103 protein-coding genes, 2 tRNA genes and 5 pseudogenes are annotated in these 115,343 nt (G+C 42.0%); 56 read left to right on the top strand and 54 right to left on the bottom strand.

What is annotated here, in order from left to right:
- Both BM283_RS17945 and BM283_RS04525 read left to right on the top strand, forming a co-directional pair.
- Positions 1–91 (top strand): annotated as a pseudogene (locus tag BM283_RS17945) (IS5/IS1182 family transposase); the annotation flags it as partial.
- A gap of 194 nt (positions 92–285) precedes the next feature.
- Positions 286–675 carry a YchJ family protein gene (locus BM283_RS04525; protein WP_217646439.1) on the top strand — a complete coding sequence of 130 codons (390 nt, stop codon included), beginning with the start codon at positions 286–288 and terminating at the stop codon, positions 673–675.
- Between the two features lie 71 nt (positions 676–746).
- Here the strand turns inward: BM283_RS04525 and BM283_RS04530 are convergent, their stop codons facing one another.
- From BM283_RS04530 to BM283_RS04545, 4 genes are all read right to left on the bottom strand, one after another.
- Complete coding sequence (locus BM283_RS04530) at positions 747–2,270, bottom strand: peptide MFS transporter (RefSeq protein ID WP_090690139.1); 1,524 nt, start codon at positions 2,268–2,270, stop codon at positions 747–749.
- Positions 2,271–2,547: 277 nt separating this feature from the next.
- Entirely contained in the window at positions 2,548–3,813 is a 1,266-nt protein-coding gene (locus BM283_RS04535; protein WP_090690141.1) for an MFS transporter, read from the bottom strand.
- A gap of 407 nt (positions 3,814–4,220) precedes the next feature.
- The gene (locus tag BM283_RS04540; RefSeq protein WP_090690143.1) at positions 4,221–4,490 is read right to left on the bottom strand and encodes a SemiSWEET family sugar transporter; all 270 of its coding nucleotides are present in this window, start codon (positions 4,488–4,490) and stop codon (positions 4,221–4,223) included.
- A gap of 60 nt (positions 4,491–4,550) precedes the next feature.
- On the bottom strand, positions 4,551–5,207 hold the full coding sequence (locus BM283_RS04545; RefSeq protein ID WP_090690146.1) for a peroxiredoxin: 657 nt from the start codon (positions 5,205–5,207) through the stop codon (positions 4,551–4,553).
- A gap of 980 nt (positions 5,208–6,187) precedes the next feature.
- Here BM283_RS04545 and BM283_RS04550 point away from each other — a divergent pair.
- The 3 genes from BM283_RS04550 to BM283_RS04560 are packed head-to-tail and all read left to right on the top strand — an operon-like array spanning position 6,188 to position 8,157.
- Positions 6,188–6,835, top strand: a complete 648-nt coding sequence (locus BM283_RS04550) for a MotA/TolQ/ExbB proton channel family protein (RefSeq protein WP_046849021.1) — start codon at positions 6,188–6,190, stop codon at positions 6,833–6,835.
- Positions 6,822–7,223 carry an ExbD/TolR family protein gene (locus BM283_RS04555; protein ID WP_074667422.1) on the top strand — a complete coding sequence of 134 codons (402 nt, stop codon included), beginning with the start codon at positions 6,822–6,824 and terminating at the stop codon, positions 7,221–7,223. The genes BM283_RS04550 and BM283_RS04555 overlap by 14 nt, the downstream gene beginning before the upstream one ends.
- Positions 7,224–7,263: 40 nt before the next feature.
- Positions 7,264–8,157, top strand: coding sequence for a hypothetical protein (locus tag BM283_RS04560; protein ID WP_090690148.1), 894 nt, complete (start codon positions 7,264–7,266; stop codon positions 8,155–8,157).
- Positions 8,158–8,202: 45 nt separating this feature from the next.
- On the opposite strand, the gene BM283_RS04565 is transcribed toward BM283_RS04560, so the two are convergent.
- Positions 8,203–8,877: a hypothetical protein gene (locus BM283_RS04565; RefSeq protein WP_090690150.1), complete on the bottom strand. Its 675-nt coding sequence runs from the start codon at positions 8,875–8,877 to the stop codon at positions 8,203–8,205.
- A 732-nt stretch (positions 8,878–9,609) separates the two neighbouring features.
- Here BM283_RS04565 and BM283_RS04570 point away from each other — a divergent pair.
- Entirely contained in the window at positions 9,610–9,813 is a 204-nt protein-coding gene (locus BM283_RS04570) for a cold-shock protein (protein ID WP_090690153.1), read from the top strand.
- A 901-nt stretch (positions 9,814–10,714) separates the two neighbouring features.
- On the opposite strand, the gene BM283_RS04580 is transcribed toward BM283_RS04570, so the two are convergent.
- Complete coding sequence (locus BM283_RS04580) at positions 10,715–11,182, bottom strand: J domain-containing protein (protein ID WP_090690157.1); 468 nt, start codon at positions 11,180–11,182, stop codon at positions 10,715–10,717.
- A gap of 134 nt (positions 11,183–11,316) precedes the next feature.
- Positions 11,317–11,721 (bottom strand): surface-adhesin E family protein, encoded by a 405-nt coding sequence (locus BM283_RS04585; RefSeq protein ID WP_090690160.1) that lies wholly within the window; start codon positions 11,719–11,721, stop codon positions 11,317–11,319.
- Positions 11,722–11,992: 271 nt separating this feature from the next.
- On the opposite strand from BM283_RS04585, the pseudogene BM283_RS20480 reads away from it, so the two are divergent.
- The 11 genes and pseudogenes from BM283_RS20480 to BM283_RS04640 form a co-directional block, all read left to right on the top strand.
- Positions 11,993–12,148 (top strand): annotated as a pseudogene (locus BM283_RS20480) (DUF4372 domain-containing protein); the annotation flags it as partial.
- 926 nt (positions 12,149–13,074) lie between these two features.
- Entirely contained in the window at positions 13,075–13,428 is a 354-nt protein-coding gene (locus BM283_RS04595; RefSeq protein WP_139225190.1) for an ElaB/YgaM/YqjD family protein, read from the top strand.
- Positions 13,429–13,444: 16 nt separating this feature from the next.
- Positions 13,445–13,939: a phage holin family protein gene (locus BM283_RS04600; protein WP_090690165.1), complete on the top strand. Its 495-nt coding sequence runs from the start codon at positions 13,445–13,447 to the stop codon at positions 13,937–13,939.
- 48 nt (positions 13,940–13,987) lie between these two features.
- Positions 13,988–14,446, top strand: coding sequence for a phage holin family protein (locus BM283_RS04605; protein WP_254776167.1), 459 nt, complete (start codon positions 13,988–13,990; stop codon positions 14,444–14,446).
- A gap of 401 nt (positions 14,447–14,847) precedes the next feature.
- A complete protein-coding gene (locus tag BM283_RS18655; protein ID WP_175492029.1) occupies positions 14,848–15,036 on the top strand; it encodes a hypothetical protein in 189 nt (62 codons plus the stop codon).
- 48 nt (positions 15,037–15,084) lie between these two features.
- Positions 15,085–15,348, top strand: coding sequence for a hypothetical protein (locus tag BM283_RS18660; RefSeq protein WP_175492030.1), 264 nt, complete (start codon positions 15,085–15,087; stop codon positions 15,346–15,348).
- 978 nt (positions 15,349–16,326) lie between these two features.
- Positions 16,327–16,575, top strand: coding sequence for a hypothetical protein (locus tag BM283_RS04615; protein WP_090690168.1), 249 nt, complete (start codon positions 16,327–16,329; stop codon positions 16,573–16,575).
- 1,903 nt (positions 16,576–18,478) lie between these two features.
- Positions 18,479–18,964, top strand: coding sequence for a glutathione peroxidase (locus BM283_RS04625; RefSeq protein WP_090690173.1), 486 nt, complete (start codon positions 18,479–18,481; stop codon positions 18,962–18,964).
- A gap of 436 nt (positions 18,965–19,400) precedes the next feature.
- A complete protein-coding gene (gene msrA / locus BM283_RS04630; protein ID WP_090690175.1) occupies positions 19,401–20,741 on the top strand; it encodes a peptide-methionine (S)-S-oxide reductase MsrA in 1,341 nt (446 codons plus the stop codon).
- An 839-nt stretch (positions 20,742–21,580) separates the two neighbouring features.
- Positions 21,581–22,387: a Crp/Fnr family transcriptional regulator gene (locus BM283_RS04635; RefSeq protein WP_090690178.1), complete on the top strand. Its 807-nt coding sequence runs from the start codon at positions 21,581–21,583 to the stop codon at positions 22,385–22,387.
- Between the two features lie 210 nt (positions 22,388–22,597).
- A pseudogene (locus tag BM283_RS04640) lies at positions 22,598–22,732 on the top strand (helix-turn-helix domain-containing protein); the annotation flags it as partial.
- Here the strand turns inward: BM283_RS04640 and BM283_RS20485 are convergent.
- The 3 genes from BM283_RS20485 to BM283_RS04655 all read right to left on the bottom strand — a co-directional run bounded on the left by BM283_RS20485 (position 22,716) and on the right by BM283_RS04655 (position 26,140).
- The gene (locus BM283_RS20485; RefSeq protein ID WP_090690181.1) at positions 22,716–22,919 is read right to left on the bottom strand and encodes a transposase; all 204 of its coding nucleotides are present in this window, start codon (positions 22,917–22,919) and stop codon (positions 22,716–22,718) included. The pseudogene BM283_RS04640 and the gene BM283_RS20485 sit on opposite strands and share 17 nt — an antisense overlap.
- A 72-nt stretch (positions 22,920–22,991) precedes the next feature.
- A complete protein-coding gene (locus tag BM283_RS04650) occupies positions 22,992–24,872 on the bottom strand; it encodes a nuclease-related domain-containing DEAD/DEAH box helicase (RefSeq protein ID WP_090690183.1) in 1,881 nt (626 codons plus the stop codon).
- 758 nt (positions 24,873–25,630) lie between these two features.
- Positions 25,631–26,140: a hypothetical protein gene (locus tag BM283_RS04655; protein WP_090690186.1), complete on the bottom strand. Its 510-nt coding sequence runs from the start codon at positions 26,138–26,140 to the stop codon at positions 25,631–25,633.
- A gap of 479 nt (positions 26,141–26,619) precedes the next feature.
- Between BM283_RS04655 and BM283_RS04660 the strand changes: the two genes are divergently transcribed.
- Together BM283_RS04660 and BM283_RS20315 are read left to right on the top strand one after the other, a co-directional pair.
- Positions 26,620–27,453 carry an NYN domain-containing protein gene (locus tag BM283_RS04660; RefSeq protein WP_090690189.1) on the top strand — a complete coding sequence of 278 codons (834 nt, stop codon included), beginning with the start codon at positions 26,620–26,622 and terminating at the stop codon, positions 27,451–27,453.
- A gap of 1,392 nt (positions 27,454–28,845) precedes the next feature.
- Positions 28,846–28,974: a hypothetical protein gene (locus tag BM283_RS20315; protein ID WP_302848275.1), complete on the top strand. Its 129-nt coding sequence runs from the start codon at positions 28,846–28,848 to the stop codon at positions 28,972–28,974.
- Positions 28,975–29,371: 397 nt separating this feature from the next.
- Here BM283_RS20315 and BM283_RS18665 read toward each other — a convergent pair whose 3' ends face one another.
- Entirely contained in the window at positions 29,372–29,542 is a 171-nt protein-coding gene (locus BM283_RS18665; protein WP_175492032.1) for a hypothetical protein, read from the bottom strand.
- Between the two features lie 81 nt (positions 29,543–29,623).
- On the opposite strand from BM283_RS18665, the gene BM283_RS17950 reads away from it, so the two are divergent.
- A complete protein-coding gene (locus BM283_RS17950; protein WP_139225191.1) occupies positions 29,624–29,821 on the top strand; it encodes a hypothetical protein in 198 nt (65 codons plus the stop codon).
- A 110-nt stretch (positions 29,822–29,931) separates the two neighbouring features.
- Here BM283_RS17950 and BM283_RS04675 read toward each other — a convergent pair whose 3' ends face one another.
- From BM283_RS04675 to BM283_RS04685, 3 genes are all read right to left on the bottom strand, one after another.
- Positions 29,932–30,702: a spherulation-specific family 4 protein gene (locus BM283_RS04675; RefSeq protein WP_090690193.1), complete on the bottom strand. Its 771-nt coding sequence runs from the start codon at positions 30,700–30,702 to the stop codon at positions 29,932–29,934.
- 456 nt (positions 30,703–31,158) lie between these two features.
- A complete protein-coding gene (locus BM283_RS04680) occupies positions 31,159–32,154 on the bottom strand; it encodes a YihY/virulence factor BrkB family protein (protein ID WP_090690196.1) in 996 nt (331 codons plus the stop codon).
- A gap of 451 nt (positions 32,155–32,605) precedes the next feature.
- Positions 32,606–33,349 (bottom strand): TerC family protein, encoded by a 744-nt coding sequence (locus BM283_RS04685; protein ID WP_090690198.1) that lies wholly within the window; start codon positions 33,347–33,349, stop codon positions 32,606–32,608.
- A 370-nt stretch (positions 33,350–33,719) separates the two neighbouring features.
- On the opposite strand from BM283_RS04685, the gene BM283_RS04690 reads away from it, so the two are divergent.
- The 3 genes from BM283_RS04690 to BM283_RS04705 all read left to right on the top strand — a co-directional run bounded on the left by BM283_RS04690 (position 33,720) and on the right by BM283_RS04705 (position 36,335).
- On the top strand, positions 33,720–34,187 hold the full coding sequence (locus BM283_RS04690; RefSeq protein WP_090690201.1) for a hypothetical protein: 468 nt from the start codon (positions 33,720–33,722) through the stop codon (positions 34,185–34,187).
- A gap of 300 nt (positions 34,188–34,487) precedes the next feature.
- The gene (locus BM283_RS04695) at positions 34,488–34,943 is read left to right on the top strand and encodes a VOC family protein (RefSeq protein ID WP_090690202.1); all 456 of its coding nucleotides are present in this window, start codon (positions 34,488–34,490) and stop codon (positions 34,941–34,943) included.
- A gap of 1,116 nt (positions 34,944–36,059) precedes the next feature.
- Complete coding sequence (locus BM283_RS04705) at positions 36,060–36,335, top strand: DNA adenine methylase (protein ID WP_090690207.1); 276 nt, start codon at positions 36,060–36,062, stop codon at positions 36,333–36,335.
- Positions 36,336–36,480: 145 nt separating this feature from the next.
- Here BM283_RS04705 and BM283_RS04710 read toward each other — a convergent pair whose 3' ends face one another.
- Positions 36,481–37,251, bottom strand: a complete 771-nt coding sequence (locus BM283_RS04710; RefSeq protein WP_090690209.1) for a spherulation-specific family 4 protein — start codon at positions 37,249–37,251, stop codon at positions 36,481–36,483.
- A 1,093-nt stretch (positions 37,252–38,344) separates the two neighbouring features.
- Here BM283_RS04710 and BM283_RS04720 point away from each other — a divergent pair.
- Positions 38,345–38,968 (top strand): DUF3465 domain-containing protein, encoded by a 624-nt coding sequence (locus BM283_RS04720; protein WP_090690214.1) that lies wholly within the window; start codon positions 38,345–38,347, stop codon positions 38,966–38,968.
- Positions 38,969–39,189: 221 nt separating this feature from the next.
- On the opposite strand, the gene BM283_RS04725 is transcribed toward BM283_RS04720, so the two are convergent.
- Both BM283_RS04725 and BM283_RS04730 read right to left on the bottom strand, forming a co-directional pair.
- Entirely contained in the window at positions 39,190–39,927 is a 738-nt protein-coding gene (locus tag BM283_RS04725; RefSeq protein ID WP_090690217.1) for a putative phosphothreonine lyase domain-containing protein, read from the bottom strand.
- Positions 39,928–39,971: 44 nt separating this feature from the next.
- Positions 39,972–41,633, bottom strand: a complete 1,662-nt coding sequence (locus BM283_RS04730) for an RNA-directed DNA polymerase (RefSeq protein ID WP_090690219.1) — start codon at positions 41,631–41,633, stop codon at positions 39,972–39,974.
- A 325-nt stretch (positions 41,634–41,958) separates the two neighbouring features.
- Here BM283_RS04730 and BM283_RS04735 point away from each other — a divergent pair, with 325 nt between their 5' ends.
- Together BM283_RS04735 and BM283_RS04740 are read left to right on the top strand one after the other, a co-directional pair.
- Positions 41,959–42,327, top strand: a complete 369-nt coding sequence (locus BM283_RS04735) for a hypothetical protein (RefSeq protein ID WP_254776168.1) — start codon at positions 41,959–41,961, stop codon at positions 42,325–42,327.
- Between the two features lie 509 nt (positions 42,328–42,836).
- Positions 42,837–44,735, top strand: coding sequence for a DUF262 domain-containing protein (locus BM283_RS04740; RefSeq protein ID WP_090690222.1), 1,899 nt, complete (start codon positions 42,837–42,839; stop codon positions 44,733–44,735).
- A 298-nt stretch (positions 44,736–45,033) separates the two neighbouring features.
- Here BM283_RS04740 and BM283_RS04745 read toward each other — a convergent pair whose 3' ends face one another.
- The 3 genes from BM283_RS04745 to BM283_RS04755 are packed head-to-tail and all read right to left on the bottom strand — an operon-like array spanning position 45,034 to position 48,532.
- Positions 45,034–46,884, bottom strand: coding sequence for a DUF3732 domain-containing protein (locus tag BM283_RS04745; protein WP_090690224.1), 1,851 nt, complete (start codon positions 46,882–46,884; stop codon positions 45,034–45,036).
- Positions 46,881–47,327, bottom strand: coding sequence for a three component ABC system middle component (locus BM283_RS04750; protein WP_090690227.1), 447 nt, complete (start codon positions 47,325–47,327; stop codon positions 46,881–46,883). The genes BM283_RS04745 and BM283_RS04750 overlap by 4 nt, the downstream gene beginning before the upstream one ends.
- The gene (locus tag BM283_RS04755; RefSeq protein WP_090690229.1) at positions 47,324–48,532 is read right to left on the bottom strand and encodes an ABC-three component system protein; all 1,209 of its coding nucleotides are present in this window, start codon (positions 48,530–48,532) and stop codon (positions 47,324–47,326) included. Before BM283_RS04755 ends, BM283_RS04750 begins: the two co-directional genes overlap by 4 nt.
- A gap of 462 nt (positions 48,533–48,994) precedes the next feature.
- Between BM283_RS04755 and BM283_RS04760 the strand changes: the two genes are divergently transcribed.
- From BM283_RS04760 to BM283_RS04765, 3 genes and pseudogenes are all read left to right on the top strand, one after another.
- A complete protein-coding gene (locus BM283_RS04760; protein WP_175492033.1) occupies positions 48,995–49,981 on the top strand; it encodes a replication initiation factor in 987 nt (328 codons plus the stop codon).
- Between the two features lie 2 nt (positions 49,982–49,983).
- Complete coding sequence (locus BM283_RS19850) at positions 49,984–50,331, top strand: helix-turn-helix domain-containing protein (RefSeq protein ID WP_254776170.1); 348 nt, start codon at positions 49,984–49,986, stop codon at positions 50,329–50,331.
- Positions 50,250–51,283, top strand: a pseudogene (locus tag BM283_RS04765) (site-specific integrase). The gene BM283_RS19850 and the pseudogene BM283_RS04765 overlap by 82 nt, the downstream one beginning before the upstream one ends.
- Before the next feature lies 1 nt (position 51,284).
- On the opposite strand, the gene BM283_RS04770 reads toward BM283_RS04765, so the two are convergent.
- Positions 51,285–51,360 (bottom strand) — tRNA-Asn (locus BM283_RS04770).
- 860 nt (positions 51,361–52,220) lie between these two features.
- Here BM283_RS04770 and BM283_RS04775 point away from each other — a divergent pair.
- Together BM283_RS04775 and BM283_RS04780 are read left to right on the top strand one after the other, a co-directional pair.
- Positions 52,221–53,714: an alginate export family protein gene (locus tag BM283_RS04775; protein WP_254776172.1), complete on the top strand. Its 1,494-nt coding sequence runs from the start codon at positions 52,221–52,223 to the stop codon at positions 53,712–53,714.
- Between the two features lie 20 nt (positions 53,715–53,734).
- Positions 53,735–54,082 (top strand): NrfJ, encoded by a 348-nt coding sequence (locus BM283_RS04780; RefSeq protein WP_254776173.1) that lies wholly within the window; start codon positions 53,735–53,737, stop codon positions 54,080–54,082.
- A 75-nt stretch (positions 54,083–54,157) separates the two neighbouring features.
- Here the strand turns inward: BM283_RS04780 and uvrB are convergent, their stop codons facing one another.
- Complete coding sequence (gene uvrB / locus BM283_RS04785) at positions 54,158–56,191, bottom strand: excinuclease ABC subunit UvrB (RefSeq protein WP_090690369.1); 2,034 nt, start codon at positions 56,189–56,191, stop codon at positions 54,158–54,160.
- 72 nt (positions 56,192–56,263) lie between these two features.
- On the opposite strand from uvrB, the gene BM283_RS04790 reads away from it, so the two are divergent.
- Positions 56,264–57,457 (top strand): pyridoxal phosphate-dependent aminotransferase, encoded by a 1,194-nt coding sequence (locus BM283_RS04790; protein ID WP_090690233.1) that lies wholly within the window; start codon positions 56,264–56,266, stop codon positions 57,455–57,457.
- 220 nt (positions 57,458–57,677) lie between these two features.
- Here the strand turns inward: BM283_RS04790 and flhC are convergent.
- Positions 57,678–58,201: pseudogene (gene flhC, locus BM283_RS04795) on the bottom strand (flagellar transcriptional regulator FlhC).
- A 28-nt stretch (positions 58,202–58,229) separates the two neighbouring features.
- Positions 58,230–58,547: a flagellar transcriptional regulator FlhD gene (flhD, locus tag BM283_RS04800; RefSeq protein WP_090690235.1), complete on the bottom strand. Its 318-nt coding sequence runs from the start codon at positions 58,545–58,547 to the stop codon at positions 58,230–58,232.
- Positions 58,548–59,275: 728 nt separating this feature from the next.
- Here flhD and BM283_RS04810 point away from each other — a divergent pair.
- The 4 genes from BM283_RS04810 (at position 59,276) to BM283_RS04825 (ending at position 64,294) form a co-directional block, all read left to right on the top strand.
- Positions 59,276–60,658: an L-serine ammonia-lyase gene (locus tag BM283_RS04810; protein ID WP_090690239.1), complete on the top strand. Its 1,383-nt coding sequence runs from the start codon at positions 59,276–59,278 to the stop codon at positions 60,656–60,658.
- Positions 60,659–60,963: 305 nt separating this feature from the next.
- Complete coding sequence (locus tag BM283_RS04815; RefSeq protein ID WP_090690242.1) at positions 60,964–62,817, top strand: ABC transporter ATP-binding protein; 1,854 nt, start codon at positions 60,964–60,966, stop codon at positions 62,815–62,817.
- 147 nt (positions 62,818–62,964) lie between these two features.
- Positions 62,965–63,531, top strand: coding sequence for an NADPH-dependent FMN reductase (locus BM283_RS04820; RefSeq protein ID WP_090690244.1), 567 nt, complete (start codon positions 62,965–62,967; stop codon positions 63,529–63,531).
- A 151-nt stretch (positions 63,532–63,682) separates the two neighbouring features.
- A complete protein-coding gene (locus tag BM283_RS04825) occupies positions 63,683–64,294 on the top strand; it encodes a hypothetical protein (RefSeq protein WP_090690246.1) in 612 nt (203 codons plus the stop codon).
- Between the two features lie 216 nt (positions 64,295–64,510).
- Here BM283_RS04825 and BM283_RS04830 read toward each other — a convergent pair whose 3' ends face one another.
- Positions 64,511–65,746: a dicarboxylate/amino acid:cation symporter gene (locus BM283_RS04830; RefSeq protein ID WP_090690249.1), complete on the bottom strand. Its 1,236-nt coding sequence runs from the start codon at positions 65,744–65,746 to the stop codon at positions 64,511–64,513.
- 230 nt (positions 65,747–65,976) lie between these two features.
- Complete coding sequence (locus tag BM283_RS04835) at positions 65,977–66,393, bottom strand: RDD family protein (RefSeq protein WP_090690372.1); 417 nt, start codon at positions 66,391–66,393, stop codon at positions 65,977–65,979.
- A gap of 359 nt (positions 66,394–66,752) precedes the next feature.
- Here BM283_RS04835 and BM283_RS04840 point away from each other — a divergent pair, with 359 nt between their 5' ends.
- The 6 genes from BM283_RS04840 (at position 66,753) to ftsB (ending at position 72,629) form a co-directional block, all read left to right on the top strand.
- Positions 66,753–67,484: an energy transducer TonB gene (locus BM283_RS04840; protein WP_090690250.1), complete on the top strand. Its 732-nt coding sequence runs from the start codon at positions 66,753–66,755 to the stop codon at positions 67,482–67,484.
- A 4-nt stretch (positions 67,485–67,488) separates the two neighbouring features.
- Positions 67,489–68,262 (top strand): MotA/TolQ/ExbB proton channel family protein, encoded by a 774-nt coding sequence (locus BM283_RS04845; RefSeq protein ID WP_090690253.1) that lies wholly within the window; start codon positions 67,489–67,491, stop codon positions 68,260–68,262.
- Positions 68,262–68,681: an ExbD/TolR family protein gene (locus BM283_RS04850; protein WP_046849054.1), complete on the top strand. Its 420-nt coding sequence runs from the start codon at positions 68,262–68,264 to the stop codon at positions 68,679–68,681. The genes BM283_RS04845 and BM283_RS04850 overlap by 1 nt, the downstream gene beginning before the upstream one ends.
- Before the next feature lie 530 nt (positions 68,682–69,211).
- Positions 69,212–70,891, top strand: a complete 1,680-nt coding sequence (locus BM283_RS04855; protein ID WP_090690256.1) for a CTP synthase — start codon at positions 69,212–69,214, stop codon at positions 70,889–70,891.
- 149 nt (positions 70,892–71,040) lie between these two features.
- Positions 71,041–72,324, top strand: coding sequence for a phosphopyruvate hydratase (gene eno / locus BM283_RS04860; protein ID WP_090690259.1), 1,284 nt, complete (start codon positions 71,041–71,043; stop codon positions 72,322–72,324).
- A complete protein-coding gene (gene ftsB / locus BM283_RS04865; RefSeq protein WP_090690261.1) occupies positions 72,324–72,629 on the top strand; it encodes a cell division protein FtsB in 306 nt (101 codons plus the stop codon). Before eno ends, ftsB begins: the two co-directional genes overlap by 1 nt.
- Positions 72,630–72,987: 358 nt before the next feature.
- On the opposite strand, the gene sdhA is transcribed toward ftsB, so the two are convergent.
- The 9 genes from sdhA to BM283_RS04910 all read right to left on the bottom strand — a co-directional run bounded on the left by sdhA (position 72,988) and on the right by BM283_RS04910 (position 82,633).
- The gene (sdhA, locus tag BM283_RS04870; RefSeq protein ID WP_090690263.1) at positions 72,988–74,751 is read right to left on the bottom strand and encodes a succinate dehydrogenase flavoprotein subunit; all 1,764 of its coding nucleotides are present in this window, start codon (positions 74,749–74,751) and stop codon (positions 72,988–72,990) included.
- A 1-nt stretch (position 74,752) separates the two neighbouring features.
- The gene (gene sdhD, locus BM283_RS04875) at positions 74,753–75,106 is read right to left on the bottom strand and encodes a succinate dehydrogenase, hydrophobic membrane anchor protein (RefSeq protein ID WP_090690266.1); all 354 of its coding nucleotides are present in this window, start codon (positions 75,104–75,106) and stop codon (positions 74,753–74,755) included.
- Entirely contained in the window at positions 75,100–75,489 is a 390-nt protein-coding gene (sdhC, locus tag BM283_RS04880) for a succinate dehydrogenase, cytochrome b556 subunit (protein WP_090690269.1), read from the bottom strand. Before sdhC ends, sdhD begins: the two co-directional genes overlap by 7 nt.
- A gap of 130 nt (positions 75,490–75,619) precedes the next feature.
- Complete coding sequence (locus BM283_RS04885; protein WP_090690271.1) at positions 75,620–76,639, bottom strand: PstS family phosphate ABC transporter substrate-binding protein; 1,020 nt, start codon at positions 76,637–76,639, stop codon at positions 75,620–75,622.
- Positions 76,640–76,779: 140 nt separating this feature from the next.
- Positions 76,780–78,501, bottom strand: coding sequence for an OprO/OprP family phosphate-selective porin (locus tag BM283_RS04890; protein ID WP_090690274.1), 1,722 nt, complete (start codon positions 78,499–78,501; stop codon positions 76,780–76,782).
- Between the two features lie 308 nt (positions 78,502–78,809).
- Complete coding sequence (locus BM283_RS04895) at positions 78,810–79,775, bottom strand: PstS family phosphate ABC transporter substrate-binding protein (RefSeq protein WP_090690277.1); 966 nt, start codon at positions 79,773–79,775, stop codon at positions 78,810–78,812.
- Positions 79,776–80,101: 326 nt separating this feature from the next.
- Positions 80,102–80,992 (bottom strand): indole-3-glycerol phosphate synthase TrpC, encoded by an 891-nt coding sequence (locus BM283_RS04900; RefSeq protein WP_090690280.1) that lies wholly within the window; start codon positions 80,990–80,992, stop codon positions 80,102–80,104.
- 9 nt (positions 80,993–81,001) lie between these two features.
- The gene (trpD, locus tag BM283_RS04905; RefSeq protein WP_090690282.1) at positions 81,002–82,027 is read right to left on the bottom strand and encodes an anthranilate phosphoribosyltransferase; all 1,026 of its coding nucleotides are present in this window, start codon (positions 82,025–82,027) and stop codon (positions 81,002–81,004) included.
- Between the two features lie 3 nt (positions 82,028–82,030).
- A complete protein-coding gene (locus BM283_RS04910) occupies positions 82,031–82,633 on the bottom strand; it encodes an anthranilate synthase component II (RefSeq protein ID WP_090690285.1) in 603 nt (200 codons plus the stop codon).
- Positions 82,634–82,930: 297 nt separating this feature from the next.
- Here BM283_RS04910 and BM283_RS04915 point away from each other — a divergent pair, with 297 nt between their 5' ends.
- The 5 genes from BM283_RS04915 (at position 82,931) to BM283_RS04935 (ending at position 88,760) form a co-directional block, all read left to right on the top strand.
- Positions 82,931–83,569: a hypothetical protein gene (locus BM283_RS04915; RefSeq protein WP_090690288.1), complete on the top strand. Its 639-nt coding sequence runs from the start codon at positions 82,931–82,933 to the stop codon at positions 83,567–83,569.
- A gap of 338 nt (positions 83,570–83,907) precedes the next feature.
- Entirely contained in the window at positions 83,908–84,615 is a 708-nt protein-coding gene (locus tag BM283_RS04920; RefSeq protein WP_139225192.1) for a J domain-containing protein, read from the top strand.
- A gap of 284 nt (positions 84,616–84,899) precedes the next feature.
- Positions 84,900–86,060, top strand: a complete 1,161-nt coding sequence (locus BM283_RS04925; protein WP_090690293.1) for a toll/interleukin-1 receptor domain-containing protein — start codon at positions 84,900–84,902, stop codon at positions 86,058–86,060.
- A gap of 429 nt (positions 86,061–86,489) precedes the next feature.
- A complete protein-coding gene (locus tag BM283_RS04930) occupies positions 86,490–88,532 on the top strand; it encodes a carbon starvation CstA family protein (RefSeq protein WP_090690295.1) in 2,043 nt (680 codons plus the stop codon).
- Positions 88,533–88,565: 33 nt separating this feature from the next.
- On the top strand, positions 88,566–88,760 hold the full coding sequence (locus BM283_RS04935) for a YbdD/YjiX family protein (protein ID WP_046849069.1): 195 nt from the start codon (positions 88,566–88,568) through the stop codon (positions 88,758–88,760).
- Between the two features lie 133 nt (positions 88,761–88,893).
- Here BM283_RS04935 and ybaL read toward each other — a convergent pair whose 3' ends face one another.
- The gene (gene ybaL / locus BM283_RS04940; RefSeq protein WP_090690298.1) at positions 88,894–90,588 is read right to left on the bottom strand and encodes a cation:proton antiporter domain-containing protein; all 1,695 of its coding nucleotides are present in this window, start codon (positions 90,586–90,588) and stop codon (positions 88,894–88,896) included.
- Positions 90,589–91,071: 483 nt separating this feature from the next.
- Positions 91,072–91,263 (bottom strand): twin transmembrane helix small protein, encoded by a 192-nt coding sequence (locus BM283_RS04950; protein ID WP_090690302.1) that lies wholly within the window; start codon positions 91,261–91,263, stop codon positions 91,072–91,074.
- A 198-nt stretch (positions 91,264–91,461) separates the two neighbouring features.
- On the opposite strand from BM283_RS04950, the gene miaA reads away from it, so the two are divergent.
- Together miaA and BM283_RS04960 are read left to right on the top strand one after the other, a co-directional pair.
- The gene (gene miaA / locus BM283_RS04955; protein ID WP_090690306.1) at positions 91,462–92,424 is read left to right on the top strand and encodes a tRNA (adenosine(37)-N6)-dimethylallyltransferase MiaA; all 963 of its coding nucleotides are present in this window, start codon (positions 91,462–91,464) and stop codon (positions 92,422–92,424) included.
- A 63-nt stretch (positions 92,425–92,487) separates the two neighbouring features.
- Positions 92,488–92,844: a BON domain-containing protein gene (locus BM283_RS04960; protein ID WP_090690307.1), complete on the top strand. Its 357-nt coding sequence runs from the start codon at positions 92,488–92,490 to the stop codon at positions 92,842–92,844.
- 112 nt (positions 92,845–92,956) lie between these two features.
- Here BM283_RS04960 and dapD read toward each other — a convergent pair whose 3' ends face one another.
- Both dapD and dapC read right to left on the bottom strand, forming a co-directional pair.
- Positions 92,957–93,778: a 2,3,4,5-tetrahydropyridine-2,6-dicarboxylate N-succinyltransferase gene (dapD, locus tag BM283_RS04965; RefSeq protein WP_090690310.1), complete on the bottom strand. Its 822-nt coding sequence runs from the start codon at positions 93,776–93,778 to the stop codon at positions 92,957–92,959.
- A 24-nt stretch (positions 93,779–93,802) separates the two neighbouring features.
- On the bottom strand, positions 93,803–94,993 hold the full coding sequence (gene dapC, locus BM283_RS04970) for a succinyldiaminopimelate transaminase (RefSeq protein ID WP_090690313.1): 1,191 nt from the start codon (positions 94,991–94,993) through the stop codon (positions 93,803–93,805).
- A gap of 160 nt (positions 94,994–95,153) precedes the next feature.
- On the opposite strand from dapC, the gene BM283_RS04975 reads away from it, so the two are divergent.
- Positions 95,154–96,053, top strand: a complete 900-nt coding sequence (locus BM283_RS04975) for a DMT family transporter (RefSeq protein WP_090690315.1) — start codon at positions 95,154–95,156, stop codon at positions 96,051–96,053.
- A gap of 61 nt (positions 96,054–96,114) precedes the next feature.
- Here BM283_RS04975 and BM283_RS04980 read toward each other — a convergent pair whose 3' ends face one another.
- The 4 genes from BM283_RS04980 to mgtA form a co-directional block, all read right to left on the bottom strand.
- On the bottom strand, positions 96,115–96,423 hold the full coding sequence (locus BM283_RS04980; protein WP_090690317.1) for a helix-turn-helix domain-containing protein: 309 nt from the start codon (positions 96,421–96,423) through the stop codon (positions 96,115–96,117).
- Between the two features lie 63 nt (positions 96,424–96,486).
- Complete coding sequence (locus BM283_RS04985) at positions 96,487–96,717, bottom strand: hypothetical protein (protein ID WP_254776175.1); 231 nt, start codon at positions 96,715–96,717, stop codon at positions 96,487–96,489.
- A gap of 140 nt (positions 96,718–96,857) precedes the next feature.
- Positions 96,858–97,823, bottom strand: a complete 966-nt coding sequence (gene corA / locus BM283_RS04990) for a magnesium/cobalt transporter CorA (RefSeq protein WP_090690320.1) — start codon at positions 97,821–97,823, stop codon at positions 96,858–96,860.
- A 21-nt stretch (positions 97,824–97,844) separates the two neighbouring features.
- Positions 97,845–100,424: a magnesium-translocating P-type ATPase gene (gene mgtA, locus BM283_RS04995; protein WP_090690374.1), complete on the bottom strand. Its 2,580-nt coding sequence runs from the start codon at positions 100,422–100,424 to the stop codon at positions 97,845–97,847.
- Between the two features lie 263 nt (positions 100,425–100,687).
- Between mgtA and BM283_RS05000 the strand changes: the two genes are divergently transcribed.
- Positions 100,688–101,203, top strand: a complete 516-nt coding sequence (locus tag BM283_RS05000; RefSeq protein WP_090690322.1) for a CNP1-like family protein — start codon at positions 100,688–100,690, stop codon at positions 101,201–101,203.
- Positions 101,204–101,218: 15 nt separating this feature from the next.
- Here BM283_RS05000 and BM283_RS05005 read toward each other — a convergent pair whose 3' ends face one another.
- The 7 genes from BM283_RS05005 to rplU all read right to left on the bottom strand — a co-directional run bounded on the left by BM283_RS05005 (position 101,219) and on the right by rplU (position 106,937).
- Entirely contained in the window at positions 101,219–101,989 is a 771-nt protein-coding gene (locus BM283_RS05005; RefSeq protein WP_090690377.1) for a slipin family protein, read from the bottom strand.
- Positions 101,990–102,002: 13 nt separating this feature from the next.
- Complete coding sequence (locus tag BM283_RS05010; protein ID WP_090690324.1) at positions 102,003–103,403, bottom strand: NfeD family protein; 1,401 nt, start codon at positions 103,401–103,403, stop codon at positions 102,003–102,005.
- A 7-nt stretch (positions 103,404–103,410) separates the two neighbouring features.
- Complete coding sequence (locus BM283_RS05015; RefSeq protein WP_254776177.1) at positions 103,411–104,016, bottom strand: NUDIX domain-containing protein; 606 nt, start codon at positions 104,014–104,016, stop codon at positions 103,411–103,413.
- Positions 104,017–104,074: 58 nt separating this feature from the next.
- A complete protein-coding gene (gene proB / locus BM283_RS05020; protein WP_090690327.1) occupies positions 104,075–105,196 on the bottom strand; it encodes a glutamate 5-kinase in 1,122 nt (373 codons plus the stop codon).
- Entirely contained in the window at positions 105,193–106,224 is a 1,032-nt protein-coding gene (cgtA, locus tag BM283_RS05025; RefSeq protein ID WP_090690329.1) for an Obg family GTPase CgtA, read from the bottom strand. The genes proB and cgtA overlap by 4 nt, the downstream gene beginning before the upstream one ends.
- A 123-nt stretch (positions 106,225–106,347) precedes the next feature.
- A complete protein-coding gene (gene rpmA, locus BM283_RS05030) occupies positions 106,348–106,605 on the bottom strand; it encodes a 50S ribosomal protein L27 (RefSeq protein WP_090690331.1) in 258 nt (85 codons plus the stop codon).
- A 20-nt stretch (positions 106,606–106,625) separates the two neighbouring features.
- Positions 106,626–106,937: a 50S ribosomal protein L21 gene (gene rplU, locus BM283_RS05035; protein WP_046849084.1), complete on the bottom strand. Its 312-nt coding sequence runs from the start codon at positions 106,935–106,937 to the stop codon at positions 106,626–106,628.
- A 147-nt stretch (positions 106,938–107,084) separates the two neighbouring features.
- Here rplU and ispB point away from each other — a divergent pair, with 147 nt between their 5' ends.
- The 3 genes from ispB (at position 107,085) to BM283_RS05050 (ending at position 108,758) form a co-directional block, all read left to right on the top strand.
- Complete coding sequence (ispB, locus tag BM283_RS05040) at positions 107,085–108,053, top strand: octaprenyl diphosphate synthase (protein WP_090690334.1); 969 nt, start codon at positions 107,085–107,087, stop codon at positions 108,051–108,053.
- 96 nt (positions 108,054–108,149) lie between these two features.
- Positions 108,150–108,226, top strand: a tRNA-Pro gene (locus BM283_RS05045).
- A 280-nt stretch (positions 108,227–108,506) separates the two neighbouring features.
- Positions 108,507–108,758, top strand: coding sequence for an acyl carrier protein (locus BM283_RS05050; protein ID WP_046849086.1), 252 nt, complete (start codon positions 108,507–108,509; stop codon positions 108,756–108,758).
- A 234-nt stretch (positions 108,759–108,992) separates the two neighbouring features.
- Here BM283_RS05050 and BM283_RS05055 read toward each other — a convergent pair whose 3' ends face one another.
- Positions 108,993–110,123 carry a PQQ-dependent sugar dehydrogenase gene (locus BM283_RS05055; protein ID WP_254776179.1) on the bottom strand — a complete coding sequence of 377 codons (1,131 nt, stop codon included), beginning with the start codon at positions 110,121–110,123 and terminating at the stop codon, positions 108,993–108,995.
- Between the two features lie 40 nt (positions 110,124–110,163).
- Complete coding sequence (locus tag BM283_RS05060) at positions 110,164–112,215, bottom strand: TonB-dependent receptor family protein (protein ID WP_254776180.1); 2,052 nt, start codon at positions 112,213–112,215, stop codon at positions 110,164–110,166.
- A 224-nt stretch (positions 112,216–112,439) separates the two neighbouring features.
- Here BM283_RS05060 and BM283_RS05065 point away from each other — a divergent pair, with 224 nt between their 5' ends.
- The gene (locus BM283_RS05065; protein ID WP_217646440.1) at positions 112,440–112,820 is read left to right on the top strand and encodes a diacylglycerol kinase family protein; all 381 of its coding nucleotides are present in this window, start codon (positions 112,440–112,442) and stop codon (positions 112,818–112,820) included.
- 227 nt (positions 112,821–113,047) lie between these two features.
- Here BM283_RS05065 and BM283_RS05070 read toward each other — a convergent pair whose 3' ends face one another.
- Positions 113,048–113,467, bottom strand: coding sequence for a secondary thiamine-phosphate synthase enzyme YjbQ (locus BM283_RS05070; protein WP_090690340.1), 420 nt, complete (start codon positions 113,465–113,467; stop codon positions 113,048–113,050).
- 298 nt (positions 113,468–113,765) lie between these two features.
- Here BM283_RS05070 and BM283_RS05075 point away from each other — a divergent pair, with 298 nt between their 5' ends.
- Positions 113,766–114,359, top strand: a complete 594-nt coding sequence (locus tag BM283_RS05075; protein WP_090690342.1) for a histidine phosphatase family protein — start codon at positions 113,766–113,768, stop codon at positions 114,357–114,359.
- A gap of 76 nt (positions 114,360–114,435) precedes the next feature.
- On the opposite strand, the gene BM283_RS05080 is transcribed toward BM283_RS05075, so the two are convergent.
- A complete protein-coding gene (locus tag BM283_RS05080; RefSeq protein ID WP_175492035.1) occupies positions 114,436–115,143 on the bottom strand; it encodes a DUF4410 domain-containing protein in 708 nt (235 codons plus the stop codon).
- Between the last annotated feature and the right edge of the window lie 200 nt (positions 115,144–115,343).

A 115,343-nucleotide genomic window follows, 5' to 3' on the forward strand; every position in this document is an offset into this window, starting at 1 on the left:
CCGGGCAATAGCGACACGATACGACAAGCTGAAGCGAAATTATGAAAGTATGGTAGCCATAGCGTGTGGATATCTGTGGCTACCTATGTGAAATGTCAACAGACCCTAGGGTGTAGATAAATTAATTTATACAATATTTAATATTGCCTACTTATTTCATTCCCTAATTAAAAAGCGACACGAAAGCGAGCCGCAGACAGTATAAAGAATACGGCAAAAGTGCTTGACAAAATCAGGTTTAATAAGAAATAGAATAATTTTATTAATGAAGCTTTCAGGCTTAACATGGATATCAATATAATGCGCTGTGCTTGTGGCAGCGATAAAAAATACATTGACTGCTGCGCTCGTTATCTCGACGAAGGCGAAGCTGCTTCTAATGCAGAAGTATTAATGCGTTCACGCTACACTGCGTATACCCTTGGTCGAGAAGATTATCTTTTGGAGACTTGGTATCACAGTACCCGCCCAACCTTACTTAGGTTGGCAGATGGACCGTACAGAAAATGGCTCAATCTTGAAGTGAAGCATCATGAACAACTCTCACCGGATTATGCGATAGTTGAATTTATAGCTCGCTATAAAGTATGCGGTCGTGCTTATCGTCTGCATGAAATCAGTCGCTTTGTGTACCAAGCAGGACGATGGTTTTATGTTGAGGGCGATATCCTCTAATCATGTAGTCAAGAAGAAGATCCGATGAGACTATCATCACCTGAACAAATTTCTGCTAGTAACAAACAGACTTATTGCACACCGTGCATCATTTTTTGTAATGTCTTGGTGAGTATAAATAGAAGCAAGGATGCAAGCCCGGACAAAATGACAAAGATCATGAAAAACTCATATAGACCATTGATTTCAAATATTATAAATTTTGGCGGGACAGGGAAAGCAGGATCAGGGTACAAAGAACTTAATGTACCTGCAAATTTGTTTGCAGCTGCAGTTGATAAAAACCACACTCCCATTAACAACGAAGCAAATTTCTCAGGGGCTAATTTTACAACCATCGCTAAACCAATTGGTGATAAGCACAATTCACCAATAGTATGCAATAAATATAGACTAGTTAACCACATAAAGCTCACTTTAATTGCTGGATCCACTCCTTTTACGCCACATGCAATCACGAGATAGCCTATCGATAAAAACAACAACCCGAATGCTTGTTTAGTAGGTGAGGATGGTTCCAAATTGCGTTGGCCTAAGAATGTCCAGATAAAGGCGAAAATGGGAGCTAAAATTATAATAAATACGGCGTTAATCGATTGAAAAAAACTTGCTGGAACTTCTGTGCCGAATAGATTTCTATCAGTTTGTTCTTCTGCAAAAAAAGTTAATGATGCGCCCGCCTGTTCAAATGCTGCCCAGAAAAAAATAACGAAAAAGGCAAGAATATAAATCACCCCTATGCGTTGTTTCTCAATTGATGTAAGCATTTTATCGGCAATGATGGCAGCAGGGCCGATAATAGTGAGGGAAAAAATAGCTGATCCAATGATATCTAACTCCATAAGGCTGTAAAATACGATGAATAAGCCAATAGAGGCCATCGCCCAACTGACTGCCTGAGAAAGCGATATTTTTGGTTCTTTAGCTTCATTCCCTGCTAATACTTTCTTCTTTGGTAACAATCCAATACCTTCACCTGTTGATGTTATGATAAGTTTGTTTTTAAGCAACTCAAATGAAAAAATACTAATGATCATACCAATGCAGGCGGCAAGAAAGCCCCACTTGAAATCTGCTGGATTTCCAGTATCTCCAAAGCCACCGCAAACAAGCGGAGCAAGGAATGCTCCTAGATTAATACCCATATAAAAAATGGTGAAGGCAGCGTCAATACGTTTATCCCCCGCCTGATAAAGTTGACCGACCATGGTAGAGATATTAGGTTTGAAAAAACCGTTACCCAAAATGAGCAATCCCAGGCCCAAGAATAGCATGGGTTGTGCGAAGGCAATATTGCTGTAATTCGCTGCAGATAAAAACATGCAGAAATGCCCCATCCCCATCAAGACTCCGCCCACAAGGATGGTTTTTCGATTGCCCCAGTAACGATCAGCTACGTAACCACCTACTAAAGGCGTTAAGTAAACCAGGCCAGTGTAATTTCCATAAATCTCAGAGGCCAGCGCTTTATCGAAAAATAAAGCTTTGATCATAAACAATGTGAAGATGGCCCGCATGCCGTAGTAGCTGAACCTCTCCCACATTTCTGTAAAAAACAAAAGGTATAAACCGTTAGGATGTTTGGTCGGACTCATGCGTTTTTAAATTTATTACCATTTCGGATTTGCTGAAAATAACATTCTCAATCCTGCAAAATCCGACAATCCAATCTTGATATGGACTTGTACTGAATAAAGAATAAAAATAAGGCAATGATGTACCATTCCATTCCCACATCAAACATGACGCGAAGGTGAGCCGCAGATCGTATCCATAATGCGGCAAGGGAAACCGCCAAAGTCAGTTTTGATTTAGTAATGGAGCTATGTCGAAGGTGTAGGTGCTGAACGTATTATCGGCAGAGCTCGAAGCTTACTTCGCTTTAAACCGCTGAGCCAGTACTAACCCGGCAAGACTGAATACTCCTGCCACTGCCAGGTAAAGACCCACAAGGGATGTACCGCCTATTTCGCTGAGCGTCTGCGCGGCAATCGGAGCGGCTGCTCCGCCCAGAATGCCCCCTGCATTAAAAGCCACTGATGTACCGGTATAACGCACCCTTGCTGGGAACAGCGACGGCAGCCACGCGCCGAGTGGGCCATAGACAAAGCCCATCACGAACAATGCGAGTGATAGCACTGCCCATACTACCCATAACGAACCCGAACCTAAAAGTGATCCAAATATCAATCCTATACCGACCGTCGCAGCACATCCCCATGTCAAAACGCTCACAGCATTGGTCGCATCAGCACGCACACCCGAAACGATGATACCCAGCGCTAGAAACAGAATGGCAGCAAGTTGAACTGCCAGAAAAACCTCACGGTTATATCCCAAGGCAGTCGTGCCATGGGCAAGTGCAAAAGCAGTTGAAAGGTAAAATATCGCGAAACAGGCTACCACTGCGAAAGTCCCGGCGAAGGTAGATAACGTATGATTGCGGATCAACTCACTGATGGGAACCGGAATTGGAGGCTCATGTGAGAGAGCTTGAGCAAATTCAGGCGTTTCGTTGATCTTCAGGCGCACCCACAGGCCTAGCCCGACTAGAATAGCACTGGCCAGAAACGGGATACGCCAGCCCCACGCTGCAAATTCCGCTTCGCTCAATCCTATGCCAATTAGCAGGAACAACCCATTGGCAGCAAGGAAGCCAACAGGTGCGCCCAGTTGCGGGGCCATGCCGAAACGTGCCTGCCATCCCTGAGGGGCATTCTCAACCGCCAGTAGTGCTGCACCGCCCCATTCTCCCCCAAGGCCAAGCCCCTGACCGAAGCGCAGAATGCACAACAATAATGGCGCAACCCAGCCGACCATCGCATAAGTCGGCAAAAATGCAATCAGCACGGTCGACACTCCCATTAGCATCAGTGATGCGACCAATGTCGATTTTCGTCCGATCCGATCACCGAAATGACCGAATAATACTGCACCAAACGGTCGTGCAATGAAAGCAATACCAAAGCTCATGAATGACAGCATCAATTGCGCAGCTGGCGAACTGGCTGGGAAGAACAATGGACCGAATACTAATGCCGCCGCTGTCGCGTAAATATAAAAATCGTAGTATTCGACAGCCGTTCCGGCCATACTTGCAATAAGTATCCGGCGATGCTGACGATAAGGACTGATCATTATCGGTTTTTCCTTCGATTCTTCCGGATTATCATTTATAAGAGAGATGAGCAGCTTTTTTATGAAGGGCGAAGATAATAAAGATGCAATAAATTGTCAAATCTCCGGATTAACGGTCAAAAATTTACGCAATTGCGACTGATTGAAAGAAAAGAATTTTGATTTTTGATATCTTTTTATTTTTAAGGGGAAAGAAATCAGGGTAAGAATACCACTGAGAAGGCTAAATGAGAGTATCAGAGCATATTAGTTATATTCCAGTGAAAAGCAGTCTCAATTTTAAAACTGTTTATAAATTCCAGCGCCAGGTTAATCCCCTCAACATAATGCAAGCTGGATGACGTAAGCCCAGGTTTCATCGGTACGTGTGAAGCGCTTGTAGCGGCTTGTAGATTTTGCTCAGCCAGTTAATTTTTCCCGATGCGGGCAAAGTAAAAAAACACACCTACCATGAGAAAATTGATTACCACTGCAATAACATTCCAGATAACTACAGGCATTGAGTCAATTAAAATACCGTAATATACCCACATGATCTGAAACGAGCCCATAATACCTGCCATGGTAGGATTCATACCTTGAGAACTCCTTCGTTTAAGTATCGCGAGCAAATCTGGAGCGGCTGCAAAAGTGGTACCGAAACCCGCCACAAAACCAACGATCTCATGCCCTTCCATTTAATTCTAAAATATTAATATTTAATATTTTCTCGCGATACCACAGGAGCTATGAATAAATCATGGTTGCTTTACTTTGCGCAGGTATGGCTTCACTGTTTCCCAACCTTGTGGATAAATTTTGTTAGCTTCATCATTGCTAACTGAAGGAACAATGATGACATCTTCCCCTTGTTGCCAATTCACGGGCGTTGCGACTTTGTGTTTTGCGGTTAGCTGCATTGAATCAATGACTCGCAAGATCTCATTAAAGTTACGACCGGTTGTCATGGGATAAGTCATCATAAGCTTGATATTTTTATCGGGACCAATAATAAATACTGAACGAACGGTCGCGTTTGTAACCGCTGTCCGTCCTTCTGCTGAGCCTGTCTCATCTGCAGGGAACATATTATAGAGTTTAGCTACGTGCAGATCAGTATCTGCAATAACAGGATAGCTAACCCGTGAACCACCAACCTCTTCAACGTCTTTCAACCATTTCTCGTGATCATTAAGCGGGTCAATACTAAGCCCGATAATTTTAGTATTGCGCTTATCAAATTCAGATTGAATACTGGCCATATAACCTAATTCTGTCGTGCAAACAGGTGTGAAATCCTTTGGGTGAGAAAATAATACTACCCAATGATCTCCAATCCATTCATGAAAATCAATCCTTCCTTGTGTCGTTTCTGCTTGAAAATTAGGTGCTTGATCATTAATACGCAATGCCATACATATCTCCTTAATTCCAACTTATTAGATGTATATTAAAATCAGCTTAATAGCTATAACTTAACTATAACTTAATATTATTTTTTATGAAACAAACTATAATTGTATCTATGAAGTAAAAGCAATTCTTTATTATCAAATTTTTATTTGTGATAAGGTTAATAGTAGTAGTTAGTATCACGTACGACGTATAACTACCGGTTTAAATAAATAATCATACAGATTAGCAGGTCATCGCCGTATATTTATATTTGCAAGCAGATGAACAAACAGAGAAATAGAATTGTTTTTCAATGATAAATCTGTCACCAAATTGTTCTAATTGTCCTATTTGACACTGATTACTATCCGCAAAAAAACGATTCATGCTGATAAGAAATTGGAAACTGTATCAAACAAATATATCATTCAGCTTGAAGAAAGAATACCTCAGCGCTAATTAATCACTATTTATACTAAATCCAGACTACTCTCTAATCATAACTGCTTTCTTGAATACAGTCACAGCGTCTTGAAAGGAGGTTATCTGGCCACGAAAGCAGCCAATCTTCGGCCGTATCCTATGCCATCACTTCTATAAATTTTTAGCCATAAAAATATGGCACTCTTAGTAGCTTTTTTCAGAAACGCATAGGAAAAATAGCTGATGGTAGCTAGCCCTAGTTGATACCTATCGAAGCAAAGACAAGGCGCATTTACTCAGAAATTCAAGGTTATCACGAGAAAGTTAATCTTAGACATAGCCAAAGATTACTCATGTCGCAACAGCAATAGATTCCTGACCTATTTTCTCAGTTTCTAGCTTAAAATAGAGAATACAATCTCAAAAATAGCCGCCACATACTTTGCGAAGAAATATCTTGAAGTTCGCATGCAATGCCCAGAAGCTCGCTCATTGTTCGGTATTAATAGCTTAAGTCCAAGGCAACGGCTATTTCGAATCACAAGTTATAAAAACATACCCCATCTGGAGTTTATAAATGGAATACCTTAACCAAGCCTGGATCATGTTAAAACTGGGCGGAATCATTATTTTGCCGTTATCTTTGCTGGGTGTCCTCGCCCTGGCGATAATGCTTGAAAAAGCATTTGTTTACTGGCGCTTTGCCCGTTTATCGAACGATTTGCTGAATCTCATCGAAACCTATGGTTTCAAGTGGGAAGATCTGGAAAAGATCCTGTCAGGGCTAGATAAACGCCACTATTACAAGCGGTTCTTTGAAGTGGTAATTTCCAATCGGCATCAACCATTCTGGTGGACTGAGTCACGTGCAGCAGATGAAGCCCAACTAATTGAGAATTCATTGGCCCGCCGGCTCTGGGCGCTGGAAACCATCGTTACAGCCGCGCCGCTACTGGGGCTTGTAGGAACCGTGGTCGGTATGATGAGCGCCTTTCAAGTTATCGGCAATGAAGGCATCGTCAACCCCACCGCAGTGACAGGTGGTGTTGCCGAAGCGCTCATCGCCACCGTTATTGGTTTGGTTATCGCGCTGGTAGCGTTATTTGGATTCAATTATTTCTCACGTCTGCAATCACAAACCATGGATGAAATGGAACGCCTCGGTACACGCCTGATCGATCATATTCGGCTGGATCAAAAGGAAAATATCCATGAAACTACGTAAATCCAGAACCCCACGTAAAGGTTATATCCAGATTATCCCCATGATTGATGTCATGTTCTTTCTGCTCGCGACATTTATGTTGGCTTCGTTATCCATGCAGAAGCTGGATTCTGTGCAAGTTAACTTACCTGAAGGTCAAGCCGAGAAACTCAGTACCGAAAAACCGGTAACTTTAACATTGACCAAGAACAGTGAAATTTTTATCAATAAAGAATCTGTCACCCTTGATACTTTGGCTAGTACGCTCAAACCGCTGCTTCATGATGCCAAGCAAAAGCTGATCGTTTCGGCAGATAATGAAGCACCACAGGGCATTGTGGTTCAGGCAATGCTTCGGGCGCGGAATGCGGGTGTGCAGCATTTTCTGATCGCGGTTCAGCATAAATAATTTATATTCCTTGATAAATAGTTTGATAAAGCCCATAGCGATGAACAGCTCCAGAACAAGGGAAATTCGTTTGTGGTGGCCACTGCCACTGGCGCTGCTAATTTGGCTGATCATCATCTGGGCATTCGGTTTTTTTCTGACAGAGCCCGAAATCAAAGTCAGCATTGATATCCCTGACGCGATTGAAGCGGAATTTCTGGAACTTCCGGAACTTGCACAACCACAGGAACCTGCCCCACCACCATCCAAAGGCATCGAGACACAACCTCAGGATCAAGTGCAGCAAGCAGAAATAGCACCAGATTTGGCAATGCCACCACTTCCGCGCACCAAGCCGCTCGCTCCCCCCACACCACCTCGTGTTAGGCAGGATACGACTGGAACGGTAAAAGCTACACCACCCAAGAAAGAAACCAAAACTAAGATTCCACAAAAAAAGGATGCCGCTGCACCGGCCGATTTATCGGAGTATATTAATCAGAGAAAAATGAAACAAAGTCGGCCAGCCGGTATTCTTGATGGGCTTGAGGACAACAAAAATACTAATACTAAACCTCAGCCCTCAGCGGAAGAGATCAGGATGGCGAAAGTTAAACGCAATCTACAAATACCTGGTACCAGTGGCGTTTTTCAGATTATCCATATTGGCCCGCGCTATGCGCAGTTCTCGTTTCGCGCCTGGACAACTGGCGACATCAATCCGCGGCGGGAATTAATTGAAGTGAAAGCAGGGCCGGACGGCGACATTGAACGTGCAATCATACGCAGAATGATCCAGCTCATTCGTCAGTATCATCAGGAAGACTTTAACTGGGAATCACCTCGCCTTAATCGCGTCGTTGTCCTGTCTGCACGCCCAGGAGATAGCGAGGGGCTAGAAAATTTTCTAATGCGCGAATTCTTTGGAGAACCTATTCCGCCTTATTTGCGCTAAGCATTACAGCTCAGCTGAGCTAATTACCTTGATCGGCTAGGCGAATTATTTCGCACCGAAGGGAATCTGAACTCCGATATTTGCAGCATGATTACCATTGTTAATATTCACACCGCTGTTAAATTTAATTTTCGTCTTATGATTTGTGTGTATGTAATTTATTGCTCCAACACTTCCTGTTGCATTAACTGTTGCACTTACACCATGTCCACTTTTACCTGAAAAATTACCACCGACTGAGTTCATTTGAAGTCCTGTTCCGTCATTCGAAAGATTAGTATCAAATGTGATAGTTCTCTTAAAATTATTGTGTGAGTAGTTTATTGTTCCATCTCGTCTTTCCATATTAACTGTAGCATTTGCACCATGCCCATTTGTACTTGAAAAACTCCCACCAGCTGAGCTCATCAGAGGAGCCGCTTCATCATTCGAAAAATTACTATTAAATGTGACAGCTCCATTCGAATTTTTACGTGCATAATTTATTGTTCCTTCTCCTCTTTCTATATTAACTGTGGCATTTGCACGATGCCCACTTATACTTGAAAAACCACCACCAACTGAGTTCATCCGGTCTTGCATTCCGTCATTCGCAATATTGCTATCAAAAGTTACAGCTCCATTCGGCCCGGATTTAATTGGTATACGTATATTTTCGGCATTTACTGCATTAAAAATTAACCACAAACTTAAACCGAAAATTTTCAAAGTAATATTCAATGTTTAGACTCTCATTTAAAAATTCTAGAAACTAGACTTTAGAGTTTCAGTTTTAGGAAGGAAAATGCCTCAAAACCAAAAAGTGAGAAAAAGCTTGAAAAAAATAGCAAAAAATATCGTTGCCGCCATTTTAAATATATTTGTTTTTTAAACTTTAAACATATTTAGAAAAGCAATCTCTAAGATAAAATTTTATTTTACTTTTACAAACCGCGATGAATCAAACACCCATGCTGCTTTCCTTAGTGAATTGTGTAGATGGATAACATTTCAGGGCATCTCTAAAAATACTTAAAAAAACCGAATTAACCTGAGTGGGAGAGCAATTTTATTGAATGTGCGAGGTTTTTCTGTCCAATAATCAGATTTCGCCTCAACTCATTTCGCGAAAGCTGACTGGCTGTGTTTTTCTGGATTTCTTTACAAGTTAACCCTTGATTCACATTAACAACCTAAGTCTGCGTGAATGATTAAGCCAGCAGAAGTTATGCTCGGCTAGCCTATGACGTGGCGCCCGACGGGACGCGACCTTGGATGTAGAAACGTCAGCCTCAGCAACCACATCCCCTACACTAAAGGGAAAGGCCGGTTCATTCATAGCGACAATGTTTATTTAATAGCTTACTACGTGCTTACACGTATTTTTTTTATCTAATTTTCTCGATATCATAACAACACATCAGTTACAAACACTGATCACTCTATGATTCAATTAATTTTTAAGGAAATAAAATGGCAACAGGTACAGTTAAATGGTTCAATGATGCTAAGGGTTTTGGCTTTATTACTCCAGATGATGGTGGAGAGGATTTGTTTGCACACTTTTCCGCTATCAATAGTAACGGCTTCAAAACTCTGAAAGAGGCTCAACGTGTCACTTTCGAAGTAACTGCCGGACCTAAAGGTAAACAAGCAGCCAATATCAGGTCATTATAAAAATGATCAGAAAAACAAAGAACCTCGGACTATCCGAGGTTCTTTTGTATATATGACCTAAATTACTACGATTTACTCATTATTGTCGTATTGTGCTTTTTTCTGCTCTTGGTATCGCATCAGCTCAAGACGAATAAAATAACCTGATGACCTACAAAATGGTTTTGGCTCATTATTAATCACAATGCTGAAGGAACGATGATGACTGAGAAGGACAGCTAAAAACATAATGTCAACAAATCGGTATAAGATATTTGCCGTGTAACTTGCCGTGTTGCTCGACAGAAGAAGAAATTTAAACCATTCTGGCAAAGTTTGTAGCAAAATCAGTCGCATTACTTTGCTCAGCCAATGTGGCCATTTGAGGAACCAATAATCTTGAATTGAGCATAAAATACCTGTAAAACGCCATATTCGTTACAATACATAGTTGTTTACAAAAAATGTTTCTTTTTATTTGTATAGCAATCATATGCTGCATCAATATTTTTTTGTTCTCACCTCCTCACCTCGTGTGTTCTAAAACACTAATTTTAGTAGCCCCCTAATTAATACAGATGATTTTGATATTGTAGTGTCATTGAGCCAGACGGCTTATGAATATAAAAAAATAAATAATATTCATCTGTAATAATCTATTAATACTATCGAAAGACAGTTCGCGTAAAACCGTTAATAATTTTTGACATAATTTGCAAATATTGGTCAAGAGGGACAGTTTTATTCCATTTGCAATACCAAACTGACTTGATCGGCTTCACCTTGCCGTATTATTGAAATTGCCTGCGGCCCGCCATTGCGCCATTTTTAATTTGGAAATGGAATTAGGACTATACTGAGGCACATATTCAGTAAGAATTGGTGCTGGTATTATTTAATACGCTTTTAGGTCAGGAGAAAGTTAACCTTTTCCTCTAAAAAACTCAATGACGCTGTCAACAAGCAAAAGAGTGCCAATTAGCATACTAATACCGATGACATAAATGAATGTCCATATAACAATACCCTTGATTGGATTGAATATCGGCAGGAAGAGGTTAAGTAAAAAAGTATTTCCAGAAGAGTGGGTAGAATATTGTGCAGCTGAGTATTGAGTGGCTGAGGGGGGTGTCTGATGTGTTTGTCTGTTAATTAAATTCGCTGCTTCCATTTCGGCGATCCATTCATCATGCTCTTGACGTTTGTCAGGATCAGACAACACTTTATATGAGGTGTTGATGATCGCCATGATTCGAGCAGCCTCAGTATTCCCGGGATTCTTATCCGGATGAAATTTCTGTGATAACTTTCTGTAGGCAGCACGAATGACTTTTAGTGGAGCATTACGTGCCACTTTGAGGTTGTCGTAATGGGTATGTAATTTTGCCATGCGTGTTGAACCTAGTAAGGGATTATATTATTTTTGTATATTTTTCATACCGAGGACACTGACAGAAACCAAATTATTACGTCTGCTACATGATTTACTAGCGCGTTACAGTTTGATAATTAAAAAATGCTGCGCTAATCTTTTGATATATTTTTTTCGCAAGCTAATCTCCAGAGCGTTTCTCCAACTGTTCCATCTGCTACAGGTGCCCATTTATCGGGTTGATTATCTGAATAAACGACCTGCCCTTCCCCCATGTTTGAGCTAAATAAAATGAATGCAAGCATTCTCACCTGCCCTAGTTTACAGTCGTATTCTTTTTGATATTTTGAAGATAAAAATTTGACTCCATTGGTTTCCTTCACAGACCTAAAATCCCCCAATGACCACATCTTAATTTTGTTGTCAGCTATTTGAACAGTGTCAAAGTCGGAATAAATTATTGCTGAACCATCGGCACTTTCGTCCACTAAAGACCAGTCAGCCATCACAGCATTAGTTGCCAAAGCAATTATTGAAGCTAACAATATTCCTCTCATACGTATTTATTTACTCCTTTTTTCACTACTGTCCGGCTAGCTATCACCCTATGAGAGATAAAGCCTGAGTGAGCTTGGGGATGGGGTAAAATCGATGTGTTCGAAACAGAAATTTTCCAACCCAAGGATTTAAGTCTAAAACATATTAATTCGATTTCCAAATCAAACATGACGCGAAGGCGAGTCGCAGACAATATCAATTATTGCGCCAAGGTGAAGCGGACAAAGTAAGAAGTGAGTTTTGATTTAGAAATGGGATAACACTGTATTAAACCAATTGCTCAAGCACATCGCCTATTGTCGCTTTGATCGTGCGGTAAAATACCATGTGGGGAATCACCGGATACGAGCGCTCGATTGTCGGACACAATTTGCAGCAATGATTTATGCGCAGTTGGCACAACGGTTTTTAATTCACGACCTGTAAACGGCTTTCAACAGCCATTGTACTTCTTATTTTCAGCCGGGAACAGTACTGATTCACCGCTTCACATTGGCAGATACAAATGCACAACATGCGCCTGGTATCTTTCGCGAAATCATGTTTTGGTAAAACCGAAAGCTTCAATCCAGCCTGCCATCTTCCTGTGAGATCGTGCAACATATGCGCTGCCAGAAACTGCGATGGAAGTTCAATGCAAAGCAGAGCGTGCGTATAGGTGATTGGGAAGGCGATAGTATAATTGGTCAGCACCATCAACTGGTACTAGTTTCCCTGGCAGAGCGGAAATCGCATCATATCCAGGTGGGCTGATTACCAGCCAAGTGAGAATACATATCAGTCATCTATAAATAGATACCCTGAAGCAAAAATCTATTTGTACGGTAACGTACATACTAAGGCTGTTTATTACTGTAAAGTTAAATCGCATTGTGATTCACAGACAAGGCTGAATCAAATTTTTATACTTATATGGTATTTACATGAAAGCATGTTATTCCATTCTATTGCCTGTGAAGCGCAATTTTATTCAATGATTTGCACTTTAAAAAGGAGACTCAAATGGGAAAATATTTTCTAGCCTGGTTACTTGGAGTCCCTATATCCGTGTTGATCATCATTTATCTGTTATTCTAAGTAGGAAATACTCAAAGAGCTTAATAGATTTCGGGCAATATTCTATTTAACGTATTACAAATTGTTTGGAATCTTCTATCCAGCGAATATTTTATGGTCAGGGAAGTGAAAAAGTTCATTGTGAGCTGATATATTGATTAATCAATTATCAAAACTTTTCATTCGATCGGAGAACAAATCATGACAGCTTTAGTCAAAAAAATGGAAGAGCTTATTCAGCTTATATACTGATTAATCAATTATTAAAAATTTTTATTCGAACGGAGAACTAAATCATGGCAACCACAGGTGATTTCAATAAAGAAGCAGCTTCAAAGGGAGAACAAACCAAGGGACCGACAGATAGTTATCGGGTTGATGATAGCAAAGAAATAGATCAGTTAAAAAAAGAATTTAGTGCCCTTCGGTCTGACCTTGGATCATTGGGAGCCACCCTAAAAAACCTTGTTGACAAGCAGAGCGAGAAAGTTGTCGATTTTGCTTCAGATGCAAAAGAAATTGTACGCAGTCAGGCCAAGGCGACTGAAGAAAGTGCAGAAAAGTACATTAGAGAACGGCCACTTACGAGTACTCTGGTTGCTTTTGGTAGCGGTTTTGTAGTTGGTTTGCTACTGAGTAATAAACGCTAAACGGTTAACGACATAAATGTTGCCAAAATTAGTTGGAGATATTCTCGCTACAGAATATGCAAAACTAAGGCGAGGCACACTCAGGCTGGCCTTAATTATATCCCTACTGGGCTTAGCTGTAATTATAGTAATGATTGGCATGATTTTCATACTTTTTGGTCTGTATGTGTCATTGGCAGAGACAATGAAACCGTGGGAGGCAGCAGTAATCGTGGGTGGTGGAGTGGTATTTGTTGCCTCCATCTTAATCCTGATCATTGTCAGGCAAGGGCGCGTTGCCCCTAATATAGGTAGCCCTGTCTCCGAGCAATCTACTCCCGGATCATTGGCGGCAGCCTCAGTAAAAGAACTTACAAGCAAACAGAGCGAGAAAATTGCCGACCTGGCTGAAAATACCGGAGAAAGTGTTGAAAAGTATATAAGGAAACGACCGCTTACTACTGCTCTTATCGCTTTCGGCGGTGGTTTTGTTGTCAGTATGCTACTGAGGAATAATAAACATAAACGCTAATTAATTTATGATATAAATATTGCCTAAATTGCTTGGAGATATATCGTTATGGAATATGCTAGATTATGGCAAGACTTAATCAGGTTAGCCCTAATTATATCTTTGCTGGTATTGGCTGTGATAGCGATGGTAGTAGGCATGGTTTTTGTGTTTATTGGCTTGTATGTGGCGTTGGCAGAAACAATGAAACCATGGGAGGCAGGGATAATTGTGGGAATTGGAATAGTATTTTTTGCCACAATCTTAGTCCTGATCTTTGCCAGGCAAGGCCGTGCTGTATCATCCAAAGGACCCCCTATCTCCGAGCAATTTACTCACCATTTCAATGCTCAGTTAAAGCAAATAGCCGGCAATACTATTGCTCAATCCAATATTAAAGGCAGCGATATTGTATTGACAGCGTTAATCGGTGGAATAGTACTTGGCGCGAGTCCGCGTCTACGGCAACGAGTAGTAACTACCCTACCATCTCTGATTAAACTTGCCGGACAAAAATTTTTGAGTTAAACAACACATATAGAGTAAAAAAGCTTAATTCTTTTAGCTTTATGGCTTAGCCGACCAGGTAAAGTTGGGCGTTGGTTTGTCAAGATTTCATCATGAAGCTAAAACTACTTCAAAATCTTAAGCTGTTTTGCGAAATTATTTTATTTCTAAAGCAAAACTGGCTTTGTCGGCTTCACCTTGCCGTTTTATGGATACTGTCTGCGGCTCGCCTTCGTGTCATCTTTGATTTAGAAATGGAATTGTAGGTTATCAGGAAGCTGTACCTAGAGATTTCTGCTGCCTATAGAAGACGTTGTCGTATCGTTTTACCGTTATTCTATTCCTGGTTATGCTCATACGCTTGACCTAGCCACTGGCTAAGGGATGATTGGCTTTCGCCATCTGCATTGCTTGCCATCAGTTTGGGCAGTAATGTAACTGCATCTATAGAGGCAGTCAAAGTATTTCTGGAGCATGGTCCGATAAAGCCGCCAGCATGGCTTGCAGACCTTCCTCTCTTCGGTGCAAGACTTGATAGCTACTGGCAAGGACTCATTTCTGGTGAAAATGAAGCGGTAATGCTCTTCAAAGAATTACTTGATCCACACTGAAATTTTCTCCTTAACCTTGGTATTTTAATCGCCCAAAGCTTGCTGCAAATGGTATTTGCTGGATTCATTGGCTTCTTTTTCTATCGTGACGGTGAAGCTCTGATACAAACACTACACAAAGGAAGGATGAAGCTTCTTGGCTTCAGTTTCAGTGTAGATCCTCTAGCCACGATTCATAATATCGTGACTGGGGTTGTATATGGAATTTTTGGCGCAGCATCAGCACAGGCTACGCTGCCACTATTGTTTTTTTCATTGCCGGAATACCAGGTGCTTTCTTACTTGGGGCCGCCACTTTTGTTTTATCATTAATTCCGATGGGCCCTGCTCTATTATGGGGCGGCGCTATGTTTGGTTTGTCTATCAAGAATCCTACGGCTGGGCAATCTTCATGATATTATGGGGTACATTCGTGATCAGTAGTATTAACAATTTCGTCAAATCTTATCTCATTAGTCGTAAGCTATCATTGCTTCTCATTGTTTTTGGGATAACTGGTGGCATCACAGCTTACGGTTTTATAGGAATTTTTATTGCCCCCCGGTTCTCGCAGTAGGTATCACCCTGATCCAGCTAGGGACAGAACGTCCGGCAACAAGTACAAAAAATCCTCCATAAGATCCTCCTCATTAATATCCAAATCACGCCCATAATGTCTACTCTCTGCAGATTTGTAATTCCATTTTCAAATCAAAAATGACGCGATAGCGAGCCGTAGATAGTATCCATAAAACGGCAAGGTAAAGCCGACAAAGTCAGTTTTGATTTAGTAAATGGATAATATTTCACTTAGGGTAAGAATACTTATCAGCCGTCTATAAACAGGCAGCGTCAAGCAAAAATCTATCTGTACGGTATCGCACATACTAAAGCCATTTATTGCTGTAAAGTTATATCGTACTGTGATTCACAGACAAGATTGAATCGAGTTTTTATAACATTAACATAAGAAATATATAGTTTGTTACTCTATTCTATCGCCTGTGAAATCTTAATTTAATAGCTTGAATTTATAAAAGGAGGCTCAAATGGGAAAATATTTTATAGCCTGGTTACTCGGAGTGCCTACATTTGTGTTAGTCATCATTTATCTGATCTACAACTAATAAGTAGGAAATATTCAGAAAGAGCTTAGTGGATTACAGGCAATGTTTTATTTTAACGTATTACAAATTGCTTGGAATCTTTCGTCCAAAGAACATTATTTGGTCAAAAAAGTAAATAAACCTACTTAGCTTATAAACTAATTACTCAGTTAACAAAACTTTTCATTCGAATGGAGAACAAATCATGGCAATGACAGATGATTTTAGAAAAGAAATGGATCAGTTAAAAAAAGAATTTAGTGATATTGGTTCATTGGTATCGTCAGTGAAGGAACTTGCAAACAAACAAGGCGGAAGGGTTGTCGATATGGCTGAAGATACCGGAGAAAGTGTGGAAAAATATATTAAGGAGCGCCCGCTTACTAGTGCGCTTGTCATTTTCGGCAGTGGTGTGCTTGCCGGAGTGCTACTGAGCAATAGCACTAAACGCTAAACAATTAGCAAGGCAAATGTTACAGAATTGCTTGGAGATATTATCGCTGCGCGATATGCAAGATTAGACTAAGCTTAACTATCAAGCTAGTATTAATTATATTCTTGCTGGGATTGGCTGTGATGGTGGAGAGTTATCATGATTTTTCTGCTTGTTGATTTGTATTTGTCGTTGGCAGAGACAATGAAACCGTAGCAAGCAGGAATCATTATGGAAGAGGAGTAGCATGCTTTACCACAATCTTAATCGTGATTATTGCCAAGGAAGGCTGCATTGTATGATCTAAAGGTAATCCATCTCCGAGCAATTTAATTATCATCCCACCGCTCAGCTTGGACCAAAAATCGGCAATACTATTGCTTAATCTTGCTCAATCCAATGCTCAAAAGGAAGCAGTATTGCATTGATAGCATTAATCGGTGAAATAATACTCGATGCCGAGCCGCAGACAGTATAAATATGTGATACGAAGAAGCCAACAAAGCAGTTTTGGTTTAGAAACGAAAAAGCATTCAAAGCATCACCGGCAAAATTCACTGACCAAATAAAAACAAAAAAGGCCGCGTATCAGTAATTGATAGGCAGACTATTTTTAGAAGCCCGGAATTCTGGAACTTGAATATTTTTTTCTAATTGAAATTTACTTAATCGATAATTTATTTTTCATTCAATTATTAGATAAACTGACTTCTTGTCTAGAGCTGCATCAAGTGCCATTTCCCGATGCATAGCCGTTTCTTCCATATTCTCTTTGATATATTTTCATACTGGCGAATATTAGCTTCAGTATGTGACTGAACATCTTGTCCTCGTTGCCCATAATAATAAACGATGTCTTTCATATTTTTGCAATAACTTTTTCTGTGCCCGCAGTTTTGCTTTCATCTCATTGCCCGCATCTTCCGTAATGTTTAGCGATAGCATTATGATGATTAGCGTCAATAGTATCCACACCCATACGAAGAATTTCATCGCTGTGATTACTTGCTATCGGGTTCATTTGAGCACAGCCTGATAAAAAACCAACTAAACCCCAATATTGCACGAAGAGAAGTGGCAATTCCTAAATAATCCTTTATAATTCAGTTACCTAGACTGAACAAAGAAAAGGAATTGCTAGTAACAAAGTGTACCGAGGAATCATTTAGTTTTCCAGATATTAAAAAGCGTACTGTTGAAGTAAATAAATAAGGTAATCTCCCGGCATAGCCGGGAGATTACCTTATTTATTGTTTCTTACAATGATATATCAAAATGATAGCGATGCTTATGCTATAACTTTGCTATGAGGTTGATTAAAAGAAGTAGATAACAGATAAAAAAGCTTGTAATTGCATAACTTGGCAGAGTTATTGCCACAAGGGTCGACACAGAATTCTTCTATGTAACTCTTTTTTATTACATGATACTGCTTGCAGAGTGAGAGTGCGTAATACACAACCCACAACGCTACAATGCTTTTTTATAAACTTGCACATCAGTAAAATAATTTTTAACTTAAAATTTGTTTTCTCGCTGTAGATAATTCTTAAATAGAACTAGCTGGATGCAAATAATATACTGATGATTAAAAATCCTATATAAAAAAGAGCAATAAAATTATGGCTGCGATAGGAAAGAAAATTGATATTAAATAGCGGACGAGCTAAAAAAGCTCTTTTTCAGAATTTCAAACTAAAGGGCGCCTCTAAAAATTCAGAGTTCTAAACAACACAAAGCGAGAACAAAAATATTGACGCAACATATCACTGATAGGTAAGAAAACATTTTTGTGAATAGAAGTATTGTGACGAAACGGGGTAAACATACAATCCGCGAAGCGGATGCTCGCAAATATGTGTTTTTAGAGAAACCCTAAAGATATTTCCAGATATCCAACTAATCATTTAGAAAAGAGGACACAATGGAAGCACAAACAATTTATTCAATTTCAGTAAAGAAAAATGATGGCAGTGATATGGTTCTTGATAAGTATCGAGGAAAAGTATTACTGATCGTCAATGTCGCCAGTCAATGTGGTTTTACTCCTCAATATGAAGGCTTAGAGGCATTATATCGACAGTATAAAGAAAAAGGGTTGGAAATTTTAGGTTTTCCGTGTAATCAATTTGGCCAACAGGAACCGGGTAATGATGAAGAAATTAAAAAATTCTGCTCACTTAATTATGATGTGACTTTTCCTTTATTTGCCAAGATAGAAGTAAACGGTGAAAGTACTCACCCCCTTTATCAGTATCTGAAAACCAAACAAAAAGGCATTTTAGGAACAGAAACGATTAAGTGGAATTTCACTAAATTTTTAGTTGATCGCAATGGCCAAATCGTTAAACGTTTTGCCCCGCAAACGACGCCAGCGGAGCTCGAAAAAGAAATTAAATCACTACTATAATTGAGTAAGTGCAGGAAAAAATAATCATCTTTTTAAACGGGAACTGAATGTATCGAAAGCTGATCTAATTGGCTGATATATGGATGACTGATCGGAATTTCCTTCATTCCAACTCAATTAGCACATAAATACTGGAAAATTTGTGGCGTTTCTGCTGCTTCGGATGAGTTATTCCATTTCTAAATCAAGCAATGATGAGAAGGCGAGCAAGCATAGACAACATATATAATGCGACCAAGAAAAGCCGACGACGCCAGGTTTGGTTGAGAAATGAAATTAATCTGTGTTCATCGCACTACAGTGTAGTGACAATAATTGCTTGCAATAAGTAATTCAGTCAATAAACTGGCAGATATACAAAATCTATTCAGACTCGAATTGAGGCAATCCCCAAAATTGCGAAAAGTTTATCAAAATTAAGCATCAGAGATAAATAATGAAAGTTATTATTGTGGCAACATTAAGTTTATTAATGATTGTGGCATCATTTACGATGGAGAAAACTGTGATATCGAGCCCTTTAGAATCCCATCCAAATACCAGTTCAAAGACAGATTATATTGTCTTAGGAATGGGCTGCTTTTGGGGGGCAGAGAAGCGTATGAGCGAGATTGCCGGGGTTGTTGATGTCGAAAGCGGTTACGTAGGCGGTGATTCTTCGGGTGTTGGCTACCAGCAGATATTGAATCATGAGAAGGCACTACGCGCAGGTAAGGCCACAGGACGAAATCATGCTGAAGTGATCAAGGTAACTTTCGACCCAGAGAAAGTAACGCTGGAAACTGTGTTAGCGAAATTCTGGGAAAACCATAATCCAACGCAGGGTGACCGTCAAGGTAATGACATTGGTAGCAATTACCGAAGTGCCATTTATTATCATGACGCAGCCCAGAAAGAATCTGCACTGGCAACACAAAAAGTTTATCAGCAAGCATTGAATGCTGCCGGCTTCGGTCCGATTACAACCGAGATCCTGGCACTGAGAAACTATATTACAGCCGAGGAATACCATCAAGACTATCTAAAGAAGAATCCCAATGGATACTGCGGCCTCGGCGGTACGGGAGTAAAATATCCCGCATCTGGCCAGAAGGCTGCACAAAATGCCCCATTAAGTAGTGAAGCAATTACTGATCGCCAAGAGATGCTGGACGGCAAAGATTTAAACTTTTCACAGCAATTAGTTATATTTGAAGCTGAAAATTGTGAATTCTGCAAACTGTTTGACAAAGATATTTTAAACCGCTGGCAAGCAGAAATTCCTGTCATTACAACGATAAACACTAACCCACCTGCCGGTTGGACACTGGAAAAACCGCTATTTGCCGCTCCCACCATTGTACTGTTCAGGAATGGCAAAGAAGTTAGCCGATACACGGGATATAACGGAGAACAATCCAATTTCTGGAAATGGCTGGGCTTTCAGTTATTATCGCCGGAACAACAAAAGATTGCCTTTGAGCAAGGCACCGAACCACCGTTTACTGCTACCATTTTGGACGAAAAACGTCCTGGAAAATTTGTTGACCCCGTTACTGGTGCTATACTTTTTCTTAGTCAGACGAAGTTCGATAGCAAAACCGGTTGGCCCAGCTTCTTTGATCCCATCGAAGGATCGGTAACGCTCCATGAGGATAATTCTCATGGCATGAAGCGGATCGAAGTTCGCAGCGCAAGCTCCGGCATTCACCTTGGCCACGTATTTAACGATGGTCCGCCACCCAGCTTCAAGCGTTATTGTATCAACGGTAATGTTCTGAAGTTCATTCCAGATTAATTGAGAAGAATCGCATCTGCCCTGTTTATCCTTGTGGGCAGGCATCAATGAAGGAGTATCAGCCTATTCCTGCTAAATCAGTGCCCTTCTGATGGCATATTTTTTCCTTTTTTATTTACTGATACTACTGGGTATTTCGCTAATCAATAAAATTATGCTTATCTCTCAATTTGATTTTGAGCGTCAAATACCCTCTGCAAAGCCGAGCTGAGTTTATTTTATTTCTACAAAATAAATGGAAGAGCTATTTGCTTTATTAACATTCAACCAACATGTGAGATGCAAGAAAAAACATACGTTATTCCATTTCTAAATCAAAACTGACTTGGTCAGTTTTATCTTACCGTATTATTGAGATACCGTCTGCGGCTCGCCTTTGTGTCCTTTCTGATTTGGAAATGAATATGTGGAAGCAGGCGTATAAATCCGTATAAAAATGATTCTAAGTCAAAAGCTTAGTTATTATTTTATTCCTCAAAAATCAGGAAAGAGGCAAGCTGAAATCGTTTATTCATGCGGCACTTATAATTTTTGCGGAAAGGATTTTAAGTGAAAAAGATTCCTTGATTGCCTATCACCAAGAGTTAAATATACGTGTTTGCACGTATATTTCTAATCAACACTTTTTGATATTCTATTAATACATTAAAGCTCATTCATTCTGTCTAATCTCGTATTAAGTTACTGCCCACTACAGTAGCATTCACGTGATAAGTTTATAGCTATAAATATAATTTGGTAGTTAAAACTTAATTTCGATCTAGTCGGCTCAATAATCATCTTTTTATGTGCATTCAGATTGAGCTCAAACTCTGTTTTAGCTTAAAAGGAGATTACCTATGTCTATTGCCTATTCCCAGATTCCCCATAATCCACACCAGAACTATCTCCTCGCTGCCCTGCCTATAGATGAATTGGAACAACTATATCCTCATCTGGAATTGGTGCCGATGCAGATGGGGGAAATGCTGTGGGGGCCAGATCTTGAACTGAATCATGTATACTTCCCTACCACCTCGGTCGTGTCTCTACTCAATTTCACGAAGGATGGTAAATCAACCAAAATTGCTATAATCGGCAATGAGGGACTAGTCGGACTGCCCCAATTTATGGGTGGAAATACCATGTCAAATATTGCCGTGGTGCAGGGTGCTGGTTATGCATATCGATTAAAGGAAAGTTTGCTGAAACAGGAATTCAATAATGTCATGCCGATGCAGCATCATATACTGCGTTATTCTCAGGCACTGCTCACGCAGATCGCACAGACGGCTGTGTGCAATCAGCATCATTCTGTAGAACAGCAACTCTGCCGTTTATTACTATTATATCTTGACCGCGTGCCATCGGATGAATTGACAATGACACAAGAAATGATCGCAAATATGCTTGGTGTCCGCCGTGAAGGCATTACTCAGGCGGCCGGTAAATTGCAACGCAAGAACATAATCCACTACTCGCGAGGCCACATTAAGGTGCTCAATAGACCGCGCCTGGAGACCGAGGTTTGCGAGTGCTATAAAGTTCTCAAGAAGGAATATGATCAGCTACTTTCCGACTTGATCACAATGCGATCAACATTATTTAGAAAAAAATCAAGTTTTGACCTTTCTACATACTGTGAAAATAGAAGGAAAGCGAGTTGACAAATTATCCGACAATTTAGGAATAGGACAATATGAGTAATTTTTCACATCCGCACTTATCTGTATTAGTTTCGATCTGATCGTAAAAAGCACTTGAAATAAAGAGCGTTACCGAGTTTGATATGGGTATCGAATCCTTAACCAAACATAAGAGAGGTAACGCTTATGCACCATAGTAACAACCCAATCATCAAGCACAACGCAGGATGACTGAATCTTGCCGAAGAACCTCAAAGTATCTCAAAAGCCTGCAAGATTATGGAGGTGTCCAGAGATACGTTTTATCGCTATCAAGAGTTAGTAGAAACAAACGGTTTAGAAGCGCTGATTAATCAGGACCGTCGACCAGCCCAGCGACTAGACTAATAAAGAAGTTAAAGGGACTGCGATGGCAGAAATGCTCCCTTGCCGGGATATTCTTCAATAGGCCTTTGATGGTTTGAATAATTGAGCATTTATGCAAAAAGAGCTTGTTAAACAGCGGTAACAGCTTGTTTTTCATGTTATTGCAAGTCAATGAATACCGCAGCATAATGACTAGCTTGGAATTGAGCTTTAGGTGGAGCACAGGACAGTCAGGTCATTATAGGAAATCAACTACCGGTTACGCATGCATAGCTTTATTCGATTGCTCAATCTCGTTAAGAAATTTGGATGGAGATGAAGAGCTAATTGCCAAATAATCTTCCGATCGTGTCAAAGCAACATATAACAAACGCCTATCTGATTCCTCGTCAGTGTCTCCAAATGGTATGGGAAGATGATCTGCCCATAGTAAAATAACAGCACGATATTGCAAACCTTTTGCTGAATGCATCGTTTGAACTTTTAGACCTGGCTCAGAAATACGTTTTCGAGATTCTTGATCCCTATTAACCCATATTACGGGACACAATTCTTCTAAACTTTTTAGTAAATCGGAAAATACTCCTTGATCTTGTTTATTCAGATAGGGATATAGAATACCTATTGAATTCGGATCTGTTTTCGGATTTAATGGTTCTATAACATGCCCAAACCAGCGGCCATCAAGAAGATCTTTAACAACTTTAAGTATGCGAGTATTCTCTTCGTAGCGTGTATTTGATTTTATTAAAAATGGCTTAATTCCTGTTGGACGTTGGCATTTATTTGGATCAACCAGGATTGATAAAATACCATTTTTTTCTTCTGAACCTTCTGTATCACCTCTATGAGCAAATAATGCGGCCAACTCAATAATTTCCCTGGAATTTCTGTAATTCTTATCTAGATCAAATTTCTTGTAAATTGTACGTCCACGCGCCTGAATACCAATATCTGACCAAGAAATTGCGCGGTTTACATAAAGTCCTTGATTACCATCCCCCACAATAATAAGGTCACCATCATAGGGATCTTCCATGCTTTCCAGTGCACATCTAAACCAAGTTGCATCAAAATCCTGGGCTTCATCAATCATTACTAATTGATACTTTCCCGCATCGCCATTGCCATTTTCTAGAACCTGCAATAATCGTCTTCCAAGTGATTCACTTGATTCATTATTACGACGTACCACTCCGTTACGTTTTGACCACCCATCAAAATGCATCACAGTAATATTCGAACAATCTGCTAAACATGACTTCAAGTAAACTGATAAAGCAACGTTATAACAAAGCAATAAAACATTATCATTTGGACGTTGAGTACTTATAAGACGTGCTTTAGAGATTAAAAGTACTGTTTTTCCCGAACCGGCAACACCAAAAATAATACGATGCCCATCACCAATTTTTCGAGCGTTCTGTTCCTGCTTGAGGTCAAGCACCTTGATACTAGATGTCGTAGCTGATGATTCTGATCTATTAGATGTTGAAATAATAATTTCCGGATGAATAATTGATCTTAAAATATCAATTTGTTCTTCTGTTAGTACTGGAATTTCCCAATAAGGATTAAATTTATCTTGAAGAATTTTGCATACATCATTTTCTGATAAATCCTCGTTATCTGCCCACTCCATTAAAACATCCCGAGTGATATTCTTTTCGACCGAAAAAATCGAAGTCAGATCTCCTGCAGGATGATTTAAAAGATGATCAGAGGTGATATTCGACAAGACAGCGAAATGCCCAAAAGGAAAAATAAATTTATTTTGCTGCTCTCCTTCTTTTACCAGTAAGCGTCTACAAGAAGGATTTTCTCTACATTGATCCATGAGTGACAGCATGTAGTCTCGAGCTTGTCTTACTGGATGGTTATAACGGACTTCACCGTGCTGCCCTTTTATCAAAACTGAGTTATGGTCTGTTGCAATAATTTCTTTCGCATACCAACCCTTAACTTCAATAATCATTAACCCCATATCCGGACAGATGATTACAAAATCCGGATACCGATTTTCAACTATAGGCTCATAATATACAATGTAATTATCGGGTAGCCGTTTAAGGATATTGAACAACCTTTCCTCTCCTTTGGAAGCACGATGAGGAAGTTGATCTGGAATCATTTCAGCCATAACTTAGAGTTCCTTTTTACTCAGGATTTATCAAATAACTATTTCCGACTATTCTAATGTCATGGATCAAAACTTGAAGGGTAATTTTTTATGGCTGTTTTGTGAGACTTACCGACACATCGATAAATAACTTATGCGATGTTCAAAATCTTAGTATTTTGCATGCTAGGTAATTGAGTTGATCTACTGCCCAACACGCTTGTTCTCCGGAAACACCAATCCATTTTCTATTTTTTGTAAAATACTGTCGTCCCAATTCCGTGCTGTTTTAAAAATGACGCGAAGGCGCGCCGCAGAGAGCATAAATAATACAGCAAGGTAAAGACGACAAAGTCAGTTTTGATTTAGCGTGAAATAACACAAAATTTGGACACAACATACTCTCACGGTCGAATGCCGCGATGCGGAATATCGGCCTATTGAGTGCTTATTCAGCTATCTCTGCCAAGCGCCACCCTTGGTACCTCCAGGATTGGATAACGAGCAAGCATTCCAGAATATATTTATATGAGGTGGGCAGCCAACTGACAATAACCGTGGGAAGAGAAGCGTGCGGTTAGGGACGCCATCGAAGACTATTACTGGCCATCAAGCATTCCTCCGCACACATCGCCACTCTTCCAGTATGGGGCAACAGCATAGACCGCTGGTCGATTTTCCCCGCAAATTATATAAACATAGGCCTCATCCTACCAGCCACGAACCTTAACATTCAGTCTGTAGCGCCTGTCGGTAGCAACCCGCTGGCACTGACTCGACTACTGACGACGCGCGGTAAACGTCCCCACAATAAACTTGGTGACCACTGCACGAAACTCGTTCCCTCCGTCGGTAATCACGAATGCGATCGGAACCGGATCAGCGATCGGTGTTCCCGGAAATACTGCCTCGCTGGTTCCAGTGCCATCCGGATTGACGCTGTAAACGCAGCTCGTCGATGTTGACGGAATGGATTGCCCGTTCACGTTACCGATCGAGCTCACTATGCAGCCGCCCTCGCCGTCGAAGAAGATGCGCCCCATGCTCGCGAAAGGTAGCGCCGGCACCACTGGCTGATTCGGCCCGCTAGCGACGAGCGCGCCGTACGATGAGTTGAACCCGTAATAGCCCTTGAGGCTATGGTTGCTGAAACCGTCTCCACCCCCGACATTTCCATCGTCTCGCTCCTCGGCCCACGCTAGCGAGATACCGGCCATTACTGCCACTACAGCTAAAACACCTACGAAAACTCCTACCCTAAACCACTGCAAGCTCGCACGTCGTTTCATGATTCTTCCTCCAAATATAGGAAAAATAAATACCCTTTTTAATAAGAACCGAATACATCATGTTGGATCAACAGCAAAATATTTTAGTTCTGGCCCATTTTTACCCTTCACGCAAAAAACGCCTAAGGAGAACGTCAGCGCACTCCTGGAATGTACTGAAAAAAGCGAGAATAAAAAATGTTGCTGCAGCATATAACTGATAGGTAAGGAAACCTTTTTGGTAAACAACGAAGTATTATGACGAGACGGGGTAAGCAGGCAATCCGCGAAACAAGTACTCGCAAATATGATTGTCTAAAGGTGCCTATTTATTTTTCCAATATACAGACTAACCTGCGGCATCACCAAACGCTGGTCTATCAGAGCACTGCGGGTTCAGAAAGTGCCGGAAATGTCCTGTATACTTTGAGCTTCAGATAACTTTAGTCATTCCCCATGAATATGCTCACCCTAGTTTTTGATTACTCTTGGACCACTTTATGAGCGCTGACAGCAGCAATCCGAGGCTAGCGGTATTGATTGATGCAGACAACACATTCAAAGTGATCGATATACTTGATGAATTGTTCGAGGAAATATCAAAATTCGGAGATGCGAGTGTCCGGCGTATTTATGGTGACTGGACACAAAATCAATTGAGTCGGTGGAAGGAAATGCTGCCTAAACATGCCATCCAGCCTATTCAGCAATATGCCAACACTAAAGGTAAGAATGCAACGGATAGCGCATTGATTATTGACGCTATGGATCTGCTCTACACAGCTCCGCTGGATGGCTTTTGTATCGTTTCCAGCGATAGCGATTTCACTAGATTAGCGATTCGCTTCCGCGAATCCGGTAAACTGGTGTACGGCTTTGGTGAGAAAAAAACCCCAGAATCACTGCAAGCTGCTTGCAATGAATTCAAATATTTTGAAATTCTCTCGCAAAATAAGCAAGTCGAAAGTGAAAGCAATCCTGCGGCACAAACGACAAACACTTCAGGTAAATCCAAAGCTGGCCTGGAAAAGAAAACCCAAAAATCCGAGACATCTTCAAGCGAATCTGCAACTATAACCGTTACCAAAAGAAGCCCCAAGGAACTGGCGAGAGACACTAAACTGGTTTCATTGATTCGCTCCGCAATTGAAGCGCTTTCCGATGAAGACGGCTTCGCTCACATGGGAGAGGTGAAAAAACATATCGTGAAAAACTTCTCGGCATTCGACTCGCGTAATTACGGTTACTCAAAATTCAGCGATCTCATCAAGACCATTGGTTTGTTCGAAGTAGATACTCAGAATCAACGAATTATGGATAAAAGAAAAAAATGAATGAGAGGCTGACACTTTAGCACTCCATAAGGTAGAGCTATTCGCGGAGGGAGCTGATTGGTATGAGAGTTACTGCACCTCTCCTGATTCGAAAAGCAGCCCATTGTCCATTAATACGTAACTGTATCGTATAGGTACAAAAAATAAGTTTTTTCAACTATAAATAGTTGAAATGCTTAAAAGCTATTGGTGATCAGAATTCACCTTGATCAGAATTTCTTCTGTTGATAATTACTTTACCCTAGAGATCGTGAATACAAGCTGAACAATCTAAAGTAAGATATAGTGTGTACTTTGCAACAACTGGCTTGGATAAACAAATAGAGTCTTCAAATATTCCGGTAAAAGTGAAGTGTTTTGAGCAAGCCAGCTCAACAAGATTGGATTTGTAGACACTGTTATGGACGCTAAATGAAACATATGAAACGAAATAATTCCACAAAATAATGAGGAAGAATCTACCAGTGTACTGCTTGAACGCATCCACTTTGACCGGGCTAACAGCACATAGCCAGGCTAGGATAACAATTGCGCTCATTAACAACCCACAGCCAGTAATACGCGAAATACTCAAGCAAAAGATAGCTCAAGAACGTTACCATGAAATCATCTGCTCAGTGTCTTCATTTTCCTAATGCTTTCATCCTTGCTTGTTAGTAGTTAAACCACCCTCACAAGGGATCTGGCTTTATTGAACCACAACAGTTCCGGTTGAGAGAGTGAAAGTTTAAGCATAGCCGTGTTGGGCTTAAGCGTAAAAACTCCACGCTATCGCCCCGCCAAGGGCTACCGGGAGAGCACCGGATGGGGCAGTCATTACCTCTTCCCGTAACCGCGCCCCCGTAGCAGCAACTATATTCCATATATATTGACATAGCGTTAACTCAAGCCTATCTTCTCCACAAGCAGAAATAAGCTAATAATAAGAAATATCAACCAGACGAAATACAAACACAATAATCGAATTGGTAAATTGATGAGCATGAATGCATTTATTATCAACCACATGAAAACCTTAGAGATGATTGGAGTTCTCATGCGGATTTCTAACTTCACTTTAGTCAGCTGGCTCGGCCCGGAGAGTCCCTTCATGTTTGTCTGGGCCATCAATACGTGTGATTCCCTGCTCCTCACATGGTGCGCGTTTTTACGCAAAGATGCGGCATACACACTCCTAAACATTTTTTGGATACTTATGGGAGTTATCGTCATAGCCCGAACTGTCGGATTTCTGGGTCTAACGTAGCCGTGCGAACGGCTTGACGAAATAAGTCTAACCATCGATCGAATTGATTCACAAAAGTAGTCCAGGTTTATCCTGATTCAGGCCGGTCGCTTATACTACAGAAGAACGAAGAAAAGAAATCCTCTTGAATAACGCTCCAATCCAGCATGATGATACAAGTTTTAACGACTGTGAGAGATGACGAGCAGAAGATCGCCGCCGTTACTGAAGAAATGCCTCAAGGTTATCCCTGGCTATATGACCGAGAATTAGAAAAAGCGTGTGAATATCTATAAACGAATAAAACCTGCAACCCTTACCATCCGAATATTTCCTTTAGAGCTTGTGGAAATATTTTTGACGAGATGTACCGCAATTCAATCAGTTCTCATAAGATCAAATCAATGGTTGTGAATCTGCTTCCGATATGAGTATTTTTGAATATCCAAAACAGCCGTACCAACCGATCGATCTGCAGTGCCAAAAAGTTTAGATCAAATCTGATTTTGACAAAAATGGCTACCGAGAACTAATCATCGCGCCCATCACCACGCAGTAAATGTTTGAAATGAGTTGGCGCTTCAAGCCAGCAGCACTTTGTTTATGTTCGATGGAGCAATCCGCGTAAAGCGCGATAACCATCAGGCATTGCACCGTATGTACTATCTTACCATCTGATGCAATGCGTTACACTTATTGCACCCTGCCAGCTAAATCAAACATGGCTTTATCAGCTCTTCTTACCGCATTATCGATACTGTCTACAGCTTGCCTTCGCGTCATCTCTGGTTTAGATGAGAATTCTTTTTGAATCACTCTCAACTGGTTAGGCTGTATTTTCACATCCAGATAGTAAAAGCTCATAAGAAGGATCCCAATCAGCGCCTCACAGTCATTAAATACTTTAGGCAGCAAATATAACCAGCACTTCATCTGGAACTGGCGTTGATCGAGATTACCTCCTTGACACCGATGCTGCATGTAACCGGCTGGCAGAATCCTGGTGCCAGCTCTGTAGAGAATATGATCAACCAACGGCAGGCAGCATTCAAAGCTCGCTTGCTCAATCTGCAAACCAATGAAGTGATCTGGGGATCGCTAATTTTTAACGATAAAGCCATTTACGGGCTTTTCCAAATCTAACTTACTATCCGGATAAATTTAAACCAAGGCTCGCCAACTTATTTCTGGCTATCACGTTGAGGTCGTTTGATCATTGATAACAGCGATAATTAGCTTAAGCGGGAGGATCACTACTTAGGTGTTATGATTGACATCTCAAGCTCCTCCCCACCATACTCCGGCAAACTGTCATAAGGATTGGGGAGCCGGTCATCGGTTATGTACAAATTTCCAACATGATTCTTGTCAATCTCACTGAACGCCTGTTTCATTTGTTGCAAGCTTGCGCTATATACAATGTGGATAAATCTATTCTTCGAGTAATTATGTTGCCATTGTTCTGGCTGAAAGTATACGTAACTTCTTACGCTATTTTCAAATACCACTAAATTATCAACAACGGGTTTGCTTAAATAAGCTTCGTCGGGCACTACTCCGGGGTGCCCCGTTACTGAATAATGAGTGCTTTTATCCTTGATATAGTTATATATTGCCTCGTAGTACCTGATGTTTTCATCTGTGCCATCTGCAGTCATTTCATCGATAAAAAAGCCGTCAATTGCGTAGAAAGCGATGTAACTATCAATGTCTCTAAAAATACTGTCTATCTGGCGACTTCCATAACTGGAGTGTACGTAAGCAATTATCTTTCCTCCAGCTTCACGAACCCGATCAATTGCGTTAACAAAACTGGGGTCAGCGTTTGCACCAGGCCCGTTATGTGGGTTAAAAATGACGGTGGTAGATACCGCTTGAGCTGCCTCAGCCAGGTGGCTCCAATAAACTGGTTGTTTAGATGGATGAAAATAGGCTGGAACAAAAAGATTGGCAGCGTAGACGAGCGTACCGAACATTACTGACAAGTAAACTCCAGAAAACAAAATAAAGTGTTTTATGCTCATGTCGAATATATATCCTATGAAGTAAGGCGTAATAGACCGAGTTTTTACACTGATCTTGGAAGAAAAAAGAGAAAATACGAAAAATAACTACCTTTTTAGCTCAAACGAGTATTTTCTTGTTGTGCATGAATGCTAAGGAATAACAGATAGGCTAGCAATAATGCAGGTGCATACAATGCTTATTCGTTATCTGAAAAATTAAACCACGCTTCCAAATAAAGCATAGCGCAAAACTGTACTAAAAATGGAGTGAAAATTTATACCCAGGTGAAAATATTAATAAAAACAATAACTGACAGTAATTGCTTAATCCATAAAAGCAAGCGATGTACTGTGGGGAAAGGGTTAGCTATCTTAAAGAAGTGATCAAGCGCTGGCAGACTTGGGTGCAAAAGGTTGAGAATCTGCTGAAAATAATAATAATTCTAAAAATTGAATGTTTCTAAAGATAACTTATTATTGAGTTTTATCCTTTTTTTCCTTTTTAGCTACCTCATTCTGGACTTCAGTTTTTATTTTGTGAGTGTCGGGTTGGTTTTGTAGGGATTCGTTATTTTCAATTTCAACTTCTTTGATAAAAACCGCATATTCAGTTGGATAGATTGTATAACCTGAGATCTGAGCATAAATTCTTGTCAGGATAGCGCTAAAGTACAAGATAATGGCTGAATAATATACCCACAGCATAATGATTACGATAGAGCCTGCTGCCCCATAAGTTGAACTTATATCACTATTTGATAAATAGATAGTAATCACAGATTTCCCTATCATAAAAAGCACAGCAGTGGTTATAGCGCCAGCAATAATATTTCTCCATCTAATTTTGGCATCTGGGAGGATCTTGAATATACAAGCAAATATAAAAGTAATGACAATAAAAGTTACAGTAAGATTAAGATAATAGGTGAAATAGACTGTAATCGTAGGAAACATCTTTTGTAAACCGCCAGTTAGCACTTCCAATGCAGCATTTAACATCAGGGATACCAGCAGAATAAATCCTAATGAAACAACCATTGAAAAGCTTAATAGACGATTAACAATGAGTTTCATAAAACCTTTTTTGGGCTTCGCTTTTAAACGCCAGATATAATTAATGGATTCCTGAATTTCAACAAACACTCCGGTGGCCAAGAACAAAAGTATAATGGCGCTGCCAGCGGTTGATAATGTGCTACTTTTAGAGATAGCAGCATTTTTGATCATTTCTTCGACTTGAGTTGCTGCTTGTGAACCTACCAATTCAGCAAGCTGTGGATAAAGGTTCCCTTCTATAGCTTCTGCACCGAAGAAAAATTGAACGATCGTTATAATCACGATGAACATAGGGGCCAGTGCAAACAAGGTATAAAAAGCAAGCGAAGAACTCATTCTCAGTACGTTGACTTCCATGAATTCAGAGAAAGCTTGTTTAATTACAGGCCATGCGTTCTTTAGTGTTAATTTCATTATCACGAATAAATAAATAATAAAATTCTAAAAAATTCTTCAATGAGATGAGCTTTTAAAATTTAGGATGTTATATTCCATGAAAAATTCAAAATTTTTAATCTAGCTAAAAATAAATTATTAATTTGGCCTGTTCTTTTACCCCATATTTTTATATGACTTTTATGCTTGCGAGTATTCAAGCCGATTTAAATGATCGGTGGTGTTCCACTAGCTTATACGCACAATAAGAGTAATTAGATGGCAATACCACAAGAATTGCAATCTCAAACTTATCATTGGAGTTTGTTTTCGCGCTCAATCTGCTATAAGGTTAATACTCTACTTAATATAAAATTTGTTTTTATGTAACTTATTGATTTTTATGAACCTATATCCAGAGCTCGAATCTGGGGCAAATTGATGGTTTATCAGGAAATTTATCCTGTTTGCAACAAATATCCCATCCCAACTATTCAGGAATTTTCTTGTGGAGTTTGACAGGCGCCACTCGTTTTTTCCGCATACGAAGATTGAGCATTTCCACTGAGACTGAAAATGCCATTGAAAAATAAATATAGCCTTTTGGCACATGGATGTCGAACCCCTCCAATATGAGCGTGACGCCCACTAAAATTAGGAAGGAAAGAGCAAGAATTTTAACCGTAGGGTGTGCATCTACAAAATCACCGATCGCCTTTGCCGCCATTAGCATGACCAATACTGCCAAAACAATAGCAATTGCCATGAGAGAAAGATGATCAACCAAACCAACTGCCGTGATAACTGAATCTAATGAGAACACAATATCCAACACGGCAATCTGAAGCAGCAGCATTCCCAAGCTGGTGACGACAATCAAACGATCAGGTTCTTCTTGCCCTTCTAAGCTATTATGGATTTCATGTGTAGCTTTGGCCAGCAGAAACAAACCACCTCCAATTAGAATGATATCGCGACCTGAAATTTCATATGAAAGCAATGTAAACAACGGTGCAGTTAATCCCATTACCCAGGAAATTGAAAATAGCAATCCTAAGCGCGTAATCATGGCAAAGCCAAGCCCCATTCTTCTGGCAAATGTACGTTGACTTTCTGGAAGGCGCCCGACAAGTATGGAGATAAATATAATGTTATCGATCCCAAGAACAATTTCTAGTGCAGTTAATGTGCCTAATGCTATCCAAGCTTCAGGACTTGCCAGCCATTCGAACATCAAGGGTTCCCCTTCTTATTTTTGACGATTATGAATTGCTGCTAATAGGTTCGTATTATTCCATTTCTAAATCAAACACGACGCGAAGGCAAGCCGCAGACAGTATCAATCATATGGCAAGGTGAAGCCAACAAAGTGAGTTTTGATTTAGAAATGGGATTACTTGTTAAATGAGACTTAGGCTGGTAACAGCAGTTCAACTTTGTCAGATTTCATGATGCTCTTCAACAGATGTGCCTTCAAAAAATGGATAATACGCAAACATCATGGTAAGCAAAAATAAAGGTACTGATAATCCATTGTATTGTCAAAAACACAGATGAACCTTTCAAAAAAATTTTCTTTTAGACGAAATGAAAAAGGATAGATTATGAAATGGCTAGCGGGAATTATTATATTGATTTTGTTAATAGTATCAGTAAGATTTAGAAAATTGGCAGGGTTTCTTGTTTTGCTGGGTATTGTTGTTGGTTTGTTACTTTGGCAATACCAAGAGTATGAGAAGAATAAATCTAAGAACAGAATTTCGCCTTCGGAGCTGGTATTAAAAAATATTACTTTTAAACCCTCAAATAGTCATTATGAAATGACGGGACGTATCATTAATAACTCACAAACCTTCACTTTGAATGGCGTTCAATTAAAAATTACTGCTAAAGAATGTGCGAATAACGATAAGGATTGCATTATTATTTTAGAAAAAAATGAATATATTTATGTTCATATTCCACCCAAACAAGCGAGAGATTTCAGAAAAGAGGTTTCTTTTTATTCGAATCAGATTATAGAGGGGCAGTTAGTCTGGAATTATTCAGTGGAATTTGCTAAGTCAGAATAGCTACCTGTTGTATGTCAGTGATAATTGAATGCCGTTTTGCTACAGTTTGGTGGTCTAACCTATTTCGATCCATGGATTCAATTCTTATATGCACCTAGAATCAGTATTTAATAGCATGTGTTCTATATAGTGTTCCAACTTAAGATAAAAAAATAAAATTGCCTGTTAGAAAAAATCTTTCAGTTATTTTTAGCTCTAATAGTTATACACGAAGGTCGCAGTTGCACCGTTAGATATCACCTATACGAAATAATACTCTTCGGAATACATTGACAAATTTTTTAGTGATAAGACAAATTTATGAAAGCGAACGCAATAGGCATAAATCATGTGGCATTAGAAGTTGGAAATATTGATGAAGCATTGAAATTTTATGGCAATTTCTTGAATTTTGAAGTTCATGAAAAAAATGAGATGCAAGCTTTTATTTATTTTGGAGATCAATTTATCAATTTTACAAAAAATGATAATAGACAGCCTGATCAAAAGCGACACATTGGCATAGCGGTAGATAATAAGGAATTAGTAAGGCAGACACTTGAACAAATGGGTATCAAACTTTTAGAAGGTCCTTTTCTTGATTTTCTGGATCCTTGGGGAAATCGAGTAGAAATAACTACTTATATCAATATTCAATATACAAAAGCTGACCATGTATTGCAGGGTATGGGGCTTGGTCATCTGAAAAAAACTGAGCAAGCTTTGGCTGAATTGAATGCAAGAGGTTTAGGGCCTAAAAAAAATGATAATAATTAGGTGCTCTGGGATTTAATAAAATTTTTTAGAAGTGTTACCTAAAATAGATGGCTAGATCCCATACTCTCATCACTATCAGCATATAATGTTAACCGGCTCTGACTTGTTAAGTAGAAGTCGGCGGGTAGATTTTTTATGAGAAGAATACTTCAATGTAATTTTCCACAGGAGACATATGAGAACTTAAAACCATTAGCTCCTGATTTCAAAGTGCCGGTAGCCTTAACAATGCCAGCACCACGTGGACGCATATCGTAACCATGAAAGGGACGAAGCTGTTTACAAGTTTGCAGGCCGCATCTATCTTTTTGATATAAAAATCACTTTGACTTATATGCGATTTCTTAGATTTGTGCCAGTATTACAAAGGTGCTGATTTAAAAAACTCCCTAAGATCGGCGTTGGTAAGTTTTCTTTGCAGTGTTAATGTCATCACAACTTCTTTTGAGTATTTAACATAAGGTTGACAGATGCATTGAGACTAATGCTTTTTTTAAATAGTGTTATGTTTTTTAGCGCCATACTCGGGTGGTTTCTGCATCAAACAAATTTACCTTACACTTAAAAGAATGCTTTATGCCCTCAATGTGTCTTTGGAACGCTTCAGAATAAATTCCGATATAAACGCTGAATAGTTTGTTGCCTACTTGTGCACCCTGCTTCGCAGCAATATTTATCGCATCCATTATATGGAGGTCAGAGTCTCCAAAATTGAGACCGAATGTGACAAGGGAGCCCTCAATTTTGCTCAATGACTCGTAGCAAAAACTAAGGTATCAATTGTGCATAATATGATTCAATTTATCCTCACCATTGCCAGCAGCCACAAATATAGGGTATTCCTATCGTGCGAGCTTTTTTTATGTTCTCGAGTAAAAGTTTTTCACCACCGTACTCTTCCTTAATGGTATCTACTCCTGTCTCGAATATTGGTAAAGTGCCAGGAAGAAAGTGAATGTTCTGTTTGTCTTTGCATTTTCCCCACCTCAACTCAGAATATTTACTAGGCTCATCTTCTCGATCTAGCCCGAACCCATCGATTCGGTTTTGGAAATTATTTCGCATATAGCTTAACTGGTTAAGCCATATATTGAGCACTTGGCATGGCAGGAATAAGTGCGAAAGTATGACCGGGAGCATACTTTATTTTACTGTGATCCGCCTTACTGGGGCACAGAAGGCTACGGTGCAGATTTTGGACTGGAACAGTATGCTCAAATAGCCGAGCTGGCAAGAACGATCAAAGTCAGGATGATCATATCCGTTAACGATCTCCCAGAAATGCAGGAAGCATTTAAGGGACGAGCAATGCAGTCGGTGGCGATCAATTATATCGTGGGTGAGCTGCAAGGACACGGACAACGCACCGAGCTGGTGATCCGTAATTTTTAACGATGGAGTAATTCGCGGACTTTCTGAAACCCAACCCACTTAACGGATAAATCTAAACCACGGCTAGCCAGTTGATTTTTGGCCATTGCTTTGAGATCGATTTGATCGTTAGCAGCAGCAATGATTAGCTTGAGCGGTAGGATCACTACTTAGGTGTTACGATTGACATCTCAAGCATCTCCCTACCATATTGCGGCAGGCTGTCATAAGGATTGGAGAGCCTGTCATTGGTTATGTACAGATGTCCAGCGTGGTTCTTATCGGCCTCGTTGAATGCCTGCTTCATTTGGTCCGAGTTTGCGTCGTAAACAATGTGGATAAATTTATCCTTCGGGTAAGTATGTTGCCAGTTTTCCGGTCGAAAGTTTACATAACTTCTTATGGTATTTTCAAACACTACTAACTCATCAACGACGGGTTTGCTTAGATAAACTTCATCAGGCACCACGCCGGGATTGCCCGTTACCGAATAATGACTGCTTTTATTCTTGATGTAATTATATATTGTCTCGTAGTACATGATGTTTTCATCGCTCCCGTCTGCAGTCTTCTCATCAATAAAAAAACCATCAATCGCATAGAAAGCGATGTAACTATCAATGTCCTGGAGAATATTGTCCATCGGTCGCTCTCCATAATTGGATTTTACGTAAGCGATTACCTTTCCTCCAGCTTCACGAACCCGATCAATTGCGTTAGTAAAACTAGGGTCAGCGCTTATTCCAGGCCCGTTATTGGGGTTAAAAATTACAGTAGTAGGCACTGTCTGAGCTGCCTCAACCAAATGGCTCCAGAAAATGGGTTGATTAGATGGATGGAAGTATGCTGGAACAAAAAGATTGGCAGCGTGGACGAGCGTACCGAACGTTACTAACAAATAAACTATAGAAAGCAAAATAAAGTGTTTTATGCTCATGCCGAATATATCCTTTGAAAAAGGGCGAAATAGACCGAGTTTCTACACTGATCTTGAGAGTATAAAAAGTACACTCTCTTGGGAGGAAAAAAAGAAGATATAGGGAAAAAAATGAATACTGATTTAGCTCAGATGATCAACTTCTTTTTCTTATTGTGTTAATGCTAAACAATAACAAACAGGTTAGCAATAATACAATACATATTAACTTTTATTTATTAACTCAAGAATAAAATGACCGTACCAAATAAAGCGCAAAACAGTACCAAATTGAGCGAAAATTTATATTCGGTCGGACTACTACAGGCATATCAGCCTGAACGACTATCACGCCTCGATTTCACCTTTGATTATTTCCTACCAAACCTGGATTTTGACGAGGACAGCTTTGTTTCTGTCGCCAGCAAAGATAGCCAGCACCGCCGAAACCACAAAATTCAAACCTTCTCCTTCGGTTAGTGCGAGATCAAATGCGCATTTATAACAAATCAAATGCGATGAGATTAACGAGAAAAGTGCCAAACCATGGTTTTTAATTATGGAAATTGAGCCAGGATGTTTGACGGATTGAATGGCTGGTGCGCAAATCATCCTTGCTCATTTCTTAGATTCGCATAAATGGGAATCAAGCCGAGGTTAGAGGAAGTTATTCAGCACTTGATTATGCTGTAGCAGGTTAAAATACTGACTCTCTTGATAAAGTGCCTAGATTTGTACTTAATTGGCTCCCCGACCAGAGCTCGAACCTGGGACCTGCGGATTAACAGGTGTTATAGCTAATTGTCTTTATTAATTTTATACCCGCCAATACACGCTGATAACCATCAGATTTGTCACGTTTTCTCCTTTGGGTTTAATTAAGAAATACACAAATGACTTGCACTGACCAACCTTAACAGTCTGACATAGCCAGTCCGTTACCTAATACCATACACAAAAGTGAAGCTTTTGTGTCTATTGAAATAATACAAAACCATAAAAGCCTGCCGTAACAAACTTAATGAGTATATTTGCTTTGCATATATACTTCTTCTAATAAATATGTGTCTTTTAGTTTTGGCAAATTAACAACATTAGGGATTAATGCCTAGTTATGAGAAATTTTACTTTACTACTGCTGATATTAGTTCCAGCAATATCTTCTGCAGAGAATTTTTTAATCAATAGCAATAAATTATTTGATTTTGCTGAGAATGCTTATCCTCGCTATTTTAGTCCTGCTGGAATAACAACTATTACTCTTGATGGATATTTAGTCCGTTACTATCCCAATTCTGGCAATTATATCGGCACCAAAGGTGAAGAAGTCTATGTTTATGGAAATGTTTTTAATGGATTGTTAAGAGCGGGAGTAATTTCTGATTATATTGAATTAGAAGCTGACAGCGATGAATTATTAGCTCAACTATTCGCAAATGGTAAAAGTAATGTACAAGTTTATGGAACAGGTGTGGTCATTTCCATTTTATCGGATGATCTTGATGGTAGTCGTCATCAGAGATTTATCATCGAATTGAAATCAAAGCAGACTCTACTGATAACCCACAATATAGATTTAGCGCCAAGAATTTTTGCGTTATCCCTAAATGATAAAATTGAATTTTTTGGAGAATATGAATGGAATAATAAAGGTGGTGTTATTCACTGGACACATCACGATCCTGATGGAGCTCATGTAAACGGTTGGATCTTACATAACAATGTTATCTATCAGTGATTCCGTGACGAAAGAATTCCTTAAATCATAATTAGCATTGACCTACTGATTACAAAGCGTAATTATAATATTTAATAATTTTTAAATCAATCACTTACAATGCTTGCCAAGCATAAACTCAGTATCAAACAGTCACAATCAGCGTGATTTTTAGCATAACTTGGCACAAATTTGACACAATTATTTTTGCGAACTTTATGGTTCACCAAGTTTGAAACAGGCTACTCAAAATATTTAGAAATTCGTTTAGCTCCGCGATTGGCATATTTGCCTGAATACGTGTCATCATCAGATTTATATGGAATTTTCCATGTGATACCTAAGTGGCGAAGCTGATTACGTATACGCATAACATCTTCTTTATTAGTCCAATCGTACGAATAGACACATATTACTTTCTGAGTTTCATTGGCAGCATTTTGATTTGGCTTTGCAGTTGAGGCTTTTGCAGAACTTCCTAGTTCACCGTTCTCGGTTGCAATGCGAATTTTTTCCCATGTTTCGTCAAGATTCTCAATGGGAACGAAAATAAGCCATTTTCCTCCACGTTCCGTGCTGGGAGGATACTCTCCGATCTGTCGTTCAGCTCGAATCCAGTAGATATCAGTGACTTGGGATGGTTGTAAAATTTGAGATAGTGGCAAAGTCTGATCGGAATTTGTGGTATGCAAATAGGCTATAGAAGCACTACGGTAACATCTAAGTAGCTGTTGCAGAAATTGCTGCACCGCATGCTCGTCTTCTAAAAACTTCATCAACTCATGATCTTCCCGGTCTTCGTCGGCTAGCTCATCAGCATCATGTTCAAGGATAAGTTGCCAACGCACATCATCTTCTTCGCTTATCCCATAATTATGCTGAAGCCAATTGTACTCGGATGAAGTTCCATCAAAGCCTTTTGATCCCCATATACGATCCCATTCAACAAAAATTGCGTCGATCAGTTGAGTTTTTCGCATTAATGTTGTGATAATTCTTTAATTTGTTAATCCCAATCTAGAAATCAATAATAATCTTCATCTTCATCTTCGCTGTTTACATTAACACTATCAAAGTATTCATCATCTCCACTTTGAAAATCAAAATAATCATTAATATCTTCATCGGATTCAAAAATTCTGCTTAGATCATCTCTATTTTCTTTATTTTTCTTGAGCTCGAAAACTTTTTCGCACTTTCTCGATTGGTCGTAAAATATGACATTATTTTTTAGTAGTTCAGAGAAAAATTCGTCATTAGTTATATATTTATCATCCTTATTATGTAACCAGCGCCTACGACCCGCTTCATACGCAAGTAACCATTTATCGCTATACAATGAATCTTTGGTAGCGTATATGTCAAGTTTTTCTTTTCGTGGACTTACTTTTGCTAGATTTTCGTGAAATAAATCGAGAGCAATCAGCATACAAACAGAACTAGAAGTTGTTTCAATAGCCCTTATGGATTCTTTTGATATTGAAATTTTTAGCTCTTTAGCTAACCATAATGCCCACGCAATTTCACTATGCCCATCTGATATGGAGTGACTTTCAATTAATGTATTGCAAAAACGTTCGATTGCAGACTTATTTATTGGGTATTCATAGTAGTTATAAGTAGAAAGTATTGTTGTTATAACTTGTAGTGTATTAGGAAAACTGTATCCACACTTCAAAAGATAGGCTTCATATATATTCCAGTTTTGCCTTTTAATTATGATATTGGATATTTTCTTAAGCCCGTATTTAACTAGACTTTCATCCTTGTATCTTTTTTCTAATGTGAATAGGTTTTCGAAATACTTATGAAGATCATCTCGCTGTTTATTAATTTGTTCAGATACGTCTAGGTGTTTTATTCCATATTTCCATGAATCTTCAACCAAGTCCTTGACTTCTATTATTCTTGTTTTGTCGGGATTAATCTGGAGTTCGTAAGTACTCAAAATTCGAGTTAACTCAGATAAAACTCTTCGTGCTTCTTCTTGATTATTGAAAAAAAGACAATAGTCATCAACATATCTAAATCCTTGAGGCATGTACTTGAGCTTCGTTCTCAGTTCTTTATCAACTGCAACCGCGATAATTTCAGCTATTACATGAGAAGTATCAGGACCAACTGGCAATCCCATTGTTTGCCTGTCTTGCACACTCATTGATTTATCATCGAGAATGTTTCCGTAATATTTCGCAATTTTATTATGATTTTTCTTGGCTACATCTTTACCATGAAGTGCCCATGGAATTGTATGAGTATATATAGTTGGAAAAAACCTCGATATATCGGTTAGTAGTGCATATTTGTATCCAGCGCTTCGTATTACCTTTGCTTCATATAACTCACTGAATTTACTTATTTCTATTGCACGAAGCGAATGAGAATTTAGCTTCGGCCTACTTAATGATATTTTACTTTTATTGTAATGATTCTGGATGTTTTTCCAGTAATTTCCTATTTCTTTGACCAAAAAATAATATGGAACGGGATTAATGATGCTTGTAAATCGTCGGTTATATGATGATCGAGCAACTGAAAATCTTTCTGGTCTTGATCGTGGAACATCATTTGTGAGCCATTTACCTTTTAAAAGCTTATATGAAGAAGCAAATGTATCCGTAGTGAAGCCGGAAGGCAATTGAACCGGGAAGTACCCTCTACGGAGAAATTCTTTTATTTTATCCATATATTACTAATAATAAGTACTCTCATTATGAGATTGGTATTCCGATCCATTATGTCAATTACGGCAATAATTCCAAGCTAAACTGTATTACCTTATCAATATTACCACTATAGCTATATTTGATTTTTTGCCATTACTGATCTATCCAATAAACTGCTTTTTCATTCAGCCTAGCTTTAAGTCAATCGAGGACATGAAAAAGCTATTGCATATGATGATAGCATTTAGAATATAAATCTACTGCCGTTGTTTTATTAGCCAGCTAAAAGATCAGGATGTAATAGATGGTTTATATGCTCAAAACAATAGATTATGTTAATAAATCATGACTGAAACTTACTACGCTAATGGTATTACAGCACAGAATCTTCGTACATTTCTTGAATTGTGGCTATTGGTTGCAATTGGAATCGAAGATAACAAGGAAACGATAAATGATTGTGATGATCGGCTCTTTGATAAAGAAGATGAAGAGTTCAGCTGGTGTTATTTATACGAGATTTCTACTAAAGACCTTGTGGTTTTATTATGTACTGGGCTTTTGCAGTTTGTTTCACTAGAGCAAATCTTGGGGTGGTTCAAACAGATGTCCGACTTTCCAGGCAATATTAGCGCATTGCCTGATATTTGGAATCAGGTGAACGAGCACTTTGATGCACGGCCAAATCCAACCAAAGATGATCTTGAAACGTAACCTAAAATTTAATATTGTTACAAATCAAATATTTACATTGATTGCCAAGCAAAAAATAAGTGTCACACAGCCTCAAACTATAGGGTTCTTAGCATAGTTTGGCACAAAATTGACACAATCTTTTTAATGACCTTTTCCTGTCATAACCTGAGTCTAAGATCTATAAATTTCAAAAGCATACAGTCAACTATTTTTGTTAAAAATACCCTTACCTCTTTTTGCTAACATTCATTACCCATATCGATTTTATTCACTTTAAATTCCTAAGCGTTTTCTTGTTATCTATTGAAAAGACCTATAACCAACTAAAAAAAATTAATTTGGCCCAACAGTCTGGCATCGCCAGTCTGTCTCTCTTCCTTGTACAATAGCAAAGCTGTTGTACCACGAAAAATTATTCAATTTAGATAATTTGTAGCACGGCTAATAGGGGTATACAAAGAAAATTATGAACACACCGATAGCAATAAAAATTCATTTAAGCAAATGAAGTAAAGGAAAAGCATAGTATGCAACCAACAAACGTGAATGTAAGTACTCTTTTTGGCAATAAGATTCAATTTAGAATTCCTCTTTTTCAGAGGCATTATGTTTGGGGATTGGAGGATCAGTGGCAACCTTTATGGGAAGATATTCAAGAAAAATCAAACCAAAGATTGCAACAGCAAAAGAGAGGTAAATTTAGCCATTTTACTGGTGCAATAGTCATACAACAAAAGTCTACCAATGTGGATGAAGTTCCAAAGTACGAAATAATTGACGGACAACAACGGTTAACGACTTTCCAAATAATTCTTTGTGCACTTCGAGAAATATGCGCATCATTAGAATTTAAAGAAATTTCAGATGAAGTGAATAATTACATTTTAAATAAAGGGATGTTGTCTAAAGAATATGATGGTGAACAATACAAACTTATCCCTACTGAATTTGATAGATTCTCATTGAAATGTATCGTCGAAGGTTCAGCCAGTGATACTTTAGTAGGCAAGAAGGGACAAATTCTTTCAGCGTATACATATTTTCGGCAAATGATTAATATATATGCTACTGGCGATCGAAATAAGCTTCTTTCATTATTTCATGCAGTACTAAATGATTTCGGAATTGTTCAGATTTTAATAGATTCAGATGACGAGCCTGAGATGATTTTTGAGTCGCTAAATGGAAGAGGTAAAGCTTTACTTCAGTTTGACTTGCTTAGAAATAATCTTTTTCTAAGAACGCGAATTTCTGAAGAAGACAGAGATACTTTGTATCAAGATTATTGGAGTCATTTTGAAAATAATTATTGGGAAACTGAAGTAATGCTTGGGAGAAAAAAGGAAGCATTATCTGAACATTTCTTTCAACATTTCCTTATGGCGAAATTGGGCACAGACAGCGTTACGCCATTATTTAAAGTTTATCAACGGCAGTACCGAAAAAATTTGCTTGGGGATCAGAATTCTTCTAGTTATGAGCTTTCTGAGCTTAGCAGATACTCGAAGGTTTATAAGGAAATAATCGATTGTAATACTGAGTCAGATATTGGACTCCCTATGAGGTTTTATAAAATATTTGATATAACTAGTCTGCATCCTTTTATCTTGTTTCTTGTGAATGAGTCGAAAGCCACAAAAGATGAAATCGCATTAATTTTTCGCATATTGGAGTCGTATACAATTCGTCGAATACTTTGTACCACTCAAGGCCACAAGAATTACAATAAATTTTTTTCTGACGTCATAAGAAAATTTAATGGAAACAAGATTTGTGTGAATTCATTTGTTGAATACCTTTCTGATCAGAATTCTGATACAGCAAAATGGCCTGATGATAGGGATGTTCAATCAGCACTTAATGGGAATTGGTCAAAGATAGGTGTTAATAAAAATGTTCTTCGATATATCTTATATAGAATTGAGCTACTAAGTAGGGATGAAAATCGATTTACAGAAAACAATAATTTACCATTTAAACAGTTTACTTTGGAGCACATTTTGCCTCAGAAATGGAGAGAAAACTGGCAATTGCCGTTTTCTGGCAGTTCTATAAGTTTTAATGAATTATTTTCTGAGGAATATAAAAAGAATGATCCTCTCTGGGAGCTTTTGCCTTCAAAAGAAGGTTTGGTCGATCCATCCTACTCTGAAGCATATGAGTTAGCACTGGAAAGGGATAACTTAATTCAAAGTATCGGAAATTTGACGATTGTTACTGGGCCATTAAATTCAAGCCTATCAAATGCTCATTTTTTAGATAAAAAAGAGTCTTTATTTTTTAATTCAACACTAATGCTAAGCAAAGAAATATCTAAGTGCGAAAATTGGAATCTAACTGAAATCCGTGAAAGAGAGCGAAATCTAGTTGTCAAATTTTGTAAAATTTGGCCTGATGCTAGAACTTTTAATCAGAATTTCGCTTAAAAATCCAACCCAATTGGGAATACACATTAGCAGCTGACTACTACCGCTGCAAATCTACTAGGTATTTTATTACAAAACAAAATACTTGCCCCTAATTGAATTCCTGACCTGGATTCTAGCCTAGGATCAACGGAATAACAGTCTGGCTCAACCAGTCAGTTATTCTAATACCTTAAACAAAAGTGAAGTTGTTGTGTACATTCTTAGGTGGGTGTGCGATTTTATAAGTCTTATCAAATTCTTTAAATTAGGCTTGTTGCTCAATAAGCACAAAATATTTGTAATTTTTCTCAAAAAATTAACTAGATAGCATGGATAAAGGAATAAGTGCATTACCATCCCTAAATTCTTCTACAAGATGTACATTTTCAAGATCATCCCAAAGATCATGGTTAATATGTTCAAAAACAATCATTTGAAATTCTTTACCGGAGTTAGAAATGCATGTGATAAAGTAATTCATAAGTTTTAGAGCTGTTTTAACCTTAAAAATATCTAAGTGATCCAGTTTTTCTTTTCTACTTTCACCTTCCCCCCAATACGGTCTGCTAAATTGGTCAATAATAAGAAATGGAGGGACATATCGGATATTTCGTTTGGCAATTATTTCGTGCAAACCAAGAAATAAAAATAAATGTAAGAACATGTGATTAGAGCTACTTCCTATATTCTCAACAAAATCTGTTTTAGGTTTTCTTAGTTGCAGACTCTTATCTTTATAATTAAACGAAGCACGATACTCGCCATAATTTTCCAAAGCCGATTTTGTAAAATTAATATAATCTTGAATAGTCTCATCTAAAGCTTTAATAAACAGCAATCTTCTGTTTTCTACTAGTTCTGCATCTAGATCATCCAACATATTTTTAAGTTGTTCAATTTTAGCGCTTTTTGAGCTATCTTCTTTATCTTGATCTTTTTCATAAAGTGAAAGTTTTGCTTTGATTTCACCGATAAACATATATTTTTTTTTATCATTTTCAAAAGATTTTATCTCTTTTGGTAATAAAGCTATCTCTCCTCTAAGTTCCTCAAGACGCTTTTCATATCGATTGATGATGTCGGATATATTGCTATCCATCGGGTTTTTACCATAAATATATTTTTTGATCATGATATAGTCCTCCTTCAAGCTAGCAATTATTTCGTCATATATTGAAGTTTTTAGTATGTCGGAGTACTTCTCGACCATAAATTCTATGGGTTTTAGACTATCACTAGTATCTTTAAGATTTTCCTTGTAATTTTTGTATTCTTTGGAAAAACGCTTTAAATTTCTTATTTTTCTGATTACTATATTAATTTCCTGGCTTACAGAATCATATTTCTCAGGAATATCCGCTCTAATCGCAGTATCAACTTGAGCAATCAGTTTCTTGAGTTCTGAAACTGCGTCATCAATATTGGAGTTTTCGGGTATTAATGCAAATTCTTTGGCCGTCTTTACTATTTCCGCTAACTGAGTGTAAAAAGCATCTTGTTTTTGGTTGAGTTTTTTATCTTCACGTTCTAGTTTCCTTAGTTCTCGTTCAATTTCATCGCGTTTTTCTCTTTTTAGAATATTCTCGACGTTATCAATCCCAACTGCTAAATCAAAAGTTCGGGGTAACGCTTCTCTATATTTTTCATCTTTTTGTTTATCAAAAAATTCTTCGCTATGTGTGATGATGTCCTGCGATATTGTGTTAAAAAGTAAAAAATATCTCAGCGATATTCTAGAATTAGCTTTGATGACACGACCTCCATAAGAAATTTTTATGTCATGATTTATATCAAAATCAGTTTCTAAAGAAGTTTTCAATGCACTTTCTGTTATATTAGAATGAGGGAACTTTTCCGGTATTTTTCCAGTAGAAGAAAAATAATAATCAGGTGAAACTATAGTTTTAAATGGTGCTTTTCTTGCAACTGTATAACATTTGTCATTGATGGAAAATCTTATGCCATACCATTCAACATTTTCATTAATAATGCTATCGGATATTTTATGGCGACTCGCAAACAAACAATAATCAATGATATCAAGTATCGCCGTTTTTCCTGTATTACTATTACCCGTTATAATATTGACTTTATTCGGAAGGAATTTCAAAGTACGTATATTTCCTTTTTTCAACCATATAATTAGATTATCGAAATTAAACTTCATAATTCTATCCTTAAGCTCAAATAGAGCTCCTCAACATCATCGTTCAGAGCTAGCGCTATATTAGTTGAAGCTTTATATATTTTTTCTGTTCTACGCCCCATTGATTTATGGTAGGCAAATTTATGGTCAATAAATAATATAGAGTTCTTAATTTGAGCAATTTCAAGCTCATTTAGAAGCTGTATGGAGTTAAGAGAGGTACACAGGTTATCGTAATATCTTTGATTAAAGTTTGAAAAGAAAGTGGTTTTTTCAATAATAAGCTTTTCTAACCCTTGTATTCTTACATTACCATTTGAAAGGTAGCTGAGAAGCTCTTTGTGTGTGATGAATGGAAGTATCAATAGAGCTTTAGTCAAAGGCATAGAACTAACCCGACCCACAACAAATGCAATACTTAGAGCAGCTATACCAATGTTGTTATATAGTATCTTTCCGCTCATTTATATTTTTCTTCCCAATTTTTATGCCAACCTATCTCCGGAATATCTGAAAGACGATAAAATTGCCCATTACTCATATCAGTTGGTAATTCTTGCGTAGCTATTGGCAATTTCTCTTTTCGCATTGAATCCAATAAATCTCTAGCTTTCTCAGTTACATTTTCCTGTGTACAATTTCGATAAGTTTTTCTGAACTCATTTCTCCACCGTAATTTTGATTCCTTATCGAATGCTTCCAACTCGTTTGCTGTTAGATCCCCATTTTTGTACCACTCATCAATATTGTTCTGAATAAACAATCTGTAGCGGGTAAATTCTGCCATCGTCTCTAAATCATCAGGCTGAATATCAGCGATATCAATGAGCTGCTGTATGAATTTTTGGTCTGTTAGATGGTCAGGAAGATTACCAATTAGGGACTTTAGCGTAAGTATTTCATTTCTCGCAAGATCAAAATGCCGTCTGTATTTTTTGTAAAACTCCTCAAAACTAATAATAATTTTGTTTCTTGCTTGAATAGATATGAAATTATCTTGGCGTATTTGAGAATCTAGATTTCTAAAAACGTCCTCTATTTTGCGTTCATCTATTTGCTTTTCTTTTATCGCTAATTTACATTTTTTTATTATGTCATTACACTCAAGATCAAAATCTAAATTTTCGAGAAAAGTTTTTCTTACGTCAGTATCTAAATCAAGTACATTTTGAATATAAACTTTTAGTTCATTGTCCTTCGTTTTATCTTTTAGTACATTTAGATAGAAATCCAACTCAGATAAGTTTAAATTTCCTGATTGAAAATTTTTGATTGTATTGAGTGCTGTATTTTCTTCACTATTCGACTTATTTGATATCAATAAAAAATCAGTTTTATTAACAAAATTTAGCTGATCCATCTTCTTTTCTCTTCCCGCATACTTGTCGACTATGACTTGACTCCAATTTGAAAGTGTTTTCCAAAGATCAGGGTCTAAAGTTGTCAGATTTTTTGTGCCTCCATCTGCCTTTATTTTAGTGGAGTGCTTCAACTGCACTAGAATTTGTCTGTCGCTAGAAAGTTCTGTATGGACATCATCTAACACCTCCAACCCAACTTTCTCTCCTGTCTTCAGGTTTAACAATCTATAAAAAAAATAGTAGTACTGAAAATCAAAGCCGATCGATTTGTCTTCTGCGCTAGTTTTTTCTGCATGCGTTTTCGTCATGGAGCTAATATGCAATAGATTAAATTCAAACGTATGTCATACGTCAATTACAACTTTTCAAAGTGGCAAGAAAAATAAGTCCATTGATAAAAGTTTTTGAATACTTGCCGTTCTAGCAAAATTCCAATTACATAATCTCATTACTTGGAATTAGTTTGTGTAATTTCCATCTTTATATCCTTATTTCGATATAAATAATACCTCTCTCTGCTTCTAATCTACATTATTTTAATAAAGATACGGTATGATGAATTCATTAAAAGAATACGGTAAGCTATCAATTGATCAATTCAAACAGCTCGTTAATGAATACCTGGAATTCGCAATCAGATGCAAGAACCACCAAAATTTATATGCTCTACTTCAAAAGATAAAATAAACGAGATATTAGATAGAGGATTTTACTGAGCAAATTTATATGAACTTCCATTCAGTGAGCAACTTGCATTATTGATATGTGCTTTGGGTCGCGCAAGTAAATTGCATGAGGCTGCTCATTCGAATGATCCTACACGCAGCAAATCGGTTCCATTAGCCTACGTAAAGATTTCCAGTGAGTATTTGACACATAGGAGTCCAGCCGCAGCAGAAAAAGCGCTACGGGCTATCCTGGAGCAATTGGGCACTCTCCATGAATCCGCTAATGTCAGCCGTATCGATTTGTTTGTAGATTTTATTAGCTCAGAAAATATGGAAAGCTGGGATCGTCATGCCTGGGTAACACGTGCTTCTGCTATTAACCATTATTCTACCGAGCGTCAATTCTCTGGCTGGACGATTGGCGCGGGTGGTGTCATCAGTTGCCGTTTATATAACAAAACGCTGGAAATCCTCAAGCAATCCAAAAAAACCTATTTATATGAGCTCTGGTATCGCGCGGGATGGAATGGGCTCGATCCGGTATGGCGGCTTGAATTTCAACTCAACCGAGAAGTCATTACCCAAAAGGGACTGCAGAAACTTTTAGACGTGTTAAATCATCTGAATGGCCTATGGAGCTATGCCACAACAGAATGGCTACGCTTGACGTTACCTAATTCAGATGACCAAACACGCTCACGTTGGCCGATTCACCCCTTATGGGGTTATTTGTCCTCAGTGGACTGGCAAACCAATGATAGTCCCCTACTCCCTCGTTTTAATTCAGCCCGTGTTCCTGGCGTTGATAAGCTATGCAGCAGTTTATTAAGCTGCCTCACCTCTTACATGGCGCGGGAAAGGATTTGGAATTTGGATCATGGATTTGCTGCCTTTAAGCTCGCCTTTTGCCAGCACTTTGATGATATCAGCTCTTATCTGGGACTATCTTTCGATGATTTCATCTCGGAAAAAGTAGCGATTAAAGCAAGGAAGTTCAATACCATTCTTAATCGTGACATTGAAGCTGAGGAAAAAACTAAGTTAAGCAAATCTGCGGCTCAGTATCGGAAGCAGTCAGATGGCGAATAACGATGGATAAAGTTAGCCTGTCTCTGCCTGCTATTCGATGCCTCTCCAAAGAAGAAGCGGCATGTTACCTCGGTATCGGAGTAACCTTGCTCACTGAACTGGAGATTCCCTTTACCAAGCTGGGTCGCCGTTGTCTTTATGACAGGGTTGATTTGGATGCCTGGATAGAGGAATATAAGCAACGCGAGCACGGGCGGGCTAAGGAGGAAAATATATGGCCCAAACCCAAGAAGGCGTCTACCGGAGGCCAGATTCACGCTTCTGGTGGATTGCAACTACGCTCCCAAACAGCAAAAGAATACGCCAAAGTGCTGGGACTGAAAACCGACAAGACGCCGAAGCATTGCTAGCTAAAATTAAGCTAGAAGCCTTTCGAGAACATCATTTTGGATTTAAGCCTCAGCGTACCTGGCAACAAGCCGTGGTACGGTATCTCACGATTAAAGCAAATTTGCGCAGCTTCCGGGATGTACAACGGATATGTAGGATGCTTAATCCTTATTTGGGAACTCTGACATTGAATCAGATCAACGGGGACATGATTGGTCAGTAGTGCAAGGACAACTCAAAAAGGGAAACATACCAGCAACGGTGAATCGTTATCTGGCCTTAATTCGCAATTTGCTGATGATAGCACGCGATGAATGGCAATGGATCGATAGCATTCCCAAGATTTGTTTGCTGCCCGGTGAAGTGGAACGGGATCGCTGGCTGACGAGAGAAGAAGCAGATCGCTTGATTGCGGCTTCCCCTGAGCATCTGGCGGCCTTGATCCGTTTTGCTTTGACAACAGGCTGCCGTGCACGTGAGATTATCGGCTTGGAGTGGATTCGCTTCGATTTGAATCGGCGCACAGCGTGGTTGAATACAACTAAAAATGGCACGCCGAGAGGTGTTCCGTTGAATAAGGATGCAGTCATGGTATTACAGGAGCACATAGGAAAGCTTCACCAATTCTGCTTTACTTATCGTGGTCAGCCTATTGGTTGGGATCTAACCAATACGGCCTGGATAAATGCGACTAAGAAAGCTGGGATTGAAGATTTCCGTTTTCATGATTTGCGCCATACCTGGGCTTCCTGGCATCGTCAGGCTGGCACGAGCTGCGATGAACTGAAAGACCCGGGCGGCTGGAAATCGCGCAATATGGTCGATCGTTATGCTAAGTTTGCTACTGAAAATCTGGCGTTTGCTGCTTCCAGAATCGAATCGACAAGAGATAGCAAAGTGATTCCGTTGTCACGTTTCTGTCACGTTGAGAACGCGGTCAAAAAGGGTGAGTCTAGCAAAACCTCGAAATAAGTGGCTCCCCGACCAGGGCTCGAACCTGGGACCTGCGGATTAACAGTCCGTCGCTCTACCGACTGAGCTATCGGGGAATATGCGTCACAAGAAGCGCATATGTTAATGTTTTGAACGCTAATGGTCAACCTTCATGTTGTTAACATTTTTACTGCTTCTTATATAAGCCTAATTTTTATGACATTTTCTACTTTTTTGCAAAAGCTTATATCGTGTAAATTAAATAAGAATATTACTAAATACGTAATGTTGTTCCTTCATTTACTACCCTTCTCTGCTCTGCATTAATACTCTTTCATTAACACGCTTCATTCGAGTCATCCCCATCACTCCACCCGCAGGTGACCCTTTTATCACTCAAACCCAGGAAAAACTTTGCTGATAACACAAGCACTTGAGCAAAGTAACCCAAAAGAAAGCAGTTAAACTATAGTGGCCAGCAGCTTGGCCATATTGGCCGCTTAATAAGCAAACTATTAATAACATACAAAAAAGATGCATCATGCACAAAAACCTTCAAGCTTTCCTGAAAGCAAAAATAAAGCCTGACAATCAGAATGAAACATGACGTAATTAAACGAGATAATTCCCCAACAAGGCCACGGGATGAGTTCGTTTATTAAAAAACAAATACTAATAAAGTATTCCTCTTTGATTTTAATAAAATTTTATTAAAATAGGGCCCCCAAATAAAAAATATAATTTTTCTTAATTGCCAAGAATTAGTGGCAGCATTAATTAAATCAAAAATAAATGCCCGGGAGGGGGCAATAAAATAATGTTTTTATCCAGTTCTATTTGGCACATCAAATCGAAATTCTGCTCCGAAATAAGAAACAGTTTATTGAAACTATCTTTCAGTTTAGTAATCGCTACATTCTCATATCAGAATCTCTCAGCAGCGCCCACGGAAGCAGTGCGCACGGATTCGGCTAGCATGGACTCGACTAGTCAAAAATTTAATTGGTCACAGACGCCACCAGTAACACCCGGCCCTCGCCCGGGACTTTTTGTGATGCCCCCTACCGGAGCAGGCTACTATTCATTGCTGGATTTAATGGCAAGGAATAAACGCGAAGCACCGCCCGTTGCGCCCTATGCTCCTTTTGCCTTGCTTACCACGCCTGCGTTTGAGATTGATTTTCGTTATCTTGAAAAACCAGAGCATGAAAAAGATTTTTTTGATCCAGTCAAACGCATTTATCTGAATGACGATTGGCTGCTCTCATTTGGAGGTCAGTTCTGGTACCGGTTCATGAATGAAACGGATAGCCGTCTCAATGCGGCGGGTACTGACAATACCTTCCATCTTTTTCGTACCCGTTTCCATGCTGATCTATGGTATCAAGATAGATTCAGGCTATTCGCTGAATTTCTGGATGCGCGTACGTCTGGTCTGGATATGCCTGCCTTACCTACTGATACCAACCATACTGATATGCTGAATCTTTTCGCAGATATCAAATTAGGGCAGTTCCTCAATGGGCCTGCTTATTTGCGGGTAGGTCGGCAAGAATTACTTTATGGTTCTCAGCGACTGATTTCCACCTTGGACTGGGTCAACACGCGTCGCACCTTTCAAGGCATTAAAGGATTCTGGCGAACGCCTAACTTCGATCTGGATGCCTTTTTTGTCCGACCGATGATTACAGAAAAGAATCAGTTTGATAATTGGGATCACGATCGGAATTTTTTCGGTTTATGGGGCACATACCGACCAATGAAGGGTCAACTGGTTGATCTGTATATACTCAGCTTGATTGATAACCGAACTGTTTCACAAGCAAATCTTCTGAGTGGAAATATCCTGCAAGGTGATTCCACCCTGGAAACTGTGGGTGGTCGTTTAGCCGGCGATTACAACCGGTTCCTTTATGAGTTAGAAGGAATGTATCAGTTTGGCAGACGCTCTCACCAGGATATCTCGGCTTTTTCTGTGGCAACAGGTGCTGGCTACCAGCTTCCCTTACCTATGAATCCCCAATTTTGGTTACGCTATGATTTTGCCTCTGGTGACAGCAGCGCAAATGATGGAAAATCCAATACGTTTAATCAGCTTTTTCCATTTGGCAACTATTATTTAGGCTGGATAGATCAGGTAGGTCGTCAGAATATTCATGATTTCAATGCTCAGTTCTCATTACATCCTCAACCGTGGTTTACATTTCTCGCACAATATCACCGTTTCTATTTGGCAAACAAACGCGACTTTCTGTACAATGCAGCAGGGGTAGCAACACTGCACGACGCAACAGGGCAATCAGGTACTCATGTTGGTGATGAAATTGATTTTCGTGTCAATATCCATGTGGACCGCCATCAAGACATACTCGTAGGATATTCCAAACTATTCACAGGCAATTTCATTCAAAATCAGCGACCTGGGGTTCATCCTGACCTCTTTTACGTTCAGTATAATTTTCGTTTCTGATGATCAAGAGGAATAACACAATGAAAAAACTGCTATTAATTATAACTGTCGCCTTCACTGCTTTTTTACTGGAACCAGCACTTGTTTTATCTGACCAGAATGTTCCCTCAACAAAAACAGAGAAATTACCAGATGATGAAGGGATAGTCGTCTCAGTGATGGATACGACAGGTTATACCTATATGGAGCTGGAGAATGGGGGCAAGCGTTTCTGGATTGCAGCGCCTACCACCAAAGAAGTCAAGGCTGGTGACCATATACGCTTTGTTGAAAATATGAGGATGCACAACTTTACCAGTAAAACCCTGAATCGCACATTTGATCAACTTATCTTTGTGACCTCAACCCAAGTAAAGGTGGCTCAATAACTGATAACAAAGAATTCTCAGATTGGGGACTGATGGTAGTGTTTGACTTGTCGTGACCATCTCGTGACAATCGCATCATTGTTTTTGGTCAACAAACCCAATGAACAGCTTATTTTTTAGATTTTTGATTTCATCACGATATTGAGCTGCCTTTTCAAACTCTAAATTTTTAGCCGATTCCAGCATTTGTTTTTCTAACAACTTGATTTCTTTTGTTAGCTGAGATTCACTCATATGGTCATAGCGAGCCTGTACTTGGGCTATTCCAAGTTTTCCCTGTACAGGCTCATTGCTATAGACACCATCAATCAGATCCTTGATACGTTTACTGACACTTCGCGGTGTAATATGATTGGATTGATTAAATAACGTTTGCTTTTTACGCCGCCGTTCAGTTTCATCTATAGCCCGCTGCATGGAATTGGTCACACGGTCAGCATAAAGAATAGCCGTCCCATTAATATGACGTGCGGCTCTTCCCATGGTCTGAATCAGCGAGCGCTCTGAACGCAGAAAACCTTCTTTATCCGCATCCAGTATACCTACTAACGATACTTCCGGAATATCCAACCCTTCCCGCAATAGATTGATTCCAACCAGGACATCAAACTTGCCAAGGCGCAAATCCCGAATAATTTCGACTCGTTCAACCGTATCAATATCCGAGTGAAGATACCGCACTCTAATCCCATGGTCCGAGAAATAATCAGTCAAATCCTCTGCCATACGTTTAGTAAGCGTGGTAACAAGCGTTCGCTCCGCCTTCGCCGTACGCAGCGTAACTTCCGACATCAGATCATCTACCTGCGTGGCTACCGGACGTATGATAATTTCCGGATCCACCAGACCAGTAGGCCGAACCACCTGCTCTGCAATCTGGCCGCTTTTACTTCGCTCATATTCTGCTGGCGTCGCTGAGATAAAAATGGTCTGAGGCATCAATTTCTCAAACTCATCAAATTTTAGCGGTCGATTATCTAATGCGGAAGGTAACCTGAAACCATAACCCACCAGATTCTCCTTACGCGACCGATCACCCTTATACATCCCTCCTAACTGAGGAACAGTTACATGACTCTCATCAATAATCATTAAAGCATTATTGGGCAGATAGTCGATTAATGTAGGTGGAGGCTCACCCGCTTTTCTGCCTGAAAAATGACGTGAATAATTCTCGATACCTTTACAGAAACCCAGCTCATTCAACATCTCCAAATCAAAGCGAGTGCGCTGCTCAATTCGTTGAGCTTCCACCAGCTTGTTTTGCTGATGAAAATACTCAATACGTTCTGCCAATTCAGTCTTGATGGTCTCAATTGCTCGTAGCGTAGTACTTCTCGGCGTTACATAATGACTCGAAGGATAAACGGTATAGCGTGATATTTTTTGCAGAATGCGTCCTGTTAGCGGATCAAAGGAAGAGATATATTCCACCATATCATCAAACAACGATACCCGGATGGCTACCTCTGAATTCTCTGCCGGGAAAATATCAAGTGTATCGCCCCTCACCCTGAAAGTACCGCGGCTAAACTCGAATTCATTTCGCTGATACTGCATGCCGGTAAGCCGCGCGATAATATCTCGTTGGGATATTTTCTCATGTTCGCGCAAGTGCAGGATCATACTGTGATAATCAACCGGGTCACCAATACCATAAATGCAGGATACCGTTGCCACAATAATGGCATCTTTGCGTTCAAGCAGTGATTTGGTTGCAGAGAGGCGCATTTGTTCAATGTGCTCATTAATACTGGAATCTTTTTCTATGTAAAGATCGCGCGAAGGAACATACGCTTCGGGTTGATAATAATCATAATAAGACACGAAATACTCAATGGCATTCTCCGGAAAAAATTCCCGCATTTCTGCATATAATTGTGCCGCCAGTGTTTTATTAGGAGCGATGATAATCGCGGGACGTCCTAGTCGGGCAATGGTATTCGCTATCGTGAAGGTTTTACCTGAGCCTGTCACTCCCAGCAATGTTTGAAAAAGCAGACCATCTTCTACACCTTCAACCAGTTTGCCGATTGCCTCAGGCTGATCGCCAGCAGGCTCAAAAGATTGGTAAAGTTTATAAGGACTGTTGGGAAAGGTAATAATCACAGGTATAATTTCAATGCAAGAAACTAATTTAATTCTATCATGTTGGGTACCGACCATTTCAGGAGCACAGTAGTGGAACTCTCAAAACGCGCACAGGCTATCAAACCATCGCCTACTCTAACCGTGACTGCCAAAGCTGCAAAGCTTAAATCTGAGGGAAAAGATATTATTTCACTCGGGGCAGGTGAACCTGATTTTGACACACCACAACATATTAAAGAGGCAGCCATTGCTGCAATTAATGCTGGTTTTACGAAATATACCCAGGTAGGGGGTACACCCGCGCTCAAAAATGCCATTATTGCAAAATTTAAACGTGACAATGATTTAAATTTTACTGCTAAAGAAATTCTCGTTTCCTGTGGCGGAAAACAAAGCTTTTTTAATCTGGTATTAGCCACGATCAATCCTGGTGATGAAGTGATTATTCCGGCCCCCTATTGGGTTTCTTATCCCGATATTGTGTTTATAGCTGAAGGGAAACCTGTTTTTATAGAAACAGGTATCGAAGACGGCTTTAAAATTACCGCGCAACAACTGGAAGAGGCCATCACTCCAAAGACAAAAATGTTTGTTATCAACAGTCCTAGCAATCCATCTGGTGCCGTTTATAGTCTGGATGAGCTTAAAGCATTAGGTGAGGTATTAAGAAAATACCCCAATATTTTGATTGCAACCGATGATATGTACGAACATATTCTTTTATCAAGTGATAAGTTTGTCAATATACTTAATGCCTGTCCGGATCTGCGCGCACGCACCATGGTCTTGAATGGTGTCTCCAAGGCGTATGCGATGACAGGTTGGCGAATCGGCTATTGTGGCGGACCTGAGCAGATCATCACAGGAATGGAGAATATTCAATCACAAAGTACTTCTAACCCTACTTCTATCTCGCAGATTGCAGCTGAAACCGCGCTTAATGGCGATCAATCCTGCATGATCCCGATGCAAGCAGCGTTTAAGGAACGTAATCAGTTTATTACTGATAGATTAAATAAAATTCCAGGCATGCGTTGTTTACTGTCTGGCGGTGCATTCTATGCGTTTGCTGATGCCCGGCAAGTGATACAAAAACTACAAAAAGATGGGCACATGAAAGATGATAATGATATCGATTTTAGCGAGTTACTATTAGAAAAAGCAGGCGTGGCTGTTGTACCGGGATCGGTCTTTGGTTGCAAAGGCTATATACGCTTATCTTTTGCGACTTCCATGAAAAATCTGGAAGAAGCCGTTAAACGTTTAGATAATATGCTGAAATAAGCGTAGTGCCGCTGAATCGGTTTTCCGTTTCCAATATAAGCCCGGTTTTGTTGACTCTCCTTGCCGCATGATTGATACCATCTGCCGCACGCGCTCACACCATGTTTGCTTGGGAATGAATCATTCAATAAACCCCAAACAACTCAATGGATCTAAGCGGTTAATTGTTAGTTATCAAAAAATTCAAGCGGTATATTTTTACTTTTTTTATTGCACTGCTTTAGGCAACCTTCTTCTTGGTCTTGCCTGCACGAGATGGGATATTGCAAAGTCCGCATACATGATTAGAATGTATTTCCAAGCTATGAACTATAAAATTACCCTTACATTTGGTGCAAGGGATAACACGCAATACTTTACTTTCCAGGAAACGTACTAACGTCCAGGCGCGTGTTAAACTTAGTACGCGCTGAAGGCTGTTAATTTCAATATGCTCAAGATATAGCTTATAGCTTTTTATAATGGCATCAATAGTATGCACATTGGTATGCTTAATAATAAAATTATAAATATTGATAAATAATGAAGAATGGACGTTGGGTTGCCAGCTGGTAAACCAGTCTTCAGAATAAGGTAACATCCCTTTGGGGGGAGATATCCCTTTTATCTCCTTATATAGCCTTACCAGCCTCTCACGGCTTAGTTCAGTATTTGCTTCTAAACTTGTAACCTGGCGCCAAGTTTAATTAAATCAGTAGCAAGTTGAATTTGTTTTGCTTCTGATATAAGGCTTTTTTCTCGCATACAGTTCTCTTTGACCTAATATTCTGAATTAAGCAATAACTTCGGTTGAAGACCCAGACATTAATATAGCAGCATGAGATTGGGCCAAGGCGCGATCCCGACCATGGTTAGATAAAATTTCAGTCAAGAGTTTGTCATCAAACCGGAAACGGCATAGCAACATATTAGAATTAGCCATTTTTAACAATTGACTAGAGGTAAGGCTCTTCAGAATATTTGCGACATCTTCACTAATACCGAGCCGATACATTGCTGTCACCTTGTCTTCATGCAACAATCGCTGAGCAAGTAACATATAGCCAAGATTAATCTCTCTTATTTCTTCATGAATCTGACTAGTTTCCATCACATTGCTCCTTATTTCCACTTTCATATTGAATTAAACACATCTTAAACTCGCAGCTCAGGAAGTAAATGGAATATCAACCAAATGAAGAGTCAGTATTTTACCCCCCCCTTTGTAAGGCTTCTTCTTATATTTCATACATTCATTTATTTATCATATGGATACAATAAATTTTTTTTATTTAACTTATAGGCTGAGCAAGCGATTACTATTAGATTTGCTATGTGTTTATTATTACCTCAAAATCAGGGAAACCAGAGATAGCGCAAACACTAAGAAACCCATAAAAATCAATGATAAGTAATAAGCATGCAAGGCAGGCTATAATTTATTTTTCCGGATCTTAATATATCAAGTAAAATTCAAGGTTAGCTTCCGCTACAAAAATAAGCAGCAGTGTTTTATACAGCAAATAGTGATGCTTATTCTTTAGTGATAAAGCAGAACTACTCGTAACATCCAAAGTCTCAGTAAGTGCAGTTAAGAAAAAATAATCATAAACAATTCGAGGGTATCGAATGAAATGCTGCAATGAGAAAATGAACTTTTTGATCGCTAATAAAGCGAATCGAGTAGCTTTTGCCAAAGTCTCGTCTCGAGTAGATAAGTGAAGCGCCAGTAGTGTTCATTGCAGCTATCGAAATGTATAGCAACTTCCCCCACACGCTTTCAAGTTCCCTAGTTTTTATTTAAGCATTCTTTACCATAATTTACACAAGGTTTGATATATGTTCATCAGTGTTCTTGATCTATTTAAAATCGGAATCGGTCCTTCGAGTTCTCACACTATGGGTCCAATGATGGCTGCCAATGATTTTCGCAGCCGCATTTATCAGCTTGTGGCAGCATCTTCGACTAATAAAGCGATGCATGTTCGTTGCGTGCTTAAGGGTTCGCTGGCTTTTACCGGCAAAGGTCATGCAACAGACCGGGCTGTCGTATTGGGACTTCACGGCTATACTCCTGAAGCATTGTCTGAGCAGGATGTGAATGCATTAACTGCAGAACTATGGACGACCCATTTCTTCACAGTCAACAAAAATACCGTCATCACATTCCACCCTGATAATGACATTATTTTCGATAAGCAGGAAACATTACCTCAGCACCCCAATGGGATGATTTATACGTTATTTGATGAAAACGAGAATGTTTTATTAAGTGAAACCTATTTTTCCATCGGAGGGGGATTTATTAATACGCTTGCTGAAATTAGTCAACTCAGTGCTCCCCTGAAAATGGAACCCGCCAAATCTTTTCCTTTTCCGTTTAATTCAGCACGCAGCATGTTAGAAATGTCTCAGCAAAGCAATTATTCAATAGCCGAGATGAAGCGTGCCAATGAATTGACGAAAATATCGGCTAATGAACTTGATGAGGGTTTAGATAAAATTTGGCATGCCATGCAACGTTGTATTAAAAATGGTTTAACAGCAGAAGGACAACTCCCTGGCGGCCTCAAGGTATCGCGTCGCGCTAAAAAACTTTTTAATCAACTTCAAGATGACTCTAATAAAAAAGCAACTTTAAACGATTGGCTATGCGCGTACGCGATGGCAGTAAATGAAGAAAATGCAGCAGGCCACATGGTTGTAACTGCGCCTACCAATGGCGCAGCGGGGGTGATTCCGGCCGTACTCTATTACATGGTAAAACACGAAAACGGTAGTATTGAAAATGTAAGGGAGTTTTTATTAACCGCAGCAGCAATTGGGGGCATCATCAAACACCGCAGCTCTATATCTGGCGCTGAAGTGGGTTGCCAGGGAGAAGTAGGGTCAGCTGCTGCCATGGCTGCAGCTGGCCTATGCGCAGCCCAGGGAGGAACAGTCAAGCAAATTGAAAATGCAGCAGAAATTGCGATCGAGCACCACTTGGGAATGACTTGTGATCCTGTGGGTGGTTTAGTACAAGTTCCCTGCATAGAACGGAATGGATTTGGCGCCATTAAAGCCCATACAGCAGCAGCACTCGCTCGCCGGGGAACAGGCGACCATTTTATGCCGCTTGATAACTGTATTGAAGCGATGAGACAAACTGGCCTGGAAATGTCACATAAATATAAAGAAACCTCATTGGGTGGTTTGGCCGTAAGCATTACTGAATGCTGATTAATCCTCAAACAGGACAAACACGATACAGACACTCAGAAGGTTGGTCCTGTTGAGGTCGTAGCAGCGAGCTAAATTATCCTGGCAATGATGCAATTCATCTAAAAAACGGGTGGCACGATCAAGTAACACAGATCTGAGCAATATTTCTGCTTTCGCTAATAGGCTCTACCCTTCTTACTTATGCAGCGGGTCCCAGAATATTTGATCGAGTTACCGGTGACGAATACTTTTACAAAGCAATTATCTGGGCATCAGGCAACCACTTCAATTATTTATTCTCTCGTTTTGTCACAACTTACTCTATGCTTGGTTTCTTTGAGCGCTTAATCAATCCGTTCCCACCCGAACATCCGGCTGAGCCGCCTAAGGGCTTGTACCAGTTCTGCCGCCACTATACCCGGGGAATCGAATTCTATCTGCTTTTGATGGCAATCCTCACTGTTTGTGTTGCGGTCAGTGAAGCGATGCTTTATGGCATTTTAGGAAAGATTATCGATTGGCTGGCTGAAAAAGATCCCCAAAATTTCCTGCAGGAAGAAATGCTCACGCTGATTGGTTTATCGTTATTTATACTGCTGCTGATACCCATTTTGGTTATGTGCCATTCGCTGATCATGTACCAAACATTAATGGGTAACTTCCCCATGATCGTGCGCTGGCAAGCCCATCGCTATCTGCTCAATCAAAGCTATGCTTTTTTCCAGAATGAATTCAGCGGCCGCATTGCCACCAAAGTCATGCAGACAGCTTTGGCTGTACGTGAAACCGTCATGAAAACACTCGATGTGATGCTATTCATCGCGGTATATCTCATCACGACCCTGTTGCTCGTTGCAAATGCTGATCCTCACTTATGCATCCCACTGCTTATCTGGTTGGCTGTATATTCCATCATACTGTCTTATTTCATTCCAAGATTAAAAAAAATCTCTGAGGTACAGGCCGATGCACGTTCCAGCATGACCGGCCGTATTGTCGATAGCTATACAAATATTTTGACCCTTAAACTATTCTCCCACAATCAGCGTGAAGCTGAATACGCCAAAACAAGTATGGAAAATTTCCTGTCAACGGTGCATCCGCAAATGCGACTGGTTACTGGACTGCTTGGGTGTATATGGAGCAGTAATATGCTACTGGTATTCAGTATTGGTGCGCTGGGCATTTATTTATGGATCAACGAGGATATCACGATAGGAGCTATCGCCATTGCCATGACGCTTGCGATACGCCTAACCGGCATGTCTCACTGGATTATGTGGGAAGTCAGCGCCCTATTTGAAAATATTGGAATTGTCCATGATGGCATCAACACCTTATCGGAACCACCGGCCGTAGTGGATGCGCCGGACGCGCATCCTTTACACGTCACCTCTGGTACGATTGATTTTAGTCATGTCGGATTTACCTATCATCGAGCAGATCAAAAGGAAAGCATCCGGGTATTTGATGATCTTAATTTACACATCGCCGCTGGGGAGAAAGTAGGAATTGTCGGTCGTTCAGGCGCTGGCAAGTCTACTTTGGTGAGTCTGTTATTACGCTTTTATGATGCTCAGCAAGGGGTGATTCAGATCGATGGGCAAGACATCCGACAAGTGAGCCAAGAAAGTTTGCGCGCCAATATCGCGATTGTTACGCAAGATACGTCTTTGCTTCATCGATCCATTCGTGACAATATTCTATTCGGTAAACCGGATGCTTCGGAAGCGCAGATGCTTGAAGCTGCAAAACTTGCTCATGCTCATGAGTTCATTCAAACCCTGATTGATAATAAAGGCCGCAAAGGCTATGATGCATTTGTCGGCGAACGCGGTGTTAATCTTTCAGGAGGGCAACGTCAACGTGTTGCAATTGCGCGCGTGTTATTAAAGAATGCGCCTATCCTGATTCTTGATGAAGCAACCTCTGCCCTTGATTCGGGTGTAGAAGCCAGCATTCAACAAAATCTGGAGCAACTCATGCAAGGCAAAACAGTAATTGCGATTGCCCACCGGCTATCCACCATTGCTGCCATGGATCGACTCATTGTCCTGGATAAAGGTCGTATTATTGAGCAAGGTAGCCACGCAGAACTGCTCTCTCATAATCAACTATATGCCATGCTTTGGAATCACCAATCAGGCGGATTTCTTCTGCCTCCAGAAAATAGTTAATTTTATATTTTATTCTATTGCCTCCTCAAACATGATGCGAAGGCAAGCCGCAGGCAATATAAATAAATATGGCAAACAGAAACCGACAATGTCAGGTTTGATTTAGAAATGGAATTACATGCTTAATTTCTCTGATAAGGAAAACCCATGCCTCTAAAACTCCATATCATTATTTGCAGCACCCGGCCAGGTCGGGTTGGACCTCATGTTGCCAAGTGGTTCCATGAAATCGCAGTGCAGCATGGTGAATTTGAAGCTGTACTGGTCGATCTTGCCGAATTCAATTTGCCAGTATACGATGAACCAGAGCACCCTGTTCATCAGCGATACCAGCATGAGCACACCAAAAATTGGGCGGCCAGCGTCAGTGCGGCAGATGCTTATGTATTCATTACTCCGGAATATAATTACGGCCCCCCACCCTCGCTGTTGAATGCACTCAATTATGTCTATAAGGAATGGAATTATAAGCCCGCCGGATTTGTCAGTTATGGCGGAGTTTCTGGTGGACTCAGAGCCGCTCTGATAGAAAAGCTTACCTTGACCACATTAAAAATAATGCCAATAGTGGAAGCAGTAACCGTTCAGAATGTTTCCACACACATCAATGAAAAAAAGCACTTTATACCGAATGATCACCATATAAGCTCGGGAATATCCCTGCTTAATGAACTGCACAAGTGGGCACAAGCACTCAAAATGATGAGGCAATAGTTTTATTTTGCTATGCTGGTAGAGAGATCAAAAGTACTTATAGCTAGCTGCCGTGCTGCTAATCAGGTGAAATAATTTTATCGGTACCTTCTCAGTATGTTAAACCGCACACTGTAAACCATTTTAATTTAAGCATAAAGGTTAATACTCCATGAATTTTCCCGATTTTTATGAGCAGGCACCTGTCGTCCAAACCCGTGATCCATTTGCAGCCACGTTAGGTGCTGCGCGCGGTGGTTTACTGGATTACCATTATGTCGATGCAGTACGTCTCGCCGGCCATTCATGTCCTACTGTCGCTGGCGCATATCTCATCGGGCGAGCTGCCTTGCGCGCGCTTTATCCGGATGAACCTGCTGAGCGCGGTTCAATTGCTGTCCATATGCCTGCACCAGAAAATGAAGGTACCACAGGTGTGATGGCGCAAGTATTGACATTATTAACTGGCGCAGCTGCCGATAATGGTTTCCATGGGATTCAAGGGCGCTTCAGAAGGGTGGGATTGCTGAGTTTTGCAGACCAGCGGGAAGGAGAAGCTATCCTCTTCAAACGCCTTGATACCGGAGCAGGTGTGGCCGTGGAGCTCGATGTTTCTTTGGTGCCGGGTGATCCGGCACAAAGTGGACGCTTGGCGGCTATTCTGCAAAACCGCGCTGATGATACGATACGCAGTGCTTTTGCAGAGGCATGGCAGGCGCGTGTACGCCGATTATTACTGGAATTTGCGGATGACCCGCGTGTAATACGTGTCACTCCTTTGTAATCCTGCTAACCCGGTTAATATCGTTAACCCGCTTAAGGCGCAATAATCATCGGGCGTTGCGCCGTATGTACTACCTTACCATCTGGTGCAATGCGTTACACTTATTGCACCTTACCAGCTAGATCAAACATGACTTTGTCGGTTCTTCTTGCCGTACGATGGATACTGTCTGCAGCTTGTTTCGCGTCAAGTTTGATTTAGAAATGGAATAACTCGTTAAGGGCTTCTTATCCACTTTTGTACGACTATACTCCCAATCATATCTCCTTCAACATTGACCATGGTGCGAAACGCATCTAATAACCGGTCGATAGGAAGTAAAATAGCGACCGCTTCAGCCGGTAAACCCACTGACTGAAGCACCATCACCATGGTCACCATGCCAGCGCTTGGAATGCCAGGTGCCCCAATAGCAGCCAGCATGGCAGTAAGAAAAACAATAAGTTGTTGAGTGATATCAAGCTCGATTCCCACCAGATTAGCGATGAATAAAGCAGCTATCGCTTCATACAACGCGGTGCCATCCATATTGATAGTCGTTCCCAATGGAACAACAAAGCCTGCCACATCGGATTTGACATGTAAATGCTGCTCCACACAACGCATCGTTATAGGCATAGTGGCGGCACTGGAGCTGGTTGCAAAAGCAGTAATCAATGCTTCGCGGGCCCCCTTCCAGAATTTAAAAGGGGTCACGCCGGTCATTAGATAAAGTATAAGCGGTAAAATGACTACGCCATGGAATAATGTTGTCCCGATAACAATGACAATAAACTTAATCAGTGTAGTAAGCAGAGCAATATCCTGAGAAACGATCAATTGCAGTAGCAATGCCATAATACCGAGCGGAGCAAGACGCATGATCCAGCTCACCAGCATCAGGATCAGTTCCAGAAATTCTTTCATCAAAATGAGAATATTATGGTAGCGCTCCCCGCCTACTACCATAGCAATTCCAAGCAGCAATGCAAATATGACGATAGCCAGAATATGACCTTCAGCCAGCGCTGTAATTGGATTCAAAAAAAGCGAGTGTAGAAAGTGAGCAAAAAATTCGCCTAAAGACATTTGCTTAACGTCGATGTCTTGCATGGCATCCTTAAACATCGCAATCTCAAGCCCTTCACCCGGTCGAAAGAGATTGGCTACGGTCAGACCAAGTATCACTGCCAAAGCCATCGTGGATGCAAAAAAGACAAGCGTGATTTGCCATACCCGATTTATTTGGTGATGTGCGCGTAAATTCGCAACACCGACCACAATGGAAGTAAACACCAGTGGGACAAGTATCATTTTCAACAAATCAATGAATAAAGTACTTATCAAACTGGCAACATACAAACCATTTTGAGAGATAGACGAATCCAGGCCGACCATGACAAATCCCAAACCCAGCAAAATTCCACCTATTACCCCTAGCAGGATTTGCATATTGAGAGATATTTTTATCATAAGAACTCCAGATTTATCAGCAGATGCGCTATGAGTAAAGGGCACCTCTAAAAATTAATATTTGCGAGCATCCGCTTTGCGAATTGCCTGCTCACCCCGCCTCGTCACAATACTTCATTGTTCACAAAAAATGACGCGAAGGCGAGTTGCAGACAGGCTCAATCATACGGCAAGGTGAAGCTGGCAATATCAGGTTTGATTTAGAAATGGAATAAGATTGAACTTCAATCTCAGTTTTCTACTTTTACAATGCGTGTCCCGGCGAGCCGATCATGTAGAAACTGGCGGTCACGATCGAATAATGCCCATATAATTCCGAAACCAAAAAATGTAATGCCAATTACGGCAAGGAGATAGCGGGTAATAGCCTGCCGAGTACTGAGCTTATTACCATTCACGGTGACCACACGCATTTTCCAGGTTTGCATGGCCAAAGTCCGCCCACCATGCGTCCAGAACCAGATAAAATAAATGCCAGCAACAGAAAGCAGATAAAATTGAAAGAGCGGCTTGAAATAGAGTGCGGTAGGATCACGAAATACCAAATGAAAAATAAAACTGGCAATAAACCAGACTCCAAGCAGCAACAGAAACTCGTAAAGCATACATAACGTGCGCCGCCAAAATCGAGGAATTGAGATTGTCATGGAATTTTTTTTAGGCCATTGGTTATAATTAATGACCAGATTAGCCAAGTTAGTGAAAATGTGTTCTTTAAGAGTAGTATATTGTAAAGCATTTAAAGAGATTATTTCTATTTTCCCTTATAAACCAGATTGTTCACCCTTTTTAATCAATATGAATTTCTTAATTAAAGTTAATAATGATTGATAACCATTATCGTTTGCTTTATTATTTAAAGCTAAAATAAGTAACATTGTTATCACAACTTAACTTAAAGTTGTTCCGGATACGATAAGTTATCTAAGTAAATGTTCTGTTCCCTAAGCAAGAATTGTTTTAATTAGTTAATATATTTCTTTTCTTGGAGGGCGTTAATTATTATATGGCCCATACTAAGCGCGATTCGGCCCCTTCCTCTATCTCTTTTATCGGTCTCTTATGTGTACTCTTGGTACATGCCGCCCTGATTTATGGCATGTGGCATTACCGCTTGCCATCTGCCAATACGCAAACAGTGACCTTATTTGCCGAACTGATTGCACCACCACAACCTAAAATTGAAGCACCAGAGCTTCCCAAAGCTGATGTAAAAGCAGAACATATCCCCCCTCCTCCGGAAAAACCTAAAGTGGTTAAAAAAGCACAACCACAACCTAAACAACGCCAATTAGCTTCTGCTGCACCTGCTCTACCTAAAGAGAAAGTGGTCGATTCCCCTTCCCCGCCTGCGCCAGAGCCTGTGCACGAGGAATCTGAATCGACACAAAAGCAAGAAGCGAAGGCTGTACCAGCTGCTCGTCCCGAGCAAATGCAAACTGGTCCCGTAACGCTTACCTCCGAGTTATCGGTATCTTGTCCGGAATTGAGCGCACCGGATTATCCCACTCTTTCACGTCGCTTGGGTGAGGAAGGAAAACTCATGCTACAAGTTGAACTTGATGAATCAGGCCGCATCAGCAATACCCGTATCGTCAATAGTAGCGGCTATTCCCGACTGGATAATGCCGCACTCGCTGCGGTTAAGAGCTGGCACTGTAAACCTGCCGTGCGTGATGGCAAACCCGTACGGGCTATCGCATTGCAACCTTTTAATTTTGTCATCCAAGGAAACTAATGTAATGGAAGAAAATCTTGGTTTTTCTCATTTTCTAGCTCAGATAGACCATGTAGGAATGGTGGTATTCATTTTACTGCTTCTGCTTTCGGTAGCGAGCTGGTATTTGATTATTACAAAAAGCATCAGTAATTTTATCGCCTCGCGAAGGGCCAATGCTTTTCTCAATCATTTCTGGGAAGTTGACTCTCTACAGGAATTAAAAATAGAAATGAAAGGTTCTTCTACAGATAATGCGTTTGCCCATCTGGCTAAATTAGCCGTAGATGTGACGACTGATTCACAGAGGCATGGCCTGGAAAAACTTGCAGCAGCAGGAGGAGTAAGCGAATTGTTAACTCGCACACTGCGCAATGGTATCGATCAAGAGGCTACTCGCATTGGAAATGGACTCACCATTATCGCATCGGCGGGTTCTGTCGCTCCCTATATCGGTTTATTTGGTACTGTCTGGGGCATTTATCATGCGCTCATTCAAATCGGCCTTACTGGACAAGGAACATTAGATAAAGTAGCTGGACCAGTTGGGGAGGCGCTCATTATGACCGCTTTAGGATTGGCTGTTGCCATTCCAGCCGTATTAGCCTATAACGCTTTTATTAGACGAAACAGAATATGGATGGCGCGGCTGGATACATTTGCACATGATTTATTTACCATTGTCACAGTGGGCAATAAAAGCGGAGACAGCACCGCCAAGGCAGCAGCGGAACAAAACCACAACCCTCAGTTTACTCCAACTGCGGCAACTACTTCAGCGTTTGAAGGGAGGCAATAATGGCTTTTGGCAGCTCAGATCGCTATCAGGAACAGACAACCATGTCTGAAATTAATGTAGTGCCCTTAGTGGACATCATGCTTGTACTATTGATCATTTTTATAATTACAGCGCCATTACTCACGCATTCCGTAAAAATTGATTTGCCAAAAGCTTCCAGCCACCCCAACACGACTAAACCAGAACACATTGACTTTGCCATTCGAGCTGAAGGCACTTTTTTTTGGAATGGTGAGCCAGTTACGCTTGAGCAACTGGCGCCCCGTTTCACTCAATCAGCAGAAAATTCTCCTAATACTGAGCTCCATATTCGTGCCGATAAAAATACCCATTATGAACATGTGGCGCGCATCATGAGTATGGCCGCAAAAGCTGGATTAACAAAAATTGGCTTTGTTACGGATCCAACTCTCGAATGAAGAACGATTTCAGCTCAAATTGTAGCAATATCCGTATTGTTGATACGCCTCACTGCCAGCTGGTATGAAACAGCTGCTGAGTAACCCCCTACCCAAGGCTGCCTCAGAAATTTCTGTTGATTTGAATATAGCTCTCTACAGCTCTGTAGCTGTATAATTTCATTTCCAATCAAAACTGACGCGAAGGCCAGCCGCAGACAGGATCAATAATACGGCAAGGCAAAGAAGACCAGGTCAGGCCGACAAACGCAGTTTTGAGTTAGAAATGGAATTACAATATTTCTGCTTTATTAAGCCATTTATGCAATAGTATTCCATCATGTTGGTAGAAATACCCTTTTACACACCTATTTTTTGTCAATCCCCAAACAATTTACTTTCATGTCAGATGATAAATCTGAAACTATATGCTTCCAATGAGTTCGATTTTACAGAAATCCAGAATAGCTCTGAGTAATTGCTTTAAAACAGTGAATAGAAGTTGTAGCCTATGGTTTCCATTACATCCTTTTTGAGTTAACATTGCCCCCATGACTAAGTATGTCTTTGTGACTGGCGGTGTAGTATCTTCCTTAGGTAAAGGTATTGCCGCAGCTTCATTAGCAGCCCTTCTCGAAAGTCGTGGCATTAAAGTAACGATGCTAAAACTGGATCCTTATATCAACGTCGATCCGGGCACGATGAATCCATTTCAGCACGGGGAGGTTTTTGTTACGGATGATGGCGCAGAAACCGACCTTGATCTAGGACACTATGAGCGTTTCATCACGACAAAGATGGCCAAGCGTAATAATTTTACGACAGGTCAAATCTATGAAAGTGTCATTCGTAAAGAGCGGCGAGGAGATTATCTTGGCGGCACAGTACAAGTCATTCCCCATATTACTGATGAAATCAAACTTTTTATCCGTAAGGGTGTAAACGATGCCCAAGTTGCTATTGTAGAAATCGGGGGTACCGTTGGTGATATTGAGTCTTTGCCCTTTTTGGAAGCGATCAGGCAAATGGCAGTGCAGCTTCCATCCCATGACACGTGCTTTATTCACTTAACGTTATTACCTTATATTGGATCAGCCGGAGAATTAAAAACCAAACCAACGCAACATTCAGTAAAAGAGCTAAGAGAAATTGGGATACAACCTGATGTGTTGCTTTGTCGAGCCGATCGTATGCTTCCACAAGAAGAACGACGCAAAATTGCCATGTTCACCAATGTCAAGGAAGAAGCTGTTATTTCAGTGATTGATGTCGACAGCATTTACAAAATACCTGCATTGCTGCATGAACAAATGCTGGATGAAATCATCTGTCACAAATTGAATATACTTGCTAAATCAGCCGATCTCACCGTCTGGAAAAAACTGATTTATGATCTAGAGCACCCTAAACACGAGGTAACGATTGCTCTAGTAGGAAAATATGTCGAGCTGACTGAATCATATAAATCCTTATCCGAAGCGTTGATTCATGCTGGTATTCATACGTGCAGCAAAATAAATATATGCTATATCGATTCAGAAGAGATTGAAAAAAAGGGTACAGATTGCCTCCTCGGCATGGATGCTATTCTGGTTCCTGGCGGATTTGGTAAACGTGGAGTTGAAGGAAAAATAGAAGCTATTCACTACGCGCGTGTTAAACGAATCCCTTATCTGGGTATCTGTCTGGGTATGCAGTTAGCTGTCATTGAATATACACGCAATGTGCTTAAACTGGAAGGTGCGCATAGCACAGAATTCAATCCTGCTACGCCTTATCCCGTTCTAGGATTAATCACTGAGTGGCGTACACGCGAGGGACACCTTGAGAAACGTACCGCAAAGACAGATCTAGGAGGAACCATGCGTCTAGGTGGACAGGAATGCCTACTTAAAGAAAATTCACTGGCAGCAAAGATTTATGGAGAAAACAAAATCACTGAGCGTCATCGCCATCGCTATGAAGTCAATGCCGAATTTATCTCTCAATTGGAACAAGCAGGACTATACGTAAGCGGGGTATCTGCAGAAGAAAATTTATGTGAAATGATCGAATTATCACAAAGCGAGCACCCCTGGTTTGTCGCCTGTCAGTTTCATCCCGAATTTACTTCTACACCTAGAAGGGGACACCCTTTATTCAAAGCTTATGTGAAAGCTGCTATTGATTTTGCCCACAAACACGGCAACTCAGAAAAGAAAAGTAGCGCTGAATTAGAAAATTCAATTTGAATCGTTGTCATGTGCTTTATATCTTCCTGTTTATTGAATTTATCTACCCAATCTTTCACAAACAATCCAATGACAAAAAATGATTGGTTTGTTTAGACACTAATAATTTAACAATAATATTTAAGTGAAATAACTACAAGGAAAGTCGCATGAGTGCAATAGTGGATGTAATCGCCCGTGAAATTTTAGATTCCCGTGGCAACCCGACCATTGAGGCAGATGTATTACTTGAATCTGGTGTGCTGGGACGCGCATCGGTTCCTTCAGGGGCATCTGTTGGCACTAAAGAAGCAGTAGAATTACGTGATGAAGACAAGCAGCGTTACTCAGGGAAAGGCGTATTAAAAGCGGTTGAAAATGTTAATACCGAAATCTCAGAAGCTATTATGGGGCTTGATGCAGTAGAGCAATCTTTCATCGACCAGTCCCTGATAGATCTTGATGGCAGCGAGAATAAATCAAGGTTAGGGGCGAATGCCATTCTCGCTGTTTCCTTAGCGGTCGCCAAAGCAGCCGCGGAGGAATCTGGCTTACCGCTATACCGTTATTTAGGAGGTGTTGGCGCAATGTCACTGCCGGTGCCTATGATGAATCTGATTAACGGTGGCGCACATGCTAATAATAATCTGGATATGCAGGAATTCATGATTATCCCGTTAGGCATGCAAAGCTTTCGCGAAGCGGTACGATGTGGTGCTGAGATATTTAGCACACTCAAATCACTCATCAATAAAAAAAATATGCCGACAACGGTCGGTGATGAGGGAGGATTTGCCCCCAATCTCATGAGTAATGAAGAAGCGCTCAAGCTGATCGTACAGGCTATTGATCAGGCGGGTTATCTACCGGGTTCTGATGTTGCTATTGGTATTGATTGCGCGAGCTCTGAGTTTTATAAGGATGGAAAATATCATATCGATTCAGAAGGATTGAGTTTTACCTCAGCCCAATTTGTTGACTATCTTGCTAGCTGGGTAGATAAATATCCCATCCTCAGTATTGAAGATGGCATGAGCGAGCATGATTGGGATGGCTGGGAGCTACTTACGAATAAACTAGGCAAATTAGTGCAGCTTGTTGGCGATGATGTATTCGTTACTAATACAAAAATTCTAAAAGAAGGCATCGCACGCGGGGTAGCTAATTCAATTTTGATTAAAGTTAATCAAATCGGGACGCTTACGGAAACTTTATCTGCCATCGAAATGGCTAAGTGTGCTGGTTACACTGCCGTGATATCTCATCGCTCAGGAGAAACGGAAGACACTACCATTGCTGATATTTCGGTCGCAACAAGCGCATTACAAATTAAAACAGGCTCGCTATCCCGCTCTGATCGCTTAGCAAAATATAACCAATTAATGCGTATCGAAGAGGATCTTAGCGATATGGCCAAATATCCAGGACGGAAAGCTTACTACCAGCTCAGGTAATGAAGAAGCTGGCTGTTACGTTTATTGTATTGATTATTCTGGCGCAATACCCCTTATGGTATGGCAAAGGGAGTTGGCTAAACGTCTATGAAATAGACCAGCAACTGGCTAGCCAGCGCCAAACTAATCAGAAATTACAAAATCGTAATACCGTTCTGGAAGCAGAAGTTAATAATCTTAAGAAAGGACTCGATGCCATTGAAGAACTCGCCCGCAATGAATTGGGAATGATACGCTCAGATGAGGTTTTTTTTCAGATCATGGAGAGTAATGAAGAAAATAATACGCACATAGACAGACAATAGAATGTAATGATTGGGATTATGCTTGGTTACTAAGCATAATCCCATTTGTTGTCGTAACCGGCGTAGAGCGCAATAACTAGCGGGTATTGCACCGTATGTGCTACCTCATCATCTAGTGCAATGCGTTACACTTATTGCACGCACCCTACCAGCTGAATCAAACATAACTTTGTCGGCTCTTCTGCCGTATTATTTTTATTTATAGTCTAACCAGTTTAAGAATGATCCAGAATGGATAGGATTTAAAGAGCATATCGACGGTTTAGTTGTTTACGCAGTGCTTTGAACAGCGCCTATTCATATTCGATAGGACAATGAGCCTTCTTAACTGGTCAAGCTATAAACTATTAGATTATGGTTAATAAGTTCTTGCCTTAGGCGGAAATGAGCTTACGGTCAAAGGTTTCAACCGAACAGGTTTATAGTCAATACGACGATCTTCCTTGAAAAATAAAGTATGCTTAAGCCATTTGTCATCATTCCGCTCAGGGAAATCATTCCTCGCATGTGCACCGCGACTTTCTCGACGAGCTTCAGCTGATACCATGGTTGCCGTTGCGACTTCAATCAGATTATCGAGTTCTAATGCTTCAACCCGAGCCGTATTAAATACTTTACTTTTATCCTTAATTTCTGTTTGTGCAACACGTTGAGCCACTTCACTGATTTCTTCGACCCCTTCCTTAAGCATGTTAGCAAAGCGAAATACACCACAATATTTCTGCATGGTTTTTCTTAATACTTCCCCCACTTGGGCCACACTTTCTCCCTCTTTCTGGTTATCCAAACGTGCCAATCTTGCGAGTGATGTATCAGCGATGTCAGCAGGAAGTTGCTTATGGTGGGAATTCCGCTTCAAATCTTCAATAATTTGATTACCTGCTGATCGCCCAAAGACGATAAGGTCCAGTAACGAATTCGTACCCAAACGATTTGCGCCATGGACAGAAACGCAAGCGCACTCCCCTACTGCATAAAAGCCTGGCACAACTTCTTCGGGCCCTGTTTTATATGGCGCCACGACCTGGCCATGCAGATTGGTAGGAATCCCGCCCATCATATAATGAGCTGTTGGCACAACAGGGATAGGTTGTTCAATGGGATCGATGTGCGCAAACTTAATTGCGATTTCACGTATTCCCGGTAAGCGTGATTTAATGACCTCAGCGCCAAGATGATCCAGCTTCAGTAAAAGGTGATCAGCATGGGGGCCATAACCTCGCCCCTCTTTTATTTCCGTCGTTAATGCCCGTGATACCACATCGCGACTCGCCAGATCCTTAGCATGTGGGGCATAGCGTTCCATGAAACGCTCACCATCCTTATTGATCAGATACCCCCCTTCTCCCCGCACAGCTTCACTGATCAGTACGCCCACACCATACACACCAGTTGGGTGAAACTGCCAGAATTCCATATCTTGCAGCGGGATACCAACACGCGCAGCCATACCGAGGCCATCTCCCGTATTGATAAAGGCATTCGTACTCGCATGAAAGATGCGACCGGCACCACCTGTAGCAAATAATGTCGCTCTCGCTTGCAGAATCATGACGTCACCCGTTTCCATTTCCAGCGCAGTAACACCCAGCACATCGCCCTGCTGATCCCGAATAAGGTCTAATGCCATCCACTCTACAAAAAACTGAGTATTTGCACTCACATTACGCTGATAAAGTGTATGCAGCATAGCATGACCCGTACGATCAGCCACTGCGCAGGATCGTGTTGCCTGCGTATCGCCAAAATTCCGAGAATGCCCTCCAAAGGGACGTTGATAAATTTTGCCATTCTCCAACCGATCAAATGGCATGCCATAGTGTTCGAGCTCGTAAACAACCTCAGGAGCCTGCCGGCACATGAATTCAATTGCATCCTGATCACCGAGATAATCAGATCCTTTTACTGTGTCATACATATGCCAATGCCAATTATCCTCGGTGACATTACCCAGAGAGGCAGCAATACCACCTTGTGCAGCAACGGTATGAGAACGGGTGGGGAACACTTTAGACAGTACGGCTACTTTCAGGCCGGCCTCTGATAATTGTAGCGCAGCGCGCATCCCCGCCCCACCTGCACCAACAATGACGACATCAAATTTTCGTTTAGGGATATTCACGTTAACCCCACAGAATTTCAGCAAACCAGATGAGATATAAAAACAAGGAAATGATGACGACAATATACATCGTCAGACGGATACCTGTGGCGTGAACATAATCCATCAAGACATTACGTATCCCTACCCAGGCATGCCAACAAAGGCTGATAAAAAATAAAAAAGAAACTATTCTTATCCATTGATTGGCAAATAACGATTTCAGCGCCGCATAATCAGAAATGGGATAGAAGCCGAACAGAAAAGCCAATAGCAGCACATAAACCACCATCACCACGGCTGTAATACGCTGAATTAACCAATCCCGTAAACCATAATGAGAACCTGTTATCACACGATTCAGATTCTTTACCATAAGAAAACCCCGACCAGTGCTGTCAGGACAAACCCCATTATCAATATAATTTTACTATTCAAACGTGCTTGCTGCAGGGAAGTACCATAATGTAAATCAAGCGCCAGATAACGAATACCGGCGCAAAAATGATGCATGAAAAACCATATTGGCAGTAATAAAGCCCCTTTCACCAATGGATCAGCCAATATCAGTTGTAACTGGGCAAAACCCTCGGGCGAACCTAATAGTTTTTGCAAGCCGCAAAGCAATAATGGAATACCAGGAAAAAATAATAATACCCCACTTATGCGATGCAGGATGGAAACCTGCGCTGGCAAGGGCTGCTTAATCTTTAAGAGATTGAGATATTTTGGCCGCTCTCTTTGAAATTTTGTTTCCATAGAATGAGTGATGGACCCTATTATTTTTAGGTAATTGACAACGCTAACCGATCTCTACTAAGCCTAGTTTAATCTGTTATCCCGTGTCATACAATGCCAAATCCTCATTCTAATCTATTTTATGGCTGTCTTAATAATGCTCGAATTCTGTGCGACCTTCACGCCTGATCATTTCATCAATCGTAAGGCCGATGGCCGGTTTGCCATTAAATACCGATCCTGCTCTTTTGTTGTTGAAGTGCTCCAACATCGTTCGGTAGGCTGACGGTGGCAATGGGACGAATTCGGCTTTTTTTACCTGAAGGAGAGCATTCTTTAGATAAAATTCAATAAACTGTTTTACTTCAGGCTTTTCTGCCGCCTTGATACTGACATAAATAAAGATCGGACGGGAGAGAGGTCGGTAACTGCCATTCTCAACTGTTTCAACGGATGGCAAGACACCGCCATTACCGCTATCGATCGCAACGGCTTTAACTTTATCCTGATTCTCGATGTAATAGTGAAAACCGAAAAAACCTAACCCATTCTTATTGCTGGCTACTCCTTCCACTAATAGCTTATCGTCTTCAGATTCAACATAATCGCCGCGAATTAATTTAGACTTGCCTACGATCGCCTTGGTGAAGTAATCGAAAGTACCCGATGCTGAATCAGCTCCAAAAAGTTTGAATTCTTCATTCGGCCATGACGGGTTGACCTGATTCCACCTGGTGATTCTGCCTTGCGCAAGCGGTTCCCATATTTTCTTCAGTTGTGCGACAGTCATGGTGGTACCCCAGGTATTATCCGGATTCACCGCCACGGTTATGGCATCAAAAGCCACAGGTATCTCCACGAATTTCACGCGGGAATTTTTGCACTCTGCCATTTCATTCTGCAGGATAGGACGGGAAGCATTCACAATATCGATCTCACCACGGCAGAATTTATTGAAGCCACCGCCGCTGCCAGAGATATTCACCATCACTTTGACCGTATCTTTTTTAGCGACCTGAAAATTCTTTGCTATCGCTTTGGTGATGGGATAGACAGTGCTGGAGCCATCTATTTTAACAATGGATTGAGCACTTGCGGTATCGACCGCACCAATCAACGCACTTATCAAGCTCAATATGCTCAGCACTTTAAGGTTGTGTACTTGTAACATTTTCTCCTCCGGTTATTTGAGATGATCGCCTTAACGCAGCTTGCTCAGAGATTTCTCATCTTCCAGCCGGGAATTCGGGAAACTACCCGATATTTCCGCTGGATAGCGCACGCTAGCAGTATGTTTTTATTTACATCCACTCAGAAATCGACTGTAATCTGTGACAGGAATGCTGCAAAACCGCCGTTATCCCATCCGCGGGTACGTGCTCCAGCTCCACCTGAATAACCATTTGTATTAGTAACTGGCGTTCCAGATGTATCGACATCTATCAAGTACACAATATTGTTCTGTAATTTGACATTGGAATGGGGATACCAGTTTAACCCGAATCTGAACATGGAAGCTCGGCCCCCTCTGATGACACCAGAGTTCATGTCAATATAGTCATAACCCGCAGCAACTTCCCAGGCACCAAAACCTGAACCGTTCCAATTAAACGGTTTTTTGGGTTTAATCCGGTTTGCAGCACCATTCCTGATGTGATAGGCCTTCGATTCACCAGTCAGGAAGTAACTTACAAAACCATAGTAGCCAGTCAAATGCTCATTATCATAACCGACGCCGTTGATATTGGTACGTAAAAACTCAGCTTGCGCTGAAAATGGCCCATACACTAGCCAGGATTCCGCCCCGTAACGATCGAAACTTGTAATCTGGCGCCGATTCGGATCATTTAATGCACCATTACTGAGGTTTCCGGTATTCAGAATATTGGTACGATCAACGTTTGTTCCCGGAAATGCTGTGAACGACATGCCGCCCCCACCTCCGCCTGATCCCTCACCCACCATGGTGCCATCAGCCCGGTACTGGGTATTGACGTCAGTATGTCCCGCAGAGATACCCACATGCAGGAATTTGGTATCATCTTCCATCCACGGCCTGCCAGTGATACGGCCGATCGCTGTCCAGCCAGTATCGCCAGAGCCGTTATTGCGACTCTGATTGCCGTTGGCGTTGACCGAGGTGGAAGCCGATGACCATCCACCAACAGGTTCTGTTTGGAAGGCAATTCCCGTCTGCCAGCGTGGAACGGCATAATTGACACCTATCCCTGTTTTGTAAGTATTAGGGTTGTCGACAAAAGAGTTAACTGCCATATGACGTTCAATAAAGGTCAAGAAACGGTTGCTGGCCGCTTCTTCCAAGCTGAATGGTTCCTTGAACGAACCAATTTTGTAGGATAATGCATCAGTATGGTTCAGCCGCACAAAAGCATCGGTAATGCCAGAGGCTACCGTACCATTGCCACGACTAAAATCGAACTCAAATTTATAATCCCATATTTTGAAAAAAGTCCCTTCCGCACCAAGACGTGCCCGGCGGATATTCGCGCCGCTATTCAGTTCATTGGGTGTATTCTGACCGAAAGCTGGATCCGGATCATTGATAAAATTGTATTGCGCGGCAGGTTGGATACGTCCATTCACAGCAAATGAGAAATTACCGTCTTTGGTTTTAAAGTGCAAACCCCGATCATCAAACTCCATATGAACTTTCTCGGCTTCCTTGACACGTTCTTCAAGCACTGAAACCTTGTCGGCAAGGCTCTCATTCGCAGCTTTATCTGCCAGCTCTGTGGTTTGAGCTTTACGGCTGGGAGTTAATTCAGCCGACTCAGTTTTGCTCGATGATTCTGCTGAAGTCTGTGGCGGTGCTGATCGTACTTTTGGTGTTTCAGTTTTTGCAGGCGCATCTTCAGATTTTACAAACGTACCCAACAGTACTCGACCAGGCCCCGGTTCAGCAAAAATTTGCTTGGTATTGGTATCGACGTAAAGCTCTAATGCCATCACGTCTGAAACAGCTCCGGCACTCAAGGCCAAAGAGAGTGCTAGCGCTTGCTTGAATATCCTCATGTTCTGTCCTTAATGAATTGTCATTAGGGACAGCATGTTAGAGGATGAATATTACAGATTTATGACATTCATGACGAAACTTGGAAAGTAACTAAGCCGATCAAAACCTGAAGTATTGGAAGTCACTCTTTATTAACAGGATTCAGTCGGGAAATTACCTATATACTACGTAAGATTTGAATAAGTGAGTGAACCAACGAGGAGTACAGAGCGCACGGAAAGCACTTGCTCAAAAAATGAGCATTTAATGCCTCAGCCATTGAGAAGCCAATCAAAATAGCCTCCGGCTTTACCGGAGACTATCTATTTTATAAGTGCCTTTCCAGTTTGACGACGTCATCAATTCTAAGATCCAGTTTGCTCTCACCACCAAAGACGGTCCCTACTTTTCTTTGCTTAAGGTGATCGAGGTTCAACTGATAAATCTCTGCCGGCAAAGGAAAGTATTTAACTTCTTTTACGAGGGTGGGTGCATTTTTCATGTAGAAATTGACGAATTCATTCACTTCCGGCTTATCTGCCGCTTTGGCATTGACATAAATAAAGATCGGGCGAGATAACGGCTGATAACTGCCATTTTCGACTGTTTCTGCTGAAGGAATGACACCACCCTTACCATTATCGATCGCAGCAGCATTGACTTTTTTCTTGTTCTCAGTGTAATAGGCAAAGCCAAAGAAACCCAGGCTATACTTATCCGTTGCGATCCCTTGTACCAGTACGTTATCATCTTCAGACGCAGTAAAATCACCTCGGCTCGATTTTGCCTTACCCACAATGGCTTCCGTAAAATAATCGAATGTTCCGGAATCCGCACCTGCACCAAATAGCTTGATTTTTTCATCAGGCCAGGCCGGATTAACTTGATTCCATTTAGTTATTTTCCCCTGTGCCGACGGCTCCCATATTTTTTTCAGCTCGGCAACAGTGATCGTTCTGCTCCAGGTATTCTGGGGATTAATGGCGACGGTTAAGGCATCAAATGCAATCGGCATTTCTATATACTGAACGCCTGCTGCTTTGCAAGCTTCCATTTCAGAATGCTGGATTGGTCTCGAGGCATTAACGATATCGATTTCTCCTCGACAAAACTTCTTAAACCCACCGCCTGTCCCCGATATCCCTACCGTCACCCGAATGCTACCTTTTTTGGCGATCTGGAAATCTTCCGCAACGGCTTCTGTAATGGGATAAACCGTACTAGAACCATCCATCGTCACAACAGGACCGGCATGGGCTGGATGATTCATCGTGACTACCGTTGTCAAGGTCATCACGAAAGGGATAATTCTGAGTAGGTGTGATTTCAAAGTAAGTTCCTCCGTACGTAATTAGCGCTGCAAGTTAATGATATCGCTTAGTAAAATAAGCCATTCTATTTCCAAATCAAACATGACGCGAGGCGAACCGCAGACAGTATCCACCCATAAGACAAGGTAAAGCCGACAAAGTCAGTTTTGATATAGCAACGGAATAACGAATACTAGTGGAGAAATATTGCAAAATTGTGACAAGCCACTTCAAAGCTTACTATTCACTGATTATCCGGCTTGCAGGCACCCTTTCAATGTGCCCCAGCAGCTACTTATGCGAAGTTTTGTTAAAAAAACAATCGCTCTAACTCTACTCCCGGATCGTCTGCGCGCATAAATGTTTCCCCTACCAAAAATGTATTGACCTGATGTGCCTGCATCAATGCGACATCATCACGTGTTTTAATGCCGCTTTCAGTCACGACGATTTTCCCCCCCGGAATTTGTTCGAGCAATTGCAAAGTCGTATCCAGGCGTGTTTCAAAAGTACGCAAATTGCGATTGTTAATCCCGATCAGCGGCGTAGCCAACTGCAAGGCAAGTTCAAGCTCATCGGCATCGTGCACTTCAACCAGTACTGCCATCCCGAGAGAGTGCGCCAGAGACTCGAGTTGATGCATACGCGTAAACGAATCAGCCGCCTGCTTTTCATCGGGGTAAGGAAACAGCTGAAAAGCAGAAACGATCAGCAGAATACAATCTGCTCCCATGGCGCGCGATTCAAACACCTGATAATCATCCAGAAGAAAGTCCTTACGCAACACCGGTAGCTCACAGGCTGCGCGCGCCTGCTTTAAATAATCCGCATTTCCCATAAAGAACTGTTTATCTGTCAAAACAGATAGGCAAGCTGCACCATGGTTGGCATAACTTGCCGCAATTTCTGCCGGATCAAAACCTTCGATCTCGGCACCCTGTGTATTCCCCATGGTCAAGTCAGAAGAAGCAGCTGATGTGACCCGCCCACGCAACAGTCCCTTGCTTGGGCTCGCCTGTTTTATTTCAGCAATCACCGCAGGGAATCCCTGCTTAATTTTGCTGTGAATAGCACCAACAAAATCACGTGCAGGATTTGCCGCTTCAGCTTCTGCTTGTATGACGGATAATGGTTTCGATGCCTTGGCGGCTGCCACTTCTTGCGCTTTAACGGTGAGAATTTTATTCAGAATGTCAGACATGCTTGCATCCTAGCTATTTTTATGATGAGAAAATTCAATTAAATCCTGCATCTTTTTCCTGGCTGCCCCACTTGCGAGAACATCCCGTGCCTTTTCAATCCCTTCGGCAAGCGATGCGGTGATTCCCGCCACGTAAATGGCTGCGCCTGCATTCAATAAAACAATGTCTCTTGCGGGACCAGGTTGATTATCCAGCACAGCGAGCAGCATTTCTTTGGCATGGATTAGATCGGTTACTTTAATCGTTTCAATCGGTGCACTGGCAATCCCAAAATCCTCCGGCTGGATGGTATATTCATAAATTTCACCCTGCTTCAGCTCACCTACTCTGGTTTCCCCGGTAATCGTGATCTCATCCAGACCATCATAACCGTGCACCACCATGACATGATGGCTACCCAGCCGTTGTAGCACCCGCGTAATAATGCTGACCAGCTTCGCATCAAAGACGCCTAATAGCTGATTTCTGGCACCGGCAGGGTTAGTTAGTGGCCCCAGAATATTGAATAGGGTGCGTACCCCCAGCTCTCGCCGCACCGGAGCAGCATGCTTCATGGCATGATGAAAATTAGGCGCAAACATGAAGCCGACACCGATGTGGTCAATTGACTGAGCAATTTGCTGAGGCGTTTGATCCAGATTGATTCCGATTGCTTCGAGCACATCCGCACTGCCTGATTTGCTCGATACTGAGCGCCCGCCGTGTTTGGCCACCTGTGCCCCGGCGGCGGCGGCAACAAAAGCCGAGGCAGTAGAAACATTGAAGGTATGGGAAGTATCGCCCCCCGTTCCACAGGTATCCACTAAATGAGTCAAATCCGACACATCAACCCGTGCAGCAAATTCACGCATCACCTGTGCGGCGGCAGCAATTTCTTCGATGCTCTCTTTTTTTACCCGCAGCCCGGTGATAATGGCCGCAATTAAGGCAGGAGATAACTCGCCTGCCATAATTTTGCGCATCAGCGCCAGCATGTCATCGTATGGAATTTCGCGCTGCTCAATCAGGCGAGTGAGTATTGCTTGTGGACTCACAGATTAACCAGCTCTATGAAAGGCGTTATTTCTTGCTTCCGAACCACCCACCAGAAAATTCTGTAGTAATTCATGACCCTGTTCACTCAGAATTGACTCAGGATGAAACTGCACCCCCTCGATCGGCAGCGTCTTATGGCGCACCCCCATGATTTCCCCATCTTCCGTCCAGGCGGTAATCTCGAGACAATCCGGCAAACTTTCACGTTCAATCACGAGAGAATGATAACGCGTGGCCACAAACGGATTAGGCAAACCGCGAAATACCCCGACATCATGGTGAAAAATCTGTGAGGTTTTACCATGCATGAGCTGTTTGGCGTGAACGATGCGGCCACCGAATGCCTGGCCAATACTCTGGTGACCCAGACATACCCCGAGTGTTGGCACCTGTCCTGCGTAATCTTTAAGCAACGACAAAGAAATACCGGCTTCATTCGGCGTACAAGGCCCCGGGGAAATGACAATTCTGTCAGGATGAAGCTGTTTAATGCGCTCCAGCGTTATTTCATCATTACGGAAAACCTCGACTTCTTCACCGAGCTCACCCAGATATTGCACCAGGTTATAGGTAAAGGAATCGTAATTGTCGATCATTAGCAGCATATAGAAGCTATGTTTTTGAATAATTTAATTACCGATTAAAATAATATAGTTTGATACCCGCTACAATACCCACTTTTTTGATGATTCTCGGCTCCAGTAATCGACTCCGGTAATCTGAAAATGCGTAAAAGATTGTTATTATCCACTATTATGGCTTCGTTATAAACACCAGATAAAACCAAATCAAATGATTAAAGGGTTGTAGTAGAAGATTAGCTTATTAAAAATGGAGTCAAAACTTATTCAACTCTTTTTAAAATATAGCTCGGTCATTTTGCTAAAATCAGTCATTTTGACATGAAATCAATATATCCAGCATTGCTTATTTCTCTTTTAATAAGCTCAATGGTTCATGCTCAAAACTATGAGCAATTTGTTGGAACATTGCGGGCAGGCTTCAGGCAGATTTCATATAGCGGCAAGCTACAAGGTTGTGAGATAAATTTTGAAACATCTACACAAGATTTTGCTTATCGAGCAGGTAAACCGATAATCGCTGTTGGTAGCATAGCTTTATATATTGAGCCGTTCGGGATGATGCTAAAACTAGGTGTTGCTGATGTATTGAATAGCAATATTGTAGAAGCACCCTATTACGCATTTATAAAAACCTCAAATGGTACTACTGCTGGCAGTATATACGAGTCCCATGAAGCAGATAATAAAGGCTATCGCTTGTTTGTTCCTCAAATTAATAATACAACATTGGCCGTGATTATAGATATTGTTAGCGGTGAAAACCCAACTATAGGCTTCAATCGTAGTAAAAATGGAATGGATGTCCTTCTTCCTATAGATTTGGCTGTCAAAGATACCTCGATCGGTGGTAATGGAAGCTTAAAGCATACCTATTCACAAGATACTATTAATGAGTTCAGAAAATGTGTATATGATATTTTTTCAATGCTTGAAGAATCACCAGCAGAATCTAATTAATTTTGCTAATTGATCATTTTCAGTAAAAAAATACTCAGAAAGCGGCTTTATGATGAAATCTGACTTATTCAGAGATTGGTTTGAATAAGAACTACCAAATAACGTCATTGAAATTCTCTCTTCGGCCATAAGCTAATCAGTCAATATCACCCAATATCCCTCCAATATCCTGCCTAATCTGAAAAAACCATTTTCATTATCTCGAGAACTATATTTTGTTCTATTTAAGATGATATACAGCGAGCAAATCTGAAAAACATAACAACTTCGCTGCAGCTAATGCCAGGAGCATTAATAATATACAGTTCCATATAAATAAATTATTAAGTAAAAAGCGCATGGATAGCTCATTAGAATTGATTGCTCTCTCATTTTTTGTAACCATTATTGGAGTAATGTTCATTGGGAGCTACTTATGCTCTAAAGCAGGCTATCCATTTGGACGTATCTTAACTAATTCGTTATTGATGGTTTATTATTCTTTTTTTGCCTTATCATTCGTATTTGTTTCTTGGAGTACTTTTGATCTGCCAGAAGATATGCTACCAATAATATTTCCCGTAACAGTATTTGGCTTATTTTATTTGCTAAAAAACAAATATAAAGATAGCCAAAAAATTTTTTTTGCTCCGGGTTCACAACGTAATGAAGGAACACATACAAAGGTATTTCAATGTCCAGAATGTGCGCAAAAACTTAGAGTATCTATGCCGCCATCGACGGCAATATGGAAATGTCCATCCTGTAACACACGTTATAAGCTAAGTCAGGATGCCAACGGCTTTTTATACGTTTACTTAATAAACAATAGCGATGACGAAGAGAGCGAACTAACCCTCAGCATTTCTAAATGCTACACGATTCTTGGGGTTCGGTTGGATGCAACTCCTTCCGACATAAGATGGGCCTATAAAAGGAAAATTAAGGAATATCATCCCGATAAAGTATCTACTCTTGATGTTGAAATACGAGACCTTGCGGAAAGAAAATCAAAAGAAATTATTGGTGCTTATAGAATGCTTAAAGAGTATGGGCTTGCTGAGTAACTTGCCTGTAAAAATTAGAACTTAATCTGGCGTATGCAAAAATAAAATAAGATAAACGCTGATAATTGCCCTCATTGTAATGACCTCTTTTGGTCAAATAAAATAAAACATCCCTTGCTGCAATAACCTCAATAACTCTATTTCACTTCTTCATTTAATAATTATCACTTCTTTCAGAAGTAATAATTTTTTGCTGTAAATTCCAAAAGCATGGAAGATATATGAAAACTATATAATTACTAGTCAAGCTTGATTTTTGTCGGCAATCATCAGGAAGAATACCTATGAAGCTTTTAGATTCTATTGAAATCCGTGGGAGAGAAGAGAAACGTATCGAGCTCTATCAGGGCGACCTGACGGACCTATCACCAGCCGAAGAATTCGATCTTCTGGTCGTTTCAGCCTTTCCGAATGACTACACCCCCACCCCTTCCTCGTTGATTGGAGCTCTATATCAAAAGGGCTTATCAGTAGAAGCATTATCCATCATAAAAGATATTGACCTACGGGAGAATTTTTCCTGTTGGCTATCGAGGGAGTTCTCAACTCAAGATCCAAGACTCCAATTTAGACGAATCCTGTGCTTCGAGCCGCTTGTTCGAGGCTCACTGCCTGAACTTGTTGGGGACATCTTCCGCGCACTCACGCCTATAGTGGCGGAACGGGAGGATATAAAGACAATTGCCATACCTGTGGTTGCATCTGGAGATCAAAGCTATTCCGTGCGAGAGATGTTGAATCCGCTATTGGAAGCTGCGCTCCATTGGCTAGAGATCGGTCTGCCACTGGATCGCATTAAGATGGTCACTCGATCGGATACTCAAGTATTGGATGCGCTACAGCTCTTCTCAGAGAAGAAGGCCGAATACCTGTCACAAGGTAATTTAATCCAAAGTGATAAATTAAACCTACATAATAAAATAATCCAAGGTGATAAAGTCATCCGCTCACATGATAAATTAACCCTACGTAATGAAATAATCCAAGGTGGTAAATTACTCACAGGTGATTTAATTGAGAAAGCGCTTCGCGACGAATACGATGTGTTCATCAGCTACTCCCGAAATAATGCAAATGACAGTGAGGCATTTGAGAAAGCACTGCGCGAGTTGCGTCCGGGCATCAGGATATTTGTGGATCGCAAGGCATTGAATATTGGCTCAGCATGGCAGCCCGAAATCTTTGAAACTCTCGACAAATGCCGTAAGGTGGTTGCTTTACTGTCGCCAGACTACTTGAGTTCAAAAGTGTGCAAGGAGGAGTTTAACATTGCCTGGATAAGAAGCCGCGAAACTGACGAGAATATTATCTTTCCTGTCTACCTCTACACGACGCAGCTTCCGACCTACATGAAATACCGAAACTACTTTGATTGCCGTGAAGGGGACAGATCAAAGATAAGGGAAGCATCGATGGAGCTTTTGAATACACTTACTGGAGCTTAACCATTCATATATCTGGCACATTGAACTGGATAGCACATACGTCTCTCCCTAAAAATAAATTTTGCGCCATCTCACCGCTTGGCTTGGCTTGGATCAAATAAATTAATTAAGCGAAGCGCCCCTCTGCAGCCAAGTCAGGTAGACCAGGTAGTGTTCCGCTGAATTTGTTCTGCCCACGGACGTGCCACAAAACCATTCTTCTGTATATTCATTTATGGCCACACGTATCATAAATGTACTTCATGCATCATATAATTGGCTGACCCCTTTTTCTGGAACATGCTACTAGTGAGATAGCCAGGGTTAGTTATGCTAACAATATCATTTTAACAATATTCTTATGGCCTATGAGTCAAGTAAAATTCATAACCATACACGCGTCACGTTCCAAATCAATCGTAACTATAACTATTACCTACAGGAAAAAACATGAGTCATCTTATCAAGCATACTGGCTGGCTGATCTTAGCCATTCTAGGTGCCTTTTCTTTTGGCGTGATTGCCCTGCAGCAAGGCGAATCTATTAACGCGATCTGGATTGTGATCGCAGCAGTTTGTGTCCACCTGATCGGCTATCGCTATTACAGCCTGTTTATTTCACGGCGCGTATTAGGGCTGGATGCTGAGCGCATCACGCCTGCGCATAAATTTAATGATGGGCTGGATTATGTGCCGACCAATAAGTATGTGTTGTTTGGCCATCATTTTGCTGCGATTGCTGGTGCCGGGCCGTTGGTTGGACCGATTCTGGCTGCCCAGATGGGTTATTTACCCGGTTTGCTGTGGTTGTTGATCGGTGTGGTGGTAGCCGGTGCCGTTCAGGATTTCGTGGTGTTATTCATGTCGATGCGGCGCGATGGCCGCTCGCTCGGCGATATGATCAAATCTGAGCTTGGGCCTGTTCCGGGTATGATCGCACTGGTTGGTACCTTTTTTATCATGCTGATTCTGCTGGCGGTATTGGCGTTGATTGTGGTCAAGGCGCTGGCAGAGTCACCTTGGGGCACTTTTACCGTAGCGGCGACTATTCCGATTGCGTTCTTCATGGGGATTTATGCGCGCTATCTTCGCCCGGGACAGATCGGTGAGGTGTCCTTGCTCGGCTTTATTCTGCTCATGCTTGCGATCGTCGGCGGTCAATCGATTCAGGAAAATCCTGAGCTGGCCGCCTGGTTTACCTTTAATGGGATTCAGCTTACCTTTATGTTGATTGCGTATGGTGCCATCGCTTCGGTATTGCCGGTCTGGCTGTTGTTGGCGCCGCGTGATTATCTGTCGACTTTCCTGAAGATCGGCACGATTGTCGGGTTAGCTGTGGGCGTGCTGATTATTTCTCCCGAGCTTAAAATGCCGGCCTTCACCCAGTTTGTCGATGGGACGGGCCCGGTCTGGTCTGGCAGCTTGTTTCCGTTCCTGTTTATCACCATCGCATGCGGTGCGGTCTCCGGTTTTCACTCGTTGATTTCATCCGGTACCACACCGAAAATGATTAAAAATGAGCAGGACGCGCGTTTCATTGGCTACGGCGCCATGCTGATGGAGTCATTTGTCGCAATTATGGCACTGGTTGCGGCTTCCATTATCGAACCCGGGATCTATTTTGCCATGAATAGCCCTGCGGCGTTAATCGGCACCACCGCCGAGTCTGCTGCGCATACCATTTCGCAATGGGGCTTTTATCTTACGCCGGAGATGTTGACTCAAACGGCCAAGGATGTGGGGGAACATACCATCATCTCCCGTACCGGCGGCGCCCCTACTCTGGCTGTCGGCATGGCGCAAATTCTGTCCAACTTTATCGGTGGACAGGCAATGATGGCATTCTGGTATCACTTCGCGATTCTGTTTGAAGCGCTCTTTATCCTGACCGCAGTCGATGCAGGTACCCGGGCGGGACGATTCATGCTGCAGGATCTGCTCGGTACCTTTGTCCCTGCGATGAAACGCACTGACTCCATTTCCGCCAATCTCATTGCTACCACGTTATGTGTCAGTGGCTGGGGATATTTTCTCTACCAGGGGGTGATCGATCCCTTAGGCGGCATTAATACCTTGTGGCCGCTGTTCGGCATTACCAATCAGATGCTCGCCTGTATTGCGCTCATTTTGTGTACCTGCATCCTGTTCAAAATGCAACGCGACCGGTATGCCTGGATCACCATTGTGCCGACTGTTTGGATTGCCTGCACCACCTTAACAGCTGCCTGGCATAAGATATTTGATGAGAATCCCCGTATTGGTTTTCTCGCTCATGCGACCTCATACGAGGAAGCGCTCAGTGCAGGCAATCTGCTTGCGCCCGCGAAATCGGCTTCTCAGATGCAGCAGGTGATTTTCAATGATTATCTGGATGCGGGGCTTGCTGCGATGTTCATGTGCATATTGCTCAGCATGCTGTTTTTTGGTTTGAGAGCGGTATTGCTGGCACGCAGAGCCGTGCGCGTCGAACTCTCTCCTGTCAATCCTTATTAATGGCTACCACTTACTCAATAGAGGTGTTTCATCATGTTACATAAAGTTATCCGCGCAGCGAGTTACTTAGGACAAAGCCTGCGCTTAATGATCGGTGTACCTGAATACGACGTATATGTTGCGCATATGAGAGAAGCGCATCCTGATAAGGCCATCATGTCTTATGAAGCATTCTTCCGTGAGCGACAAGAAGCACGGTACGGTGGCAAAATCAGCCGCTGTTGTTGACCTCGCGATTAATGAAAACCGGGCGTCTTACCCGACTCAGGCATGAGATAGGTGAGACGCTTCTTAAATTTAATTGCTTCAAACATGCATAACAGTATGATCGGTTTTCTACCGAAGATACTTGGGCATACTGCTATTTGTGGCTTCCCAATTTTTTTAATATATGATGGGTAATGTTATTGGCAAGCTCCTGTTCATCCAGGAATACCCTCCCGGCATTTTCTTTTTGTAGTCGGGCCGCATCTTCTGCATCATGCGTGCTGATCAGGATCTCAACCTGAGGATTCAGGATATGGGTTGTTTCGACCATTTGTTGTATCCGCAATGCATCCGCAGCGGTGATGATCAATACACTGGCACGTGAAATATGCGCCTGGATCAGGACAGCCGGTTCAACCGCATCACCCGCCACAGCGTGAATGCCTTCCCTCCGTAAGCGTTCGACGATTTCCCGGTTATGATCTGCGACTACAAAATGAATTTCTTCCTTGGTCAGCGTTTCACCGACACGCTTTCCCACAGCCCCATAACCCACAATCACGACATGATTCGTTACGTAATTGGAGGCAACCGCCATCGGCAATTCTGCCAACGGATCCATTGAATGCTCCAGCCTGCGGGCAAGACGGGAGCGCGCACGGATCCAGTTCTGGATGGGCTCAGCTGTTTGAAAGACCAGCGGGTTAAGCGTAATTGAAATAAAGGCACCCGCTAATATCAGGCTGTATCCTTCCGGCGGGAGCAGGCCTATCGTCAGACCGAGTGAAGCAAGAATAAATGAAAGCTCTCCAATTTGCGCAAGGCTGACCGATACAGTAAGGGCTGTGTTGAGCGGGTAGTGAAACAGGAGCACCAGTATGAAGGCGACCAGTGATTTTCCCAGCAAAATGATCGCAACGACAATGAGCACGTGCAGCGGCTCTTCGGTCAGAATATGCGGATCAAACAACATTCCCACTGAGACGAAAAACAGCACCGAAAAAGCGTCTCTGAGCGGTAGAGATTCCTGCGCTGCTCGATGACTTAAACTCGACTCTCGCATTACCATACCGGAGAAGAACGCACCTAACGCAAAGGACACATCAAACAGGATCGCCGCACCATACGCAATCCCTACTGCCACGGCGATGACGCATAGCGTGAACAGCTCATTCGATTTGGTGCTGGCAACATGCCAGAGCAGCCAGGGAAACAGTCTTTTCCCTACGATGAGCATGAATCCGATGAATATTGACACTTTAGCCAAGGTGAGGATAAGTGTTATAACTAATTTTGTGCCATCGACTGCACTGTTGTCGCTGATTAGCCCGACAGAAAGCGGAGGCAGCAATACGAGAGCCAGCACAACGACTAAATCTTCAACAATGAGCCAGCCGACTGCTATTCTGCCATTAATCGATTTAAGCTGACCATGCTGCTCGAGCGCACGCAGTAGTACGACCGTGCTGGCTACCGAGAGTGCCAAACCGAATACAATACCTCCCCCTATGCTCCAACCCCAACTTATCGCAATGGTAGCGCCCAGCGCGGTTGCCACTGCTATCTGTGCAATTGCGCCTGGTAATGCAATGCGTCGAACAGCCAGCAGATCATCTAACGAAAAATGCAAACCCACACCAAACATCAATAGGATGACACCGATTTCTGCCAGTTGATTGGATAATTCGATATCGGCTACAAATCCGGGCGAATAAGGACCGATGATCATGCCCGCCAACAGATAGCCTACCAAAACAGGCAGCTTCAAGCGTTGGGCAATGATTCCCATAATCAACGCCAGGCCAAGACTGACCGCAATCGTTGTAATTAGAATTGTGCTGTGTGGCATTCCGCAAAAAATGGATGGTTTTATTTATGCTAGCAATCAGAGCCGAATGCTTCAGCCCATTACTAGAATAATGTAACATGCCTGAATAATTCCATTTCTAAATTAAAACTGACTTTGTCAGCTAAACTTTGCTTGCTGCCTTGCCGTATGATTGATACTGTCTGCGGCTGGCTCGCCTTCGCGTCATGTTTGATTGGGAGATGGAATAACAGGCAATAAGATGCCTTTGGCCAGGGAACGCCATAGGGAGTGAGCATTTAATTTGGTAAATGCTTCAGCTCATCACACTATTACTGATACTCTGTTTAAGATGATGCTTGTCTGCTTTAGATCAAAGCTGACACTCTAGAAAATCATTCTGCAATTTGTAGCGGTATTTCTAATCATGCTGCACCGGCTCAGCTATAGTTACCGCATAACAGGAGAAGGATGGTTTTAATCGTTCGCTGCCAGATTTACCAAAATTTGGGGCAGTCAAAATAATCAACTTTTATGAATATAATTAATATAAGTTGCTGCCATCATGACAACAAAAAGCACCAGTGACAGCGCAATACGGATTGTTAATGATTTGACCATACGTGTGCCCTGCCCATTATCTTTCACCATATAATAAAGTGCGGATCCAAGGCTGTAAAGTATTATCAGCAATAGTAAAATAGCAAAGATCTTCAATTTTTATTCCTATAATGGTTGGAATTTAATTAAGTGACCATCAAGCTTAAGTACTCGATGACTTTAAGTATTTCATGTTGTTTTGTTGGCGATTCGGCTTATATATTGTAACTGATTACCATGACATATGATTGATCCAGTAATTTTTAGATAGGTTCCCGATATTTTGCTAATAACTTCAAATTTTTTCAGAATAATATGTTGAGCAGGCACAACATAGTCGAGCTTCCGCCTGCTATTCTTCTAATGGGACCGACAGCTAGCGGAAAATCGAATGTGGCAATGGAAATAGCCCAATATTTTCCGGTTGAAATCATCAGCGTGGATTCAGCTCAGGTTTATCGGAAAATGAATATCGGCAGCGCCAAGCCTGATCAATATGATTTGGCCGCAGTCCCCCATCATCTGATTGATTTAATTAATCCAGACGAGCATTATTCTGCCGCACAATTTTGCAAAGATGCACTCACAAAAATGGATGAAATCACGGCAAGAGGGAACATTCCATTATTAGTGGGTGGCACCATGCTTTATTTCAAAGCCTTAAAAGAAGGCCTCTCTACACTTCCCTCCGCAAATGAAAGTATTCGCAAAGAAATTGAAATAACCGCTGCTAAAAAAGGCTGGCCAGAAATGCATCATAGATTGAAGCAGTTTGATCCAATCTCTGCAGAACGCATTAAACCTCATGATAGCCAACGCATTCAACGTGCACTGGAAGTATACTATCTCACAGATAGACCCATGTCAGATATCCTATCACAACAGCAAAGCACCCCGCTTCCCTATCACTTGATCAGCATGGCGCTTCTGCCAGCCGATCGAAAAATTCTGCATGAGCGCATTCTTATCCGTTTTGAAAAAATGATCGCAATGGGCTTGATTGATGAGGTTCGCACGATCCGTGATCAATTTTGTGTCAAGGCAGAAACGCCCTCCATGCGTTGTGTCGGCTATCGGCAGGTATATATGTATCTGGACAATCTCATTAGTCGCACTACAATGATGGATATGGGAATTGCAGCTACGCGACAATTAGCCAAACGTCAATTGACCTGGTTACGGGCAATGACAGGATTACAGGAATTTGACTGTCTTGCTGAAAATTTACCCCGGCAAGTAATCGCGTACTTGCAAACCAGAGATCTAGCAATTCATTGACGCGCAAGATGCTCTTTCCCCTACTAACTAAATTTAGGCTAACTTTAACTTTGAGGAGACAATATGGAAATACGCCATAAGTTATGGATACTAATTGCAATACTTTTTAGCATGGTCATGCTATCAGGTTGTGGTAATTCAGAAAGAGTGCATGAATCCTGGGTGGTGCCCCCTGAAGGACAGCAATACGATGATAATGCCATTCTTAACAATATTAAAGCAAGGCTATCCGATCATGCCGATACAAAAAATCTGGCTCTCAATATTGATGTCAAAAACGGCGAAGTCTCTTTAAATGGTCTGGTTGATAATCAGGCCCAAGCTGATCAGGTCATTATGCAAACATGGTTGGTGGAAGGAGTTAAAAAGGTGAACAACCAATTGCGCACGAAGGACAGTCAATCAACGGCAAACCAATAAACGGCCCAATAAACGCTAGCTATTCTAGCTATATGAGAAATAATAAAAATGATACTGGTTACCCCGGGAAGATCCGGGGTTTATTTAATACAGCATAGATTACCGCTGGTTGTTAAATTCCGCGCAACAATTCGTTAATACCTGTTTTGGAGCGAGTTTTAGCATCAACCTGTTTTACAATCACCGCGCAATAAAGGCTATATTGCCTGTTCTCTGCAGGCAGGCTTCCTGATACGACAACTGAACCCGGCGGTATGCGGCCATAGCTGATCTCCCCCGTTTCACGGTTGTATATCTTCGTACTCTGGCCAATATAAACCCCCATTGAAATGACTGAATTTTCCCCGACAGTCACCCCTTCCACAATTTCAGAGCGTGCACCGATAAAACAATTATCTTCTATGATCGTGGGATTGGCCTGCACCGGTTCCAGTACACCCCCAATTCCCACTCCCCCCGATAAATGCACATTCTTACCAATCTGAGCACAAGAACCCACCGTGGCCCACGTATCCACCATGGTACCCTCATCCACATAAGCGCCAATATTCACATACGAAGGCATCAGCACCACATTATTGGCGATAAATGAACCTCGACGAACTGCCGCAGGTGGCACTACCCGAAAGCCACCATCACGAAAATCTCTAGAACTATAATCTGCAAATTTCGATGGAATCTTGTCAAAGTAATTGGAGAAACCTCCTTTTATGAAACTGTTATCTTCTATCCGGAAAGATAACAATACTGCTTTTTTGATCCACTGGTGAGTCACCCACTCAGCACCAATTTTTTCAGCCACACGCAACTTACCAGTGTCCAGCAGATTAATGACTTGTGCAATTGACTCTTTGAGGTTGGCTTCGACATTACGTGGGGTAATCTCGGCACGCCGCTCAAAAGCTTCTTCAATTATGGCTTGCAATTGTTCCATGCTATTCCTTAACGTTTAATCAATTCAGATACAACAATCTTTTATTCTTTCCATTGCTTCCATACATTCAGCGAGGGGTGCGACCAAGGCGATGCGTACGAAACTTTCGCCTGGATTCACACCATGAGCCTCACGTGCAAGGTAGCTGCCCGGCAAAACATTGACATTATAATCGCGATATAACTTTTGCGTGAATTCAACATCGCTGATGGGTGTTTTTAGCCATAAATAGAAAGCCGCATCGGGCATCACAACCGGCAGATGTTCTGCCAGGATAGTCATGGCCTGACTGAATTTTTCCCGATACATGCGCCGGTTTTCGATCACATGCTGCTCATCGGCCCAGGCTACTTTACTGGCCGCCTGTACCGCTGGATTCATGGCACTGCCATGATAAGTGCGATAAAGCAAAAATTTTTTCAGAATAGCCGCATCGCCTGCCACAAAACCGGAGCGCATTCCAGGCACGTTGGAACGCTTGGATAAACTACTGAACACCACTAACCGGGGAAAGCCATCTCGACCCAACTGACGGGCAGCTTCCAACGCGCCTAACGGAGGATCATCCTCATCAAAATAAATCTCCGAATAACATTCATCCGAGGCAATGATAAAGCCATAACGATCCGATAGCGCAAATAACTGTTGCCATTCCTCCATGGTCATGACCCTGCCGGTCGGATTGCTGGGCGAACAAACATAGACAAGCTGCGTACGTGACCAGACATCCGTCGTTAGTTGCGCAAAGTCCAAGACAAAATTATTCTTAGCCAGCGTATTGAGAAAATAAGGCGTTGCTCCCGCTAATAAGGCCGCCCCTTCGTAAATCTGATAAAAAGGATTGGAACACACTACCACCGGAGGTTGTGCGCTATGGATATCAACCACAGCTTGGGCAAATGAAAACAAAGCTTCACGACTGCCATTGACCGGAATCACTTCGGTATCCGGATCAAGCGCGGTCAATCGATAGCGTCGCATCAGCCAGGTGGCAATGCTCGCGCGTAGCCACTTGGCACCCAGGGTCGTGGGATAATGCGCCAATCCGTCCAGATTATGAATGAGTTCCTGGCAAATGAAATCAGGGGTAGGATGTTTAGGCTCACCAATATGCAAATGAATGGGCTTGAGCAATGGATTAGGCGTGATTCCATCCAATAATTTGGAAAGTTTCTGGAAAGGATAAGGCTGCAGATTGTTCAGCGTTGGATTCATTTTGCTCTGTTAATGGTAAAGCTAAAAGTAGTCAGTATAAGCGAGCACAAGTTTCTCTCATACTCCCTACACTAAAACTCTGGTAAATTTTTAGCAAACTCAGGCTTTTTGCAAGCCTTAGTTGTTTGATGAAAATCGTTTATTATAAAAGGCAATCCTAATGTTGACCAAGCAAAAAAATATTGTACCCATCATAGCTTTACTCATTGGTGCGGCTTTCTGGGGCGTAGCGTGGTATCCCTTTCGTTTACTCGAACTGTCTGGAATCAGGGGAGAAGCTTCTACCACTCTCACTTACTTTATTGCGTTATTAGTTGGGCTTGTGTTATTCCACAAACAAATTCGAACATTCAATTTCTGGGATAAAGCAGTTTATTTACTCATCTGGATTGGTGTATGTTCGGGTTTGGCGAACATGGCCTACATTCTGGGAATCATTCATGGTGAGGTCATGCGAGTTTTACTTCTGTTTTATCTGGCGCCATTATGGACAATTCTATTTGCACGGGTTCTACTGAGTGAAAAATTGGGTCTACCTGGCTACTGGGTTGCTCTGCTGTCCGTAACCGGCGCAATAACCATGCTATGGCAACCGGAAAATGGTTTTCCTTTTCCCACATCATTTGGTGACTGGATGGGATTGTCAGGTGGCATTATGTTTGCCCTGGCCAACGTACTGGTTCGTAAAAATCAAGCGCACAATATTCAATTAAAATCAATGGCGATCTGGCTGGGTGTCACGTTAATTGGATTTTCTGCATCCTGGAAAATGGAATCTCTCCCGTTCATCTCTGACATCTCTACAGATATCTGGTTACTTTTGCTGGCGCTCGGGTTAACGATCTTCTTGCTGAGTATAATATTGCAATACGGTTTAACCCATATTCCGGCAAATCAGGCTATTGTCATTATGTTATTCGAGCTGATTGTTGCTGCCATTGCATCCTATTTTCTTGCAAATGAGACTATGACGCCCAAAGAGTGGATAGGTGGTTTAATGATTATCTCGGCAAGTCTTTTTTCCGCACATATTAGTTATGAAGACCCTATATCTCAGTAGTCATGCTATCAGCCAGCATGCTGACACACTTATCGGTTGTTAGCCTGTTAGGGGAAAACTGTCATACAGCGATTTCCTTCAATACATCAGGACGACGCTCGGCAATAGCAATCAGTGTTTCAGCTGCGCCACTGGGTTGACGGCGGCCTTGTTCCCATTCCTGAAGGGTTCTTACTGACACACCCAATAATTTGGCAAATTCAGCTTGCGAAAGACCCGATTTCTTGCGTGCAGAAATAACGGGGGACATCACCACGTGACCTTTTCTGGCAACCATTTGCTTTACTGATTTAAGTAATTCAGCTTCCATATCCCTGCTGTTTTCCCAGGCTTCTAGCTCTTCATCTGTCAAAGGTTTTTTCGATTTCATGCTTGATTTCCTTTAGAGTTTTAGCGCTAATAGAATCTAGTTTGCTTTTTGCATAGATAAAGACTAACCAGATTTCACCATTAGCCAAATGATTAAAATAAATGATGCGTAACCACTGGATTTTCCAGAATCTGAACGGCTCCAGCGAACTTTTCGCATACCACCTGAGCCTTTGATGACATCACCTGTATCTGGGTTCTGGGTCATGTAAGTGATGAATTCATAGTATTCTTGCTCCGTCCAGTAATGCGACCAGAGACGTTCAAGTTCTTCTGTTCCAACGATGGTAAGCATAGCAAAATTATCCGTCATTGACGGGTAATTTCAAGCTAAATGACGGGGTGTTATATGTGATAAGAAAAGGTAAGAGCAATATTCAAAACAATGGCTATTTATTTGGATTTTGCATCATAAAAATGGTAGATAACAACCATTTACAGCCATCCAGCCTTCTTGAACCGAATATAAAGGCCGACACAGGCCGAGCAGATAGCTAGCAGCGCGATGAGATAGCCATATTCCCATTCCAGTTCGGGCATGTGCTCGAAATTCATTCCCCAAATTCCGGCTAAGGCTGTAGCCGCAGCGAAAATTCCACCCCATGCCGCCAGCCGCTTGCTCACATCATTGTATTCAATAGCCACGATAGAGAGATTGACCTGGATGGCCGTGCTGATGGTATCGCGAATCGTGTCGATCGAGGCGTCAATCCGAAGCAAGTGATCATAGACATCCCGGAAGTAATCCCGGCTATTGTGGCACACTGCCGGGCCACGGCTGCCAGACAACTTGCCAGCTACTTCCATGAGCGGAGCTACAGCGTGTTTCAGTACCATGACCTTTCGCTTGAGTCCATAGAGACGCTCAATATTCGTACGAGCAGCTGCCTTGGAAAAAATCTGCTCTTCGATTTCTTCCAGTTCTGATTCAAGATGGTCGATTATGGGGAAATAGCGGTCCACCACTGCATCCATCAGGGCATACAGCACAAAGGCAGGCCCTTGCTTTAGAAGATGGGGTTCTTGTTCACAGCGTTTACGTACACCCAGAAAATGGCGCTGGCTTTGGTTCCTGACCGAAAGAACATAGTTATGTCCAACAAAGATGTGCATTTCTCCAAGGCAGCTTTCCCCGTTATCAAGCTCAAGCAGATGCATTACCACGAAAAGGGATTCGCCATATTCTTCCAGCTTAGGACGCTGATGACCGTGACGCGCATCTTCTACCGCAAGTTCATGGAGATTGAATTCTTCCTTCATCCTGCTCAGTTCTTCAAGCGTTGCATCCTGCAGCGCAACCCAGACAAAACATTCCGGTCGCTTCAGGTAGTCACTGATTTCCTCTACATTGAGATCAGCCACCCGCTTACCGTTTTCATAAGCTACACAATTAATGAGCACAATTGAATCCTTAACCTTCAGTCAGTTTTGATTTAGAAATGGGTACTTATTTGATCTGGCAAATAAATGATATCGCCGGTAAAAACTTCTCTTGGCCACTTCAACCACTATGAGATAGGTTATCACCATCACTGCCAGAATAAAATAGAACCGGGCAGGCGGGGGAACAAAGCCAAAGTATGTCCCCACAGGAGTAAATGGAATGGTCACAGCTAACACCACAACTGTGAGGGAAGTCGCGACCAGGATGGGGTGGGCACGGCTTTTGAGCGGATTGCCACGCGTGCGAATAATGAAGATTACCAGCACCTGGGTGCAGAGGGATTCGATAAACCAGCCAGTTTGAAATAATGCTTCATCTGCCTCGAGTAATGTGAGCATGATATAGAAGGTCAGGAAATCAAACACTGAGCTGATAGGCCCGATCACCAGCATGTAATTTCGTATAAAGTTTATATCCAACTCCCTCGGTTTTCGGAGTTCTTCAGCATCTACTTTATCCAGGGGAATCGGCACTTCAGACAAATCATACAAAATATTGTTGAGCAATATTTGAGTCGGAAGCATCGGCAGGAAAGGCAGGAATAGGGCTGCACCGGCCATGCTAAACATGTTACCGAAGTTGGAGCTGGTGCCCATCATGATGTACTTCATTATATTGCCAAAGGTACGCCGGCCTTCCAATACGCCAGCATGGATGACATTCAGGTCATGATTCAGCAGAATCATGTCGGCCGCTTCCTTGGCGACATCAACAGCCGAATCAACCGATAGGCCTACGTCTGCTGAGTGAAGTGGTGGCGCATCATTAATGCCGTCTCCCAGATAACCTACTACATGACCACGGGCTTTTAGCGCCAGGATCACCCGCTCTTTTTGAGAGGGATTAACCCGGCAAAACAAATTAGTACTTTCCACTTTAACACGTAAAGCTGAATCATCCATTTGTGCAATCTCCCTACCCGTCAATATTCCTGTGATTGGAATGTTTAGCTGAGTACAGATATGCTGTGTCACAAGCTCACTATCACCCGTAACAATCTTCACCGTGACCTCACTTTTCTGCAGAGCAGATAGAGCATGACTTGCGCTTGCTTTGGGAGGATCAAGAAAGCAAGCAAAACCTGCAAATACGAGTCCCGCTTCATCGCTAAGCACGGCATGAGGATGATTTAATGGAACTTCGCGCCAGGCAATACCTAATACACGAAAGCCCTCTTTCTCAAAAGCAGCAAGCCTTTCGTATATCTGTTCCCGGGAGGACTGGTCCAGGGCTGTCTGGATTTTATTACCCCGTGTTTCATAGCAAGCACAAAGACCCATGATTTCTTCAGGCGCGCCCTTGACTACCAGCAACCGGCTTGCACCGTTGTCCACCAGGACTGAAACACGCCGTCTTTCAAAATCGAAGGGGATTTCATCGATTTTCTTCCAGACGTCCACATCAATATTCTTGTGATCAAGAATCGCCTCATCAAGCGGACTTTTTAGTCCTGTTTCAAAGAAGCTATTGAGATAGGCGAGTTCTAGTACCCGTTCACTGCTATTACCTTGTGGGTCGACATGCTGCTGGAGTACGATTCTTGCTTCAGTCAGCGTGCCCGTCTTATCCGTACAAAGGATATCCATTGATCCCAGATTCTGAATGGAAGCAAGACGCTTGACGATGACTTGTTTCCTGGCCATGGAAATGGCCCCTCGTGCCAAAGTTACCGACACGACCATGGGCAAAAGTTCCGGAGTCAGCCCCACCGCAAGTGCCACTGCAAATAGAAAGGATTCCAGCAGTGGCTTATGCATGAGCGCATTCACCAGCAAGACAAACAGAACCAGCAGAATAGTCAGACGCAGAATAAGCAGACCAAACCGGTGGGTACTCATCTCGAAAGAGGTGGGGGGAGGGTGGCGAGTAATACTATCAGCGATGGCCCCGATCGCGGTACTGGCGCCTGTTTTGACTGCCAGTATTTTGGCACTGCCACTGACTACAGGCGTGCCCATAAACACAGCGTGAGTGGCACTTTGTAGATCAGTGCTATCGGATGCAAGCGGACCGGGTCTTTTTTCTATTGGATAGGATTCACCTGTCAGTAATGCTTGCTTGACGAAAAAATCGTTCGCCTCCAACACAAAACCATCTGCTGGAACGATATCTCCCGCTGAAAGCAAAACAATGTCACCAGGAACGACGTTAACCAGTGGCACTTCCAATGTCTTGTTGTCACGTATCACGACGGCACGCACTGATATGGAACGGCGCAGGCTTTCTGCTGCTTTGCCAGCTCGATACTCCTGAACGAAATCAAGGGTTGCGCTGGATATCACCATCACCATGATAATGACAAAGTTGGTCATTTCCCCGGTAAATGCTGAGATTGCACTGGCGACAAGAAGGAGAATGATCAGTGGATTTTTAAAACGGGAAAGAAACTGTATGAATAAGGGCAGCTCATGGTGATCGCGGAAGATATTAGGGCCATATTTGCTCAGCCGGGAGAGCGCTTCAGCATCAGATAATCCGTTAGAATCAGCGTTCAATTCTCTCTGACATTCTGAGAGAGGCTGGAGCCACCAGGCTTGATTGTCGGAAGCTGCTGCCATCATATCACCTCACTGTTAACTGGTCACTTGGGTAATATTCATAGTACTCTATTTACTGTATGTAATTCCATTTCCAATTTGAATATGACGTGAAGGTAAACCGCAGACAGCACAAAAATGCGGCAAGCTGAAGCCGACAAAACCAGTTTTGATTTAGAATAGGAGATATGCAAGGAAATGATTTTTGCCAGCAATAAAATACTGTGACGGAACAGGAATTTTTAGCGAGGCTCTTCACCCAAGGATCTGATTAAAATAGCTCAATGAAAAATATTCTTCTTCCTATACTCTGCACCTTGTTCTTCACAGCCTGTATCACTAAAGAGAAATTTGTAGATACATTTGATCGCGGAAAAGACTGGACTGAGCTGCAAACTCAATTACCCCCCTATCCCCAGGCTGACAATCTACTGCAATTCAACGTGGGTCCCACCAGTACTCATCGCTACTTCGTAGATGCCCCCTCTATCACGGTAGAAAAAGATGGGGTCATTCGATACAGCCTGGTCGTAAAATCAGCTCAAGGTGCAGAAAATGCTACTTTTGAAGGAATACGCTGTGAAACAAGAGAAAAGAAGCGTTATGCTCTGGGCCGCAATGACAGAACCTGGGTGCAACCGCGTGTTTCCGAATGGGAACTACTCGAAAATGTATCGCAAGATTATGCTCAACGTGAACTTGCTAAATATTACTTCTGTCCACGCGGCCTGATTGTTGGATCGCCAGAGGAAGCTATTCGAGCGCTAAAAGCAGGCGCTCATCCAAATGCGCTTCGATAAAAGCCAGCATAGACTTTATTGACTTTTTTCCTTTTGCTTTTCCATCACTTTATGAAGAGTTGACATCATTTCCATGGGTAATGGAAAGACGATCGTGGAACTCTTCTCACCAGCAATTTCGGTAAGTGTTTGCAGATAACGCAGCAGTAGTGCCTCAGGTTGTTGCGCAAGGACCTGTGCAGCTTCCAATAGACGTTGTGATGCTTGTAATTCACCTTCAGCATGGATAATTTTTGCGCGCCGCTCACGTTCTGCTTCTGCTTGCCTGGCAATTGCCCGAATCATGCTTTCATCAAGATCAACGTGCTTTAATTCAACATTGGCTACCTTGATGCCCCAGGCCACGGTTTGTTCATCCAGAATTTTCTGGATATCATTGTTGAGTTTTTCTCGACTTGCCAGCATCTCATCCAATTCATGCTGACCCAGTACAGAACGTAACGTAGTCTGGGCTAACTGGCTGGTGGCAGCATTGTAATCCTCCACTTGAATGATTGCTCGTTGTGGATCAACCACTCGAAAATATAACACTGCGTTCACTTTTACCGAGACATTGTCGCGCGAGATAACGTCCTGGGTAGGCACATCCATGACAACGGTACGTAAATCCACGCGCACCATCGTCTGAATGACCGGAATAACAATGATCAGGCCTGGTCCTTTAACCCTCCAGAACCGCCCCAATAGAAACACGACACCCCGTTCATATTCACGCAGCACCTTAAACACACTAGCCAGAAAGAAAACGACAAATGCCAGGATCAATATACCTGTTGATGCCACCATATCTATATCCATGCTAATCCTCCCTTGAATTATGCTGATGATAGGGTTCCACTTCCAGCGTCAAACCTTCCATTGCAATCACATTGACTTTCTGTCCATGACGTAATGGCATACTGGTCTTTGCTCGCCACAATTCCCCATGCACCCTGATCCACCCTTCATGCTCGAAATCATCGACCACTTCCCCGATATCCCCTATCAGCTCTTCCCTGCCACTCACGACAGGGCGCTTTCTGGCTTTTATCGCCATGCCTACCACCAAAAGAAAAAATCCTGCTGTCATTAAAGCCACCGTAGCAATCAGCGCAAGGGAAATACCATAACCAGGTATATCCGTCTCTAGCAGCATGATAGAGCCTATGATAAAAGCAATCATACCGCCAATCCCAAGCGCGCCGAAACTGGGTACCAGCATTTCCGCCAGCATAAATACGATACCAAGAAGAATGAGCGCAAGCCCGGCATAATTGATCGGCAATACCTGGAATGCAAACAAGGCCAGTAACAAACAAACTGCACCCACCACGCCGGATATCATGGTGCCTGGATGGGCAAACTCTAATATCAATCCATAGAGACCGATCAGCAGCAAAATATAAGCAATATTGGGATCGGTGATGATGGCCAGCAATCGTGTTCGCCAATCCTGTTCAAGATGCTGGACCTGGATACCTTGAGTTGATAACGTGATTTCTTGCCCTTGTATGGTGAGGGTGTGCCCATCCATCTTACTCAGTAAATCAGGCATATCCACCGCGATCAAATCAATGACCCCTTCGGCCAGTGCTTCATTAGCGGTTAAGCTGGCAGCCTCACGTACCGCTTTTTCTGCCCATTCAGCATTCCGTCCGTGCATCTGAGCAAGGCCACGAATATAGGCCACGGCATCATTCATGATTTTTTTCGTCATGGCATCTTCTGCACTAGCCTGTTCATGCTGGTTATTTTCCGGTTTTTTATCAGATCGGTCAGTATCGCTAGGAAAACCCCCTATTTTCACAGGTGTGGCCGCTCCTAGGGTAGTAGCAGGGGCCATAGCGGCGATATGGCTTGCATAAAGAATATAGGTACCTGCACTGGCTGCACGCGCTCCACTCGGGGCTACATAACTGATAACGGGAACGGGAGAGGCAATGATTTCCTGGATGATCTCGCGCATGGAGGTATCGAGACCACCAGGCGTATTGAGTCGGATGATGACAAGGTGGGCATTCTGTGCTGCCGCCTTAGCAAGGCTGCGTTTGATATAGTCATGACCGGCTGGACCGATGGCACCCTCCATGTCCAACCATAAGGCTGTGTTAACAGCATGTGCTGGTAGCGGACACAACCCGAACGAGAAAAGCAGCAGGATAATACTGAGCTTGATTTTCAACCGGAAAAAAGCCTGCTCAACTTTTCTCTCAGCGCCCATGGGATGATTACCTACTTGACCAGAGCTTACGAAGAGCCTCTCGATTGAGAGCCAGCCATTGCAATGCTATGATCGCGCTGGCTGAAATAATTTTTCCTGAAGCTAATAAGGCTAAGGCTTCATCTACCGTCATTACATGGGCTTTAATATCTTCTCCTTCTTCCATTTTGCCATAGATCCCACCGATATGCGTTGAGTCGACCTTACCACAAAATAACGCGATACGCTCAGTTGTTCCACCTGGACTGACCAGATAATCATACAGAGGAACAAGTTCACAGACATCGCAAGCAGCTTCTTCTACTGCTTCCCTTATCACCACTTCTTCTGCAGATTCATTCGCTTCGATGATGCCGGCTACAATTTCCATCAACCATGGTCCACTGGAGATTGACATGGCACCCACACGGAATTGCTCAATCAAAACAACTTGATCCCTTGCTGGATCGTAGGGAAGAACCGCGGCAGCATGGCCGCGCTCTAACAACTCACGCGTAATAGGTTCACTCCAGCCGCCACTGAACAGACGATGACGCAAGGTATATCGCTCCATACGGAAGAAACCTTGAAAGCACAGCTCTTTTCGTATTATTTCCACTCCCGCTTCTGTCACTTAGCTCCTTCTTCGATAAAATGATTGGATTTAGAGGCACCTTGAATTAAATCTTTATTCACAGCAGAACTAAATTATTTCGATGAATGAGCTCAGATTCATCCACATAACCGAGAATAGACTGAATTTCATGGCTCGGTCGTCGCATAATTTTTTGCGTTTCCCTGGCGCTGTAATTGATGAGGCCACGCGCGATCTCATTGCCTTCCTGATCCAAACAAGCCACCGCTTCTCCACGCTCGAAATCGCCTCTGACCTCTACCACACCGATCGGTAACAAGCTTTTCCCTTCTGCGGCAAGTGCTTTCATGGCGCCTGAATCGACGGTGAGAGTTCCTCGAACCTGTAAGTGGTCAGCCAGCCATTGCTTACGCGCGATGAGTACCGGCAGGGTAGCTAACAGAAGCGTACCAATTGCCTCACCTTGCGCCAGACGAACCAGTACGTTCGTCTCTCTCCCTGAAGCGATCAGGGTATGCGCACCGCTTCTCGCTGCACGCTTGGCTGCAAGCACTTTACTTTGCATGCCACCCCGTCCAATTTCGCTGCCGGCTCCTCCCGCCATAGCGGCTATGTCAGAATCCCCCGCATTTGCTTGCTGGATTAGTTTGGCATCGCTATTTTTACGCGGATCACTGGTAAATAAGCCGGGTTGATCCGTCAATATAACAAGCGCATCGGCTTCAGTAAGATTGGTTACCAGGGCAGCCAGAGTATCGTTGTCACCAAAACGTATCTCATCAATTGCAACCGTATCATTTTCATTGATGATGGGGATGATATTGAGTTTCAATAAAGTAGTCAGTGTCGAGCGGGCATTCAGGTAGCGCCTGCGGTTGGATAAATCATCATGTGTAAGCAATACCTGAGCTGTAAGCAATTGATAACGATCAAAACAAGCTGCATACGCTTGTGCCAGCCCCATCTGCCCAATCGCTGCGGCAGCCTGCAATTCATATAAGGCGGTGGGTCGTTTTTTCCAGCCCAACCGTTGCATGCCTTCCGCTATGGCACCTGAAGAAACCAATATGATTTCTTTCCCCATCTCTTTGAGGTAAGAAATCTGAGCAGCCCAGCAGGCCAGCGCATCATGATCAAGCCCCTGACCCTGATTGGTGACCAGACTGCTCCCAACCTTGATAACGATGCGACGAGCTTGTTTCAGTATTGATTGGCTCATTCTTCAGTAGCCACCGCTAATTCTTGTTCGAGATAATCCATAATGGCATAGACCAATGCACTGCAACCTTCTCCTGTTAATGCTGAAACCCCAAACCACTTATCTTTCCACCCATAATCATGGATAAATTTATGACACAACGCATCACGCTCCGGATCAGGCAACATATCAATTTTATTCAGTACTAACCAACGCGGTTTCTGATAAAGTGTTTCATCATATTTTTTGAGCTCTTTGACCAGCGCTTCAGCTTCATGAACCGGGTTGATCTGCTCATCGAAAGGGGCAATGTCAATAACATGGAGTAACAAACGCGTTCTTGCCAAGTGTTTCAGAAAACGATGACCCAGCCCCACCCCTTCTGCAGCGCCTTCTACCAGGCCAGGAATATCAGCCATAACAAAACTTCGGTCCTGATCTACCCGGACCACTCCTAGATTGGGATGGAGCGTAGTAAAGGGATAATCCGCTACTTTAGGGCGCGCGGCTGATACCGCCCGAATCAGAGTGGATTTTCCTGCATTCGGCATGCCGAGCAGGCCAACATCTGCCAGTACCTTGAGTTCTAACTTTAGCTCAAAATCCTCTCCAGGCTCACCATAGGTAAATTGCCGTGGGGCACGATTGGTACTGGACTTGAAATGAATATTGCCTAACCCCCCTGCTCCACCTTTGGCCAACAGCACTTTCTGGTTATGATGCTGCAAATCAGCCATGATTTCGCCAGTCACCATATTCGTAATGACTGTTCCTACTGGCATACGTAAAATAATATCGTCCGCACTTTTCCCATAACAGTCTGATCCGCGCCCATTTTCGCCTTTTTTAGCACGAAATAGCGGGGTGAAGCGATATTCAACCAGCGTATTAATATTATGATCGGCAATTGCATAAATACTCCCGCCACGACCGCCATCCCCCCCATCTGGCCCGCCCCTGGGAATAAATTTTTCGCGACGAAAACTGGCTACACCGCTGCCCCCATCCCCTGCAAATACTTGAATCTTTGCTTCATCAATAAATTTCATAAACTTGTCTCAACCTGAAATCAGTCCAAAGCACAAAATAAGCAGGCGTTATATTCAGAACGTGGCATTCAAAATAAAAAAAGCCCCATTATATTGAATGGGGCTTTTGAGAATTTGACGAGTTTAAACAGGTATAATCGATACTATTTTGCGATTAAATGCACTTTTTATACCAAATATAACCTTCCCCTCAACTTTTGCATATAGGGTATGATCCTTACCCATGCCAACATTTTCTCCAGGATGAAACTGAGTGCCACGTTGACGAACAATAATGTTTCCAGCCTTAATGAGCTCTCCTCCAAAACGTTTTATTCCTAATCGTTTGGAATGTGAATCGCGCCCATTGCGTGAACTACCACCCGCTTTTTTATGTGCCATTTAATTTCTCACTTCTTTATTTACGCTGAAATATCCGTTATCTGGATTTCGGTATAATTTTGTCGATGTCCTTGATGTCTCTGATAGTGTTTGCGGCGACGCATCTTGAAGATACGTACTTTATCATGCCGCCCGTGCCCTACCACAGTAGCGCTGACCTTTGCACTATCTAGAAATGGTTTACCAATGGATGTATTCTCACCTTCAGAAACCATCAAAACCTGGTCAATAACTAGATCACTGCCGGCTTCCGCTACAATCTGTTCTATTTTTAGTTTATTACCGACTTCAACACGATATTGTTTTCCGCCAGTTTTTATTACAGCATACATATCCTATTCATCCTCTTTCATATATTCTAAAATTATACAATTGTACGAACATCTTGTGTGACAAATATTTAATATCTAATTATATCAATCCAGCTTGACACTTAAGCTGTGACATTTCTACTATAGTTATTTCTTCAAGGGGTTGTTGTGCCAATCGAACGTATTAGGAGCTTTATTGCTCAAGACATGAGCGCTGTTGATGCTGTGATACGACAAAAGCTTCATTCTCAGGTCGCACTTATTCATCAAATAGGTGAATACATCATTCATAATGGAGGCAAACGGCTGCGCCCGGCACTGGTAATTTTGTCTGCCGGTGTATTTGATTATTCCGGGCAGCATCATCATAGTCTCGCTGCCGTCGTTGAATTTATTCATACCGCTACACTATTACATGATGATGTCGTAGACGAATCACAGTTACGGCGTAATAAAGCGACTGCCAATGCTTTATTTGGTAATGCAGCCAGTGTATTAGTGGGAGATTTTCTTTATTCTCGTTCCTTCCAAATGATGGTGGAGGTCGATAATATGCGTATTATGAAAGTACTCTCTGATGCCACGAATATCATAGCCGAAGGTGAGGTATTACAATTACTTAATTGTAGAGATCCTGATGTAGAAGAAGAAAATTATCTACGTGTTATTCGCTTTAAGACCGCCAAACTTTTTGAGGCCGCTGCACGTATTGGGGCCATTCTTGGCAACGCCACTCAACTTGAAGAAGAAGCTTTAGCAATCTATGGAATGCACCTAGGCACGGCATTCCAGTTGATCGATGATCTGCTGGATTATTCTGGCGATTACCAGGATACGGGTAAAAATCTTGGGGATGATCTTGCTGAGGGCAAACCTACCTTACCTTTAATTTATGCCATGCGCACAGGTTCAGACAAACAGGCAAGTGTCATACGTGAGGCCATCAAATCAGGTGGAGCAAGCGGATTCCAAACGGTTCTAGAAATTATTCAGCAAACAGGTGCGCTTGACTATGCACGACAACGCGCGCAAAAGGAAGCTGAAATAGCGGCAGAAGCTATCGCGAAATTGTCTGATTCTGGCTATAAGGAATGTTTGTTACAATTAGCTCATTTCGCTGTAACAAGAAATCATTAATGCCATTTAATTCGCTCCCTTTATTGCCATCACAATCAGTCTGAATAAAACTCAGCGTACGGCTGCACGTATGAATACAAATTTATAAGATGTTCACGGGGTGTAGCTCAGCCTGGTAGAGTACTGCGTTCGGGACGCAGGCGTCGGAGGTTCAAATCCTCTCACCCCGACCAATCTTTATATTTGCATCCTCTTTCTACCAAGTGGAAAGTTGATCTGCGTCCATTTCATTACCACTGCTTGTGTTTCTTTATCGATAAAGACAGGAAAATAAATTAAACTTGCAGGCTGGGCAAGTTATACATTTTCATGTCGGCAAGTGACAAATAATCATTATTTCCCTGTTTTCTTTTATTCGACTATTTCTATTTAATTTTTTCCAAAATTCCATCTCGAAATACAATAACTAACTAGCTTTTTTATTTGGGAAAAAGCATCAACTTTGGAGTCATCATGCAACATCTAGAAGAAGTCAAAAATATCCTGGCTAATGTCCTCAATTTAGGCGAGCGTAAACATTCACTTAGAGAAGATACTATTTTACTTGGAAATCTCCCTGAGCTGGATTCAATGGCAGTCGTCAATGTCATCACAGCACTGGAAGAATATTATGATATTTCAATAGATGATGATGAAATAAGCGCTAATACCTTTGAAACACTTGGCAGCCTGACCCGCTTTGTTGAGCAGAAATTGTCATATTGAAAAAGATAGAAAATCCTCCCTTTGCTTTTTATCTGCAGTCCGAGCAGGAAAAGCGTGCTTATCTTCATTACTCATCCGCTCTATCATTTAACTATTGTGGTTAAGTAGCCAAGATAATTCATCAATTTTTGTAATGAAATAGATACCTGCTCCTCTAATCGTGAGTAGACCGAGGGAATTTCACTTCACTCTTTCAAAACTTCGATAAACCCTTTCTATGCGCCGGGATCAAACTTATGGCGCCGTTGCTCGCGTCAACCTGAGCAATTTTCCATTCTCCTCATCAGTTAACAGGTAAATCGCACCATCCGGCCCTGCTGCAACATCGCGAATCCGTGCGCTATCTTTCAATAATTTTTCTTCACTCATCACATTCTTCTCATTGACTACCAACCGGACCAGATGCTTGCCAGCCAATGCCCCAACAAATAAATTACCCTTCCATTCCGGGAACATATTGCCTTGATAGAACATCATGCCAGAAGGAGCGATGGAAGGTGTCCAGTAATAAATCGGTTCTTCAAACCCTTGCTCGGCATGCTCCTTTTTGATGGGTACCATCCAGTAGTGAATGCCATAACTGGCTAGTGGCCAGCCATAATTCTTGCCGGCTTTGGGAATGTTGATTTCATCTCCCCCACGGGGACCATGTTCATGAATCCATAATTCTCCGGTACCAGGATGAATGGCAGCTCCTTGAATATGCCGATGACCGTAGGACCAGATTTCCGGTTTGGCTTGGGGGTCCCCGACAAAGGGATTGTCAGAGGGCACAGAGCCATCACTACGTATTCTGACCAGCTTACCGAGATGATTATCGAGTTGCTGAGCTTTGTCCATATATTTGAAACGTTCACCAAGTGTCACAAAAAGATTGCCATCCGGCGCAAATACCAGGCGAGACCCAAAATGCTTATTACCGTCTGTTTTGGGCTGTTGACGGAAGATCACTTGTAGATTTTCCAGCGCCATATCGACCAGTTTTGCTCTGGCAACAGCAGTGCCGGCCTTATCGGCTTGGGATTCCGCATAGGAAAAATAAATGAGATGGTTTTTGGAAAAATCGGGATCCAGCGCCAAACCCAGCAACCCGCCCTGATCCTCGGCAAATACGGCGGGCACCCCCTTGATGGGTGCGGATAATTTGCCATCAGTCGATACGATACGAAGCTGTCCTATACGCTCAGTTAACAATATTTGCCCATCAGGCAGAAATACCATACTCCAGGGATGATTTAATCCATTCACCAAGACATGCACATCGAATTTCACCTGGGAAGATTGAGCATATGCCGTGGAAGAAACATAGGGACTGCTTAAAGCAAGTAAAGCGAACAGCTTGATTATCAGCATAATACGAGTCATTTTCATTCCTCCCTTATTGATGGTAAGAGCGAATAAAACATCAAAACGGCGTCATCCGGATACGCAACCCACCAAACACATTGAGGGGGGGACCTGGCTCAAAGAAACGACCCGCTGCCGCATTGATGCGCGTATTCGCATTGTAGCGCTCATCGAACAAATTATTAATACCAACAAATACCGAACCCTCGAGCCAGCGATGTTTCTTTTCCCACCCCAACAACAATTGTCCCAGGTTATAGGCAGAGTTGGTGACAGTATTGATATCATTCACAAAAAATTCCCCTACTCGATGGACATGCAGTTGCCCAAATAGGCCAGAGGGATGGGTGTAACGTACTCTCCCCTCCCATCTATGTTTTGGCAATCCCGGAAATTCATTACCTCTCAAATCGATATTATCGACGACATAATGCTCAAACTGGAAATCCGAATAAGTGTAGGCGACTTCACCTTGCAGCCCATGCCATACTGGCGTTGCCAGACGGGTTTCCACTCCCAGTCTACGCGATTTTCCTGCATTACGAAAAAAAGCGCGGCCTGGAGATTCGACTAATTCAAAGGGAGTGATTTCATTACGGGTATGGATATGGAAAAGGGTGGCTTCATACGCAAAGCCAGCAGGATTGCCACGTAATCCAATTTCCTTGCTCAAGGAAGCCTGGGCTTCAAGGTTGTGATTGAACCCTCCCGTCCCTGCCGGGTTGTTGATTAATTCTGTGGTGGTGGGGGCTTCGAAAACGGAAGCGATATTACTATAAATCTGATGGGTATCCAGCAAGCGATACACAAGCCCCGCTGTACCACTCGCTTGAGAAAGCGTTCTAGTGCCTGATTGATCGCTATCCGACAGAAAGACATCTTTTACCCGGTATTGCAGCCAATCCCAGCGCCCACCCGTCACGAAATCCAATTTATCGCTAATACTCCATTCATTACGCAAAAACGGCCCGACATTCTGTACGCGTTCAATTTGATCCAGATTCAACGCGCCCCGAACGCCAAAAAGGTTATTAAAGCGTCGTCGATCATCATTCTGGATGGCATAGTCAACACCCACCAGCAAGCGATTGGCGCGTTTCAGCAAAGTATGATTGCTCACAAACTGGGCTGTCAATCCTCCCGTCCAGCGATCGAATTCGACCTGACCGCCATTGTTAAAGGGTAATAAATTCTGGAAATCGCGGTGTAACACATGAGCAACAATGGTTAACATCTGATTAGCAGATGGGCTTTTCCGGTAGCGCACGGCGAATTGTTCCTGACGGATAGCTTCACTGGCGTTATATAACTGATTATTGACTGCCGCCTGTTTCGGATTGGCATTCACTTCAGCGAGCGTTAAGGCCCCTGGATCTTTCGAATCCGGAGAATAAAACTCATGCATTAAAATCATCCAGTCGGAGTCAGGTGAGGGTTGGAAATTCAATTTGACTTGAGAAAATAAATTTTCCATGCTGCTGTGATCGCGCCAGCCCTTCTGCTGAAGATATGATCCAAACCATCCATAGTCAAAATTTGACATCCGTCCCCCGGCGTACCATTCCGATTTCAAATAACCGAACTGACCCAGAACCAGACGTGGCATCACTTCAAACTTTTCGCGGGGTGAGCGTGTAGTAATACTGATCATACCGCCGGAAGCATTGCCATATAGCGAAGCTGATGGGCCTCGTAAAATTTCCATCCGTTCGATTAAGGCGGGATCGATGGCATCAAGCTGTGTCTGACCATCGGGTAGAGTTTGCGGAATATCATCGACACGCAACTGGATCCCCCGTACGCCAAACGGTGAGCGCGCACCAAACCCACGGATGGCTATCCGTAAATCTTGTGTAAAATTATATTGATTCTGAAAAAAAACTCCGGGCGTGCCATGCGCGAATTCATCCAACGTGGCGCCAGGTTGAAGATCAGTATATTTATTCCGCTCAATATGGGAAATTGCGTCGGGTAGTTGCTCAGGTTTTTTTTCTGTGCGCGTGGTAGTCACAGTAATAGGCGCAAAGGGGGTAGGTTCGGGTATTTTAGATTGTTGTGCCTGGGCTAGAACAGGCGTGATAAAGGAACTAATGAAGACGGAATGGATCACTAAGCTGCTGTTCGAGCGTATGCCACAAGCTAACATAGCTAATCTGCTTTTTCCTCACGTTATGAATCGGGTTATCTTATTAATAGACAGTAAGATTTTTTGTTCACTTTTTGACGATCATTTCGATTTTACGCCTATGTCTCTATTCAACAATAAAATCGCAGGGTTCATTCTTTGGTGCACAAAACTACAATGTCACGCAACAGCTGGGTAATACGAAAAACTTGAACAAGCTATCTACCTTCTCCTTTGCAGCCAGAATCAGAAGTTTTAGCTACGCATTATCAGGCATAGCTGTATTGCTGAAGAGTCAACATAATGCCTGGATTCACCTAGTTGCCACCACTCTGGTCATCAGCGGTGGACTGTTTTTTCAGATTGATCCTATTGAGTGGTGTCTCGTCATTTTAGCTATCTTAGCGGTATTTGTTGCAGAAGCTTTAAATACCGCCATTGAATTTTTATGCGATGCTGTTTCACCCACCCCGCATCCCCTCATTCAAAAATCCAAAGATGTGGCTGCAGGGGCTGTGCTGATCAGCGCCATTGGCGCTATCGTCATAGGTTTAATTATATTTCCGCCTTATTTTAAAGCTTACTTATGACTATTTTTTTCATTAAGGGCGCCTCTAAACATTCAGAGTTCCAAACAAGACAAGGCAAGAACAAAAAATATTGACCAGCCTATACCGGATAGGTCATTCAATTTCGTAATCAAACATAACGTGAAAGCGAGCCGCAGACCGATCAATAATACGGGCAAGGTGGATTTGGCAAGGATCTTTTTAAGGTTTAAGGATTCTAGAAGGAGTTTTTAACATTATCGATGGCATTATTCACCTTGAATGGTAATAATCAGGCTTCTGCTTCCTCCATGATTACGGTGTTCGCCCAGGTAAATCCCCTGCCATGTGCCTAAATTGAGCCGGCCATTGCTGACAGGAATGTTCAAGCTGCAACCTAATAAACTGGATTTTAGATGGGCTGGAAGATCATCGCTTCCTTCATCTCTATGCCTGTAATAAGGGGCTTTCTCAGGTACGGTATGATTGAAGTAATCTTCAAAATCCCGGCGCACGGCCGGGTCTGCATTTTCATTAAGGGTTAACGAAGCAGAAGTATGCTGAAGCAAAATATTCATGATCCCTATCCTGACCTGCCTTAATTCCGGTAGCTGTTGCAATATTTCATCAGTTACCAGGTGAAAGCCGCGTTCGCGGGCTCTAAGATAAAGTTGTTTTTGTATCCACATAAAATAGTTATCCTGTTTCTTGAAATTATGCAGCTTCTTTCAATCTCGGGCAGCAGTATTTTTTAGCTGACAACATTTCCATGGTAGCGATACTCAATCCAGCTCTGTGCAACATTTGCTCTTGTATCATTCCATATCTGAATCAAAACTAACTTTGTCGGCTAACCTTGCTTGCGGCTTTGCCGCATTATTCATACTGTCTGCGGTTCGCCTTCGCGTCATGTTTGATTTGGAAATGGAATAGGACCAATTCAGGTAAACTACCCCATCAAAAAATACTACCATTAAAGTTTTTCTTATGACAGAAACTGTTATTGATTTGATTCGTCATGGCGAGCCTGTTGGCGGACAGCGTTATCGAGGCCACAACATTGACGATCCGCTCAGTGAAAAAGGCTGGTCTCAAATGTGGCATGCAGTGGGTGAATATAACGCATGGGAGCAGATTATCACCTCTCCGTTACAACGCTGCCAGGCGTTTGCACGCGCACTCGGAGAACGTCACGGCATAGAGGTTACTGTTGAGCATCGATTTAAAGAGGTGGGATTTGGTGCGTGGGAAGGGCTTAGCCACCATGAAATTAAAACAAGCAAACCTGATGAGTTTCAGTCTTTCCTGAGAAATCCGGTCACACATCGACCTCAAGGTGCAGAAGTACTGGATGATTTTATCAATCGAGTCAGCTCAGCCTATGACGAAATTGTAGCGCACTCTCAAAGTAAGCATTATCTCATCGTTGCACATGCAGGGGTGATTCGTGCAGTCATTGCACGAACCATCCATGCACCACCGGCTAGCTTCTATCGAATTAAAGTGAGTTATGGTGGCATTACCCGCATTCGGCGCACAGAAACAGGTGAAATGCTGGAGTTTCTGAATGGAGCTCTCTAACTGAAATAAACCATTCTGAAAGTCCAGCTGGACGAAATAGTACGTGTGATGCGCCAGGTACAAGACAAGGCACTTTTTATTTTGCCAGGGAGGAATCGATCCAGCCCTGTCTGGCGAAGTATTTTTCTAGCTCTATCGCTATCTTATCAGCCATACTCCTGGCTTGCTGTGCCGAAGCTGACTTGTAAGCTTTACCGGCACCCAGTGCGACATTGGTGGAAACCACTGCCGTTGTACCCGCTCCTGCCGCCACACCGGCCGGACCCAAGACAGCTGCCCCAGGCAGGCTGCCGCTTTCCGAATGGGCATCAAAAGCAATCAGCTCTTCAATACCAGACTCTTTCTGTGCTAAAACCCGTACATGGCTATCAAGCGAAGACTTGCCCGCACCTAAACCAATCACGGTACGACGCAGGCGATTACCTTCGTTTATGTCAATAAATTCTCCGGTAATGATAATTGCATCTTTGCTGATCGGTGTATGGGCTGTAGCGCGCACAGGGTTCAAACCCATAGCCGCTATTTTTACCATCAGCTCTGCAGCTAAAGCATCGGCCACTTCTCGCCCTATCTGAATTTGTTCTGCTGTTTGATTACTGCCCGCCAGGCTCCTGCCTATCCTTGCAAACAGAGCAGAATTTTGTTTAATATCTTCTGGGTGAACTGCAAACTCATAAATTAATACTGTTTCTGGTTTGGATAAATTGAAAAAGGGAGGCTCTTTCGCAATCCGTGTGGTATGTTGAGCGCAGCCGGTGATTAGCAAAGCGATGATTATGGTCATGAGCCCTTTACCAAACATTATCTTCATCAGAGCACCCCGCTTGTTTGATTGGAGAACAAAAAGATCCTTTACTCCTACTGCCAAGTTTTGAATACTATGCCAACAGTAAGCCATATCGTCAAGCTATGTCCTTGCTTTATCGGGTTAAATACAAACCAGAGAAGAACGCACTGCCTTTTATTGATACGAAATCATTATGG

This window comes from Nitrosomonas sp. Nm34, assembly GCF_900113925.1.
Taxonomy (GTDB): domain Bacteria; phylum Pseudomonadota; class Gammaproteobacteria; order Burkholderiales; family Nitrosomonadaceae; genus Nitrosomonas.

Bases quoted from the DNA above. Each gene is read 5' to 3' on its own strand.
- BM283_RS04525 (WP_217646439.1), top strand. From the start codon at position 286: ATGGATATCAATATAATGCGCTGTGCTTGTGGCAGCGATAAAAAATAC.
- BM283_RS04530 (WP_090690139.1), bottom strand. From the start codon at position 2,270: ATGAGTCCGACCAAACATCCTAACGGTTTATACCTTTTGTTTTTTACA.
- BM283_RS04535 (WP_090690141.1), bottom strand. From the start codon at position 3,813: ATGATCAGTCCTTATCGTCAGCATCGCCGGATACTTATTGCAAGTATG.
- BM283_RS04540 (WP_090690143.1), bottom strand. From the start codon at position 4,490: ATGGAAGGGCATGAGATCGTTGGTTTTGTGGCGGGTTTCGGTACCACT.
- BM283_RS04545 (WP_090690146.1), bottom strand. From the start codon at position 5,207: ATGGCATTGCGTATTAATGATCAAGCACCTAATTTTCAAGCAGAAACG.
- BM283_RS04550 (WP_046849021.1), top strand. From the start codon at position 6,188: ATGGAATACCTTAACCAAGCCTGGATCATGTTAAAACTGGGCGGAATC.
- BM283_RS04555 (WP_074667422.1), top strand. From the start codon at position 6,822: ATGAAACTACGTAAATCCAGAACCCCACGTAAAGGTTATATCCAGATT.
- BM283_RS04560 (WP_090690148.1), top strand. From the start codon at position 7,264: ATGAACAGCTCCAGAACAAGGGAAATTCGTTTGTGGTGGCCACTGCCA.
- BM283_RS04570 (WP_090690153.1), top strand. From the start codon at position 9,610: ATGGCAACAGGTACAGTTAAATGGTTCAATGATGCTAAGGGTTTTGGC.
- BM283_RS04580 (WP_090690157.1), bottom strand. From the start codon at position 11,182: ATGGCAAAATTACATACCCATTACGACAACCTCAAAGTGGCACGTAAT.
- BM283_RS04585 (WP_090690160.1), bottom strand. From the start codon at position 11,721: ATGAGAGGAATATTGTTAGCTTCAATAATTGCTTTGGCAACTAATGCT.
- BM283_RS04595 (WP_139225190.1), top strand. From the start codon at position 13,075: ATGGCAACCACAGGTGATTTCAATAAAGAAGCAGCTTCAAAGGGAGAA.
- BM283_RS04600 (WP_090690165.1), top strand. From the start codon at position 13,445: ATGTTGCCAAAATTAGTTGGAGATATTCTCGCTACAGAATATGCAAAA.
- BM283_RS04605 (WP_254776167.1), top strand. From the start codon at position 13,988: ATGGAATATGCTAGATTATGGCAAGACTTAATCAGGTTAGCCCTAATT.
- BM283_RS18660 (WP_175492030.1), top strand. From the start codon at position 15,085: ATGGTATTTGCTGGATTCATTGGCTTCTTTTTCTATCGTGACGGTGAA.
- BM283_RS04615 (WP_090690168.1), top strand. From the start codon at position 16,327: ATGGCAATGACAGATGATTTTAGAAAAGAAATGGATCAGTTAAAAAAA.
- BM283_RS04625 (WP_090690173.1), top strand. From the start codon at position 18,479: ATGGAAGCACAAACAATTTATTCAATTTCAGTAAAGAAAAATGATGGC.
- msrA (WP_090690175.1), top strand. From the start codon at position 19,401: ATGAAAGTTATTATTGTGGCAACATTAAGTTTATTAATGATTGTGGCA.
- BM283_RS04635 (WP_090690178.1), top strand. From the start codon at position 21,581: ATGTCTATTGCCTATTCCCAGATTCCCCATAATCCACACCAGAACTAT.
- BM283_RS20485 (WP_090690181.1), bottom strand. From the start codon at position 22,919: ATGCTGCGGTATTCATTGACTTGCAATAACATGAAAAACAAGCTGTTA.
- BM283_RS04650 (WP_090690183.1), bottom strand. From the start codon at position 24,872: ATGGCTGAAATGATTCCAGATCAACTTCCTCATCGTGCTTCCAAAGGA.
- BM283_RS04655 (WP_090690186.1), bottom strand. From the start codon at position 26,140: ATGAAACGACGTGCGAGCTTGCAGTGGTTTAGGGTAGGAGTTTTCGTA.
- BM283_RS04660 (WP_090690189.1), top strand. From the start codon at position 26,620: ATGAGCGCTGACAGCAGCAATCCGAGGCTAGCGGTATTGATTGATGCA.
- BM283_RS20315 (WP_302848275.1), top strand. From the start codon at position 28,846: ATGATGATACAAGTTTTAACGACTGTGAGAGATGACGAGCAGAAGATC.
- BM283_RS18665 (WP_175492032.1), bottom strand. From the start codon at position 29,542: ATGAGCTTTTACTATCTGGATGTGAAAATACAGCCTAACCAGTTGAGA.
- BM283_RS04675 (WP_090690193.1), bottom strand. From the start codon at position 30,702: ATGAGCATAAAACACTTTATTTTGTTTTCTGGAGTTTACTTGTCAGTA.
- BM283_RS04680 (WP_090690196.1), bottom strand. From the start codon at position 32,154: ATGAAATTAACACTAAAGAACGCATGGCCTGTAATTAAACAAGCTTTC.
- BM283_RS04685 (WP_090690198.1), bottom strand. From the start codon at position 33,349: ATGTTCGAATGGCTGGCAAGTCCTGAAGCTTGGATAGCATTAGGCACA.
- BM283_RS04690 (WP_090690201.1), top strand. From the start codon at position 33,720: ATGAAATGGCTAGCGGGAATTATTATATTGATTTTGTTAATAGTATCA.
- BM283_RS04695 (WP_090690202.1), top strand. From the start codon at position 34,488: ATGAAAGCGAACGCAATAGGCATAAATCATGTGGCATTAGAAGTTGGA.
- BM283_RS04710 (WP_090690209.1), bottom strand. From the start codon at position 37,251: ATGAGCATAAAACACTTTATTTTGCTTTCTATAGTTTATTTGTTAGTA.
- BM283_RS04720 (WP_090690214.1), top strand. From the start codon at position 38,345: ATGAGAAATTTTACTTTACTACTGCTGATATTAGTTCCAGCAATATCT.
- BM283_RS04725 (WP_090690217.1), bottom strand. From the start codon at position 39,927: ATGCGAAAAACTCAACTGATCGACGCAATTTTTGTTGAATGGGATCGT.
- BM283_RS04730 (WP_090690219.1), bottom strand. From the start codon at position 41,633: ATGGATAAAATAAAAGAATTTCTCCGTAGAGGGTACTTCCCGGTTCAA.
- BM283_RS04735 (WP_254776168.1), top strand. From the start codon at position 41,959: ATGACTGAAACTTACTACGCTAATGGTATTACAGCACAGAATCTTCGT.
- BM283_RS04740 (WP_090690222.1), top strand. From the start codon at position 42,837: ATGCAACCAACAAACGTGAATGTAAGTACTCTTTTTGGCAATAAGATT.
- BM283_RS04745 (WP_090690224.1), bottom strand. From the start codon at position 46,884: ATGAAGTTTAATTTCGATAATCTAATTATATGGTTGAAAAAAGGAAAT.
- BM283_RS04750 (WP_090690227.1), bottom strand. From the start codon at position 47,327: ATGAGCGGAAAGATACTATATAACAACATTGGTATAGCTGCTCTAAGT.
- BM283_RS04755 (WP_090690229.1), bottom strand. From the start codon at position 48,532: ATGACGAAAACGCATGCAGAAAAAACTAGCGCAGAAGACAAATCGATC.
- BM283_RS19850 (WP_254776170.1), top strand. From the start codon at position 49,984: ATGGATAAAGTTAGCCTGTCTCTGCCTGCTATTCGATGCCTCTCCAAA.
- BM283_RS04775 (WP_254776172.1), top strand. From the start codon at position 52,221: ATGGACTCGACTAGTCAAAAATTTAATTGGTCACAGACGCCACCAGTA.
- BM283_RS04780 (WP_254776173.1), top strand. From the start codon at position 53,735: ATGAAAAAACTGCTATTAATTATAACTGTCGCCTTCACTGCTTTTTTA.
- flhD (WP_090690235.1), bottom strand. From the start codon at position 58,547: ATGGAAACTAGTCAGATTCATGAAGAAATAAGAGAGATTAATCTTGGC.
- BM283_RS04810 (WP_090690239.1), top strand. From the start codon at position 59,276: ATGTTCATCAGTGTTCTTGATCTATTTAAAATCGGAATCGGTCCTTCG.
- BM283_RS04815 (WP_090690242.1), top strand. From the start codon at position 60,964: ATGCTTGGTTTCTTTGAGCGCTTAATCAATCCGTTCCCACCCGAACAT.
- BM283_RS04820 (WP_090690244.1), top strand. From the start codon at position 62,965: ATGCCTCTAAAACTCCATATCATTATTTGCAGCACCCGGCCAGGTCGG.
- BM283_RS04825 (WP_090690246.1), top strand. From the start codon at position 63,683: ATGAATTTTCCCGATTTTTATGAGCAGGCACCTGTCGTCCAAACCCGT.
- BM283_RS04830 (WP_090690249.1), bottom strand. From the start codon at position 65,746: ATGATAAAAATATCTCTCAATATGCAAATCCTGCTAGGGGTAATAGGT.
- BM283_RS04835 (WP_090690372.1), bottom strand. From the start codon at position 66,393: ATGACAATCTCAATTCCTCGATTTTGGCGGCGCACGTTATGTATGCTT.
- BM283_RS04840 (WP_090690250.1), top strand. From the start codon at position 66,753: ATGGCCCATACTAAGCGCGATTCGGCCCCTTCCTCTATCTCTTTTATC.
- BM283_RS04845 (WP_090690253.1), top strand. From the start codon at position 67,489: ATGGAAGAAAATCTTGGTTTTTCTCATTTTCTAGCTCAGATAGACCAT.
- BM283_RS04850 (WP_046849054.1), top strand. From the start codon at position 68,262: ATGGCTTTTGGCAGCTCAGATCGCTATCAGGAACAGACAACCATGTCT.
- BM283_RS04855 (WP_090690256.1), top strand. From the start codon at position 69,212: ATGACTAAGTATGTCTTTGTGACTGGCGGTGTAGTATCTTCCTTAGGT.
- eno (WP_090690259.1), top strand. From the start codon at position 71,041: ATGAGTGCAATAGTGGATGTAATCGCCCGTGAAATTTTAGATTCCCGT.
- ftsB (WP_090690261.1), top strand. From the start codon at position 72,324: ATGAAGAAGCTGGCTGTTACGTTTATTGTATTGATTATTCTGGCGCAA.
- sdhD (WP_090690266.1), bottom strand. From the start codon at position 75,106: ATGGTAAAGAATCTGAATCGTGTGATAACAGGTTCTCATTATGGTTTA.
- sdhC (WP_090690269.1), bottom strand. From the start codon at position 75,489: ATGGAAACAAAATTTCAAAGAGAGCGGCCAAAATATCTCAATCTCTTA.
- BM283_RS04885 (WP_090690271.1), bottom strand. From the start codon at position 76,639: ATGTTACAAGTACACAACCTTAAAGTGCTGAGCATATTGAGCTTGATA.
- BM283_RS04890 (WP_090690274.1), bottom strand. From the start codon at position 78,501: ATGAGGATATTCAAGCAAGCGCTAGCACTCTCTTTGGCCTTGAGTGCC.
- BM283_RS04895 (WP_090690277.1), bottom strand. From the start codon at position 79,775: ATGACCTTGACAACGGTAGTCACGATGAATCATCCAGCCCATGCCGGT.
- BM283_RS04900 (WP_090690280.1), bottom strand. From the start codon at position 80,992: ATGTCTGACATTCTGAATAAAATTCTCACCGTTAAAGCGCAAGAAGTG.
- BM283_RS04910 (WP_090690285.1), bottom strand. From the start codon at position 82,633: ATGCTGCTAATGATCGACAATTACGATTCCTTTACCTATAACCTGGTG.
- BM283_RS04915 (WP_090690288.1), top strand. From the start codon at position 82,931: ATGAAATCAATATATCCAGCATTGCTTATTTCTCTTTTAATAAGCTCA.
- BM283_RS04920 (WP_139225192.1), top strand. From the start codon at position 83,908: ATGGATAGCTCATTAGAATTGATTGCTCTCTCATTTTTTGTAACCATT.
- BM283_RS04925 (WP_090690293.1), top strand. From the start codon at position 84,900: ATGAAGCTTTTAGATTCTATTGAAATCCGTGGGAGAGAAGAGAAACGT.
- BM283_RS04930 (WP_090690295.1), top strand. From the start codon at position 86,490: ATGAGTCATCTTATCAAGCATACTGGCTGGCTGATCTTAGCCATTCTA.
- BM283_RS04935 (WP_046849069.1), top strand. From the start codon at position 88,566: ATGTTACATAAAGTTATCCGCGCAGCGAGTTACTTAGGACAAAGCCTG.
- ybaL (WP_090690298.1), bottom strand. From the start codon at position 90,588: ATGCCACACAGCACAATTCTAATTACAACGATTGCGGTCAGTCTTGGC.
- miaA (WP_090690306.1), top strand. From the start codon at position 91,462: ATGTTGAGCAGGCACAACATAGTCGAGCTTCCGCCTGCTATTCTTCTA.
- BM283_RS04960 (WP_090690307.1), top strand. From the start codon at position 92,488: ATGGAAATACGCCATAAGTTATGGATACTAATTGCAATACTTTTTAGC.
- dapD (WP_090690310.1), bottom strand. From the start codon at position 93,778: ATGGAACAATTGCAAGCCATAATTGAAGAAGCTTTTGAGCGGCGTGCC.
- dapC (WP_090690313.1), bottom strand. From the start codon at position 94,993: ATGAATCCAACGCTGAACAATCTGCAGCCTTATCCTTTCCAGAAACTT.
- BM283_RS04975 (WP_090690315.1), top strand. From the start codon at position 95,154: ATGTTGACCAAGCAAAAAAATATTGTACCCATCATAGCTTTACTCATT.
- BM283_RS04980 (WP_090690317.1), bottom strand. From the start codon at position 96,423: ATGAAATCGAAAAAACCTTTGACAGATGAAGAGCTAGAAGCCTGGGAA.
- BM283_RS04985 (WP_254776175.1), bottom strand. From the start codon at position 96,717: ATGCTTACCATCGTTGGAACAGAAGAACTTGAACGTCTCTGGTCGCAT.
- mgtA (WP_090690374.1), bottom strand. From the start codon at position 100,424: ATGGCAGCAGCTTCCGACAATCAAGCCTGGTGGCTCCAGCCTCTCTCA.
- BM283_RS05000 (WP_090690322.1), top strand. From the start codon at position 100,688: ATGAAAAATATTCTTCTTCCTATACTCTGCACCTTGTTCTTCACAGCC.
- BM283_RS05005 (WP_090690377.1), bottom strand. From the start codon at position 101,989: ATGGTGGCATCAACAGGTATATTGATCCTGGCATTTGTCGTTTTCTTT.
- BM283_RS05010 (WP_090690324.1), bottom strand. From the start codon at position 103,403: ATGGGCGCTGAGAGAAAAGTTGAGCAGGCTTTTTTCCGGTTGAAAATC.
- proB (WP_090690327.1), bottom strand. From the start codon at position 105,196: ATGAGCCAATCAATACTGAAACAAGCTCGTCGCATCGTTATCAAGGTT.
- cgtA (WP_090690329.1), bottom strand. From the start codon at position 106,224: ATGAAATTTATTGATGAAGCAAAGATTCAAGTATTTGCAGGGGATGGG.
- rpmA (WP_090690331.1), bottom strand. From the start codon at position 106,605: ATGGCACATAAAAAAGCGGGTGGTAGTTCACGCAATGGGCGCGATTCA.
- rplU (WP_046849084.1), bottom strand. From the start codon at position 106,937: ATGTATGCTGTAATAAAAACTGGCGGAAAACAATATCGTGTTGAAGTC.
- BM283_RS05050 (WP_046849086.1), top strand. From the start codon at position 108,507: ATGCAACATCTAGAAGAAGTCAAAAATATCCTGGCTAATGTCCTCAAT.
- BM283_RS05055 (WP_254776179.1), bottom strand. From the start codon at position 110,123: ATGACTCGTATTATGCTGATAATCAAGCTGTTCGCTTTACTTGCTTTA.
- BM283_RS05070 (WP_090690340.1), bottom strand. From the start codon at position 113,467: ATGTGGATACAAAAACAACTTTATCTTAGAGCCCGCGAACGCGGCTTT.
- BM283_RS05075 (WP_090690342.1), top strand. From the start codon at position 113,766: ATGACAGAAACTGTTATTGATTTGATTCGTCATGGCGAGCCTGTTGGC.
- BM283_RS05080 (WP_175492035.1), bottom strand. From the start codon at position 115,143: ATGACCATAATCATCGCTTTGCTAATCACCGGCTGCGCTCAACATACC.